At 73.0% G+C, this 112,637-nt stretch carries 114 protein-coding genes (2 of these 114 only partly in view); 48 read left to right on the plus strand and 66 right to left on the minus strand.

All coding sequences use genetic code 11. From position 1 onward, the window contains the following. Both CRP30_RS14425 and CRP30_RS14430 read right to left on the minus strand, forming a co-directional pair. On the minus strand, positions 1-1,212 hold the 5' portion of the coding sequence (locus CRP30_RS14425; protein ID WP_097184625.1) for an acetyl-CoA C-acetyltransferase. 9 nt of this gene lie to the left of the window's left edge; the window shows 1,212 of its 1,221 coding nt (coding positions 1-1,212); it begins with the start codon at positions 1,210-1,212; the stop codon falls past the left edge of the window. Between the two features lie 97 nt (positions 1,213-1,309). Continuing rightward, complete coding sequence (locus CRP30_RS14430; RefSeq protein WP_097184626.1) at positions 1,310-2,332, minus strand: SGNH/GDSL hydrolase family protein; 1,023 nt, start codon at positions 2,330-2,332, stop codon at positions 1,310-1,312. Positions 2,333-2,399: 67 nt separating this feature from the next. Between CRP30_RS14430 and CRP30_RS14435 the strand changes: the two genes are divergently transcribed. Beyond that, on the plus strand, positions 2,400-3,761 hold the full coding sequence (locus tag CRP30_RS14435; protein WP_200814756.1) for a DUF2252 domain-containing protein: 1,362 nt from the start codon (positions 2,400-2,402) through the stop codon (positions 3,759-3,761). Here the strand turns inward: CRP30_RS14435 and CRP30_RS14440 are convergent. From CRP30_RS14440 to CRP30_RS14450, 3 genes are all read right to left on the minus strand, one after another. Then, a complete protein-coding gene (locus CRP30_RS14440; RefSeq protein ID WP_097184627.1) occupies positions 3,730-4,209 on the minus strand; it encodes a GNAT family N-acetyltransferase in 480 nt (159 codons plus the stop codon). The genes CRP30_RS14435 and CRP30_RS14440 overlap by 32 nt on opposite strands. Positions 4,210-4,289: 80 nt before the next feature. Then, complete coding sequence (locus CRP30_RS14445; RefSeq protein ID WP_097184628.1) at positions 4,290-6,275, minus strand: VWA domain-containing protein; 1,986 nt, start codon at positions 6,273-6,275, stop codon at positions 4,290-4,292. A 1-nt stretch (position 6,276) separates the two neighbouring features. Further along, entirely contained in the window at positions 6,277-7,782 is a 1,506-nt protein-coding gene (locus CRP30_RS14450) for a sigma 54-interacting transcriptional regulator (RefSeq protein ID WP_235003412.1), read from the minus strand. A gap of 154 nt (positions 7,783-7,936) precedes the next feature. Between CRP30_RS14450 and ilvA the strand changes: the two genes are divergently transcribed. From ilvA to CRP30_RS14470, 4 genes are all read left to right on the plus strand, one after another. Continuing rightward, positions 7,937-9,175 (plus strand): threonine ammonia-lyase, encoded by a 1,239-nt coding sequence (gene ilvA / locus CRP30_RS14455; RefSeq protein WP_235003413.1) that lies wholly within the window; start codon positions 7,937-7,939, stop codon positions 9,173-9,175. A 133-nt stretch (positions 9,176-9,308) separates the two neighbouring features. Continuing rightward, positions 9,309-10,322, plus strand: coding sequence for an ATP-binding cassette domain-containing protein (locus CRP30_RS14460; RefSeq protein WP_097184996.1), 1,014 nt, complete (start codon positions 9,309-9,311; stop codon positions 10,320-10,322). Next, complete coding sequence (locus tag CRP30_RS14465; protein WP_200814757.1) at positions 10,319-11,125, plus strand: ABC transporter permease; 807 nt, start codon at positions 10,319-10,321, stop codon at positions 11,123-11,125. The genes CRP30_RS14460 and CRP30_RS14465 overlap by 4 nt, the downstream gene beginning before the upstream one ends. 85 nt (positions 11,126-11,210) lie before the next feature. Next, the gene (locus CRP30_RS14470; protein ID WP_097184630.1) at positions 11,211-13,274 is read left to right on the plus strand and encodes a M3 family metallopeptidase; all 2,064 of its coding nucleotides are present in this window, start codon (positions 11,211-11,213) and stop codon (positions 13,272-13,274) included. A 28-nt stretch (positions 13,275-13,302) separates the two neighbouring features. On the opposite strand, the gene CRP30_RS14475 is transcribed toward CRP30_RS14470, so the two are convergent. Further along, a complete protein-coding gene (locus CRP30_RS14475) occupies positions 13,303-13,626 on the minus strand; it encodes an RNHCP domain-containing protein (RefSeq protein ID WP_235003414.1) in 324 nt (107 codons plus the stop codon). 8 nt (positions 13,627-13,634) lie between these two features. Further along, positions 13,635-14,138, minus strand: a complete 504-nt coding sequence (gene greA, locus CRP30_RS14480; protein ID WP_097184632.1) for a transcription elongation factor GreA — start codon at positions 14,136-14,138, stop codon at positions 13,635-13,637. Positions 14,139-14,389: 251 nt separating this feature from the next. Here greA and mca point away from each other — a divergent pair, with 251 nt between their 5' ends. Then, on the plus strand, positions 14,390-15,277 hold the full coding sequence (mca, locus tag CRP30_RS14485) for a mycothiol conjugate amidase Mca (protein ID WP_097184633.1): 888 nt from the start codon (positions 14,390-14,392) through the stop codon (positions 15,275-15,277). After that, entirely contained in the window at positions 15,274-15,585 is a 312-nt protein-coding gene (locus CRP30_RS14490; RefSeq protein WP_097184634.1) for a hypothetical protein, read from the plus strand. Before mca ends, CRP30_RS14490 begins: the two co-directional genes overlap by 4 nt. Before the next feature lie 51 nt (positions 15,586-15,636). Here the strand turns inward: CRP30_RS14490 and CRP30_RS14495 are convergent, their stop codons facing one another. Further along, on the minus strand, positions 15,637-16,197 hold the full coding sequence (locus tag CRP30_RS14495; protein WP_097184635.1) for an AMIN-like domain-containing (lipo)protein: 561 nt from the start codon (positions 16,195-16,197) through the stop codon (positions 15,637-15,639). A gap of 260 nt (positions 16,198-16,457) precedes the next feature. Between CRP30_RS14495 and CRP30_RS14500 the strand changes: the two genes are divergently transcribed. From CRP30_RS14500 to CRP30_RS14515, 4 genes are all read left to right on the plus strand, one after another. Continuing rightward, positions 16,458-16,985 carry a phosphate-starvation-inducible PsiE family protein gene (locus CRP30_RS14500; protein WP_097184998.1) on the plus strand — a complete coding sequence of 176 codons (528 nt, stop codon included), beginning with the start codon at positions 16,458-16,460 and terminating at the stop codon, positions 16,983-16,985. A gap of 98 nt (positions 16,986-17,083) precedes the next feature. Beyond that, complete coding sequence (abmR, locus tag CRP30_RS14505) at positions 17,084-17,683, plus strand: ATP-binding transcription factor AbmR (RefSeq protein ID WP_097184636.1); 600 nt, start codon at positions 17,084-17,086, stop codon at positions 17,681-17,683. A gap of 20 nt (positions 17,684-17,703) precedes the next feature. Then, on the plus strand, positions 17,704-18,366 hold the full coding sequence (locus tag CRP30_RS14510; RefSeq protein ID WP_200814758.1) for a maleylpyruvate isomerase N-terminal domain-containing protein: 663 nt from the start codon (positions 17,704-17,706) through the stop codon (positions 18,364-18,366). Between the two features lie 30 nt (positions 18,367-18,396). Further along, positions 18,397-19,647, plus strand: coding sequence for a geranylgeranyl reductase family protein (locus tag CRP30_RS14515; RefSeq protein WP_097184637.1), 1,251 nt, complete (start codon positions 18,397-18,399; stop codon positions 19,645-19,647). 196 nt (positions 19,648-19,843) lie between these two features. Here the strand turns inward: CRP30_RS14515 and trhA are convergent, their stop codons facing one another. Further along, positions 19,844-20,656, minus strand: coding sequence for a PAQR family membrane homeostasis protein TrhA (gene trhA, locus CRP30_RS14520; protein WP_097184638.1), 813 nt, complete (start codon positions 20,654-20,656; stop codon positions 19,844-19,846). Between the two features lie 136 nt (positions 20,657-20,792). On the opposite strand from trhA, the gene CRP30_RS14525 reads away from it, so the two are divergent. The 7 genes from CRP30_RS14525 (at position 20,793) to phoH2 (ending at position 27,140) form a co-directional block, all read left to right on the plus strand. Beyond that, positions 20,793-21,572 carry an isoprenyl transferase gene (locus CRP30_RS14525; RefSeq protein ID WP_097184639.1) on the plus strand — a complete coding sequence of 260 codons (780 nt, stop codon included), beginning with the start codon at positions 20,793-20,795 and terminating at the stop codon, positions 21,570-21,572. A gap of 56 nt (positions 21,573-21,628) precedes the next feature. After that, complete coding sequence (locus tag CRP30_RS14530) at positions 21,629-22,846, plus strand: DUF885 domain-containing protein (RefSeq protein WP_097184640.1); 1,218 nt, start codon at positions 21,629-21,631, stop codon at positions 22,844-22,846. 4 nt (positions 22,847-22,850) lie between these two features. After that, positions 22,851-23,120 (plus strand): hypothetical protein, encoded by a 270-nt coding sequence (locus CRP30_RS14535; RefSeq protein ID WP_097184641.1) that lies wholly within the window; start codon positions 22,851-22,853, stop codon positions 23,118-23,120. Positions 23,121-23,195: 75 nt separating this feature from the next. Next, on the plus strand, positions 23,196-23,807 hold the full coding sequence (locus CRP30_RS14540; RefSeq protein WP_097184642.1) for a PadR family transcriptional regulator: 612 nt from the start codon (positions 23,196-23,198) through the stop codon (positions 23,805-23,807). Between the two features lie 32 nt (positions 23,808-23,839). Further along, on the plus strand, positions 23,840-24,823 hold the full coding sequence (locus tag CRP30_RS14545) for an ATP-binding cassette domain-containing protein (RefSeq protein ID WP_097184643.1): 984 nt from the start codon (positions 23,840-23,842) through the stop codon (positions 24,821-24,823). Beyond that, positions 24,823-25,581: an ABC transporter permease gene (locus CRP30_RS14550; RefSeq protein WP_097184644.1), complete on the plus strand. Its 759-nt coding sequence runs from the start codon at positions 24,823-24,825 to the stop codon at positions 25,579-25,581. The genes CRP30_RS14545 and CRP30_RS14550 overlap by 1 nt, the downstream gene beginning before the upstream one ends. 263 nt (positions 25,582-25,844) lie before the next feature. Then, positions 25,845-27,140, plus strand: a complete 1,296-nt coding sequence (gene phoH2 / locus CRP30_RS14555; protein WP_097184645.1) for an RNA 5'-3' helicase PhoH2 — start codon at positions 25,845-25,847, stop codon at positions 27,138-27,140. Positions 27,141-27,306: 166 nt separating this feature from the next. Here the strand turns inward: phoH2 and CRP30_RS14560 are convergent, their stop codons facing one another. The 32 genes from CRP30_RS14560 to CRP30_RS14715 form a co-directional block, all read right to left on the minus strand. Next, complete coding sequence (locus tag CRP30_RS14560) at positions 27,307-27,561, minus strand: hypothetical protein (RefSeq protein WP_097184646.1); 255 nt, start codon at positions 27,559-27,561, stop codon at positions 27,307-27,309. Then, positions 27,558-30,689, minus strand: a complete 3,132-nt coding sequence (locus CRP30_RS14565; protein WP_097184647.1) for a hypothetical protein — start codon at positions 30,687-30,689, stop codon at positions 27,558-27,560. Before CRP30_RS14565 ends, CRP30_RS14560 begins: the two co-directional genes overlap by 4 nt. After that, positions 30,670-32,706, minus strand: a complete 2,037-nt coding sequence (gene flhA, locus CRP30_RS14570; RefSeq protein ID WP_097185000.1) for a flagellar biosynthesis protein FlhA — start codon at positions 32,704-32,706, stop codon at positions 30,670-30,672. The genes CRP30_RS14565 and flhA overlap by 20 nt, the downstream gene beginning before the upstream one ends. 168 nt (positions 32,707-32,874) lie before the next feature. After that, complete coding sequence (locus tag CRP30_RS14575; protein ID WP_097184648.1) at positions 32,875-34,017, minus strand: EscU/YscU/HrcU family type III secretion system export apparatus switch protein; 1,143 nt, start codon at positions 34,015-34,017, stop codon at positions 32,875-32,877. A gap of 11 nt (positions 34,018-34,028) precedes the next feature. Further along, the gene (gene fliR, locus CRP30_RS14580) at positions 34,029-34,793 is read right to left on the minus strand and encodes a flagellar biosynthetic protein FliR (protein WP_097184649.1); all 765 of its coding nucleotides are present in this window, start codon (positions 34,791-34,793) and stop codon (positions 34,029-34,031) included. A 7-nt stretch (positions 34,794-34,800) separates the two neighbouring features. Continuing rightward, positions 34,801-35,076, minus strand: coding sequence for a flagellar biosynthesis protein FliQ (gene fliQ / locus CRP30_RS14585; protein ID WP_097184650.1), 276 nt, complete (start codon positions 35,074-35,076; stop codon positions 34,801-34,803). Beyond that, positions 35,076-35,927, minus strand: coding sequence for a flagellar type III secretion system pore protein FliP (fliP, locus tag CRP30_RS14590; RefSeq protein WP_097184651.1), 852 nt, complete (start codon positions 35,925-35,927; stop codon positions 35,076-35,078). Before fliP ends, fliQ begins: the two co-directional genes overlap by 1 nt. Beyond that, positions 35,924-36,358, minus strand: coding sequence for a FliO/MopB family protein (locus tag CRP30_RS14595; RefSeq protein WP_097184652.1), 435 nt, complete (start codon positions 36,356-36,358; stop codon positions 35,924-35,926). Before CRP30_RS14595 ends, fliP begins: the two co-directional genes overlap by 4 nt. Then, a complete protein-coding gene (fliN, locus tag CRP30_RS14600; RefSeq protein WP_097184653.1) occupies positions 36,355-37,095 on the minus strand; it encodes a flagellar motor switch protein FliN in 741 nt (246 codons plus the stop codon). The genes CRP30_RS14595 and fliN overlap by 4 nt, the downstream gene beginning before the upstream one ends. Next, complete coding sequence (locus tag CRP30_RS14605; RefSeq protein WP_235003415.1) at positions 37,092-38,135, minus strand: flagellar motor switch protein FliM; 1,044 nt, start codon at positions 38,133-38,135, stop codon at positions 37,092-37,094. Before CRP30_RS14605 ends, fliN begins: the two co-directional genes overlap by 4 nt. Before the next feature lie 172 nt (positions 38,136-38,307). Continuing rightward, positions 38,308-38,772, minus strand: coding sequence for a flagellar basal body-associated FliL family protein (locus CRP30_RS14610; RefSeq protein WP_097184655.1), 465 nt, complete (start codon positions 38,770-38,772; stop codon positions 38,308-38,310). Next, positions 38,769-39,680 (minus strand): flagellar motor protein MotB, encoded by a 912-nt coding sequence (locus CRP30_RS14615; RefSeq protein ID WP_097184656.1) that lies wholly within the window; start codon positions 39,678-39,680, stop codon positions 38,769-38,771. Before CRP30_RS14615 ends, CRP30_RS14610 begins: the two co-directional genes overlap by 4 nt. Before the next feature lie 4 nt (positions 39,681-39,684). After that, complete coding sequence (locus CRP30_RS14620; protein ID WP_097184657.1) at positions 39,685-40,455, minus strand: motility protein A; 771 nt, start codon at positions 40,453-40,455, stop codon at positions 39,685-39,687. Positions 40,456-40,457: 2 nt separating this feature from the next. Beyond that, complete coding sequence (locus CRP30_RS14625; protein ID WP_097184658.1) at positions 40,458-40,742, minus strand: flagellar FlbD family protein; 285 nt, start codon at positions 40,740-40,742, stop codon at positions 40,458-40,460. 221 nt (positions 40,743-40,963) lie between these two features. Continuing rightward, complete coding sequence (locus tag CRP30_RS14630; protein WP_097184659.1) at positions 40,964-42,205, minus strand: flagellar hook protein FlgE; 1,242 nt, start codon at positions 42,203-42,205, stop codon at positions 40,964-40,966. Positions 42,206-42,273: 68 nt separating this feature from the next. After that, positions 42,274-42,699: a flagellar hook assembly protein FlgD gene (locus CRP30_RS14635; RefSeq protein ID WP_097184660.1), complete on the minus strand. Its 426-nt coding sequence runs from the start codon at positions 42,697-42,699 to the stop codon at positions 42,274-42,276. A 17-nt stretch (positions 42,700-42,716) separates the two neighbouring features. After that, positions 42,717-44,288: a flagellar hook-length control protein FliK gene (locus tag CRP30_RS14640; protein ID WP_097184661.1), complete on the minus strand. Its 1,572-nt coding sequence runs from the start codon at positions 44,286-44,288 to the stop codon at positions 42,717-42,719. Next, positions 44,285-45,229: a transglycosylase SLT domain-containing protein gene (locus tag CRP30_RS14645; RefSeq protein ID WP_097184662.1), complete on the minus strand. Its 945-nt coding sequence runs from the start codon at positions 45,227-45,229 to the stop codon at positions 44,285-44,287. Before CRP30_RS14645 ends, CRP30_RS14640 begins: the two co-directional genes overlap by 4 nt. Beyond that, positions 45,217-45,726, minus strand: coding sequence for a flagellar FliJ family protein (locus CRP30_RS14650; protein WP_143278472.1), 510 nt, complete (start codon positions 45,724-45,726; stop codon positions 45,217-45,219). Before CRP30_RS14650 ends, CRP30_RS14645 begins: the two co-directional genes overlap by 13 nt. Positions 45,727-45,751: 25 nt before the next feature. After that, positions 45,752-47,083: a FliI/YscN family ATPase gene (locus CRP30_RS14655; protein ID WP_097184663.1), complete on the minus strand. Its 1,332-nt coding sequence runs from the start codon at positions 47,081-47,083 to the stop codon at positions 45,752-45,754. Further along, complete coding sequence (locus tag CRP30_RS14660) at positions 47,080-47,838, minus strand: FliH/SctL family protein (protein WP_097184664.1); 759 nt, start codon at positions 47,836-47,838, stop codon at positions 47,080-47,082. Before CRP30_RS14660 ends, CRP30_RS14655 begins: the two co-directional genes overlap by 4 nt. A 59-nt stretch (positions 47,839-47,897) precedes the next feature. After that, entirely contained in the window at positions 47,898-48,968 is a 1,071-nt protein-coding gene (fliG, locus tag CRP30_RS14665; RefSeq protein WP_235003416.1) for a flagellar motor switch protein FliG, read from the minus strand. Further along, on the minus strand, positions 48,965-50,557 hold the full coding sequence (gene fliF / locus CRP30_RS14670) for a flagellar basal-body MS-ring/collar protein FliF (protein ID WP_097184665.1): 1,593 nt from the start codon (positions 50,555-50,557) through the stop codon (positions 48,965-48,967). The genes fliG and fliF overlap by 4 nt, the downstream gene beginning before the upstream one ends. After that, a complete protein-coding gene (gene fliE / locus CRP30_RS14675; protein WP_097184666.1) occupies positions 50,557-50,865 on the minus strand; it encodes a flagellar hook-basal body complex protein FliE in 309 nt (102 codons plus the stop codon). The genes fliF and fliE overlap by 1 nt, the downstream gene beginning before the upstream one ends. 2 nt (positions 50,866-50,867) lie before the next feature. Further along, positions 50,868-51,272, minus strand: a complete 405-nt coding sequence (flgC, locus tag CRP30_RS14680; protein ID WP_097184667.1) for a flagellar basal body rod protein FlgC — start codon at positions 51,270-51,272, stop codon at positions 50,868-50,870. Position 51,273: 1 nt separating this feature from the next. Then, positions 51,274-51,621 carry a flagellar basal body rod protein FlgB gene (flgB, locus tag CRP30_RS14685; protein WP_097185002.1) on the minus strand — a complete coding sequence of 116 codons (348 nt, stop codon included), beginning with the start codon at positions 51,619-51,621 and terminating at the stop codon, positions 51,274-51,276. Positions 51,622-51,980: 359 nt separating this feature from the next. Beyond that, the gene (locus CRP30_RS14690; RefSeq protein WP_097184668.1) at positions 51,981-53,072 is read right to left on the minus strand and encodes a glycosyltransferase family protein; all 1,092 of its coding nucleotides are present in this window, start codon (positions 53,070-53,072) and stop codon (positions 51,981-51,983) included. A gap of 140 nt (positions 53,073-53,212) precedes the next feature. Continuing rightward, positions 53,213-53,653, minus strand: a complete 441-nt coding sequence (locus CRP30_RS14695) for a hypothetical protein (protein ID WP_235003417.1) — start codon at positions 53,651-53,653, stop codon at positions 53,213-53,215. Next, positions 53,650-54,036 carry a flagellar export chaperone FliS gene (fliS, locus tag CRP30_RS14700; protein ID WP_097184670.1) on the minus strand — a complete coding sequence of 129 codons (387 nt, stop codon included), beginning with the start codon at positions 54,034-54,036 and terminating at the stop codon, positions 53,650-53,652. The genes CRP30_RS14695 and fliS overlap by 4 nt, the downstream gene beginning before the upstream one ends. A gap of 46 nt (positions 54,037-54,082) precedes the next feature. Continuing rightward, a complete protein-coding gene (gene fliD / locus CRP30_RS14705) occupies positions 54,083-55,429 on the minus strand; it encodes a flagellar filament capping protein FliD (RefSeq protein WP_097184671.1) in 1,347 nt (448 codons plus the stop codon). A 127-nt stretch (positions 55,430-55,556) separates the two neighbouring features. Further along, complete coding sequence (locus tag CRP30_RS14710) at positions 55,557-56,390, minus strand: flagellin N-terminal helical domain-containing protein (RefSeq protein ID WP_097184672.1); 834 nt, start codon at positions 56,388-56,390, stop codon at positions 55,557-55,559. Between the two features lie 128 nt (positions 56,391-56,518). Further along, positions 56,519-57,478 carry a sigma-70 family RNA polymerase sigma factor gene (locus tag CRP30_RS14715; RefSeq protein WP_097184673.1) on the minus strand — a complete coding sequence of 320 codons (960 nt, stop codon included), beginning with the start codon at positions 57,476-57,478 and terminating at the stop codon, positions 56,519-56,521. A 188-nt stretch (positions 57,479-57,666) separates the two neighbouring features. On the opposite strand from CRP30_RS14715, the gene CRP30_RS14720 reads away from it, so the two are divergent. The 7 genes from CRP30_RS14720 (at position 57,667) to CRP30_RS14750 (ending at position 63,233) form a co-directional block, all read left to right on the plus strand. Beyond that, positions 57,667-58,152, plus strand: coding sequence for a flagellar protein FlgN (locus CRP30_RS14720; RefSeq protein WP_097184674.1), 486 nt, complete (start codon positions 57,667-57,669; stop codon positions 58,150-58,152). Between the two features lies 1 nt (position 58,153). After that, positions 58,154-59,566, plus strand: a complete 1,413-nt coding sequence (gene flgK, locus CRP30_RS14725) for a flagellar hook-associated protein FlgK (protein WP_097184675.1) — start codon at positions 58,154-58,156, stop codon at positions 59,564-59,566. 5 nt (positions 59,567-59,571) lie between these two features. Further along, a complete protein-coding gene (gene flgL / locus CRP30_RS14730; protein WP_097184676.1) occupies positions 59,572-60,465 on the plus strand; it encodes a flagellar hook-associated protein FlgL in 894 nt (297 codons plus the stop codon). Positions 60,466-60,511: 46 nt separating this feature from the next. After that, positions 60,512-60,991: a flagellar assembly protein FliW gene (fliW, locus tag CRP30_RS14735; RefSeq protein ID WP_235003418.1), complete on the plus strand. Its 480-nt coding sequence runs from the start codon at positions 60,512-60,514 to the stop codon at positions 60,989-60,991. A gap of 92 nt (positions 60,992-61,083) precedes the next feature. After that, complete coding sequence (gene csrA, locus CRP30_RS23450) at positions 61,084-61,359, plus strand: carbon storage regulator CsrA (RefSeq protein ID WP_097184677.1); 276 nt, start codon at positions 61,084-61,086, stop codon at positions 61,357-61,359. Positions 61,360-61,560: 201 nt separating this feature from the next. Further along, positions 61,561-62,037, plus strand: coding sequence for a hypothetical protein (locus CRP30_RS14745; protein WP_097184678.1), 477 nt, complete (start codon positions 61,561-61,563; stop codon positions 62,035-62,037). 65 nt (positions 62,038-62,102) lie between these two features. Then, positions 62,103-63,233, plus strand: coding sequence for a sigma-70 family RNA polymerase sigma factor (locus CRP30_RS14750; RefSeq protein ID WP_097184679.1), 1,131 nt, complete (start codon positions 62,103-62,105; stop codon positions 63,231-63,233). 23 nt (positions 63,234-63,256) lie between these two features. Here the strand turns inward: CRP30_RS14750 and CRP30_RS14755 are convergent, their stop codons facing one another. Next, positions 63,257-64,120: an endonuclease domain-containing protein gene (locus CRP30_RS14755; protein ID WP_097184680.1), complete on the minus strand. Its 864-nt coding sequence runs from the start codon at positions 64,118-64,120 to the stop codon at positions 63,257-63,259. Positions 64,121-64,199: 79 nt separating this feature from the next. Next, positions 64,200-65,504, minus strand: coding sequence for a YncE family protein (locus tag CRP30_RS14760; protein ID WP_097184681.1), 1,305 nt, complete (start codon positions 65,502-65,504; stop codon positions 64,200-64,202). Positions 65,505-65,716: 212 nt separating this feature from the next. Between CRP30_RS14760 and CRP30_RS14765 the strand changes: the two genes are divergently transcribed. Then, positions 65,717-66,064: a hypothetical protein gene (locus CRP30_RS14765; protein ID WP_097184682.1), complete on the plus strand. Its 348-nt coding sequence runs from the start codon at positions 65,717-65,719 to the stop codon at positions 66,062-66,064. Next, on the plus strand, positions 66,061-66,822 hold the full coding sequence (locus CRP30_RS14770; RefSeq protein WP_097184683.1) for a hypothetical protein: 762 nt from the start codon (positions 66,061-66,063) through the stop codon (positions 66,820-66,822). The genes CRP30_RS14765 and CRP30_RS14770 overlap by 4 nt, the downstream gene beginning before the upstream one ends. 75 nt (positions 66,823-66,897) lie before the next feature. On the opposite strand, the gene CRP30_RS14775 is transcribed toward CRP30_RS14770, so the two are convergent. From CRP30_RS14775 to CRP30_RS14790, 4 genes are all read right to left on the minus strand, one after another. Next, positions 66,898-68,883 (minus strand): NlpC/P60 family protein, encoded by a 1,986-nt coding sequence (locus tag CRP30_RS14775; RefSeq protein ID WP_235003419.1) that lies wholly within the window; start codon positions 68,881-68,883, stop codon positions 66,898-66,900. 185 nt (positions 68,884-69,068) lie between these two features. After that, complete coding sequence (locus CRP30_RS14780) at positions 69,069-69,260, minus strand: hypothetical protein (RefSeq protein WP_097184684.1); 192 nt, start codon at positions 69,258-69,260, stop codon at positions 69,069-69,071. A 138-nt stretch (positions 69,261-69,398) separates the two neighbouring features. Next, positions 69,399-70,688 (minus strand): citrate synthase, encoded by a 1,290-nt coding sequence (locus tag CRP30_RS14785; protein WP_097184685.1) that lies wholly within the window; start codon positions 70,686-70,688, stop codon positions 69,399-69,401. 118 nt (positions 70,689-70,806) lie between these two features. Next, positions 70,807-74,988 carry an FkbM family methyltransferase gene (locus tag CRP30_RS14790; RefSeq protein WP_097184686.1) on the minus strand — a complete coding sequence of 1,394 codons (4,182 nt, stop codon included), beginning with the start codon at positions 74,986-74,988 and terminating at the stop codon, positions 70,807-70,809. A 191-nt stretch (positions 74,989-75,179) separates the two neighbouring features. Here CRP30_RS14790 and CRP30_RS14795 point away from each other — a divergent pair, with 191 nt between their 5' ends. Then, positions 75,180-75,824: a PglD-related sugar-binding protein gene (locus tag CRP30_RS14795; RefSeq protein ID WP_159961741.1), complete on the plus strand. Its 645-nt coding sequence runs from the start codon at positions 75,180-75,182 to the stop codon at positions 75,822-75,824. A 44-nt stretch (positions 75,825-75,868) separates the two neighbouring features. On the opposite strand, the gene CRP30_RS14800 is transcribed toward CRP30_RS14795, so the two are convergent. Next, on the minus strand, positions 75,869-77,152 hold the full coding sequence (locus CRP30_RS14800; RefSeq protein WP_097184688.1) for a DegT/DnrJ/EryC1/StrS family aminotransferase: 1,284 nt from the start codon (positions 77,150-77,152) through the stop codon (positions 75,869-75,871). Between the two features lie 307 nt (positions 77,153-77,459). Next, complete coding sequence (locus CRP30_RS14805; protein WP_097184689.1) at positions 77,460-78,866, minus strand: class II fumarate hydratase; 1,407 nt, start codon at positions 78,864-78,866, stop codon at positions 77,460-77,462. Positions 78,867-79,072: 206 nt separating this feature from the next. On the opposite strand from CRP30_RS14805, the gene CRP30_RS22790 reads away from it, so the two are divergent. Beyond that, positions 79,073-79,975 (plus strand): hypothetical protein, encoded by a 903-nt coding sequence (locus CRP30_RS22790; RefSeq protein WP_200814760.1) that lies wholly within the window; start codon positions 79,073-79,075, stop codon positions 79,973-79,975. Positions 79,976-80,083: 108 nt separating this feature from the next. Next, the gene (locus CRP30_RS14815) at positions 80,084-80,767 is read left to right on the plus strand and encodes a DUF1707 SHOCT-like domain-containing protein (protein ID WP_097184690.1); all 684 of its coding nucleotides are present in this window, start codon (positions 80,084-80,086) and stop codon (positions 80,765-80,767) included. 15 nt (positions 80,768-80,782) lie between these two features. Here the strand turns inward: CRP30_RS14815 and glpX are convergent, their stop codons facing one another. Further along, a complete protein-coding gene (gene glpX / locus CRP30_RS14820) occupies positions 80,783-81,826 on the minus strand; it encodes a class II fructose-bisphosphatase (protein WP_200814761.1) in 1,044 nt (347 codons plus the stop codon). Between the two features lie 77 nt (positions 81,827-81,903). On the opposite strand from glpX, the gene CRP30_RS14825 reads away from it, so the two are divergent. Then, a complete protein-coding gene (locus CRP30_RS14825) occupies positions 81,904-82,518 on the plus strand; it encodes a DUF4245 domain-containing protein (protein WP_097184691.1) in 615 nt (204 codons plus the stop codon). Positions 82,519-82,782: 264 nt separating this feature from the next. Further along, complete coding sequence (locus CRP30_RS14830; protein ID WP_097184692.1) at positions 82,783-82,986, plus strand: hypothetical protein; 204 nt, start codon at positions 82,783-82,785, stop codon at positions 82,984-82,986. 18 nt (positions 82,987-83,004) lie between these two features. Here CRP30_RS14830 and CRP30_RS14835 read toward each other — a convergent pair whose 3' ends face one another. From CRP30_RS14835 to CRP30_RS14845, 3 genes are all read right to left on the minus strand, one after another. Continuing rightward, positions 83,005-83,220 carry an exodeoxyribonuclease VII small subunit gene (locus CRP30_RS14835; protein ID WP_097184693.1) on the minus strand — a complete coding sequence of 72 codons (216 nt, stop codon included), beginning with the start codon at positions 83,218-83,220 and terminating at the stop codon, positions 83,005-83,007. Next, on the minus strand, positions 83,217-84,464 hold the full coding sequence (xseA, locus tag CRP30_RS14840; protein ID WP_097184694.1) for an exodeoxyribonuclease VII large subunit: 1,248 nt from the start codon (positions 84,462-84,464) through the stop codon (positions 83,217-83,219). Before xseA ends, CRP30_RS14835 begins: the two co-directional genes overlap by 4 nt. Before the next feature lie 79 nt (positions 84,465-84,543). Continuing rightward, on the minus strand, positions 84,544-85,887 hold the full coding sequence (locus CRP30_RS14845; RefSeq protein ID WP_097184695.1) for a hypothetical protein: 1,344 nt from the start codon (positions 85,885-85,887) through the stop codon (positions 84,544-84,546). A 129-nt stretch (positions 85,888-86,016) separates the two neighbouring features. Between CRP30_RS14845 and CRP30_RS14850 the strand changes: the two genes are divergently transcribed. Next, positions 86,017-87,003, plus strand: coding sequence for a 4-hydroxy-3-methylbut-2-enyl diphosphate reductase (locus CRP30_RS14850; protein WP_097184696.1), 987 nt, complete (start codon positions 86,017-86,019; stop codon positions 87,001-87,003). A gap of 6 nt (positions 87,004-87,009) precedes the next feature. Here the strand turns inward: CRP30_RS14850 and CRP30_RS14855 are convergent, their stop codons facing one another. The 4 genes from CRP30_RS14855 to CRP30_RS14870 all read right to left on the minus strand — a co-directional run bounded on the left by CRP30_RS14855 (position 87,010) and on the right by CRP30_RS14870 (position 91,071). Further along, positions 87,010-88,101: a DNA recombination protein RmuC gene (locus CRP30_RS14855; protein WP_235003420.1), complete on the minus strand. Its 1,092-nt coding sequence runs from the start codon at positions 88,099-88,101 to the stop codon at positions 87,010-87,012. Positions 88,102-88,161: 60 nt separating this feature from the next. Further along, a complete protein-coding gene (locus tag CRP30_RS14860) occupies positions 88,162-88,695 on the minus strand; it encodes a methylated-DNA--[protein]-cysteine S-methyltransferase (RefSeq protein ID WP_097184697.1) in 534 nt (177 codons plus the stop codon). Then, positions 88,695-90,206 carry a DNA-3-methyladenine glycosylase 2 family protein gene (locus CRP30_RS14865; RefSeq protein WP_235003421.1) on the minus strand — a complete coding sequence of 504 codons (1,512 nt, stop codon included), beginning with the start codon at positions 90,204-90,206 and terminating at the stop codon, positions 88,695-88,697. The genes CRP30_RS14860 and CRP30_RS14865 overlap by 1 nt, the downstream gene beginning before the upstream one ends. 91 nt (positions 90,207-90,297) lie before the next feature. Continuing rightward, positions 90,298-91,071, minus strand: coding sequence for a TetR/AcrR family transcriptional regulator (locus CRP30_RS14870; protein WP_097184699.1), 774 nt, complete (start codon positions 91,069-91,071; stop codon positions 90,298-90,300). Between the two features lie 101 nt (positions 91,072-91,172). Here CRP30_RS14870 and CRP30_RS14875 point away from each other — a divergent pair, with 101 nt between their 5' ends. The 9 genes from CRP30_RS14875 (at position 91,173) to CRP30_RS14915 (ending at position 100,837) form a co-directional block, all read left to right on the plus strand. Next, a complete protein-coding gene (locus CRP30_RS14875; RefSeq protein ID WP_097184700.1) occupies positions 91,173-92,138 on the plus strand; it encodes an ABC transporter ATP-binding protein in 966 nt (321 codons plus the stop codon). Then, on the plus strand, positions 92,135-92,962 hold the full coding sequence (locus CRP30_RS14880; protein ID WP_097184701.1) for an ABC transporter permease: 828 nt from the start codon (positions 92,135-92,137) through the stop codon (positions 92,960-92,962). Before CRP30_RS14875 ends, CRP30_RS14880 begins: the two co-directional genes overlap by 4 nt. Before the next feature lie 83 nt (positions 92,963-93,045). After that, a complete protein-coding gene (locus tag CRP30_RS14885; RefSeq protein ID WP_097185006.1) occupies positions 93,046-95,325 on the plus strand; it encodes an ATP-binding cassette domain-containing protein in 2,280 nt (759 codons plus the stop codon). A gap of 28 nt (positions 95,326-95,353) precedes the next feature. Then, a complete protein-coding gene (locus CRP30_RS14890; protein WP_097184702.1) occupies positions 95,354-95,767 on the plus strand; it encodes an MmcQ/YjbR family DNA-binding protein in 414 nt (137 codons plus the stop codon). 101 nt (positions 95,768-95,868) lie between these two features. Beyond that, complete coding sequence (locus CRP30_RS14895) at positions 95,869-96,795, plus strand: ABC transporter ATP-binding protein (protein ID WP_097184703.1); 927 nt, start codon at positions 95,869-95,871, stop codon at positions 96,793-96,795. Next, a complete protein-coding gene (locus CRP30_RS14900; RefSeq protein ID WP_097184704.1) occupies positions 96,792-97,625 on the plus strand; it encodes an ABC transporter permease in 834 nt (277 codons plus the stop codon). Before CRP30_RS14895 ends, CRP30_RS14900 begins: the two co-directional genes overlap by 4 nt. Continuing rightward, complete coding sequence (locus CRP30_RS14905; protein ID WP_235003423.1) at positions 97,622-98,881, plus strand: sensor histidine kinase; 1,260 nt, start codon at positions 97,622-97,624, stop codon at positions 98,879-98,881. The genes CRP30_RS14900 and CRP30_RS14905 overlap by 4 nt, the downstream gene beginning before the upstream one ends. Next, complete coding sequence (locus CRP30_RS14910; RefSeq protein ID WP_097184706.1) at positions 98,878-99,516, plus strand: response regulator; 639 nt, start codon at positions 98,878-98,880, stop codon at positions 99,514-99,516. The genes CRP30_RS14905 and CRP30_RS14910 overlap by 4 nt, the downstream gene beginning before the upstream one ends. A gap of 112 nt (positions 99,517-99,628) precedes the next feature. Next, complete coding sequence (locus CRP30_RS14915; RefSeq protein ID WP_097184707.1) at positions 99,629-100,837, plus strand: HNH endonuclease signature motif containing protein; 1,209 nt, start codon at positions 99,629-99,631, stop codon at positions 100,835-100,837. 16 nt (positions 100,838-100,853) lie between these two features. Here the strand turns inward: CRP30_RS14915 and CRP30_RS14920 are convergent, their stop codons facing one another. After that, positions 100,854-101,810 carry an ArsR/SmtB family transcription factor gene (locus tag CRP30_RS14920; RefSeq protein ID WP_097184708.1) on the minus strand — a complete coding sequence of 319 codons (957 nt, stop codon included), beginning with the start codon at positions 101,808-101,810 and terminating at the stop codon, positions 100,854-100,856. Between the two features lie 57 nt (positions 101,811-101,867). On the opposite strand from CRP30_RS14920, the gene CRP30_RS14925 reads away from it, so the two are divergent. Next, positions 101,868-103,067 carry an MFS transporter gene (locus CRP30_RS14925; RefSeq protein ID WP_097184709.1) on the plus strand — a complete coding sequence of 400 codons (1,200 nt, stop codon included), beginning with the start codon at positions 101,868-101,870 and terminating at the stop codon, positions 103,065-103,067. On the opposite strand, the gene CRP30_RS14930 is transcribed toward CRP30_RS14925, so the two are convergent. Then, entirely contained in the window at positions 103,039-103,419 is a 381-nt protein-coding gene (locus CRP30_RS14930) for a hypothetical protein (RefSeq protein ID WP_097184710.1), read from the minus strand. The genes CRP30_RS14925 and CRP30_RS14930 overlap by 29 nt on opposite strands. 120 nt (positions 103,420-103,539) lie before the next feature. Between CRP30_RS14930 and ychF the strand changes: the two genes are divergently transcribed. Further along, on the plus strand, positions 103,540-104,613 hold the full coding sequence (ychF, locus tag CRP30_RS14935; protein WP_097185007.1) for a redox-regulated ATPase YchF: 1,074 nt from the start codon (positions 103,540-103,542) through the stop codon (positions 104,611-104,613). 16 nt (positions 104,614-104,629) lie between these two features. Here ychF and CRP30_RS14940 read toward each other — a convergent pair whose 3' ends face one another. From CRP30_RS14940 to CRP30_RS14965, 6 genes are all read right to left on the minus strand, one after another. After that, a complete protein-coding gene (locus tag CRP30_RS14940; protein ID WP_097184711.1) occupies positions 104,630-105,814 on the minus strand; it encodes an NAD(P)/FAD-dependent oxidoreductase in 1,185 nt (394 codons plus the stop codon). A 154-nt stretch (positions 105,815-105,968) separates the two neighbouring features. After that, positions 105,969-106,469, minus strand: a complete 501-nt coding sequence (locus tag CRP30_RS14945; protein ID WP_097184712.1) for a hypothetical protein — start codon at positions 106,467-106,469, stop codon at positions 105,969-105,971. A 116-nt stretch (positions 106,470-106,585) separates the two neighbouring features. Beyond that, entirely contained in the window at positions 106,586-107,455 is an 870-nt protein-coding gene (locus CRP30_RS14950) for an RNA polymerase sigma-70 factor (RefSeq protein ID WP_097184713.1), read from the minus strand. Beyond that, positions 107,452-108,045, minus strand: coding sequence for a carboxymuconolactone decarboxylase family protein (locus CRP30_RS14955; RefSeq protein WP_097184714.1), 594 nt, complete (start codon positions 108,043-108,045; stop codon positions 107,452-107,454). The genes CRP30_RS14950 and CRP30_RS14955 overlap by 4 nt, the downstream gene beginning before the upstream one ends. Before the next feature lie 68 nt (positions 108,046-108,113). Continuing rightward, on the minus strand, positions 108,114-108,752 hold the full coding sequence (locus CRP30_RS22300) for a PilZ domain-containing protein (RefSeq protein ID WP_143278474.1): 639 nt from the start codon (positions 108,750-108,752) through the stop codon (positions 108,114-108,116). Positions 108,753-108,934: 182 nt separating this feature from the next. Continuing rightward, the gene (locus tag CRP30_RS14965) at positions 108,935-110,398 is read right to left on the minus strand and encodes a protein adenylyltransferase SelO (RefSeq protein ID WP_097184716.1); all 1,464 of its coding nucleotides are present in this window, start codon (positions 110,396-110,398) and stop codon (positions 108,935-108,937) included. A 152-nt stretch (positions 110,399-110,550) separates the two neighbouring features. On the opposite strand from CRP30_RS14965, the gene CRP30_RS14970 reads away from it, so the two are divergent. Further along, the gene (locus tag CRP30_RS14970; protein ID WP_097185008.1) at positions 110,551-110,892 is read left to right on the plus strand and encodes a PspC domain-containing protein; all 342 of its coding nucleotides are present in this window, start codon (positions 110,551-110,553) and stop codon (positions 110,890-110,892) included. A gap of 21 nt (positions 110,893-110,913) precedes the next feature. Here CRP30_RS14970 and CRP30_RS14975 read toward each other — a convergent pair whose 3' ends face one another. Continuing rightward, the gene (locus CRP30_RS14975) at positions 110,914-111,132 is read right to left on the minus strand and encodes a hypothetical protein (RefSeq protein WP_097184717.1); all 219 of its coding nucleotides are present in this window, start codon (positions 111,130-111,132) and stop codon (positions 110,914-110,916) included. A gap of 86 nt (positions 111,133-111,218) precedes the next feature. Here CRP30_RS14975 and CRP30_RS14980 point away from each other — a divergent pair, with 86 nt between their 5' ends. From CRP30_RS14980 to CRP30_RS14990, 3 genes are all read left to right on the plus strand, one after another. Further along, positions 111,219-111,845 (plus strand): maleylpyruvate isomerase family mycothiol-dependent enzyme, encoded by a 627-nt coding sequence (locus CRP30_RS14980; RefSeq protein ID WP_097184718.1) that lies wholly within the window; start codon positions 111,219-111,221, stop codon positions 111,843-111,845. A gap of 125 nt (positions 111,846-111,970) precedes the next feature. Then, positions 111,971-112,555 carry a gamma carbonic anhydrase family protein gene (locus CRP30_RS14985; protein ID WP_097185009.1) on the plus strand — a complete coding sequence of 195 codons (585 nt, stop codon included), beginning with the start codon at positions 111,971-111,973 and terminating at the stop codon, positions 112,553-112,555. Further along, positions 112,552-112,637, plus strand: partial view of a hypothetical protein gene (locus CRP30_RS14990; RefSeq protein WP_097184719.1) — the start only. 133 nt of this gene lie beyond the right edge of the window; the window shows 86 of its 219 coding nt (coding positions 1-86); its start codon is at positions 112,552-112,554; its stop codon lies off the right edge, out of view. Before CRP30_RS14985 ends, CRP30_RS14990 begins: the two co-directional genes overlap by 4 nt.

Consider the following 112,637-nt stretch of genomic DNA (forward strand, 5'->3'; position numbering starts at 1 on the left):
GCGCTCGAGCACCATCGCCATGCCCATGCCGCCGCCCACGCACATGGTCTCCAGGCCGAAGGTCTTGTCCCGGGTCTGCAGGCCGTTGATCAGCGTCCCGGTGATGCGCGCGCCGGTCATGCCGAAGGGGTGGCCCACGGCGATGGCGCCGCCGTGCACGTTGAGCTTGTCGATGTCGATGTCCAGGTCGCGGTAGCTGGGGATCACCTGCGCGGCGAAGGCCTCGTTGATCTCCACGAGGTCGATGTCGTCGATGGTCATGCCGGCCCGCTGCAGCGCGAGCCTGGAGGCGTCGACCGGGCCGTAGCCCATGATCTCCGGCGAGAGGCCGGTGACCGCGGTGGAGACGATGCGGGCCAGCGGGGTCAGGCCCAGCTCGGCGGCCTTGGTGTCGCTCATGACGACCACCGCGGCGGCGCCGTCGTTGAGGGGACAGGCGTTGCCCGCGGTCGCGCGGCCGTCGGGTCGGAAGACCGGCTTGAGCTGGGAGAGGGCCTCGACGGTCGTGCCGGCGCGAGGGCCGTCGTCCTTGCTGACGACGGTGCCGTCCGGGGTGGTGACCGGGGTGATCTCCCGCTCCCAGAAGCCGTTGTTGATCGCTTCCTCGGCCAGGTTCTGGCTGCGGGCGGCGAACTCGTCCATCTCCTGGCGCGAGACGTCCTTGATCAGCGCCAGGTTCTCCGCCGTCTGGCCCATGGCGATGTAGATGTCCGGGACGTCGCCGTTCTCGCGCGGGTCGGTCCACGAGTCGGCCCCGCTCTCGGCGACCTTCGCCCCGCGGGTCTCGGCGTCGGCGAACACAGGGTTCTTGGTGTCCGGGAGGCCGTCGCTGTTGCCCTTCACGAAGCGGGACACCATCTCCACGCCCGCGGAGATGAACACGTCGCCCTCGCCGGCCTTGATGGCGTGCAGCGCCATGCGGGTGGTCTGCAGCGATGAGGAGCAGTAGCGGGTGATCGTCGTGCCGGGCAGGTGGTCCATGCCGAGCAGCACGCTGACGACGCGGCCCATGTTGTAGCCCTGCTCGCCGCCGGGGAGGCCGCAGCCCAGCATCAGGTCGTCGATGTCGCGCGGGTCGAGCGCGGGCACCTTGTCCAGCGCCGCGCGGACGATGGTCGCGGTCAGGTCGTCGGGGCGCAGGTCCTTGAGGGACCCCTTGAACGCGCGACCGATGGGGGAGCGGGCGGTGGCGACGATGACGGCTTCGGGCATGGGTCCTCCACGATGAGGTGTGCGCCGGGCGGGGGTTCCCGGCGACGGGTCGACCTCGAAACTACTCCGCGGTAACGGACCCGGCGGCGTCCCCTGGTCACGCGGTGACCGAGGCCTCCGCCGACTCCTGCGCCTGCTCCGGGGTCGGGATCTCCGGGGGACGCCGACGCCTCAGCAGCGCCCATGCGCCCCACGGGCCGGTGTCGGACCCGCTCACCTCGGCCGGCTGGACCTCGGTCCCCGTCCGGCTCGCGGCCCGCGCCGCGGCCTTCTCGATCGGCCGCACGGTGCCCCGCCGGATGGGACGCACGCCGCGGTCGGCGGAGGCGGGCCAGACACCGACGGCGTCGGCCACCGACGGCAGCAGCACCGAGGCGGCCTGTGCGTAGCCGTGCGCGCTCGGGTGGAACTCGTCGACGCTGAACATGTCGTGGTCGGAGGCGAAGGCCGGTCCGAGGACCGAGCCCAGCGAGACGGTGCGCCCGCCGGCCTCGACCACGGCGACGGTCTGCGCGGCGGCCATCTGCCGGCTCCAGCGCCGGGCGAGGGTGCGCAGCGGCTGGGCGATCGGCCGGATCGTCCCCAGGTCGGGGCAGGTCCCCACGACGACCTCGCACCCGGCGGCGGTGAGGCGCCGCACGGCGTCCGCGAGGTGCCGGACGGACACCGCCGGGCGGGTGCGGCTGGTGACGTCGTTGGCGCCGATCATGATCAGCGCGACGTCGGGCTGCTCGACCAGCGCCTTGTCCACCTGTGCGTCCAGGTCGGGCGAGCGTGCACCGGAGACCGCGAGGCGGACCAGCCGGACCGGACGCTCGGCCAGCTCGGTGAGCGCGGCGGCGATCAGGACGCCCGGCGTCTGGGAGGAGCGCTCGACGCCGAGGCCGACGGCGCTGGAGTCGCCCAGGACCGTGAACACGAGGGGCTTGCCCCGCCCGCGGCCGTAGATGCCGTCGCCCGACGGCGGCCCCGCCTTGTCGGTGCGGGACTCGATGTTCCGGCGGGCGGCGCGGGCCTCCTCGCGGAGCAGGGCGACGAGCGCCGCGCCGCCGAGGGCGACGCTGCCGCTGCCGTAGGCAGTGGCGGCGGCCAACCGTCGTGCCGTCGCTGTGCGCGTCACTGGTCCTCCGCTCCGATGCCCGGTCCGTTCCCGGTAGGCAGGTTATCGGCCCCTTACGGTTGCTCCTGTGGCCCAATCACTCGCAGGTGTGACCCATTCCACAGAACTGAGCGAACGGGGGCAGCTCATCGTCGACGTCCTGGTCGAGGCGTTCGCCGATCTGATGGCAGCCGACGCGGACGCCTTCCGGACGAAGTTCCGCAAGATGGCCGCCGATCCGTTCGCCTTCTACCGGGGCAGTGCCTGTCTGTTCTACGCCGACATGGCGACGACCGAGGACCGCTGGAGCGACGAGCGGACGTCGCGCGTGTGGATCCAGGGTGACCTGCACGCGGAGAACTTCGGCACCTACATGGACGGCGCCGGACGGATCGTGTTCGACGTCAACGACTTCGACGAGGCGTACCTGGGCCACCTCAGCTGGGACATCCGCCGGTTCGCCGCGAGCTTCGCCCTGCTGGCCTGGCGCAAGGCGCTCGGGGACGACGTCATCGCGTCGCTGCTGCGGACCTTCCTGACCGCCTACCTGGACCAGGCGGAGGCGTTCAACCGGTCCGACGAGGACCGCTCCTTCGCCCTGCTGCGGGAGAACACCGAGGGTGCGGTGCACGACGCGGTGCTCGAGACGACCGCGCGCACCCGGCTGGGCCTGCTGGACCGGCTCACCGTGGTGGAGCACTACGAGCGCCGGTTCGCCGACAGCCCCCGCAACCGGCGCCTGGACGACGAGGAGCGGGCCGAGGTGATGGCGGCTCTCGACCGCTACCGGCAGACGGTGAACCCACCTCGGCGGCGCCGCGACGTGGCCTACGACGTGAAGGACGTCGTCGGCACCGGCGGCTTCGGCATCGGCAGCGCCGGGCTGCCGGCCTACAACGTGCTCCTCGAGGGATACGACCAGGCCCTGGAGAACGATGTCGTCCTGTCGCTGAAGCAGGGCAACGTGCCGGCGCCCAGCCGCATCGTGACCGACCCGGAGATCCGCCGGTACTTCGAGAACGAGGGACACCGGACGGCCCTGAGCCAGCGGGCGCTGCAGGCCAACGCCTCCCAGTTCCTCGGCTGGACGGAGATCGGCGGCCGGGGGTTCCTGGTGGCCGAGCTGTCCCCGTACGAGGTGGACCTCGACTGGGAGGACCTCACCGAGCCCGAGGAGATCGCGCCGGTGATGGCGCAGCTGGGCCGCGCGACGGCGAAGCTGCACTGCGTGGGCGACGCCGACAGCGACCACACGCTCGTCCCGTTCCAGACCGAAGAGGCCCTCATCGCGATGATCGGCGACCGGCGGGAGGACTTCGTGGCCGACATGGTCGAGTTCGCCCACGGCTACGCCCGGCAGGCGCAGGAGGACCACCGGCTCTTCGTCGACGCGTTCCGTGCCGGTGCGATCCCGGGGATCAGCTCGAGCGGTTCGCACCCGCTCCACTGAGCTCGATCAGCATGCCGACGTGCGGTCCGATGCCCGGCTTGTCGTACGGCTCGGGGGTCACCACGGTGAACCCCGTCCGTACGTAGAAGCCGGCGGCGGACAGCCGGGCGTCGCACCACACCAGGTCACCGCCCCGGGCCGACACGGCGGCCAGGCCCGCGGCGAGCACCGCCCGTCCGGACCCGCCGCCGCGCAGAGCGGGGTCGGTGGCCATCCCGCGCAGCTGCCACGGGTGCGCCGCCGCCCGCCACGGGCACGGGGCAGGGGAGAACCGGACCACGCCCACCACGTGACCGTCGGGTGTGCGGGCGGCGAGGTGGAACGTGGCCGGGTCCTCGTCGCCGGCCCAGACGACGTCGCCGCCGTCCGGCCGCAGGACGGCGCGACGCAGCGCGTACGTCTCCTCGGCCGGGACCTCGTCGACGGTCCCGGAGAACGGCGTGGTCATGCGGCCAGTCTCCCGGGCGGTCCTGGCCCCGCTGCGGGGTCCCGCCGCGAGCGTGCGAGTTGGTGGGGGGCCGGGGGTCCTCACCGCGCCCGTCGGCCGCGGCGGACACGGAGGTAGTCGGCCACCACGTACTCGCCGAGCCGGTCGGCGTCCGGCTCGAACACCCGCCCACCTGCCCGCTGCGTGAGGTCGTGGACGAAGTGGATGAGACCCGGATCGGGATCGAGGGCGAACACGTTGACCGTGGCTCCGGTACGGGCGACGCGCTCGAGCTCGGCGACGGTCCGGGCGATGGTCTCGGGCATCGGCGGCCAGCAGAAGAACGGCGTCCCGTCGTCCTCCAGGTGGGCCGTGGGCTCGCCGTCGGTGACGACCAGGACGACCGGCTCGGCGTCCCGGTGGTGGGCGAGGAAGCGCCGCGCCAGCATCAGCCCGTGCTGCAGGTTGGTGCCCTGCAGCGTGTCGACGGACAGCTCGGCGAGGGTCTCCGGCCGCAGCACCTGGGCGGTGGAGGAGAAGCCGATGATCTGGATGGCGTCCTGCGGGAAGCGGGTGGTGACCAGCGAGTGCAGCGCCATCGCCGTCGACTTCGCCGCCCCCCAGGTGCCGCGCAGCGCCATCGAGTAGGAGAGGTCGACCAGCAGGGCGACCGCCGCGCCGGTGCGGCGCTCGGTCTCCACGACCTCGAAGTCCTCGACGCCGATGCGGACCCGTCGCTGTCCCTCCACCCGGGGCTCGCCGGCCGTCCGCAGGACGGCGTTCTTGACCGTCCGGACGACGTCGAGCGGCTGCTCGTCGCCGAACCGCCACTCCCGCGAGCCGCCGGTGAGCTCCCCGGCGGCGCCGGCGTCGGCGACGTCGTGCTCCCCGCGCCCGGTGGCGTCCAGCGTGGCGAACACCCGGCGCAGGGCGGTGGCGCCGAGCCGGCGCACCGCCTTGGGCGAGAGCTCCAGCTTCCCGTCCGTCCGGTTGAGGAAGCCCTGCCGCTCGAGCTCGCGCTCCAGCTGCCGCAGCGCCGCGAGGTCGTCGACGGCCGGTCGGCCGAGGGCCCGTTCGAGGAGCTCCTCGTCGATGTCGGCCAGGGATGCGCCGGCGTATCCCTGCGAGAGCTGGCTGGACAGCGCCTCGAGGTCGGCCAGCTCGGCGACGGCGCTGGTGGCGTCGCCCATCCCGAGCGACTGCTCGCCGTCGGGCACCTGCCCGCGCTGGCCCCACGGCAGGTCCGGCCGGGCCTGCCGGAGCGCGTCCTGCAGGTGCGACATCTCGCTGGCCAGCCCCATGTCGGACATGGTCTGGGCCATCAGGTCCGACAGCTCGGCCCGCTGCTCGGGTGAGAGGCCGGCCATCATCCGCTCCTGGGCGGCGGCGCGGCGGGCGAGGGAGTCGATCAGCTCCTCGATCGACTGCGGGTCGTCCGGGAAGAACTGGCCGTGCTCGTCCATGAACTCGTGGAAGCGCTCGTCGGTGTCCTCGCCGCGGTTGTGCGCGTCGATGAGCTGGGACAGGTCGGCGACCATGTCCTTGACCGCCTGGATGTCCTGCTCACCGGCGTTCTCCAGCGCCTGCTTCATCGAGGCGAACGAGCTGTCCAGCACCTCGCGGCGGAGCAGGTCCTGGATCTGCTCGTAGGCCTGCCGCGCCTCGGGTGAGCGCCACGGGTACTCCTTGAGCGCCCGTACGGCCCCCGCCGTGTCCTCGGGGATCGCCTCCAGTTCCGCCTCGGCCAACCGCGCCGCGTCGTCCGGGTCGGGGAACAGCTCCCGCTTCTCGGCGTCCAGCGCGCGGTCGAGCAGCTCGCGGACCTCCTCGAGCGTGCCGTCCATCCGCCCGGCCGTCCGGGCGTTGCGCAGCCGCTCGCGCACCGAGCGGCGGAGCTCGTCGAGGCCGCGCCGCCCCTCCGTCCCCCGCCGGAGGAGCTCGCGCAGGGCCTCGCGCACACCGCTGCCGCCCAGGACCGAGTCGCCGATCTCGTCGACGGCGTTGCCCAGGTCGTAGGGCGGCGCCAGCGGGTCAGGGCCACCGTGCCACTGGCCGTACCGGTAGCCGCGAGGGCGTCTCCCGGTCATCTCAGGCCCCGTAGACCGTGCGGGTGCCGTCGGTGTCCTTGGCCAGCCGGCGGGTGAGATAGAGCCCCTCGAGGGCGAACTCCACCGCGGCCGCGGCCTGCTCCGCGGACTGCTCGCCCTCCGGCACGCCGAGCCGGCCCAGCAGCTCGGCCAGCTTCGGGATCGTCCCGAGCTGGCCCAGCAGGGCCGGGGCGGGCACCAGCTCGCCCGACTCGACGGTCTCGCCGCCGGTGAAGTGCTCCTGCAGGCCGGTCAGGTCCAGGCCCGCGCACCGGGCGCGGAAGGTCTGCGCGGTCGCCTGCCGCAGCAGGTGCTCGAGCACCTCCAGCTCCCGCTCGTCGTCCGGGTCGGAGCCGGCGTCGGCGAACTCGACCTTGCCGCGGCTCGCCGGGACGACGCTGGGCAGGTCGACCACCCGCGCCACCGGCCGGGTTTCGCCGGCGATGGCGGCCCGCCGGACGGCGGACGCGGTGATCGTCTCCAGACCGGCGATGGCGAACCGGGCGCTGACGCCGGACCGCTGGTCGACGTGGCTGGACTCGCGGACCAGCCGGGTGAAGCGGGCGACGATCTCGACCAGGTGCTCGGGCACGATCGGCAGGTCGAAGCCGGAGCCGGCCGAAGTGTCTCCTCCACCCGCCCGCCCGGTGTCTCCTCCACCTTCCCGCCCGGTCCAGCTGGTCTGCGCCTCCTGGTGCAGCAGGCGGATCTCGTCGTCGAGCTCGATCGGGTAGTGGGTGCGGACCTCGGCGCCGAAGCGGTCCTTCAGCGGGGTGATGATCCGGCCGCGGTTGGTGTAGTCCTCGGGGTTGGCGCTGGCCACCAGGAGCAGGTCGAGGGGCAGCCGGACCCGGTAGCCGCGGATCTGGATGTCGCGCTCCTCGAGCACGTTGAGCAGGGCGACCTGGATCCGCTCGGCGAGGTCCGGCAGCTCGTTGACGCTGAAGATGCCGCGATTGGTGCGCGGGACCAGCCCGTAGTGGACGGTCTCCGGGTCGCCCAGGGTGCGACCTTCGGCGACCTTGATCGGGTCGACGTCGCCGATGAGGTCCCCGACGCTGGTGTCGGGGGTGGCGAGCTTCTCCCCGAAGCGCTCGCTGCGGTGCAGCCAGCCGACGGGGGTGGCGTCGCCGTGCTCGGCGATCTGCCGGTGCGCCCACACCGAGATCGGGTGCAGCGGGTGCTCGTTGAGCTCGCTGCCGACCAGGACCGGGGTCCACTCGTCGAGCAGCCCGACGAGGGTCCGGATGAGCCGCGTCTTGCCTTGACCGCGCTCGCCGAGCAGGACGAGGTCGTGGCCGGCGATGAGGGCGCGCTCCACCTCGGGGAGCACGGTGTCCTCGAACCCGACCATGCCGGGCAGGCTCGGCTGTCCGGCGCCCAGGCGGGCGAGGAGGTTGCTGCGGAGCTCGGCCTTCACGGGGCGGTAGGAGGCTCCGCCGGCGCGCAGGTCGCCGAGCGTCGTGGGGGAGGGGGAAGGGGTGGCTGGGGTGGCCGGTTCCGTCACCTCGACCACGGTACGACGATCACGCGCGTTCGTGGACCCGTCGCGGGCCCGGAGGGTCCCGACGGGAGCACGATCAGCGGTTCCTCGTACTGGGGACGGCACGTGGCCGCGGTGTCGTCCGGGAGGACGACGTCGTCTTTGCGATGATCACGGCGTGTCCGGTCCCGAGGTGTCCACCGCTCAGCCGCCACTGGTCAGCGGCGCCGAGGTCGAGGCCGCGGCGGGTCTGCTCGTCGACGTCGTCCGGCACACGCCGCTGTGGCACTCCCGCGGCCTGGCCGACCGGGTGGGCGGTCCGGTGTGGCTCAAGTGCGAGAACCTGCAGCGCACCGGGTCGTTCAAGATCCGCGGTGCCTACACGCGCATCGCGCGACTGACCGACGCCGAGCGTGCCCGCGGCGTGGTCGCCGCGAGCGCGGGCAATCACGCGCAGGGGGTCGCCCTGGCCGCCCGGCTGCTGGGCTGCTCGGCGACCGTCTTCATGCCGGAGTCGGCGCCGTTGCCGAAGGTCGAGGCCACCCGCTCCTACGGGGCGGAGGTCCGGCTGGGCGGCCCGACGCTGACCGAGGCGCTGGTCGCCGCCGCAGAGCACGCGGAGCGGACCGGCTCGGTGTTCATCCACCCCTTCGAGCACGCCGACGTCATCGCCGGGCAGGGCACGGTCGGCCTCGAGGTGCTCGACCAGTGCCCCGACGTCGCAACCGTGGTCGTCTGCGCGGGAGGTGGGGGGCTGGTCTCGGGCGTGGCCGCGGCGGTGAAGGCCCGACGTCCCGACGTCCGGGTCGTGGCGGTGCAGGCCGAGATGGCGGCGGCGCTGCCGGGGTCGCTCGCGGAGGGGCGTCCGGTGGCGCTGCCGGCGATGGCGACCATGGCCGACGGGATCGCGGTCGCGGCGCCCGGTGACCTGACCCTCGCCCACGTACGGGGACTGGTCGACGAGGTGCGGACGGTCAGCGAGGAGGACCTCTCCCGCGCGCTGCTCTTCTGCCTGGAGCGCGCCAAGCTGGTCGTCGAACCCGCCGGGGTGGCGGCGGTGGCCGCCGTGCTGGCCGACCCGGAGGCGTTCGCGCCGCCCGTGGTGGCCGTCGTGTCCGGCGGCAACATCGACCCCGTCCTCCTGCTCAAGGTCGTCCAGCACGGCATGGCGGCGGCGGGGCGGTACCTGTCGCTGCGTCTGCAGGTCCCCGACCGTCCGGGGTCGCTCGCCGGCGTGCTGGCCGAGCTCGCGGCGGTCGGGGCCAACGTGCTCGAGGTGGAGCACGAGCGCACCGGCTCCGGGCTGCACGTCGGCGAGGTGGAGATCTTCGTCGTCCTGGAGACCCGCGGCCCGGACCACGCAGCTGAGGTGGTGGCGGCCCTGACGCGGGCCGGGTACTCCGTCACCCCGGAGTGACGGCCACCGGGAACCGATGAGTTCCCGGTGTCGTCGCCGTCCTCCCTGCCGTGCCCCCGAACCGGCAGATCCCTGTCCGTCGACCGCGAGAAGCGGTCAAGAACTGTCACCGTCCGTCCCTAGCGTGGCCCTCATGACCGACGCGATCGTGGTCGAGGGGCTGGTGAAGCGGTACGCCGCCACCACCGCGCTCGACGGAGTGGACCTGACCGTTGCCGAGGGCTCGGTGCTCGGGCTCCTCGGCCCGAACGGCGCGGGGAAGACGACGGTGGTGCGGATCCTCACCACGTTGCTCCTCGCCGACGCGGGACGGGCGGAGGTGATGGGCCTGGACGTGGTGCGCGACGCGGACGCCGTGCGCGCGTCCATCGGGCTCACCGGCCAGTACGCCGCCGTCGACGAGTACCTGACCGGCTTCGAGAACCTCGAGATGGTGGGCCGGCTCTACCACCTGCCCAGGGCCGAGGCCCGGCAGCGGGCGGGTGAGCTGCTGGAGCGGTTCGACCTCGTGGACGCGGCCGGCCGGCCGGCCAAGACCTACTCGGGTGGCATGCGACGGCGGCTCGACATCGCCGCCTCGCTGATCAACCGCCCCCGGGTGCTGTTCCTCGACGAGCCGACCACGGGCCTGGACCCGCGCAGCCGGCTGGCCATGTGGGAATTCATCGCCGAGCTGTCCGACGGCGGGACGACCATCCTGCTCACCACGCAGTACCTGGAGGAGGCCGACCGGCTGGCCGACCGCATGGTCGTGATCGACCGCGGCACGGTGATCGCCCGTGGGACGGGCGACGACCTGAAGGCGCAGGTCGGTGGTCAGCGGCTGGAGTTCACGCTCGCCAGGGCGGTGGATCTCGCCGAGGCCACCCGGCGACTGCGTCCGCTGGCTGTCGACGAGCCCCGGTCGGACGAGCAGAGCCGGCGGCTCAGCCTGCCGGTGCGGGGCGGGACCGAGGTGCTCGCCGAAGCGCTGCGGCTGCTGGAGGGCAGCGGGGTGGAGATCCTCGACGTCGGCCTGCGCCGTCCCGATCTCGACGACGTGTTCCTCACCCTCACCGGTCACGCGACCGAGGACGCGGCGGCCGCCGATGCAGACACGACGACGACCGGTCGCGAGCCGGCACCCACCGCAGGGAGCGCCCGATGACCAGCCTGGCCATGTCCGTCTCGGACAGTCTGACGATCACCCGGCGCAACCTGATCAAGGTCAAGCGGGTGCCCGACCTGATCGTCTTCGCGACCCTGTCGCCGATCATGTTCGTGCTGCTGTTCCGCTACGTCTTCGGCAGCGCGATCCCCGTGCCCGGCGGGCTGAGCTACGCCGAGTTCCTGCTGCCGGGCATCTTCGCCCAGACGGTGATCTTCGGGAGCACGATCACCGGCGCCAGCCTGGCGGAGGACCTGCAGAAGGGCCTCATCGACCGCTTCCGGTCGCTGCCCATGGCGCGGTCGGCGGTGCTGGTCGGGCGGACGCTCGCCGACACCTTGATGAACGTCCTGACGATCGCCGTCATGATGATCACCGGGTTCGTCGTCGGGTGGCGGATCCACACCTCGATCGGCGAGGCGGTCCTCGGGGTGCTGCTGCTCCTGACGTTCGCCTACGCGATGTCCTGGGTGATGGCGTTCGTCGGACTGCTCGTCCGCACCCCGGAGGTCGTCAACAACGCGAGCTTCATCGTGATCTTCCCGATCACCTTCATCGCGAACACGTTCGTGCCCATCGACGGCTTCCCGTCCGTGCTCAAGACGTTCGCGGAGTGGAACCCGGTGTCCGCGGTGGTCCAGGGCGCCCGGGAGCTGTTCGGCAACGTCGTGCCCGGCGCGCCGGAGCCGGACGGCTGGGCGCTGCAGAACCCGGTGCTCTACGTGTTCATCTGGGTGGCCGTGTTCCTGGCCGTCTTCGTGCCGCTGTCGGTGCGCACCTACCGCCGCACCGCCGGCCGCTGACGAAGGACCCCGCTGCCCCCACGCCTCGCTCGCTCGGCGCGGGCCCCTGCAGCGGGGCCGGGCGGGGGGCGCAGGATGGTCGACGATGACTGCTCCCGTGCCCCTCGCCGTGTCCGCTGACAACCCGCTGCTCGACGTCTCCGAGCTGCCGTTCCGGCTGCCGCCGTTCGGCGACATCTCCGCCGAGCACTGCCGGGAGGCGCTGCTGGCGGGCATGGCCGAGCAGCGGGCCGAGGTCGCGGCTGTCGTCGGCTCGGCCGAGCCGCCCACCTTCGAGAACACGGTCGTCGCCATGGAGCGGTCGGGGGCGCTGCTGGTCCGCGCCTGGAGCGTCTTCGGCAACCTGACGTCGTCGGTGTCGACGCCCCGCCTGCGCGAGATCGAGCGGGAGATCGCCCCGCTGGAGGCGGCGCACGACGACGCGATCCGGCTGGACCCGGCCCTGTTCGCCCGCATCGACGCCGTGCACGCCGCCCGCCACGACAGCGGGCTCGACGACGAGAGCGTCCGCCTCGTCGAGCGCTACCACCTCGACTTCGTGCTGGCCGGTGCCCAGCTCGACGGAACCGGCCGGGCCCGCCTGACCGAGCTCAACCAGGAGCTGTCGACGCTCGCGACGACGTTCGGCCAGAACCTCCAGCTGGCCACCGAGGCGGCCGCCGTCCGGGTGACCGACCGGGCCGAGCTGGACGGCCTGTCCGACGCCGAGATCGCCGGGGCGGAGACCGCTGCCGGCGACCGCGGCGTCGACGGCTATCTCCTGGCGCTGCTGCTGCCGACCGGTCAGCCGTTGCTCGCCAAGCTGCGGAACCGGGAGCTGCGGCGGCGGGTCTTCGAGGCGTCGCTGGGCCGCGCGTCGGCGGGGGAGCACGACAACCGGCCGGTGGCCGCCCGGATCGCGACCCTGCGCGCGGAGCGGGCCCGGCTGCTGGGGTTCGACACCCACGCCGACCTCGTGCTGGCCGACTCCACCGCGCGCACCACCGCGGCCGTCGACGCGATGCTCGCCTCGATGGTGCCGGCGTCCGTGGCCAACGCGGAGGCGGAGGCGGCGGTGCTGCGCGAGGCGGCCGGACGGGACGGTGTCGAGCTGGCGGCCTGGGACTGGGCGTTCTACAGCGAGCAGGTCCGGGCCGAGCGCTACGCCGTCGACACCGCCGCGCTGCGCCCCTACTTCGAGCTGGACCGCGTCCTGGTCGACGGGGTGTTCCACGCGGCGGAGCTGCTCTACGGGTACCGGTTCACGGCCCGCCCCGACCTGGCCGGCTACCACCCCGACGTCCGCGTGTGGGAGGTCGGCGACGCGTCCGGCGGGTCCGTCGGTCTGTACCTCGGCGACTTCTTCGCCCGCGAGGGCAAGCGCGGTGGCGCCTGGATGAGTTCCTTCGTCCGTCAGTCCCGCCTGCTCGGGACCGCGCCGGTCGTCGTCAACAACCTCAACGTGTCCCGCGCCCCGGACGGCCAGCCGACGCTGCTGACCCTCGACGAGGTCAACACCCTCTTCCACGAGTTCGGGCACGCGCTGCACGGGCTGAGCTCGGCGGTCACCTACCCGCGGTTCTCCGGCACCGCCGTGCCCCGGGACTTCGTCGAGTTCCCCAGCCAGGTGAACGAGATGTGGGCGCTGTGGCCGGAGATCCTCGGCAACTACGCCCGGCACGTCGAGACCGGGGAGTCCCTCCCGCGGTCGGCGGTCGAGGCGATCGACGCCGCCCAGCTGTGGGGGGAGGGCTTCGCGACGCTGGAGTACCTGGCCGCCACGCTGCTCGACCAGGCCTGGCACCGCGTCACGCCGGAGACCGAGATCGGCGACCCGGTCGCCTTCGAGCAGCAGGCGCTGGCCGCTGCCGGGGTCGCGTCCGCGCTCGTCCCGCCGCGGTACCGGACGACGTACTTCCAGCACGTCTTCGCCGGCGGTTACGCGGCCGGCTACTACTCCTACATCTGGTCGGAGGTCCTCGACGCCGACACCGTGGAGTGGTTCAAGGAGAACGGTGGCCTGCGCCGGGAGAACGGCGAGGCCTTCCGTTCGAAGCTGCTCGCGGTGGGTGGCTCGGTCGACCCGCTCGCCGCCTTCCGCGCCGTCCGCGGCCGCGACGCCGACCCGCGGCCACTGCTCAGGCGCCGGGGGCTCGCGCCGGCGTCGTGACGAGCGGCGGCCCGGGGGATCGCCGGTGTCACAGCCAGGGGAGGGACAGCACCAGGTCGAGGTCGTCGGGGCTCTCGCCGTCGCGGACCAGCCGGTTGGGCTGGCGGTGGCCGCACGCCGTGCAGCGGTGCACCACCTGCCAGCCCTTGCCCGACTTCTCCACCAGCCCGATCGGCTCCATCGGCTGCCGGCACTCGCTGGCGCGGTCGCCGGGCAGGTCGTCGACGTGCAGCGACCACAGGCAGTACGGGCAGTGGTTGCGGTAGTGCCCGTCGGTGTTGGCCGGTACGGGTGCCGTGCAGTGGACGCAGGCGAAGCCGGTGTTCTCCGCCTGCCGGGAGCGCGCGCCCACCGGTCCGGTCAGGGGACGAAGGGCTCGACGGCCACGACCTCGACGGTGATGTCGCGGCCGTTCGGCGCCTTGTACGTCACCGAGGCGCCGGGAGCGGCACCCATGATCGCCGAGCCGAGGGCGGACTCCGGCGAGTAGACCGCGAGGTCCGTCGTCCCGGCGATCTCGCGCGAGCCGAGCAGGAACTTCTCGGTGTCGTCGTCGCCGGCGAACTTGATGGTGATGACGGTGCCCAGCGCGGCGTTGGTCGCCGTCGTGGGCGCGGCACCGACCCGCGCCTTGCGCAGCAGGTCGGTCAGCTGGCGGATGCGGGCCTCCTGCTTGCCCTGCTCGTCCTTCGCCGCGTGGTAGCCGCCGTTCTCCTTGAGGTCGCCCTCCTCGCGGCGGGCGTTGATCTCCGCAGACATCGCCGGCCGCCCGGCCACCAGCCTGTCGAGCTCGGCCTTGAGCCGGTCGTGGGCCTCCTGCGTCAGCCAGACGCCCTGGTCCTGCTCGTCAGTGGGGGTGGACACGTAGGGGCACTCCTGGCACTCGGGGATGGCCGCCCCAGGACGGTGCGGCCGCTGCGTCGATCCTCCAAGCTAACACCGGCCCGGAGGCCGGAGGCCAGGCTGCGCAGGCCGCCCGGGATGCGGAACGGTATCGGACCGCTCGGTGAGCTGCGCCACATCCCTCCCCCGACCGGGTGCACGAGCAGGCACTTCCCCGGCCGCACGGCACGGGCGCCCACCGCTCGCGTGCCCTCGCGGGTGACAATGGGCGGGTGACCTCCCCCGACCAGTTGCGCCTGCTCGCCGTGCACGCACATCCGGACGACGAGTCGAGCAAGGGCGCAGCCACCATGGCGAAGTACGTCGCCGAGGGTGCCCGCGTCCTCGTCGCGACCTGCACCGGCGGCGAACGGGGCTCCGTCCTCAACCCGGCCATGGACCGCCCGGAGGTCTGGGAGCGACTGCCCCAGATCCGGGTCGAGGAGATGGCCCGCGCTCGCGAGATCCTCGGCGTCGAGCAGGAGTTCCTGGGCTTCGTCGACTCCGGCCTGCCCGAGGGCGACCCCCTGCCCCCGCTGCCGGACGGCTGCTTCGCGCTCGTCCCCATCGAGGAGGCGGCCGCGCCGCTGGTGGCGCTGATCCGCCGGTTCCGGCCGCAGGTGATCACGACCTACGACGAGCGTGGCGGATACCCGCACCCCGACCACATCAAGACCCACGAGATCTCGGTGCACGCCTTCGAGGCCGCCGGCGACCCGGACCGCTATCCGGAGCTGGGCGAGCCCTGGCAGCCGAGCAAGCTCTACTACCACATGAGCTTCACGCTGCCCCGCACGAAGGCGCTCCATGAGGCCATCCTCGCCACCGGCGCGGAGTCGCCCTACGCGGAGTGGCTGGCGAACTGGGACCCGGCGCACGACATCTCCCACCGGGTGACCACGCGGGTGCCCTGTGCGGAGTACTTCCCGGTGCGCGACGCCGCGCTGATCGCGCACGCCACGCAGATCGATCCCGAGGGCCGCTGGTTCGCCTGCCCGATCGACACGCAGCAGCAGATCTGGCCGACCGAGGACTACGAGCTGGCCCGCACCCTGGTCGACGTCCCGGTTCCGGAGGACGATCTGTTCTCCGGGATCCGCAGTGAGGTGGGTGTGCGATGACCGACCTGGCCGGTCTGCTGGCCCAGCAGGCCCCCGAGGACGTCGGCAAGTCCGGTCCGCTCGGCCTGCTGCTCACCGTCGTCCTGCTCATCGCCGTGGCGTTCCTCGTCCGATCGATGACCACGCACCTCAAGCGCATCCCGCCGACCTTCGACCCGCCCGAGCCCGGCGCGGATGTCCCGGACACCCCCGCGGAGCTCTTCGAGCCGCAGCCGGGCCAGCAGGTGCTCGACGAGCTCCGCCGGGCACCGCTGGCCATCGAGCCGCCGCGACGGGACGACCGACCCCAGGACCCGTCGGCCGGCTGATCGGCGGGGCCGCCGTCCCCGTGCACCACGGGGACGGCGGCCCGTGCGCGCCTACCAGGCGTGCGCCACGTCGATCACGAGCCGGGGGCCGGTGGACGCCGTCCCGGCGAGCGAGAACACCCGGAACGGCAGCCGGGCCCGGACGCCGAGGGCCAGCGTGGTCCGACCCTCGTAGGTGTTGGCCCAGGCCACCTGCCGGAACGTCGAGTAGCCGGAGACGTCGACGACCTCCTGGCGGTCCACGGGCTCGAAGGTCGGGGTCCCGTCCCGGTAGGCGGGAGCCTTCACGACCACCTGCAGGTCGGCCGCTCCGCGCACCGGGACGTCCGCACCTGAACCGTCCTGCCGGACGAGCGGCACGTACTCGACCGCGTAGGAGCCGAAGGTCGCGTCGTGGCCGCCGAGGTCGATGACCAGGCGGTCGAAGCAGGCGTGCCGCCCCGCCCGGACCCTCGTCACCACCTCGGCGTCCGAGTCGTCGGCGGCTTTCGCGAGCGACCCCCAGGTGATGCCGCAATAGGGCTCCGCGGCCTGCGCCGGTACGGCGCCCACGACGGCGGCCGTCACGGTCGTGACGGCGAGAGCGAGGAGACGGGCTGGCTTTCGTGTCATGGCGGATGCCTCCTGACGGGGAATGCGCCGGGCTGGGCGCTGAGGCCAAGAGTCCGCCGACACGCCGGAGGGCACCAGGGGCAGCTCATGTCCATCATCGCTGAACAGCGGCCTTTTGCGCGTCGGGTTATGCCCAGCAACACGGCTCGTGGAGCCGGGTCAGCTTGTCAGGAGTGCACAAGCGCAAGAGGCCGCCACGGAGGGTGAGAACGGGTCGCTCCCGGGCGCCGCCGCCGCGTGGATCGGACATGATCACGCGCATGGCCACCAAGCAGCGGAGCGACGACCCCGAGGACGACGTCCGTCCGCCCGGTTTCAGCCGGGTCGGCACACGCGTCCTCGAAGTGGCCGAGAACCTCATCTACGGCGGGATCGCGGTCTTCCTGGTCGGTTCGGCGTTCGTCCTGCTCGCGGTCGCCGCCAAGACCTCGTGGGGCCTGGTCTCGGACTTCTCCCAGAAGCCGCTGCTCGAGGTGCTCGACATCCTGCTGCTGGTCTTCATCGTCGTCGAGCTGCTCTTCGCCGTCCGCACGACCGTGGAGAAGCGCGAACTGGTCGCCGAGCCGTTCCTCCTCGTCGGGATCATCGCGTCGATCAAGGAGATCGTCGTGCTGTCGGTCGAGGCGGCCAGCGCGCTGGGCAAGGGCGCGGAGTTCGACGACCGGATCGTGGAGATCGGGCTGCTCGGCGTCCTCGTCGTCCTCCTGGGCGTCACGTCCTTCCTGCTGCGGCGCAAGGAGCGCGAGCCCGACGAGGGCGACGCCACTCCGCACCGCGCGGACCGCTGACCCCCTGTCCGCTCTCGGCGCAGCGGAGTCCCTTTCCGTCGAGTGATGATTCTTCTACCGTGTAAGCGTGTAATCAACGCAGACCACGGGAGGTCGCCATGCACGCCCACCGATTCGCCGATGCCCCGTTCGGGCCCGGGTTCCGCCGCGGTCGCGGGAGAGGGCCCGGTGGCCGCGCCGCCGACGCCCCTCCGCCGGTGGAGAGGGCGGAGGTCGCCGGCTGGTTCGCCGGTCGGCTGCCGGACAGCTGGTTCACCGGCCCGGTCGAGCTGACCATCGACCGCGACGAGATCACCGTCGTCGGCACGCTCCCCGAGCCGGACGCGGGAGAGGGCGACCCGGCTGCCGCACGGTCGGGGCGGATCGCCCGCTTCCGCGAGGAGACCCGCGAGCAGCGCATGGCGATCGCCGACGCCGCCCAGGAGCGGTACGGCCGCTCGGTGGCCTGGGGAGCTGCCTGCGGCGACGAGCGCGAGGTGTTCACCAACCTCTCGATGCCGGTCATGACCAGGTTGCGGCAGCGCGAGCGGCTGGTCCTGGACACGCTGGTCGACGCGGGCGTGGCCCGGTCGCGGTCGGAGGCGCTGGTCTGGGCGGTCCGGCTGGTCGGCCGGCACACCGAGGACTGGCTGACCCAGCTCCGGGAGGCCATGGCGTCGGTGGAGGAGGTCCGCGGCCGGGGACCCGACGTCGGCTGACCTCTGGCAGGCTCCGGCGCGTGCCCGGGCCCCTGGACCTCCTGCGGATCGCCTACGGCGACCTCTCCGAGGCGCTGTCCGCGCTCTCCGAGGAGGAGCAGTGGGCGCCGACCGGATGCCGCGGCTGGACGCCGGTCGACCTGGGCCACCACCTGCTCGGGGACGCCCGTCGGGCGCTCGTCGCGCTGTCCAGCCCGGCGCCTGGGCCGGCCGACACGGACCGGGTCACGTACTGGCGCGGCTGGCGCCCGCCGGCGGCCGGTGACGACGAGGACCTGCGGCGCACCCGGGCGGCAGCCAGCACCGGGCTCCCGTACGCGGACCTGGTTCGGGCGTACAGCGACACGACCGACGCGGTCCTCGTCTCCGCGGGGCGGGTGCGGCCGGACGAGCCGGTGCGGACCCAGGGGCACGTACTGGCGGTGGACGACCTGCTGTCGACGCTCGTCGTGGAGGCCGCGGTCCACCACCTGGACCTCGTCGCCCACCTGGGGCGGCCGGGTCCGGGGGAGCAGCCCCTCGGCGAGGTCCGGCGGGTGCTCGAGGGCCTGCTGGGCCGTCCGTTGCCGACCGGCTGGGACGACGTCACCGCAGCTCGGCGCGGCACCGGCCGGGAGCCGCTCACCGACGCCGACCGGACCGAGCTGGGCGACGACGCGGAGGCGTTCCCGCTGTTCGGCTGAGCGCCTCCGCCCACCTGGGACACTGGGCACGTGCCCGTCGATGCCGTCCCTGTAGCCACCGACGTCCTGGTGGTGGGCGCCGGCCCGGCCGGCTCCGCGGCCGCGGCCTGGGCGGCCCGGTCGGGTCGGGACGTCGTCCTGGCGGATGCGGCCGTGTTCCCCCGCGACAAGACCTGTGGCGACGGCCTCACACCCCGCGCGATCGCCGAGCTGGACCGCCTGGGCCTGGGCGACTGGGTGCGCGGGCACGCCCGGAACCGTGGGCTGCGTGCCGCTGGGTTCGGGCAGGAGTGGGAGCTGCCCTGGCCGGGCGGGGAGTTTCCGGACCACGGCAGCGCGGTGCCGCGCACCGAGCTGGACGCCCGGATCCGTGAGGTGGCCCTCGACTCGGGGGCCGTGGCTCTCGACGGGGCGCGCGCGGTGGACGTCGAGCGCGACGGCGACCGGGTGTCCGGCGTGGTCTTCGAGCTGGCCGACGACACCCGGGCGACCGTCGGCTGCCGTCACCTCGTCGTGGCCGACGGAGTGCGGTCCCCCCTGGGCCGGGTGCTGGGCCGTGAGTGGCACCGGGACACCGCCTACGGCGTCGCGGCCCGGAGCTACATCCGTTCGGGCCGCAGCGACGACGAGTGGATCTCCTCCCACCTCGAGCTGCGCGGGACCGAGGGGGAGCTGCTCTCGGGATACGGCTGGGTCTTCCCGCTCGGGCGCGCGGCGGGCGAGGTCAACCTGGGCGTCGGCACGCTGGCGACGTCCCGTCGGCCGGCCGGGGTGCAGCTGAAGTCGCTGCTGGAGTTCTACGCGGAGACGCGACGCGAGGAGTGGGAGCTGGACGGCCCGGTCCGGGACGTCGCCTCGGCGCTGCTGCCGATGGGCGGCGCGGTCTCCGGCGTGGCCGGCCGCAACTGGGCCCTCATCGGGGACGCTGCCGGCTGCGTGAACCCGCTCAACGGCGAGGGCATCGACTACGGGCTGGAGACCGGGCGCTCGATCGTCGAGCTGCTCGGTGAGGACGACTGGACGACCGCCTGGCCCGCCGTCCTGCGCCGGCACTATGGCGAGGCGTTCTCCATCGCGCGGCGGCTGGCGGGTCTGTTGACGGTCCCGCGCTTCCTGCCGGCGGCGGGTCCGGTCGGCATGCGGTCCCGCTCGCTCATGACCGTGGCGCTGCGGGTGATGGGCAACCTGGTGGACGAGTCCGACCGCGACGTCGTCGCCCGGGCCTGGCGCCTGGCGGGAAAGGGCTCACTGAAGTTGGACGGCCGCCCCCCGTTCAGCTGAGCGGTTCGCGTGAGCGGGGCCCGGAGGGTCCCCGAACGCGGACCGGACGTCGTGTCGTCGGGAGCGGGGGGCCGGAGGCTCCTCCGAGTGACGACGGGAAGGGCTCAGCGCGTCAGGGGCACGGCTCCTGGCCGCGGTGCGGTCCGGAGGACCGCAGTGTCATGGAACGGCTCCTGGCCGCGGTCGTCTGACGGAGTCAGACGAAAGGGCTGTTGTACATCGCGAAGTAGACGGCGATGTAGTGGCAGATCGCGGCCACGATGGTCATGGCGTGGAAGACCTCGTGGTAGCCGAAGGTGCCCGGCCAGGGGTTGGGCTTCTTGATCCCGTAGGCCACGCCGCCGACCGTGTAGAACAGGCCGCCGACGGCCAGCAGCACCATCGAGGCGACGCCGGCGAAGTGCAGGATGTCGGTGAGGACGAAGACCGCGACCCAGCCCAGGCCGATGTAGAGCGGGACGCCCACCCAGCGGGGCGCCGTCGGCCAGCTGAGCTTGAGGGTGACGCCGGCCAGCGCGCCTGCCCAGACCCCGACGAGGACCCAGAACCCGGTGACCTCGTCCATCGCCATCAGCGCGAAGGGCGTGTAGGTGCCGGCGATGAACAGGAAGATCATCGAGTGGTCGAGCCGCTTCATGATCTTCCAGCCGCGCGGTGACCAGCGGCGGCGGTGGTAGAGCGCGCTGACGCCGAACAGCCCGAGGATGGTCACGCAGTAGATCGCCACCGAGAAGCCGGCCCGCGCGCCCTGCACCGAGGCCAGCGGCACCAGCACGGCTCCGGCGACGATCGACCCGAAGAAGGCGAAGAGGTGCAGCCAGCCCCGCATGCGCGGCCGGGTGTCGGGGTGCTCCCAGTCGCCGTCGGCGAAGTCGGTGGCGGTCCAGGTCCGCTCGACCTGCTCGCCCTCCTCGCGGACGGTGGCCACGGCCTCGCCGAGCGGGGCATCGATCTCGGCGCTGTCGGCCTGCACCCGGACCTGCGCGCGTTCGTCGGGAGCAAGGCTCATGCACCGAGGTTACGGACCCGTAGGTAGCGCCGTCATCTCGAAGCGGCTGTGACTTCGCTGGAGGCGGTGGCCGGGGCGGGGGAGGGCTCGGCGCGGGTATCCGGCCGCTCCCTCCGGAGGGGCCTAGGGTGGCCGCGTGGGGGCCCGCTCAGCGATCCGAGACGCGATCGTGCAGGTCTACGAGCGGCGGCTGGCCCGTGCGCTGGTGGGGGCGGACATCCCGCGCCACGTGGGCGTGATCATGGACGGCAACCGCCGCTGGGCCCGCGCCATCGGCCTCGAGGACGTCGCCCACGGTCACCGCCGCGGCGCGGACAAGATCGTCGACCTGCTCGGCTGGTGCGACGACGCCGGCGTCTCCGTCGTCACGCTGTTCATGCTCTCCACCGACAACCTCAGCCGGCCTCAGCCGGAGTTGCACGCGCTGATGCAGATCATCGAGGACGTCGCCGTCGACCTGTCCCGGCCGGGGCGCCGCTGGCAGGTGCGGGCGATGGGCGCGCCGGAGGTGCTCCCGCCCGAGACCGTCGCCGTCCTCAAGCAGGCCGAGGAGGACACCCGCGACCGCCCGGGCGCGACGGTCAACCTGGCCGTCGGCTACGGCGGGCGCCAGGAGATCGCCGACGCCGTCCGGTCGCTGCTGGCCGAGCACGCCGAGCGCGGCACCTCCCTCGAGGACCTGGTCCAGGCGCTGGAGGTCGAGCACATCGCCGAGCACCTGTACACCCGCGGCCAGCCGGACCCGGACCTGGTGATCCGCACCAGCGGCGAGCAGCGGCTGTCGGGCTTCCTGCTCTGGCAGACGGCGAACACCGAGTTCCACTTCACCGACGTCTACTGGCCCGACTTCCGGCGGGTGGACTTCCTGCGGGCCCTGCGCGACTACTCGGCGCGGCACCGGCGCTTCGGCAGCTGACACCGGGCGGCACCCGGCTCCCGCGACTGCCAGGAGAGGCTGCGAAACTGCGGGTCATGTCGGCACTCCCTCTCGATCTCCCCCTCGAGTACGTGCGGCTGGGACTGCGGTTCGACCGGCTGGAGCCGGGCTTCGTCGACGCCTTCACCGGTGACCCCCGGTTGCGCGCCCAGGTGGAGGACGAGCCGGCGCCGACGCCGTCCGGGCTGCGCGACCAGGCCCGGGTCCTGCTGGCGGAGCTCGACGGCGCCGGGCTCGCGGCGGACCGCACCGACTACCTCCGGGGGCAACTCACCGGTCTGGAGTGCACCGCCCGCAAGATGAGCGGCGAACCGGTCGGCTTCGTCGACGAGGTGGCCGCCTACTTCCAGGTGGACGTGGTCCTCGGGGATCCGGCCGAGTACGCCGCCGCGCACGCCGAGCTGGGAGCGCTGCTGCCCGGCAGCGGGACGCTCGCGGAGCGGTACGCCGCGCACCGCCGTCGGGAGGAGTGCCCGCCGGCCCGGCTGGAGACCGCGGTGCACGCCCTGTCCAGCGCTCTGCGAGACCGGGTCCGGGGTCGGTACGGGCTTCCGGACGTGGAGACGGTCCGGTACGAGGTGGTCACCGACAAGCCCTGGTCGGGCTTCAACTACTACGAGGGCGACTACCGGTCCCGCGTCGCGATCAACGCCGACCTGCCGCACCGGCTGTCCCAGCTCCCGCACCTGGTCGCCCACGAGTCCTACCCCGGGCACCACACCGAGCACTGCCGCAAGGAGAGCGGCCTGGTGGGGCGCGCCGCCCGCTCCGAGCACACCGTCTTCCTCGTCAACACCCCCGAGTGCCTCATGGCCGAGGGACTGGCCGACCTCGGCGTGCAGGCCTCCGTCGGAGCCGGCTGGGGGCCGTGGGCGGCGGAGATCCTGGGCGACCTGGGGCTGCGGTTCGACGGGCACCTGGCCGAGCGCATCGCCGCCGCGGCCGCCCCGCTCAACCGCGTGCGGCAGGACGCCGCGGTCCTGCTGCACGACCGCGGTGCGGACGCCGACGAGGTGAGCGCCTACCTGCAGCGCTGGTCGCTGGTGAGCGCCGAGCGGGCCGCCCAGCAGATCCGGTTCCTGACCGACCCGCTGTGGCGCGCCTACATCTCCACCTACGTGGAGGGCTACGACCTGCTCTCCCGCTGGCTGGACGCCCGGCCCGCGGAGCAGTCGGTCGCCGACCGCTTCGTCCGCCTGCTCGACGAGCCGCTGACGCCGCGCGCCGTGACCGGCGAGCTCGCGGGCGCCTGAGGCCATGAGCCGGCACGACGCGCGGGAGGCCCGGATGCTGGGCCTCTGGACGGCGGCGTGGCTGTTCGCCCTCCTGCTGGGCGGGCTGCTGTGGCTCGGCGACCTCTCGCTGCAGTGGCCGGTGCTGCTGGTCCCGGTGCTCTGGGCGCTGGTCGCGATCCGCCCGCGCCGCTCGTCGCGGCCGCCGGACTCCTGGGACCCGATCCCGCCACCGATGCGGACGGACACGGTCGAGCGGCCCGCCCTGCGGCGGCGACAGGACGGCTGGGACTGACCGGACGCCGCCCGCGGGGGTGACGCGGGCGACGCGTGCTGGTCGTGGCGACGGCGGCCGAGGCACAGTGTGCGCATGTCGACCACCAGGCTGCTGCTGCTCGGGGCGGTCCGGATCTTCCAGCCGGTGCACGGCTACCTGCTGCGCCGGGAGCTGCTGAGCTGGCAGGTCGAGGACTGGGCGCACGTGAAGCCCGGGTCCATCTACTCCGGGCTCCGGACACTGACCGCGCACGGCCTGATCGAGGAGGTCGCCGGGGAACCGGTCGCCTACCGGCTCACGCCTGACGGGGAGGTCGAGTTCCGCCGGCTCCTGGTCGCAGCGCTCCGGGAGCCCGACGCGGGAGACGCCACCCGGCTGCTCGGTGGCCTGTGCTTCATGACGGCCCTGCCCCGGGCCGAGGTGCGGGAGGCGCTCGGTGCCCGCGTGCTCGTCCTGGAGGCCATGACGTCCAACGCCGAGGCGACGGTGCGCTCGATCGAGCAGACCCGGCTGGCTCCGGCACCGGCCGCCGAGCTCTCCCGGCTGATCGGGCACTGGCTGGCCGGTGAGCACAGCTGGGTGCGAGAGCTCTGCGATCGGCTCGACGCCGGCCACTACCGGTTCGCGGGCGACCCCGGGGCGCCCGACCAGCCGGTCGAGGGGATCTGGCCACCCGCCGTCCTCGACTTCGGGGAATCAGCTTGACGACGTCGTAGTCAAACTTGAACACTGGTCGCGTGATCCACGCCCGCGGGCTCGCCCGCACCTTCCGGAAGAAGAAGCAGGAGGTCCACGCCGTCGTCGGCGTCGACCTCGACGTCGAGGCCGGCGAGATCGTCGGCTTCCTCGGTCCCAACGGCGCCGGCAAGACGACGACGCTGCGCATGCTGACCACGCTGCTCGAGCCCACCGCAGGCACCGCGACGGTGGCCGGCTGTGATCTGATCACCGACCCGGTCGGTGTCCGCCGTCGCATCGGCTACGTCTCCCAGAGCGGCTCGACCGCGCCCGAGGCGCGCGCCGGCGAGGAGGTGGTCGACCACGCCCGGCTCTACGGCATGAGCACCGCCGAGGCCACCGAGCGCGGGAAGCAGCTGTTCCGCGAGCTGGACCTCGACGGCCTGTGGGAGCGTCAGCCCAAGACCATGTCGGGTGGTCAGCGGCGGCGTCTCGACATCGCGGTGGGCCTCATCCACATCCCCGAGCTGGTGTTCCTCGACGAGCCCACGACGGGCCTGGACCCGCAGGCGCGGGCCAACCTGTGGCAGCACATCAGCAGCCTGCGGGAGCAGCGGGGGACGACGGTCTTCCTCACCACGCACTACCTCGACGAGGCCGACGCGCTCTGCGACCGGATCCTCGTCATCGACCACGGGGCGATCGTCGCCGAGGGGACGCCGGACCAGTTGAAGTCGCAGGTGGGCGGCGACGTGCTCACGGTGACGGCCGCCGACTCCGCCCAGATGGCCGGGATCGCCCGCCTGATGGGCATGCTGCCGGGCGCGGAGGCGCCGCAGCTGGTGGAGGACCGGGTGATCGGGCGGGTGCCGCACGGCGGCGCGGCGCTGGTGGAGCTCGTCCGCGGGCTCGACCGCGAGGGCCTCGCCGTCAGCGGCATCGAGAGCCGGCGGCCCAGCCTCGACGACGTCTTCCTCGGCCTGACCGGTCGCTCGCTGCGGGACGCCGGTGCTGCGGAGCCGGCCGCGGAGGTGGCGGTCTGATGCACACGCTGCTGCGCGACACCTGGACCGTCTTCGCGCGCGCCATGCGGATGTCGCTGCGCAACCCTGCCTGGCTGGTGATCAGCCTGATGCAGCCCATCCTGTACATCGTCCTGTTCGGCCCGCTGCTCGAGCCGCTGTCCGGCCAGCTGGGGCCGGGCAACGCCTACCAGATCTTCGTGCCGGGGATCCTCGTGCAGCTGGGCATCTTCGGCGCGCTGTTCGTCGGGTTCGGGCTCATCGCCGAGTACCGGGCCGGCGTCATCGAGAGTCAGCGGGTCACCCCCGCCAGCCGCACGGCCCTGCTGCTCGGGCGCGTGCTCCGCGACGTCGTCGTCCTGCTGGTGCAGGGCACCCTGCTGGTGCTGGTCTCCATCCCGCTGGGTCTGCGGGCGCCGTTCCTCGGCGTGGTCCTCACGCTGATCGTCATCGCCCTGCTCGGCGCGGCGTTCGCGTCGGTCTCCTACGCGCTGGCCCTGACGCTCAAGAGCGAGGACGCGTTCGCGCCGCTGCTCAACGCCTTCGTGCTGCCGGTCCTGCTGCTCTCGGGGATCCTGCTGCCGATGACGCTCGCCCCGGGGTGGCTGCAGACCGTCAGCGACGTCAACCCGCTCAAGCACGTCGTGGAGGGCACCCGCGAGTTCTTCGTCGGGGGTTACGACACGTCGACGGCGTGGTGGGGCGCTGCGCTCACCGTCGTCCTGGCGGTGCTGGGCTGGGCGTTCGGCGTCCGGCGGTTCCGCCGCGAGTCCAGCTGATGAGGCGGCTGCCACGGCTGGTGCGGCTGTGGCTCCCGGTACCCCGTCGGGTGAACTTCGGGTTGCACGGCGTGGTGTAACGGCGCCTTTGTCGGTGGTCGGGCCTAGCGTCCGCAGTGGACGACGAGCTGTTCTCGCCGTCCACGGGAGGCCCGGTTGGTGCTGACGAGTTCGTCGACCAGGGGGGCCGGCACCCGGCCTCTGCGCCGGGGCCCGGCCACCTTCGAGCGGGGGCGTGCCGTGCGCCCCACGGGAGTCGAACCGTGACCACTCGCCGTACCTACGTCCTCGACACGTCCGTCCTCCTCTCCGACCCGGGCGCGCTGATGCGCTTCGGCGCCTCCGACGTGGTGCTCCCGCTCGTCGTCATCGGGGAGCTGGAGGACAAGCGCAACCACCCGGAACTGGGCTGGTTCGCCCGTCAGGCACTGCGCATGCTCGACGACCTGCGGGTCCAGCACGGCCGGCTCGACGCGCCCGTCCCCATCGGCGACGACGAGGGCACGCTGCACGTCGAGCTGAACCACAGCGACCCGTCAGCGCTGCCGGCCGGGTTCCGCAACGACAGCAACGACAGCCGGATCATGGTCGTCGCGCTGAACCTGCGGTCGGAGGGCCGCGACGTCTGCCTGATCACCAAGGACGTGCCGCTGCGGGTGAAGGCGGCCGCCGTGGGCCTGGACACCGACGAGTACCGGGTCATGGACGCCGTCGACGCCGGGTGGACGGGCATGGCGGAGGTCTCGCTCGAGGACTCCGAGCTCGACGAGCTCTACGACGTCGGCGAGACGTTCGTCCCCGCGGCGGCGGAGATGCCCCCGCACACCGGCCTCGTGCTGCTGTCCTCCCGCGGGTCGGCGCTGGGCCGGGTCATGCCCGACAAGCAGGTGCGGCTGGTGCGCGGCGACCGCGAGGCCTTCGGGCTGCACGGCCGGTCCGCGGAGCAGCGGGTCGCGCTCGACCTGCTCCTCGACCCGGACATCGGCATCGTCTCCCTCGGCGGCCGCGCGGGCACCGGCAAGTCGGCGCTGGCCCTGTGCGCCGGCCTGGAGTCGGTCATGGAGCGGCGGGCGCACAAGAAGGTCGTCATCTTCCGGCCGCTCTACGCCGTCGGCGGCCAGGAGCTGGGCTACCTGCCCGGTGGCGAGAACGAGAAGATGTCGCCCTGGGCCCAGGCCGTGTACGACACCCTGGGCGCGCTCGTCTCCCCGGCGGTCATCGACGAGATCGACTCCCGCGGGCTGATCGAGGTCCTGCCGCTCACGCACATCCGCGGTCGGTCGCTGCACGACTCCTTCGTCATCGTCGACGAGGCTCAGTCGCTGGAGCGCGGTGTGCTGCTGACCGTGCTGTCCCGCCTGGGGGCCGGGTCGCGGGTGGTGCTCACCCACGACGTCGCCCAGCGGGACAACCTGCGCGTCGGCCGGCACGACGGCATCACCGCCGTCATCGAGGCGCTCAAGGGCCACCCGCTCTTCGCGCACGTGACGCTCACCCGCTCCGAGCGCTCGCCGATCGCCGCGCTGGTCACCGAGATGCTGGAGGACCTCCCCTTCTGACGCCGCAGCCGGCCGGGGCGGCTCGTGCGGTGATGCACCGTGCGAGCCGCCCGGCCGTTGGGCTCGAAGGCGCGGGGCCGGCATCCCGCTGCGACGCCGCCGGCGGACAGGTCGGCCCACGTCCAGCGCACGACCGGCCACCGCGGAGACGACCGTGGAAGGGCGGTCAGACGGCGGGGGAGGCTTCCCCGGACTCCGCGTGCTCCGGCGCCGCGACCCGCTCGGCCTTCGGCTTCCGGGCGGGCGCAGGCGGGGTGGTGGCGAGCCGGAAGACGGCCACCACTGCCCAGCCGGCGCCCAGGCACCAGAGGACGCGGTTCATCATGTCCTCCGTCGAGAGGTCCCCTCGCAGCCCGAGCGCCAGGACGGGCACGGCCAGCACGAACCCGACGAGGAGGACGTCCCAGCGCAGCGGGTTCATGTCGTCGTGCTCTCCAGTCGCTCGCAGAGCAGGGATGCCCAGCGGTGCGGCGTGGCGCGCACGCCGTCGAGGAGGGCCACGGGCGTGTGGACCCGGCGGAGGACCGCCGCGGGGTCGGCACTGAGGTCGGTGTCCTGGACGACGAGGGCGTCGACCCGGGGCAGGCCGTCGAGCCACGGCTCGAGGTCCTCGGGCTTGCGGGTCGCCTCGACGACGGCCCAGACCGCCCCCGGCGCCCAGACGCTCATCATCTGCGCCATCCAGTAGGTGTCGGTCCGCAGCGGGGCGTCGACGGCGACGATGGTCACCGTGCCGGCGGCCGCGCACTCCTGACGACGGTCGATGGCGGTGTCGACGGAGGTCACCCGGCTGCTGCGGGGCGCCAGACCGGCGAGGTCACCGCGCGTCGCCCACTGCACGCAGTCGGGGTCCAGGTGCAGCGCCGCGGCCAGGGACCGCGCGGCACGCAGCGCGTCGACGCCGGGGCCGACCACGAAGACCGCCTCGCCCGAGCCACTGGGCAGCTCGGGCGCCTTGGGCAGCTGGAGGGCGAGGCTGCGCGTGAGGGCGGCGTAGGTGCCGCGCTCGGCGACGTCCTCGGCGAAGGTGCTGCCGAGGAGCTCCGCGGGCAGGCCGAGCTGCTCGAGCCGGCCCGCCACGTCGCCGCTACCGACCGGCGGAGCGACCTCCGGTGCCTCGGGCGTGGTGGCCGTGATCGGGGCGAAGAGCAGCTCCTCGGCGTCGACCTCGTCGACGTCCTCGAGCAGTTCGGGCATGTCCGGGCCGGCCATGAGCGGTGCCACGGGAAGGCGGGTCACCGTCGCGAGCGCGCGGGTGGACGAACCGAAGATCCGGGGCGTCTCGAGGGCCGGGGTGGCGTCCGCGGTCCACGAGGCGATCTGCGTTGGGACCTCGGCCGGGACCTCGGCCGGGACCTCGGCCGGGACCTCGGTCGGGACCGGCGACGCAGCAGCGTCGGGTTCCGCGGCGGGTGCCGGGACCGGCGCGGACGCGCTCGGGCGACGCGCCGCCGGCGGCACCGGCGGCCGCCCACGACCCCGGGACGAGGGCAGCGGGGGCAGCAGGGACAGCGGCGGCATGACCGTGGTCGCGTCCAGCGACATCATCGGTGCCGGGTCGCTGGCGGTGCGGGCGAGGACCGGCGCCACCTCGGCCACCTCGACCTCGTCGGCCTCGTCCGATTCCTCGGCCACCTCGGCCTCCTCGGCCTCCTGGTGCGACTCCGCGCCGACCGACGTCTCGACGACGGGCTCCTGTGCAACCGCTTCGTCCGCGGCAGCCGTGTCCTCGACCGGCGCCTCGGCGACGGGGCTCTCGACCACGGGCGCGTCCAGGGGCGCCTCAGGCGCCGGCTCGGCGCAGGACACGTCAGCGACGGCGGCGGCGGGCGTGGAGAACAGGGCCGTGGATTCCTGCTGGGCGACACGGGCCCAGATCGGGGCGTCGACCTCGACGGCGGGGGCGCTCGGTGCCGGCTCACCCCAGAGCGTCGATGCGGTCGGCGTGCCCCACATCGAGTGGGAGGAGGGCGCCAGGACGACCGGGGTGGGGGAGGGGCCGACGACCGGCTGGGCCGGGTGACCCGCGACCGGGACCGTCGGGACCGCTGCGGCGAACGCATCGACGGCCTGCGTCCCCTGCTCCGGGAGATCGGCCTCGACGGCGGGCACCTCCACGATGGGCGCCTCGACGACGGGCACCTGCGCGATGGGCGCCTCGATGACCGGCGACTCCACGACGCGGGCCTCCACCACCGGCGTCTCGACGACGGGCGCATCCATGACGGGCTGCTGGATGACGGGCTGCTGGATGACGGGCTGCTGGATGACGGGCACGGCCACGACCGGCACCTCGGCCACCGGCACGGGGCGCTCCGGCAGCTCGAAGGTCGCCGGCGGGACCGGGGGGGTCTCGAGGGGCGGTACGGGAAGGGTGGGCACGGCGAACACCGGCCCGGCGGGGGCGGCCGGCTCCGGCTCGCTCAGCGCCGTCTGCGGGGAGGCCCCGGCGAGGACCTTGCGCAGGATGCCGGCGAGGGCCTCGTCCGAGTGCCCCTGGGCCAGGGCCCCGCGGAGCAGGTCGGCGATCGCCTCCTCGCGGGAGGAGACGGATGCGGGGGCGACCTCGGGCTCTGCGGCCCAGATCGGCATCTCGTGCTCGCCATCGATCGTGGAGGGCGGCGCGATGACCTGAATTCCCACCGGTTCCTCCTCCTGGCGCGTCTGGGGCGACGGCACCGCTGCTTCTGCTGTTCGGACCTGCTCGGAGCGCGCCGGCCAGGGCTCGGCATCGTCGCGCGCACGCTTCTCCGCCGCTGGGGCGAGCGCTTCCTGGACCGCCTGCCGCACGTCCTGGTCACCGGCGACCATGCGGGCGAGCGCGGCGGTGAAGGGCGAGGGTGCCGCCGCGGTGGCCGGCAGGACGCGCTGGCCGCCGCCGCGCACCGGCGCGACGACCACCTCGTCGTCGGGGTCGGCCAGGCCCGCGGGGGCATCACGGTCAGCGTGGCCGTCGCCGGGCTGCGCCACGGAGCCCGTGCGCGGGAAAGAGGCGCGCGGGTAGGTGGGACGCGAGGGCGTCGGGGGGACGGGCTCGGACCGCTGGGCGGTCAGCAGCCCGACCAGCTCGCTGACCCGGTCGTCGTCGGGCGCGTGGGCCGCGCGAGCGACCGCCGGCCGGGACGGGCGGACCGGGGTGGGGGCCGGCGCGTCGGCACGCGCCGCGCGCGCGGCGGCGGCCGCCAGTCGGGCCGCCTCGGGGATGTCGTCGGTGGACCGGGCGGCTGCCTCCGCCGCCCACGCTGCCGCGCCGTTCCGGGCAGGAGCGACCGCACGGGCTCGGGCAGGGGACGCCGAGGCCAGCGGCGAGGAGAAGTCGGCAGGCAGCTGGTCGTCGTCCCGGTCGCGCGAGGGGACGGCGGGCCGGACGGCTGTCTCCGGAGCCAGCTCGGCCACCTCGGCGACGTACCGCTCGGTCGCGAAGAACCCGAGCACGCCGCCGGAGCGGACGCGACGTACCCCGACGATGCGGGCCTGCGGGCCGAACTGCTCGCGGGCGGCGGCGATCGCGTCGTCGCGCGAGGCGGCCTCAACGGATCGCAACGGCACCGCTCACAACTCCCAGCGATTCGATCTGCGCTGTCCGGGAGACCTCGGCGTAGGAGATCACCGGTAGGCGGGGGAGGACCTGGCGCATCAGGCGCGCCAGTGCGGCGCGGACCTGGGGCGAGCACACGAGGACGGGGGACAGGCCGGCGCGCTCGGCGTCCTCGAGCAGCCCGCTGCAGCCGTGCACCAGGGCGTCGATGCCGGCGGCGTCGAGGGCCAGGACCAGCCCGCCGTCGCTCTGCCGGACCGACTCGAGCAGCCGCTGCTCGAAGCCGGGGTCGAGGGTGAGGACGTGGAGGCGCTCGTCGGGCGTCACGTACGGGTGGCTGATCGCCGAGCCCAGTGCCGTCCGGGCCGCCTCGACGAGGGCGTCGAGATCGGTGGACGACTTTGCACGTACAGAGAGTGCCTCGAAGATGCGGACCAGGTCGCGGATCGACACACCCTCTTCGAGCAACGCGTGCAACACGCGTTGCACCTCTCCCAGGGTGAGCAGAGAAGGGGTCAGTTCCTCCACGACGACGGGGTGCGTCCGGCGGACCATCTCCACCAGGAGTCGGACGTCCTCGCGGCCGAGGAGGTCCGCGGCGTTCTGGCGCACCACCTCGGCGAGGTGGGTGGTGATGACCGAGGAGCGGTCGACGACGGTCGCGCCGGCCATCTCCGCCTGGCGCTGCAGCTCCACGGGCACCCACTTCGCGGCGAGGCCGAACACCGGCTCGCGCGTGGCCTTGCCCGGGATGCCGTCGAGGTTGTCGCCGATCGCCAGGATGGTGCCGGCGGGCGAGATGCCCTTGGCCGCGGGCACGCCGTTGAGCCAGATGACGTACTGCGAGCCGGGCAGGTCGAGGTTGTCGCGGGTGCGCACCAGCGGGATGACCAGCCCGGTGTCCATGGCCACCTTCCGGCGCAGCGCCTTGACCCGGTCCAGCAGGTCGCCACCGCGCGCGGGGTCGACCAGTTCGACCAGGTCGAAGGCCACCTCGAGCTCGAGCGGGTCGACCCGCATCCGCTCGGCGATCGCCTCCGGGGAGTCCGGCTGCGGCTCGTCGTCGGCGGCGGCCGCGGCGGCGTCGAGGTCCTCGTCGTCGTCCGGGGTCTCCGTCATGCGGGAGGCCGCGATGAGGAAGCCCGCACCGACGAGGAGGAACGGCAGCTTGGGCAGTCCGGGGATCAGGCAGAGGGCGAGGGCGGCCCCGCCGGCGATGCGGACGGGCTGCTTGAACCGGCCGAGCTGGGCGATGAGATCGGTGCCCATGTCGCCCTCGGTCGCCGACCGGGTGACGATGATGCCGGTCGCGGTGGACATCAGCAGGGCGGGGATCATCGAGACGAGGCCGTCGCCGACTGTCAGCAGGGAGTAGGTGGAGCCGGCCTCGGCGGGGTCCATCCCCTTCTGCATCACGCCGATGGCGAAGCCACCGATGAGGTTGACCAGCGTCACGATGATGCCGGCGATCGCGTCGCCCTTGACGAACTTCGACGCACCGTCCATCGAGCCGTAGAAGTCGGCCTCGGCGGTGACCTCGTGGCGCCGCTTGCGGGCCTGCGCCTCGTTGATCAGCCCGGCGTTGAGGTCGGCGTCGATGGCCATCTGCTTGCCGGGCATCGCGTCGAGAGTGAAGCGCGCACCGACCTCGGCCACGCGACCGGCGCCGTTCGTGATGACCACGAACTGCACGACCGTGAGGATCACGAAGATCACCAGACCGACGACCAGCGAGCCGCCGATGACGATGTGGCCGAACGCCTCGATCACCTTGCCGGCGTAGCCGTCGGTGAGCACCAGCCGGGTCGAGGAGACGTTGAGGGCGAGCCGGAACAGCGTCGCGATGAGCAGCAGCGAGGGGAAGACCGCGAAGTCCAGCGGCTTCCTGATCTGCATGGCGACGAGCAGGATGAGCAGCGAGATCGCGAGGTTCAGGCTGATCAGCATGTCCATCATGGCGGCCGGCAGCGGCACGACCAGCATGAGGACGATCGCCACGACGCCCACGGGGACGGCGGCCTTGCCCATGCCCTTCACGCGCCCGCTCGCGGGGTGATGGACGGACTCAGGCTCACGTCCTTCTCATCGGCAGCCGCCCGGTCGACCGGTACGCACCGACGAGATCTGCCCCGGCGGCCCCTCTGCAGGGGCCCGCCGCGAGCGTGCGAGCGGTGGGGGAGGAGAGGGGTCCTTCGACTACGCGGCGATGCGGCGGCGGCCGGCCTTGGGCAGGCCCTCGGTCACCGGGGCCTCGAAGCCCGGCCGGTGCATTCCGCCCTTCACGCCCCGGGCGCCCAGGTGCATGACGAAGGCCAGCACCCGCGCGACGGCGGTGAACAGCTGCGCCGGCACCTCCTGGCCCAGCTCGCACGAGGAGTGCAGGGCCCGGGCCAGCGGGATGTCCTGCACCATCGGCACCCGCGCCTCCTCGGCGAGGGCACGCAGCTTGGCGGCGACCTCGCCCGCGCCCTTCGCCACCACGCGCGGGGCTCCCTTGGCCGGGTCGTACTTCAGGGCGACGGCGACGTGCGTCGGGTTCACCAGGAGCACGTCGGCGTCGGCGACCTCGCTCATCATCCGGTTGCGGGACATCGACATCTGCACGCCGCGGCGGTGCGCCTTCATGTGCGGGTCACCCTCGGCCTGCTTGTGCTCCTGGGTGATCTCGTACTTGCTCATCCTGAGCTGCTTCATCATCTTCTTCCGCACGACGACGTAGTCGGCGACCGCGATGACCAGGCCGGTGACGGCGACGACGCGGAACATCAGGATGGCCGAGTCGGTGAACGTGGCGACCACGGCGGAGAGCGGCAGCGCGCCGGCGGCGGACACCAGCGCCTGCGCGCGGTCGCTGGTGACGATCACGACCGTGGCGAGGGCCGCGGTCTTGATGATGGCCTTGGTCGACTCCCACAGGCCCTGGGTGCCGAACATCTTCTTGATGCCGGGGAAGGGGTTGAGCTTCTTCAGCGTCGGCTTCATCGACTTGGTCGCGAAGGTGACGCCGCCCTGGGCCGCCGAGGCCACGGTGCCGACGACCATCATGCCGAGGGCCATCGGCATCATCGTCGTCAGGAACACGCTCAGCGCCTCGCCCAGCAGGATCGAGATCTTCTCGGGCTGGGGGTCGTTGGCGACCGAGCTGATCTGCACGAACAGCTGCTGGACCGCCTCGAACCCGTTGCTCACCACGATCGGCAGCAGGACGCTGGCGGCCGCGATGCCCAGCCACGTGCCCAGCTCCTGGGTGCGGGGGATCTGCCCTTCCTTGCGCGCCTTCTTCAGGCGCTGCGGAGTGGGCTGCTCGGTCTTCTCCCCGCCGGGACCGTCCTTAGCCACGAGTCACCCCCTCATCCGCTCCGCAGGGAGACCATGGCGCGCGTCGCGTGCTCCAGCAGGGCGTCCAGGGCAGGCGGCAGCAGGGGGAAGGTGAGGCCGAGCATCGTGAGGGTCAGCAGGATCTTGACCGGGAAGCCGAAGGAGAAGATGTTCAGCGCGGGCGCGGCGCGGCTGAGCAGGGCCAGGGCGACGTCGGCCAGCAGCAGCACCGCCACCATCGGTCCGGCGATCTGCAGCGCGGCCAGGAACATCATGGTGAGCGCGGTCAGCAGCACCGCGGCGAGCTGATCCGTGGGCACGTCCCCGCCCACGGGCAGCCCGACGTAGGACGTCGCGAACCCCTTGACGATCAGCAGGTGACCGCCGCTGGTGAACAGCAGGGTGATGGCCAGCAGGTAGTGCAGCCGGCCGATCGACGAGTTCTGGGTCATCGAGAGCGGGTCGTAGGCCGGCTGCAGCGAGAAACCGCCGGCGAGGTCGAGCAGGTCGCCCGCCATCTGCACGGCCTGGAAGAGCACCTGGACGACGAAGCCCAGGGCCGCCCCGATGATCACCTCGGTGACGGCGGCGACCACCAGGAACCCGGCGGTCGGCTCCGGCAGGGTGGGCGCGATCTGGGTCGAGAGCAGCAGCGACAGCGCGAGGGCGAACGCGGCCTTGACCGGTCCGGGGATGGTGCGGGAGTTGAAGGGCGGCGCCATCAGCACGAAGCCGGTAGCCCGTGCGGTCCCCAGGAGGAGTGCCGCCAGCGTGACTGCCGGGACCGAGAGGTCCATCGCGGCCTCAGGTCCGGTCGAGCAGCGCCGGGAGCTGGTCGAACAGGCTGTGGGTGAAGCTGACCAGCTCGGCCAGCACCCAGTTGCCGGTGACCAGCAGCGCGATGGCGACGGCGACGATCTTCGGGACGAACGAGAGGGTCTGCTCCTGGATCTGGGTCGCCGCCTGGAACAGCGAGATCAGGAAACCGACCAGCAGCGCGGTGATGAGGACCGGGGCAGCGACCTTGGCCGCCACCATCATGGTCTGCGCGGCGATCTGGGTGACGTCGGCGTCGCTCATCAACCACCACCCCCGTAGGAACCGACCAGCGCGGTGGTGATGAGGGCCCAGCCGTCGACGACGACGAAGAGCAGGAGCTTGAAGGGCAGCGACACGATGGTCGGCGGCACCATCATCATGCCCATCGCCATCAGCGAGGCGCTGACCAGCATGTCCAGCACCAGGAACGGGATGAAGACGACGAGCCCGATGATGAAGGCGCTCTTGAGCTCGGACAGCACGAACGCCGGGATGAGGGTGGTCATGCTGACCTCCTGCGGCGTCGCCGGGGCCTCCTCGCCGGAGAGCCCGATCATCAGCTGCAGCTCGTCGTCCCGGGTGTTGCCCAGCAGGAAGTCGCGCAGCGGGACGACGCCGGAGTCGTAGGCCTGGGCCACCGTCATCGTCCCGTTCATGTACGGCTGGAGGGCGACCTCGTTGATGTCGGAGAAGACCGGCCCCATCACGAACAGGGTCAGGAACAGCGCGATGCCGGTGAGCACCTGGTTCGGCGGCGAGGACGGGAGGCCGAGGGCGTTCCGCGTCAGCCCGAGCACCACGATGATCTTGGTGAACGAGGTGGCGAGCAGGAGGACGGACGGCGCCACCGACAGCACCGTGATCGCGAGGATCAGCGTGATGGAGCTGCTGGGCGACCCGTCGCCGATGGAGATGTCGACGTTGCCGTCACCAGGAACGACCGGCGCGGTCGGCGCCGTCGGCTCGGTGGGCGCCGTCGGTGCCGCCGAGGCGGGCCCGGCGAGCAGGAACGCCGCCACGGTGCACAGCAGCGCGAGGAGCAGCACCAGGGCGGCCCGCTGACGCGTCGCGGTGGCCCCGGACGCCCGGAGCGGGCGCACGGACGACGTCATGACTTGCGGACCGTGCGCTCGCGCAGCTGGTTGACGAAGACGCCCCAGCCGTTGCGGTCGAAGACCGAGCCGGCCAGCGCGGGGCTGGCGGAGCGGGCCGCGAGGGCGTGGGTCTCCTCGCCGGCCCCCTCGGCGGTCGCGGCGGCGACGTGCACGGGGGCCCGCCGCTCGCGCAGGGCGGCGTCGACGGCGTCGGCGTCCACCTCGGCCAGCAGGGTGATCTGCTCCTCGGTCGCTCCCACGACGAGGACGACGTCGGCGATCCGGACGACGTTGACGGTGCTGGTGCGGCCCATCCGCTGGCGGGCCACGACCTCGATCAGGCCGTTGCCCTGCCCGAGGCCGCGCTTCTTGGCGACGCGGGCGGCGAAGAGGAGGACGACGGCGATGAAGGCCAGCGAGAGGACGAGGCGGATGATCATCCAGGTCATGCGCTCTGCCCCAGCTCGGCGGCGGCCGCGTCGTTGACGATCTCGCTGATGCGCAGGCCGAAGTCCTCGTCGACGACCACGACCTCGCCGCGGGCGATCAGGGTGCCGTTGACCAGCAGGTCGGCGGGCGCGCTGGCGGCGCGGTCGAGCTCGACCACCTCGCCGGGGTGCAGCGAGAGCAGCTCCTGCACGGTCATGCGGGTGCGGCCGATCTCGACGGTCACCTCCATCGCCACGTGCCGGAGGAGGTCGAGGCTGCCCCGCCTGGCCTGGTTCGTCGTCGGCAGGGTCACCTGCAGCGCGAACGTCGCCTGGTGCTCGGTGCCGGCCATGAGGGGGACCGCCACGAACATGCCCTTGTCGCGCATGCCGTCCAGTGCGGCCACCGGCTCCTCGATGCGCTCCGAGGCGACGCGGACGCGGCCGAGGGTCGCCGCGGCGGCCTCGAGCGCCGGCCGCAGCGCGGCGGCGACGTCCATCCGGCCGACGGGCGAGTTGTTGAGGGCCTCGACCACCTCGGCGGAGATCACCAGGACGATGTCGCCGCTGACCTCGCCGGACAGGCCGGCCGACACCGCCTGCGTGGCCCCGGGGGGCAGCGCGACGCCGTCCGGGTCGCTGACGGGGGCGCCGGGGACGAGCTCCACCGTGGCCGGGACCAGGGCGGCGGCGGCGCGGGCGGCAGCCGTGACCACCGCGGAGACGGTCTGGGAGTCCTGGGACGTGTCGGTGCTCATGCGGAGTCCTTCGCGGCGGCGTACGGGGTCGGGACGATGGCGGCGGCCAGTCGGCGCCGGTGGTTGCTGGCGATCGCGTACGCGAAGGTCACGTCGTTGGTCGTGACCTCGAGTGGCGCGTCCGGCGGGTGCCGCAGGAGCAGCACGTCGCCGACGGCGAGGGAGAGCAGGTCGGCCGAGGAGACGGTCAGCGGCGCGAACCGCACGCTGACGTCCACGGGCACGAGGTTGAGCCGGGCGCTGAGCGCCTCGGCAGCGCGCTTGCGCTTGGCCAGGGCCGTCTCCGACAGCTGCGGGGAGGCGGCGTTGTTCAGGGCCTGGGCGAAGGAGGAGAAGGGCAGGACGAGCGTGGCCTCGCCCTCGCGGCTGCCCACCGCCATCGTGAACGTGGCCACCATGACCGTGTCCGATCCCGCGGCCGCCTGGGCCAGCTGCGGGTTGTACTCGTGACCCAGCAGGGCCGGCTGCAGCTCGGTGATGGGGCCGAACGAGGTGGCGAACTCGTCGAGCAGCCGGTTCAGGAGGTGGTTGGTGATGGTGGTCTCCATCGCCGTCATCGGCCGGTTGGGCTGGCCGGCGCTGCCGGATCCGCCGAGCATGTGGTCGACGACCGCCATGGCGATGTCGAGCGGGTAGGCCAGCAGGCCCTTCCCGGCCAGCGGCTCCAGGCTGAACGTGGAGATGAACACCGGGTCGGGCAGCGTCACGATGTAGTCGTCGTAGGAGAACTGCTCGATCGAGACGAGCTCGAGGCGGGCCCCCGCCCGGAGGAACGTGGTGAGGATCGTCGTCGCCTGGCGGGCGAAGGACTCCTGCGCGATCTGCATGACCCGGACGTGCTCGCGGGAGAGCTTCGTCGGGCGGCGGAAGTCGTAGGTGCGGGGTTCCCCGCGCCGGTTGCGGGCGCTGGTCCCGGCGCCGGGGGAGGGCGGTCCCGCGGGGGCCGGCGGCTGGGCCGCGGCGGTCGGGGACTCCGGTGTCTCCTCCGGGGACTGGGGACCCGCCTCGCCGGCGTCCGGTCCTGTCGCTGGCTGAGTCACATTCCACCTCATCGGCGGACCCGGGGGCGACCCTGACCGGCGGTGACCGGACCCTCACCGGTGCGGGAGGGGTGTGACGGGTGGTGCGGGCCGTGCTCGACGCGTGACGTCCTCCGGCCGTCCGATGGACGGCCGGAGGACGGCAGGAGACGGCCGACGGCCGGCGCCCGGACTACTGGGTGACGTACTCCGTGTAGTAGATCCCCATCACCATCGGGACGTCGTGCTCGGTGTAGGCCGCGATGATCTTCTCCTCCAGCGCCGCCTTGAGCGCGTCCCGGGCGCCGGTGACGTCGGCCGGAGCCGCCTGGGAGAACGTGGAGATGATCTGGTCGTAGGCCTTCGCGCCGTCCACGGATGCGCCGCCGTGACCGCCGCCGGCCGCGTCGACGGTGATCTCCAGCGTGATGCCGACCTTCAGGTAGCCGCCGCCGGCCAGGTTGACCGCGATGGGCTCCAGGGCGACGTACCCACCGTGCTCCGGCTCCGCCGCCTCCGCCTCACCGGACCCGGCGAAGAGGAAGAAGTACGCGGCACCGGCCGCGGCGACGAGGAGGACGGCGAGGATGAGGACGAGCTTCTTCTTGCCGCCCTTGGCCTCGACCTCGTCGGTCTCGGCGCTCTTGTCCTTGCTCATGGTGTTGCCTCCTGGGTGGCCTGCTGAGTGGCATCGATGCCCGGCAGGAGCGCGTTGGCCTCTGCCGATGCGGTGGACAGGACGACGATGTCGACGCGCCGGTTGACGGAGATCGCGTTCGGGTCGGTCACCGGGACGAGTGGCCGCGTCGAGCTGTGCGCGTCGGCCGACATCCGGTCCTGGGGGACGCCCGCACCGGCCAGGTAGCGCACGACGGTCGTGGCGCGGTAGGCCGACAGCTCCCAGTTCGACGGCCACGCGCCGCCGGGGGAGACCGGCAGGTGGTTGGCGTGCCCCTCGATGGTGAGCTGGTTCGGCAGGTCGGTGAGCGTGGGTGCGACGGCGGTGAGGATCGCCGCGCCGCCGGAGCGCAGCACCGCCTCCTCGGCGTCGAAGAGCACCTGGTCGGCGACGATGTGCACCACGAGACCGCGCTCGTCGATCTCGAACTGCGCGGCGCCGGGGTAGCCGGCCGCGGCCAGGGCGGCCTCCAGCCGCTCCCGCGCTGCGGCGAGCTCGTCGTAGGCGGCGGCCGCTTCCGCGGCGACGTTCTTGGCGCGCTCGGCGGCCGCGGCAGCAGCGGCGGCGTCGACCTCGGCCTTCTCGACCGTGGGATCCGGCGGGATGGCGGAGGCGATGTCGATGGCGCCGTTCAGCCCGTCGAGCACCGAGCCCTCCGGGGTGGGACCCGGCTGGACGGTGATCGGCCCGCCGAAGGCCGTGGCCATGCCCTTGGACAGGGCGGCGAACTTCTGCTCGTCGACCTTGCTCATGGCGAAGAGCACGACGAACAGCACGAACAGCAGCGTCATCATGTCGAAGGCGGACACCAGCCACCGTTCGTGGTTCTCGTGCTCCTCGTGCTCCTCGTGCTTCTTGCCGCGGCGGCGGCCGTGACCGGTGCTCACGACGTCATGCCGCTTCCTTGGCCAGCGAGCCAGGCGGCACGAGCGAGGTCAGCTTGAGCCGCACGGCGCGCGGGCTGGTGCCCGCCTGGATCTCGGTGATCCCCTCGACGAGCAGTTCCATCTGCGCGGCCTGCAGCTCGCTGACCCGCAGGATCTTGGCGCCCATCGGCAGGAACCAGAAGTTGGCCGCCATGACGCCCCAGAGCGTGGCGATGAAGGCCGCGGAGACCATCGGACCGAGCGTCTCGGGGTTGTTCAGGTTCCCCATGACGTTCATCAGGCCGACGATGCAGCCCAGGATGCCGATGGTCGGCGCGTAGCCGCCCATGGCGTTCATGAACTTGGCCGCGACCTTGTCCTCCGCCTTCTTGGCCGCGATCTCGCTCTCCAGGACGGTGCGCAGCTCTTCGGGGTCGGTGCCGTCGATCCCCATCTGCAGCCCACGCTTGAGGAAGGGGTCCTCGATCGCCTTGACCTGGGCCTCGAGCGCGAGCAGGCCCTCCTTACGGGCCTTCTCCGCGAGGGTGACCAGCGTCTGGATCTGGTCGTTCGGCGGCGGCACCTTCGCCGGCAGCACGGCCATCTTGAACCAGCTGCCGACCTTCTTGAGGTCGTCCATCGTCTGGCTGGCCGCCGCCGCACCGAAGGTCGCGATGACGACCAGGACGATCGCCGGCAGGAAGATCAGCGCCGTCGGGGAGACGCCCTCGAGGGTCATGAAGACGAACAGGGCGATGATGGAGACGGCGAACCCGATCAGGGTGGCGGGATCCACGGTCAGCGCTCCTCGCGGGAGGGGAACGGCACGACCGACGAGACGCCGGTGGCGTCCGCGGCGGGGGCCTGCGGCCGGTACTCGCCCCGGTCCATCTCGTAGGAGGTCGCGAGGATGCCGGCGCGGTACTCGCGGATCTCCGTGAGCACCTCGTCCACGGTCTCCTTCACCACGTACTTGGTGCCGTCGACGAGGAAGGCCACCGTGTCGGGGTGCGCCTCGACCCGCTCGATCAGGTCGGCGTTCAGCGCGAAGTGCTCACCGTTCAGGCGCGTCACACGGATCACGGTTAGGTCCTCTTGCTCGTTGGGGCCGATTCCGGGGGGAACGGCACTCTTCTCTTCGGCTGACCAGCGCACTTCCTTGAGCCGAACGGCTGGGAAGGCACCCGTGGGAACCCCGGGATACCGGGGAAATGGAGCGGCCCGGCCACCCTCGGGAGGAGTGACCGGGCCGCCGCCGTGACGTGCTGGGACGGCCTCTCCGCGGCGGGCGGAGAGGTCCTTCATCAGCGCTTGAGGTTGACCAGGTCCTGCAGGATCTCGTCGGAGCTCGTGATCACGCGGCTGTTGGCCTGGAACCCGCGCTGGGCGACGATCAGCCCGGTGAACTCCTCGGCCAGGTCGACGTTCGACATCTCGAGGGCGCCGGACACCAGGAGGCCGCGGCCACCGACGCCGGCAAGGCCCACGGCCGCTGCGCCGGAGTTGTCACCCACCCGGAACGTGGAGCTGCCGGCCTTCTCCAGGCCACCGGGGTTGTTGAACGAGGCGAGCGCCAGCTGGCCCAGCGGCTGGCGCAGACCGTTGGAGTAGACGCCCATGATCGTGCCGTCGTTGCTCAGCCCGAACGACTGCAGGGTGCCCAGGGCGAAGCCGTCCTGGCCCCCCTCCTTGACGTTGCTCTTGCCGCCGAGCTGCGTCACGGTCTCCAGGTCGAGGGTGATGTTCCCGGTCCAGCTGGGGTTCGCGAGCGCGGCCAGCGGCACGGTCACCGTCGGTGCGGAGGACAGCGTGCCGTCGGCGCCGAAGGTGACGGTCTCGGTGCTGAGCGGGGTGATGACCGGAGGCTCGGCGTTGCTGGCGTGCGCGACGGCGAGGCTCCAGGTGTTCACCGCCGGCGCGGCGGACTTCGTGAACGTGTAGGAGATGTTCTGCGCGACGCCCAGCGAGTCGTACATGGTGACCGAGGTCTGCACCGGGTCGCCACCCTCCGCGGACAGGTTGCCGAGGACGCTGCCCGCCGTGGTCGCCACCGGGTTCACGACCTGGCCGTAGGGGACCGAGAGGTCGCCGATCGGGCCGTTGGGGTTGATGTTCCCGTCCGCGTCGGCCATCCACCCGCGCAGGATCGCGCCGTCGGGGGTCACCAGCTTGCCGCTGGCGTCGAAGTCGAAGGAGCCGGCCCGGGTGAACAGCTGCTCGCCGCCGGCGCCGCGCGTGACGAAGAAGCCGTCGCCCTCGATCATGAAGTCGGTGGAGCGGCCGGTGGACTGCGTCGCGCCCTGGGTCCAGTTGGTGGTGATCGCCGCGACCTTCGCGCCGAGCCCGACCTGCGCCGGGTTTGTGCCACCACGGTCCGCCGCGGGGGCGCCACCCGCCCGGATCACCTGGGACAGCGTGTCCTGGAAGACCGTCTGGCTGCTCTTGAAGCCGACGGTGTTGACGTTGGCGATGTTGTTGCCGGTGACGTCCATCTTCGTCTGGTGGGCCTTGAGCCCGGAGATGGCCGAGAACATGGAACGAAGCACGGGGAGGTTCTCCTCAGGTGTGGGGGCGCCGGGGCGGCGGGAGAGCGGGGAACGGGGAAGTCAGGCGGTCACTTGGTGACGGCGATCTCGGTCAGCCGGCCGACCGGCACGGACACACCGCCGATGACGGCGACGGCTTCGCTGTCCTTGCTCGCGAGGCGCACCGACGTGACGAGCCCCGTCTTGGCCTCGCCGTTCGTGTCGGTGTAGGTGGCGGTCCGCCCGACCAGCGCGCCGGCGGTCGCGGACTCCTGGAGCACGAGCATGGAGGCGTTCTGGTTGACCAGCTGCTCCAGCTTCTCGACCTGGCTGAAGGTGGCGGTCTGCGACATCATCTGGCTGCTGTCGACCGGGTTGCCCGGATCCTGGTAGCGCATCTGCGCGACCAGGAGCTTCATGAAGACGTCCTTGCCCATCTGGTCAGGACGGTCGATGGTGGAGGAGGCCTTGGGTGTGTAGGCCGTCCCCCCGGTTCCGGTCACTGCGTCCGGCATCGGTTCGTTCCTCCCTCTCAGGCGAGCATGTCCACGCCGGACGACGTGGATCGGTTGCGGGCCGGGGTCGAGCCCCTCCCTGCGGTATCGGCAGGGGCGCCCCAGGGTCGTGACCTGTCGTCGTCGCCGTCCTGGTGGCCGTGCCGCTGGCCGGACGCCTGCTGGTCGGCCTGCTGCTGCGCCGCATGGCGTCCCAGCCACGAGCCGCCGGTCTCCCGGTCGACCTCCAGCCGCGCGGGGTTCAGACCCGCCGCCTCGAGGTCCCGCCGCAGGTCGCCCATGCCGTCGAGGAGCGCGGCCCGGCCGAGTTCGTGGGCACCGCGCAGGGTGAGGTCGATGGCGCCCTTGCTGAGCGTCACCGACACCTCGACGGGGCCGAGGTTCTCGGGGTTGAGCACGAGGGTCATGGTCTGGCTGCCCTCCGGTCCCCGGCCCAGCAGGACGACCTGGCGGGCCACCTGGGAGCCGACGGGCTGGGCCGCAGCGGCACCGGTCGCCGCGGGTGCTGCGGTGGAGGTCACCGGGGCGGGCGCGGGAGCCGCGCCGGCGGTCACCGGGATCGCGTCGGCGGCCCCGTCGCCGGAGGAGGGGGACCCCGCGTTCCCGGAGGCGGTGCCGGAGTTCCCCGATCCGGACGACGCGGCGCCGCCGGAACCCGCAGGTGCGATCGCGGCCACCGGAGCGCCGGGAACGGATCCGGCCGTCGCCGGGTCACCGGCCCCGGTCGGCGAGGGGTTCGCGGGGGGTGCGGGGGCGGACAGGACGACGGCCGGCACCGGTGACGTGCCGGGCGCCGCCACGGCGGGCGGCGCGGCCGCGAGGACGACCGGGGCAGTCGAGGGGGTCGAGGGAGTCGTGGCCGGCGGAGTCGCGGCTGCCGGTGCCGCGGACGCGGCGCCGGGCGGGACCGCCGGTGCACCAGGGGGCGTCGCCGCCGTCCCGCCAGGGACCCCGGAGGGACCGCCCGGCGCCGTGGGTGCGGTCGGAGCGGAGGAGGGGAGCGCCGCCGCGACCGCGGACGCCACGGGGACGGTGCCGTCGGCCGCCGCTGTGATCGGCGGGGCTGTCGTGGGCACGGCCGGGGCGGTCGCCGTGGGAACCGCGACCTCGGCCACGGCCCCGCCGGCCGCCGCATCGGTCGGGACGGCCGCGGGGATCGGGGCCCCGAGGGCCATGGCCCAGAGGGCGGGGATGCCCGGCGGAGCCGGCTCGGGTGCGGAGGTGCTTTCGGCACCGGCGCCCGGGGCAGCGCCGTCCGAGGCCGCCGGGGGGAGCGGGTCGGCAGCGGGCTCGTCGGGCCCCGTCGTCGGCTCCGCGGCTCCGGCCGTGGTGGTCGTGGTGCGCTGCGGATCCCGCTGCGCGGGGCGGTGGGCGCGGTCGAGCGGCCGGTCCGACCGGTCGTCGGCCCCGCTGCCTCGCTCCGGAGGGGTGTCCCGGCGGACCGGGGACCGGTCGGCGGCCAGGGCGTCGTCGAGCGCGGAGGCGAACGGCGCCGCGCCGGACGAGCCGCGAGCGTCGGCCGGGGCGGTCGACCGGGCCCGGGCCGCGCTCGCGGCCGGGTGGACGGGCAGAAGCCCGGGGGATGTCATCGGTAGGCCTCCGCCTTGGTCATCACGGCGCGGACGTAGTTCTGGGTCTCGGGGTAGGGCGGGATGCCGCCGTACTTGGACACCGTTCCCGGGCCGGCGTTGTACGCGGCCAGGGCCAGCTCGGTCGAGCCGAACTGCTGCGACAGGCTGCTCAGGTACCGCGCGGCTCCGTCGATCGCCGAGTTCGGGTCGAGCGGGTTCACGCCGAGGCCCTTGGCGGTCGCGGGCATGAACTGCATGAGGCCCTGGGCCCCGGCAGGGGAGACCGCCGAGGCGTTGAAGCTCGATTCCTTCGCGGCCACGGCGGCGAGCAGCGAGGGGTCCACGCCGTGCCGGGCGCCGGCGCGGGTGAACAGGTCGGCGTAGGGGACCCCGGCGAGCGCAGCTCCGGCGGACGCGGTCGTCGGCGCCGACGGCTGGGCCGGGAGCACGCGCCGGATCACCGCCGGGCTGCCGACGTCCTGCACCTTGACGACCTCGCCGGCCTGGGGTGCGGCGATCATCTTCCCGTTGCCGATGTAGACGCCGACGTGGTCGATGCCCGCCCGGCCCGACGAGTGGTCGAAGAACACGAGGTCGCCGGGGCGCGCGTCGGCCAGGGAGGCGACGGGCCGGCCGCTCGTCGCCTGCTGCGAGGACGTGCGGGGCAGGTCGACGCCGAGGTTCTTGTAGATCAGCTGCGTGAACCCGGAGCAGTCCAGACCCTTGGCGGGGTCGGTCCCGCCCCAGAGGTAGGGGACGCCCAGGTACTTCTCGGCCTCGGCGACGACGGCGCCCTCGCCGGCGGTCCCGCTCGTGCCGGCGACGGGGGTGTCGCTCGTCCCGCTCAGCCCGGCGGCCGCGGCGGCGCTCGCCCAGTTGCCCGACGGCGAGGGTGTGCGGTGGACGAACCGGCTCTGGATGTCGACGATGCGAGCCTGGATCTGGGTCACTGCGTCCATGACACCTCCCTGCTCCCGTCTCCCTGTGACCCGTCGTCGACGGGATCTCCGCCCCTGTCATCGGCAGGCCGGGAGGCGGACCGGCCCGCGCGGCCGGTGACGAGGTCGTCGACGGCGCGTTCCTCGGCGGCGTCCTCCGCGTGCTGGAGGGCGGCCAGGTGCCGTTCGCGGAGCCGTTCCAGGCCCTTGGTGCGCTGCGCTGCCGCCGTCCAGCGGGCGCGGACGAGTTCGGACTGCTCCGCGGTCGCGGTGGCGAAGGCGCGGGCGTCGGAGGCGTCGGTGGCCGCGGTGCGCAGCAGCGTCATGGTGGCCAGGAACTGGCCGGCGGGGAGCGAGCGGGGCAGGACGGACGCGGCGAGCGTCGTCTCGTACTCGGTGGCCCGTCGGTCGGCGTCCGCCGCCGCCTGGGCCGCCTCCGCGGCGGCCATGGCGGCGGTCCGCTCCTCGGTGCGGCGCAGCTCCAGGACCGGCTGCAGCCGGAACGTCGCGCGCTTCACGTGGCGGCGTCGCGCGAGGGCGCCGTCACGCCGACCTCACGATCCGCTGCAGCCAGTTCCAGGACTCCTCGGCCGAGGTCGACTCGCCCATGGGCTGCTGCAGGAACGCCTCGATCGTGGGTGCGAGCGCGCGGGCCCGGTCGACGAGGGGATCGCTGCCGGACTGGTACGCGCCGATCTCGATGAGCTCCCGGACGTCGCGAAGCGCACCCATCAGGCGGCGGATCTCCCGCGCGTCGGCCATCTGCTGGGGTGGGACGACGGCGGTGGCCACCCGGGAGATGGACTCCAGCACGTCGATGGCGGGGAAGTGGCCGGTCGTCGCCAGCTTCCGGGTCAGCACGATGTGCCCGTCGAGGATGGAGCGGGCTGTGTCGGCGATCGGCTCGTTGTGGTCGTCGCCCTCCACCAGGACGGTGTAGAGGCCGGTGATCGACCCGGTGACGCCCGTCCCGGCCTTCTCCAGCAGCTGGGGCATCATCGCGAACACGCTCGGGGGGTAGCCGCGGGTGGCGGGCGGCTCGCCCGCCGACAGCCCGACCTCGCGCTGGGCCATCGCCGTCCGGGTGATCGAGTCCATGAGCAGCAGCACGTCGCGGCCCTCGTCGCGGAACGCCTCGGCGATGCGGGTGGCCACGAACGCGGCCTTGAGGCGGACCAGCGGTGGCTCGTCGGAGGTGGCGACGACGACGACCGTCCGGGCCATGCCCTCCTCGCCGAGGTTCTCCTCGAGGAACTCCCGGACCTCGCGGCCACGCTCGCCGATGAGTCCGATGACGCGGACGTCGGCGTCGGTGCCCCGGGTGATCTGGGCCAGCAGGCTGGACTTGCCGACACCGGAGCCGGCGAAGATGCCCAGGCGCTGCCCCTTGCCGCAGGGGACCAGGGTGTCGAGCGCCCGGACGCCGAAGGTCAGCGGCTCCTCGACGCGGGTCCGGCTGAGCGCGTGCGGCGTCTCGCTGGCGAGGTCGACGAAGGAGACGCGGGAGCCCAGGGGCGGGCCGCCGTCCACCGGGCGGCCGAGGCCGTCGAGCACCCGGCCCAGCAGCGCCTCGCCGACGGGCACCTGCAACGGCATGCCGGTGGCGCGCACGGGCGCGCCGGCATGGACCCCGGAGAGATTGCCCAGCGGCATGCAGGTGAGCCGGTCCCGGCCGACGGCGACGACCTCGGCCAGCAGCGGCCGCTCGCCGGGGTTGACCTCCACGAGGTCCCCGACGGCGGCACGGATGCCGTCGACGCTCAGGGTGAGGCCCATGGCGCCGGTGACCGATCCGGTCACCTGCGGTCGCGCCGCTGCCCGGGCCCGGGCGAGCACGGTGGTGGGGAAGGTCGACGTCGTGGCGGGTCGGGTCATGCGCTCAGGACCGCCTGCACGCGCTCCAGGGCCGCCCCGAGCTGGGCGTCGATGCGCCGCGGGCCGGTGTCGACGACCGCTCCGGCCCGCTCGATGGTCGCGTCGGGAACGACCCGCACCGAGGCGGGGAGTTCGGTGAGCGCCTCGGCCGGGATCTCGGCGAGGTCGTCGGGGTGCACCCGCACCACGGCCGGGACGTCGGCCGGACAGAGCGCGAGCGCGCGCCGGACGGCGTCCAGCACCGGGGAGTCGGCGAGAGCCAGTTCCCGGCCCAGCAGGTCCTCGACCAGGGTCAGCACGGTGCCGATCACCGTCTCGCGGATGTCGTCGGCGGCAGGAACGGACGCCTCGTCGAAGCGCGTCGCGGCCGCGGCCAGCGCGGCGGTCGCCGACGCCAGCCGGCGCTCCCACCGCGCCTGGACGTCGGCCAGTCGCTCGGCCGCGGCGCGCTCGGTCTCGGCGACCACGCCGGCCGCGGCGGCCATGCCCTCGGCGTGCCCGGCCGTGAAGCCCTCCGCGTGCGCGAACTCGCGCAGCCGTGCGAGCTCCTCGGCGTAGACGTCGCCGAGGCGGAAGGACGAGCCGGCGCCGGTGACCACGGGCAGGTCGGCGGCCCGGCGGATGCTGGAGCGTCGCTCGACGGTCTGCTGCGGGCGCTGGAGCGGGCTCTCCTCGCGTGGACCGGGCACGACGTCGCGGTACGGGGTGGCCCGCTGCGCGCTGGTGCCGCGCAGCAGGACGCCCTCACGCGTCATCGGTCGGCCCCGTCCAGGGGCCCGCCCCGAGCCTGCGGGGGGTGGGGAGGACGGGGTCCTTAGGCAACGAACTCATCGTCCTGTCCACGGGTCAGCGTCAGGACGCCCTGCTCCTCGAGCGTGCGGATGACGCCGACGACCTTGGCCTGGGCTTCCTCGACCGTGCGGGTGCGCACCGGCCCGAGCAGCTCGATCTCCTCGGAGAGGTTCTCGGCGGCGCGCTCGGACAGGTTCCGGACCACCTTGTCGCGGACGTCGGGCCGCACGCCCTTGAGCGCGGTGGCCAGGTCGTTGGCCTCGACCTCGCGCAGCACCTGCTGCAGGGAGCGGTCGTCGATGGTGACGATGTCCTCGAAGACGAACATCTGGGAGCGGACCTGCTCGGCGAGCTCGGGGTCGGTGTTGTCCAGCCACTCGAGGATGGAGCGCTCGGTGGGCCGCGGCGAGCGGTTGATGATCTCGACCAGGGTCTCGACGCCACCGACGGTGGTCATGTCCTGGTGCGCCAGCAGCGAGCCCATCCGGCGGCCGAGCTCCTCCTCGACGAGGCGGACCATCTCCGGCGACGTGCGGTCCATCGTGGCGATCCGGTGCGCCACCTCGGCCTGCTGCTCCGGCGCGAAGCCGGAGAGCACCTCGGCCGACTGCGCGGCGGTGAGGTGGGCGAGGACCAGCGCGATGATCTGCGCGTGCTCGTCCTTGAGGAACGTGACGAGCTGCCGGACGTCGGCGTTGCGCAGGGAGGCGAACGGGACCTCGGTGTAGACGACGTTCAGCCGGGACAGGATGTCGCCGGCCTTGTCCTCCCCGAGCCCCGCGGCGAGGATCTCGCGGGCGAAGTCGACGCCGCCGCGGCCGATGAAGTGCTGCGCCGTCATCAGGCTGTGGAACTCGGTCATCACCTCGTCGACGTCGTCGAGCTCGACCGAGCCCAGGCGCATGAGCTCGCGGGTGATCGACTCGACCTCGCGCGGGCGCAGCTGGGTGAGGATCGCGCCGGCCTCCTCCTTGCTCATCTGGGCGAGGAAGACCGCGGCCTTGCGCAGACCCGGGAGTTCGGGCCGCGGGGCGGACGGGATCGCGGGGAGGTTGCCCCCGCCGAGCAGCTGGTCCATGCCGGCGAGAGTCACGACTTGCTCTCCGTCAGCCAGCCGCGCAGCATCGCCGCGACCTCGTCGGGACGCTCGCTCACCATCGCGGAGATCTCCCCTCGCACCTTCTGCCGTTCAGCGGCTTCGAGCTCCAACTGGTGGTTGTCGACCTGCGGCTCCTCGCGGCTGCTGGAGACGCGCAGCCGGTCGAGCTCGGCGAGCATGTCGTCGGTCAGCTCGAGGGGCTCGTAGTCCTCCTCGACGTCCTGCTGCCGGCGCGAGCGCAACCAGACGATGAGGACGACGAGCGCGATACCGGCGGCGATCCCACCGGTGCGGATCATCGACCACATCTGCTCGCTGGCCTCGGCCTCGCGAGCCGCCTCCATCGCCTCCGCGGCGGCGTCTGCCGCCGCGTTGTCGAAGGGCATCGCGGCGACGGCGATCTGGTCGCCACGGGCTTCGTCCAGGCCTACGGCGTTGCCGATGAGATTGCGGATCTGCTGCTGGTTGAGGTTGCCGGCGACGGCATCGTCCATCACGACGGAGACGGTCAGCCGGTTCAGCGCGCCGGGGGTGCCCTCGACGACCTCGGTGACCTTTCCGACGGAGTTGTTCGCCGTCGTCGACTCCTTGTTGTACTGCGACTCGCCGCCACCGGCGTTCTCCGCGGCGTCGGGCATGTTCTCCGGGCCCAGCACTCCTCCGACAGGCGCGCCACCGCCGACGTACTCCTCGACGGTCGTCGTCTCCGACAGCGGCGGGGTGTCCTCGTCGTAGACGTAGGTCTCCGACGTGGTGGCCCGCTGGTCGAGGTCGACGTCCGCCCGGACCGACACCACGGCCCGGCCGGGGCCGAGCACCCGGTCGAGGATCTGCTGGGCGTTGGCCGCGAGCCGGGACTGGTATTCCGCCTCGACCTGGGAACGGGCGTCGCCGGCGCCGGCGGTGATCCCGGTGCCGGGTGCGGCGAGCACCTGCCCTGCGGCGTCGGTCACCGTGACCTGGCCGGGCTCCATGCCCTGGATGCTGGAGGAGACCAGGTTGGTGACGGCCTGGATCTGCTCTCCCGAGAGGGCGGTACCGGCCGCCAGGTCCAGCAGCACCGACGCCGTGGGCTTGGCCTCGTCGGTCACGAAGACCTCGTCCTCCGGCAGCGCCACGTGGACGACCGCGGAGTTGACGCCGTCCAGGGCCTCCAGCGTCTTGGAGAGCTCGCCCTCGAGCGCCCGCTGGTAGGTGACCTGCTGCTGGAACTCGCTGGTGGTGATGCCCTGCTCGTCCAGGAGGGCGTACCCGGTGTCCTGACCGGCGGGCAGGCCCTGGCCGCTCATGGTGAGGCGCAGGTCGTAGACCCGGTCCTTGGCGACGAGGATCGTGCCGCCGCCGTCGGTGAGCTCGTAGGCCTCGCCGGCCGCGTTCAGCTCCTCCACGATCGCCGAGGCGTCCGTCGAGGCCAGGTTGGAGAACAGCGGGGCCTGCGTGGGGGCGGTGATCCAGCGGAAGAAGAAGAACCCGCCGAGAAGCAGCCCGACGAGCAACAGGCCGATGACGACCTTCTGCCCCAGGCCGATCGAGGAGAACGTGGAGCGGGCGCGCTCCATCGTCCCGGCGAGTGCCGCATTCATCAGACCGGCATCCTCATGATCTCGTTGAAGGCCTCAACGGCCTTGTTCTTGAAGGCGACGACCATCTCCGTGGCCAGGGACGCCTCGGTCCTGGCGATGATGTAGTCGTGCACGTCCTTCAGGTCGCCGGTGGCGGCCTGGGCGCCGAGGGAGTCGGCAGCGTTCTGCGTGCCCTGCAGCTTGTCGAACGTCGAGGCGAGGACCGAGGCGAAGCCGTCGGCCCCGGCGGCGGCCTGGGGGCCGGCCTCGGTGACACCGCCGACCGCGCCGATGCCGACGGGGAGGATCCCGCCGATGGGGCTCGTCATGGTCAGCCCTTCCCGAGCTGCAGCGCAGCCTGGTACATGTTCGTGGCCCGCTCGACGACGGCGAGGTTGGCCTGGTAGCCGCGCTGCGCGATCATCATCTGGGTCATCTGGTCACCGAGGTCGATGTCGGGGTACCGGACGTACCCCTCGGCGTCGGCGAGGGGATGCTCGGGCTCGTACACCATGCGGCCCTCAGGGTCACCGAACTCGGCCCGCGCGACGCGGACGCCGCCTCCGCCGGAGCCGTAGTCCACGGCCTGCGCGACGACGAAGCGCTCCTGGAAGGCGTCCTGGCCGGCCGGGTTGACCGTGTTGATGTTCGCGATGTTGTCCGAGACGGCGTCGAGCCACTTGCGGTGGGTCATGAGCCCGGACCCGGAGATCCCGAGCGTGTCGAAGATGGCCATCTCACTGCGTCCTGAGGGCGGTGCGGAGGCTGTTGTACTTGCCGTCCAGCGCGTTCAGCGCCAGCTGGTAGCGCAGGCCGGTCTCGGTGGCGATGAGGGTCTCCGCATCCAGGTTGACGTTGTTGCCGTTGGTGTTGGTCGGCTCCAGCGAGCGGGCGACCGTGCCACCGTTGATCTGCGGCGTCTCGCCGTTGCGCAGGGCGCCGCGGAGCGAGCCCTCGAAGTCGACCCGACCGGCGAGGAAGCCAGGCGTGTTGATGTTCGCGATGTTGTCGGCGGTGACGCGCTGGCGCTGGGCCAGCCCGGAGAGGCTGGCGTGCAGCGCGGCTGGGGTGATCTCGCCGATCATCGGGCGGGTCGCCGACGGGTGCAGCAGGACACGTTCGACCTCCGGGGTAGGCGGAAGGGCACTCGCGAGCGAGTGCGGGGTCCGCCGATCCGTGGCGAGGTGGTGCTCTCCGTGCACTTCCCTCATCGGCGTCCGGCCGTCGCGGCCTGACCTCGGGAGCGCTACGCGCGGGGTTCGCGTGTCCGGCGGGGGCGCCGTGGCGGGTGTGACCTGAGGTGATCTGGCCGTGTCCCGCGCCGACTGGGGCGGGGGAGTTGTCACCATTCGTGCACGAGGCGGTCCCCCGGGCCGGGGCGACCCCAGACATGGACAACGCCCCGCCGCCGGAGGCCGGCGACGGGGCGTGGGGGTGCGATCGATCAGGAACGCGCGGTGACGAGCCGATCGCCGCCGAGGGCGCGCGTGCGGTTGTCACGGGCGAGGCGCCATGCCGCGGCCCACCGCTCGGCGGTGTGCTCGGTGAGGTGATGGGCCAGGACCTTCTCCCGGGCCGCGGCCGCGACCTCGCGCCGCCGGTCGCCGTCCTGCACACCGGCGCTGAGCCACTTCGCCCAGTCCTTCGGGGCGCGGGCCGGCATCCCCAGACCCAGGCGCTCGTACTCCTCGGTCCGCGCCCGGACGCAGTAGACGCCCCGCGCCGAGTACTCCAGGGGCTTGAGCCAGCTCTTCGACGTGTTGAACCGGTCCACCCGCAGGGGGGCGATGCCGATGTCGAAGAGTTCGCCCAGGCGCGCCATGTAGGAGTCGACGTCCATCACCCAGGGCACCTCCTCGGGATCCTCCGACAGGTGCAGTCGCTGCTGGACGTCCCACTTCTGCCCGAAGATGATCAGCCGGCTCCGACCGCGCGTGCGGTCCAGCGCCTGCTGGAGGCCCGAGCCCATCTCCTGCAGGTCGTACGGATGGCTCGGCACGCTGCCCGCCCAGCCGATGGTCACGGTGTCCGGAGTGCGCTCGTAGGCCGGCGGCAGCTCGGCGTTGCGTCGCGGGATCGCGTTCTCGATGACGACGCCGCGGCCGTGCCTGGCGTACTCCTGGAGCAGCGCCGGCGTCGACGTCGTCACCAGGTCGGCCTCGCGGGCCGCCTGGGCGGCGAGGTCGCCGGCACCGCCGCGCACCAGGGCGCCGTGGCCCATGTGCCCGAACGGGACGCCGGAGAGGAGGTCGTCCATCTCGACGACGACGGCCACCCCCCGGGCCTGGAGGAGCCGCTGGATCTGCAGCATCTCGGCGGTCTTCGGCAGCTGGAGGACGACGACGTCGGCACCCTGGGCGTCGACGTCGGTCACCTCCATCGGGCTTCCCTCGGTCACCTGGCGCATGGTGGTGGCGATCCCGCGGGACACCGCGACCTCGATGCCGAGGTCCGCGGCCTGGACCGCGCGGGCGGGCTCCTCGATGCGGTAGTACGTCGAACCCTGGGCGATCGCGTGCGTGAGCAGGACGCGCATGGAGGAACCCTTCTGAGATGGCGGCAGCCGCGGTGGCGCGGGAGCGTCGGCGGGTGGAGCCGGCGCCGGCCTCTCTGTCATCGGCAGTGCTGCTACCGGACGGGTTCCGTCGGCGACGGTTTCTCCCGGAGAGGGGTCGGTCAGAGCCCGCGGTCGATGAACGAGGCCACGGGTCGGGAGTCGCCGTAGGACATGCGGGCGGCGACGTCGCGCTGCTTCTGCGACTGGGTGATCCGCTCGACCAGCTCCTCGGCGACGGCGAGCTGGTGCTGGAGCAGACGGGCGGCGCGCTGGCGCAGGTCGGCCGGGATGGGGCCGAGGCCGGTCGGGGGGATCCAGTCGGAGCTGCGCCGTCCCCACGCGGCGATCTCCTCCGCCCGGCCGCGGGCGAGGCTCTCCTGCGCCTCGAGGACGTCGCCCTCGAGTGCGGACAGCGCCTCGTGCCAGTCGGCGGGGGCACGCCGGTCGCCGCGGTCACCGCTCGCCGCGCCGCCGGAGCCCTGGGGCTGGGGCTGGGCGGGGGTGTACGGGCTGAAGCCGGAGCCCGCCGCGGCGGAGCCGCGCACCGGGCCGATGGTCATGAGGGGACGCCGGCCAAGGACGCGGCGGCCTGCCGCCATGCGTCACGCAGCGGCTCGACGACCTGCCGGCAGGACCGGATGCGGTTGGCGTCGGACTTCATGTTCGCCTGGACCAGCTCGGACAGCAGCCAGTTGTACAGCGCGGCCAGCCGGGGGCCGCCCTCCCACATGTCGACCTGCAGGCTGGACAGCAGCTCCAGCACGATCGCCTGGGCGTGCTGGAGTTCCTGGTTCAGGCGGGACCGGTCACCTTCCTCGACAGCAAGCTGGGCCCGCTCGAGGTCGAGGGTCAGCCGGTCGTAGAGCATGACCAGGACCTGCTGTGGCGAGGCCGTGGCGACGGCGTCGCCGAGGTAGCGGGCGCGGAGCGAAGCAGCACTCATCGGAAAGAGCTCCTGAAGCGAGGTGTCGAGCGGGTGGGGCGGACGGTCAGGCGAGCGAGCCGAGCTGGCCGGCCAGCCAGTTCGACTGGTTGTTGAGGGAGCTCAGTGCCGTCTCCATCGCGGTGAACTGGCGGGTGAGGGTCTCCTTGCGCTTCGCCAGCCGGAGGTCCCAGGCGGCGATGCGGTCCTTGAAGTCGCGGGCCAGGGAGTCCTGCCCCTTGGCCAGCGAGGTCAGGCTCCCGGTGGTGGCGTCGGACGCGGACTTGGAGACCTCGCTGATCCGCGCGGCGATACCGGTGACGGCGCCCGGCTCACCCTCGACCCCTGTACCGGCCACGAGGCGCTGGGCCAGATCGGGGGTGGCCTTCATGGCCGCCGCGAACTTTTCCTTGTCGAAGGTGATCAGGCCGTCCCGGGTGGACTGGATGCCGATCTGCGCCGCGGAACCCTCGTCGCCGACGGCGCCGATGACCGCGTCCAGCAGCTGACCGCCGATCGAGGTGACCGAGTACTCCCCACGCAGCGCGGCGGTGCTGCCCTGGGTGTTGTTCGTGTAGGTCTTGATGGTGTTCAGCGCGTTGTTGACCGAGTCCACCAGGCTGGACACCTTGGCGGCGACGGCGTCGGGGTCCGTGGCGACGGAGATGGTGACCGGGGAGGTCTCCTCCTTCGTCACCGTGAACGTCGCGCCGGGCAGGACGCCCTCGAACGTGTTGCTGGCCGAGCGGATCGTGTAGGACGAGGTCGTCGCGGTGTCCGCGCCGACCTTCAGCTCGGCGTCCTGACCGACGGCGGTGGCGGTGAAGGCCGCGCCGGTGACGGAGAAGCCGGCCGCTGCGCCCGAGTTCTTGGCGCTGATCTGCAGGGCGTACTGCCCCGGCGCGATCTGCACGGTGGAGGCGATCACGCCCAGGTCGGCGGTGGCGTTGATCCTGGTGGCCACCTGCGCGAGCGACTCGGTGCCGTCGAGGGCGACCGTGCCCTTGCTGGTGGTGCCGTCGGCACTGCGGATGTCGAGGGTGCCGAGCCCCGCCGCTTCGGTCGTCGTCGCCCAGCGGCCGGTGCTCACGCTGGAGGCGGTGGTCGCGACCTTGGCGACCGTGAAGGTGAGGGAGCCCGGGGTCGCCGACGCGGTGGTCGCGACGGTCACGCTGGCGGCGGAGCTGCTGCCCTTCGCGCTGGCCCACGTCTCGGCCTTGCCGAGCGACTCGGCGGCGGTCGTGAGGGCGGCGAGGGCGGAGTTCACCGTGCGGTAGGCCGACGCGGTGACCTGGGTGGTCGACAGGCGGGCCTTGAGCGCGTTCTGCGACGCCGCCTCGAGCTGGATGAGCTGGCTGACCATGGTCCCGGTGTCGATGCCGGACACCAGACCGGTGTTGATGCTCATCGTCATGCCGCGGGCTCCTGAGGTCGAGGGGGCGGGGTGGTCCGGATGCGAGCGAGGGGGGAGGCACGAGGGCCTCCCCCCTCACCCGGGGTGGTGCTGAGGGTCTGCTCCTCAGCTACTCAGCTGATCGGGATCAGCGGAGCAGCGACAGGACGCCCTGCGAGGCCTGGTTGGCCTGCGCGAGCATCGCGGTACCGGCCTGGCTCAGGATCTGGGCGCGGGTGAACCCGACCATCTCCTGTGCCATGTCGGCATCGCGGACCCGGCTCTCGGACGCGCTCAGGTTCTCGATCGAGACGTTGAGCGAGTTGATGGTGCTCTCGAAGCGGTTCTGCGAGGCACCGAGGGTGGCCCGCGACTCCGACACCGTCTTGATCTGGGTGTCGAGCGTCGCCAGGTCGGCCGAGGCGCTGTAGGTGCCCGAGGCCGCCATGTTCGTGGCCACGCCGGTGACCGCGGTGGCGACCGAGGTCACGTTGCTCAGGTTGACGGTGACCGTCTCCCCGCCGTTGGCACCGGTCTGGAACGACAGGCTGGATGCGCTGCCGTTCAGGAGCTTGGTGCCGTTGAAGTCCGTGCGGCTGGCGATGTCGGTCAGCGCGCCGGCGAGCTCGGTGACCTCCTTGGCGATGTAGCCGCGAGCCTTGGAGTCCACGACGCCGGAGTTACCGGCCTGGACGGTCAGGTCACGGACACGCTGCAGGATCGAGTGCACCTCGGTGAGGGCACCTTCCGCCGTCTGCACGACGGAGACCCCGTCCTGCGCGTTGCGGACGGCGACCTTGAGGCCACCGACCTGCGAGCGCAGGCCCTCGGAGATCGCCAGACCGGCCGCGTCGTCGGCGGCACGGTTGATCCGGAAGCCGGAGGACAGCTTCTCGAGCGACTTGTTCATCTGGTTGTCCGTGATGGACAGGTTGCGGTGAGCGTTGAGCGCCGCGATGTTCTGGTTGATGCGCAGACCCATGATGTTCCTCCTTGGATGGGGTCGTACTCGGTCTCCCGCTGCATCCGTGCTGCGGGCCGTACATGGAAAGTCATCGGCGGCGCACCGGGGGTGCTTGAGCCGAGCGGACGATTTCTTTCCGAAGGGAGTCAGGCGGTCCGGGCGGCGCTCTCGCGGCCGGTGGGCCAGGAGCTGCGCTGGCGGGGGAGCGGTGCCCCGTTGCGGCCGGCCACCCGGTCGACGTAGGCGAGCTGCTGATTGCGCGCCCGCACCCCACCGTCCGGCTGCACGGCGCGGCCCTCCCACACCTCGCTCATCGCGGCGTGCAGCAGGGTCAGGGCGCGAGCGCGCATCTGCGAGACGCGCGACAGGGTGACGCCGAGGTCCTCCGCGATGTCCGTGAGCGATTCGTCACCGAAGAAATTGCGCTCGACGACCTCGTCCAGCCGGTCGGGGAGGGCGCGGATCGCCTCGTGCAGGTAGCGGGCCCGCTCTCCCCGCAACAGCGCCCGTTCGGGCGACTCCCCGGTGTCGGGCAGGTCCAGCGAGGAGCCGTCGGCGCCGGTCTCGGCATCGATGCTGACCATGACGGCCCGGTGCACATCGACCTGCAGGCTCTCCAGCTCGCTGCGGGGCACCCCCAGCGAGGCGGCCAGTTCCTCGCGCGTGGGGGGCCGGCCGAGGGAGATGGTGAGGGCGTCTGCGGCGGCGTCGGTCCGCCGGGCCGCGGCACGCACCGACCGGCTGGCCCAGTCGCCGGACCGCAGCTCGTCGAGGACCGCGCCCTGCAGGCGGGCCAGGGCGTAGGTGGCGAAGGAGGCCCCCGCCGCCGGGTCGAACCGCTTGGCCACCTCCACCAGCGCGACGTGCGCACAGGAGAGCAGGTCGTCGCGGCTGACGTGCGCCGGCAGCGAGATCCGCGCGGCGACGGCGTTCACGGCGAACGACGCCAGCGGCAGGTGCGCCGTGACCAACGCGTCGACGTCCGCCGGCGAGCGCGTCGGGGTGGATCCGCGGGACGGATTCGGAATGCGTCCGGAGGCGGTCCGTTCGCGGGGGATCCGCTCGCGGAAGGGGCGCTCGGTCGCGACGGCACGGGCTGGGCTCACGCCCTTCTTCTCGGCTGGGCCGGGCGGTGGTGGCACCACCCATCGGCAACTTTCCGTCCCGGCTTGAGCACCCAGTTGCCTGCTTCGGCTTGAGGGTGTCCCGGCGGGTGCCGATGCCAGCTGCGACGAGGGAGCGCCGGGCGGTTCGTCCGCCGGGGCGCCGGAGACGACGGAGAGGCGGTGGGCACGTGGACTACCAGCACCTGTCGACGATGCTGTGGCGGGAGCAGGAGCTCCTGGATCTCCTGCTGTTCAAGGCCGAGGAGAAGCAGTACCTGATCCTCACCGGCAAGACCCGGTGGCTGGCGCGCATCGCGCACGAGATCGAGGTCATCCTCGACCAGCTCCGGACGCTCGAGGTGGAACGGTCGGCGGCGACCGAGGCCATCGCGGTCCGGCTGGGCCTGCAGAGCAATCCCTCCCTGCGGCAGGTGGCCGACGCGGCGCCGGCCCCCTGGAACGACCTGCTCTCCAAGCACCACGAGGCGCTGCTCGTCCTCATCACCGACCTGCGCAGCCTGTCCGACGCCAACCGGGAGCTCATCGAGGGCGGCCTGGCCGCCATCGGCGATGCGCTGACGCAGACGCGGGCCACCTCGGCCGGCACCTACGGCGCATCCGGTCGGCACTCCGACGGGACGCACCGCGCGGTCACCCTGGACGGAGCACTCTGACGTGAGCACCTTCAGCGGCCTCAACCGCGCCACCACGTCCCTCTGGGCCCAGCGGCGGGCGCTCGACGTGACCGGCCAGAACATCTCGAACGTCAACACCGACGGGTACTCCAGGCAGCGGGTCGACCTGCAGTCCATCGGCGGCAGCGTGGTGCCGGCGTTCTACTCCACGAGCTCGGGGATCGGCGCCGGCGTCAACGCCGACAACGTCATCCGCATCAGGGACGCGTTCCTCGAGGGGCGCGGCCACACCGAGCACGCCAACAGCGCGCGGCTCACCGCGGAGACCGACGCCTACGAGCTGGTCGAGCAGGCGTTCCGCGAGCCGGGGACCACGGGCGTGCAGAACCTGATGGCGGACATGTGGCGCGGTTGGCAGGACGTCGCCAACAGGCCGGAGGACGTCGCCGCCCGCGGACAGGTGCTCAAGCGCCTGGAGACGCTGGTCGGCGGTCTGCACTTCAGCAGCTCGCAGCTGGACGGGCAGTGGCAGCAGAGCCGCGAGAACCTCGACGTCCTCGTCGACGACGTCAACGCCGCGGCCGACACCATCGCGCAGCTCAACACGGCCATCCTGCGCGCCAACCAGAGCGGGCTGCCCGCCAACGACCTGTCCGACCAGCGCGACGTGCTCATCATGAAGCTCGCCGACCAGGTGGGGGCGTCGGTGCGGCCCCGCGAGGGCGGTGTCCTGGACGTCACCGTCGGCAGCATCACCCTCGTCTCCGGCGGAACGGCATCGAAGCTGGTCGTCGAGGGGACCACCGACCCGGCCGACGCCACGGACGACCCACCCCGGATCGTGACCGCCGCCGGCTCGCTCAACGTCACCGTCGGGGGCACCGGCGGCGGACAGCTGCACGCCCTGGTCTCGGTCCTCCCCACCTACCGGGCCCAGCTCGACGGCATCGCCGTGAAGCTGGCCACCGCGCTCAACGACGCGCACGGCAACGGCTTCGATCTCGACGGAGACCGCGGCGAGGACCTGATCGGCTCGACGAGCGGGCCGGTGACGGCATCCTCCATCACCGTCGTGATCACCGACCCGCGCAAGATCGCGGCATCGGCGATCGGTGCCGACGACGGCTCCGTCCCCGCGAACCTCGACCGCGGCAACGCCGACGCACTCGCCCAGCTGGGCAACGGCCCCGACTCGGTGGACTCCGCCTACCGCAAGATGATCGTCGAGCTCGGCGTCCAGTCGGCGGTCTCCCAGCGCAACCTCGGCATCCAGTCGGTGATCTCGGCGCAGGTCGATGCGTCCCGGGAGTCCGTCGCCGGGGTCAACCTCGACGAGGAGATGACCAACATGCTGTCCTTCCAGCACGCGTACTCGGCCGCCAGCCGGCTGGTCTCGACCATCGACGAGATGCTCGACGTCCTGATCAACCGCACCGGCCGCGTGGGGCTGTGATCTGAATGCGCATCACGCAGAAGGCCGTCACCCTCACCAGCCTGCAGGGGCTCAACCGCAACCTCGACCAGTTCGGCAAGCTGCAGGAGCAGCTCACCTCCGGTCGCCTCATCAACGCACCGTCGGACTCGCCGACCGGCACCAACAAGGCGATGCAGACGCGGTCGGAGCAGGCCGCCGTCGAGCAGTACGCCCGGAACATCTCCGACGCCGACAGCTGGCTGTCGATCACCGACTCCACGCTGCAGAACATGCTCGGCGTCGTCCGGCGCGTGCGTGACCTGACCGTGCAGGGGGCCAGCACCGGCACCTCGTCGGAGGCCAGCCGTCGGGCGCTGGCGACGGAGGTCGAGTCGCTGCGGGAGAGCCTGCTCGGCATGGCGAACACCAACATCCAGGGTCGCCCGATCTTCGGCGGGATCACCACGGGCACGAAGGCCTACGACGGCGTCACCGGCGCGTACCTGGGCATGACCGCGCCCGGGGGCGACGTCCTGCGGCGGGTGTCGGCCACCGAGGAGGTGCGCGTCGACATGACCGGTCCCGAGGTGTTCGGGCCGGCCGGTGGGGACGACCTGTTCGCCGTGGTCGCGCGCATCGCCGATGACCTGGTCAACGACCCCGAGGCGCTCGGACAGGGGCTCGACGACCTGGACGTGGCGATGAAGCGGATGCTCGGCGGCGTCGCCGACGTCGGCGCCCGGTCGGCCCGCGTCGACCGGGAGATGCAGATCAACAGCGACCTCGCGCTGATGCTGGAGACGCAGCTCGGCGAGGTGGAGGCGGTGGACCTGCCCGGCACGCTCATGCGGCTGAAGATGCAGGAGGTCGGCTACCAGGCGGCCCTGCAGGCGACGGCGAAGGCCATCTCCCCGACGCTGATGGACTACCTGCGGTGATGTCCGGCCGTGCAGCACCGGCCGGACGTCCGGGCGGGTGCTCACCGTGACGCCGGCAGCCGCCGTCCTGGCCGAACGCGCGCACGCCCCCGCGCCCGCAGCGGCCCCGACGGCCGTCGTCGTTCCTGCCCCGGCGGTGCAGGTGCTCACGCTCGTGGACCCGCTCCCCGGGTTCCCGGACCACCGGGACTACGTCCTCGTCCCCGCCGAGGAGAGCGGCCGGTTGTCCTGGCTGCAGGCGGTGGCGCCGGACGGGCCCCGGTTCCTCGCCGTCGCGGCGGGGGTCTTCTTCCCGGACTACGCCCCGAGCGTGCCCGGCGCCGTCGCCCTGTCGCTCGGCCTGGACGGCCTGGACGACATCGCCACGGTGCAGCTCTACTGCGTGGTGTCGGTCCCGGACGGCGACGTGTCGGCCGCGACCGCCAACCTCCGTGCCCCCGTGGTGGTGAACCCGGCCACCCACCGGGCCTGCCAGGTGGTCCTGACCGGTTCCGACCATCCCATCAGGCGGCCACTCCGCCGATAACTGCTGACAGCGGCTGTGCGATGGTGCAGCCGCGCCGCCCGCCTGCCGGGCATCGCCAAGGACGGCTCACACACACCCATGGAGGGGTACTCGTGCTCACACTCACCCGCAGCGTCGGCGAGACGATCCGGATCGGCGACGACATCGAGGTCCATGTCGTCGAGGTCCGCGGTGGCACCGTCCGCCTCGGCTTCAAGGCCCCCCGCGAGGTCACGATCCACCGCGAGGAGGTCTACCGGCAGATCGCCGAGGCCAACCTCCTCGCGGCGCAGGTGACGGCCGACAGCCTCGGTGCACTCGCCGCGTTCGCGCCGTCCTCCGCTGCCACCGAGGTCGCCGGGGACCACTCCGAGGATGCGCCCGCCTGACACATCTGCACGGGCGGAACCCCTGCCTTGTTGGCACTCGCTGCCGATGTGTCGCGGCGGCGCGGTCCCGACTCCACGACACGGGCAAGTTCTGCCGAACTACCCGGCGATAACTGCGTATGACACGGCGAGTGTTGTGCCCCTGGTTGCCGAACACATAGGGCAGATTTCTCCCCAAGCAAGTGACAGGGGGCGATCAGCATGGAACACAGTGCAATCAACGCACAGTCCGAGCAGGGCGAGCCGGAGTCGGTGGTCGTCCACGTGCAGCTGCGGCCGCGCCGGGGGGCTACCCGCCGGTGCCTGGCCGCGCTCGCCGCGCTCGCGGCCGAGCACGAAGAGGTCTCCTTCGCCGTCACCGGCCTGAGCAAGGACGACCGCGTGGTCCGCGTGACCGTGGGTGTCGACCTCGGCCCCCGCACGGCCGTGGCGAAGTTCTCGCCGCAGGCCCAGGCCGCGTACGCCTTCGTCAGCGCCATCTTCGCGTCGCTGTACGACCACATGCCGGTCTACACGGCCGAGCCCAGCGGTGCCGAGCGCGCCGCCGCGGCGACCCTGCTCGAGACGGCGGGCGCCGGCGCCTCTGCGGCCGACGTCCTCGAGGTGCTGCCGGCGACGTCGGCATCCCTCGTCCCCTCGCCCCGCGTGGCGGGTCCCGGGGAACGCATCCCGGCCTGACGGCCGCTCCTCGCTTCCGGGCCCCTTCCCCGGGTCCGTCCTTCCCCGTAGTGCCAGGAGTTCCGGTGTCCCACAACGCTTCTCTTCCGTCTGCTTCTGCTTCCTTCGCCACCGCCACGACCGCGACCGACAGCCGCGCCCGTGCCCGCCAGCCGCTCGTCTTCGGCGGCATCCCCGAGGCCGAGGGCTGGGCCTTGGCACCCATCGCGCCCCGCGACCGCGTGCACTTCCGCGTGGACCACGAACTGCCGCTCGCGGAGTTCCGCGCCGATCTGCCCGACGGCGTCACCGCCACCTACGACCAGGGGGACGGCCTCTACCGGGTCGACGGCGCCTGCGGCTCCGCCGCGATGCTGGCCGACTGGATCCGCGCCTGGGCCGCCCGGCACGGCTCGTCGACGATCGGCCTGCGGGCCGAGACCGACGTGCGCCGCCGCGCGCCGCGCGACCTGCCCGCCGACTTCCTGGCCGACCTGTGCCGGCACTACGGGCCGGTGAGCCTCAAGCGCCTGCAGCGGAACATGAGCACCATCCGGCTGCACCTGCCCGACCCGGACGACCTCGGCCAGCAGGTGTTCGAGTGGGTGCTCAAGGCGGTCGCGCAGTACGACGAGACCAAGGGCGTCCCGTTCGGCGCGTTCCTCGCCACCCAGCTGTCGAAGTGGGTGCACGACCTGGGCCGCAACGCCCACGGGCGCACCGCCGCCGACACCGAGCACAAGCAGCAGAAGGCGATCGCCGCCTTCATCGCCGAGCACCAGCGGCGTCCCAGCGAGAAGGAGCTCGCGGCCTACATGGGCCAGAGCGTGGCCACGCTGCGCCGGAACTCCCAGACCGTGGCGACGCTCAATGGCCTGCGCAACCTGCAGTCCCTCGACGGCGGCCCCGACGCGACCGAGATCCTGCTGCCGGACTCCTCCGAGGCGCCCGACGAGATCATGGGGGAGGCGGAGCAGACGCTGCTCTCGCACGCCCTCACCGCCGCGTGCGCCCCCGACCCGGACGCGCGCCGCGACCAGCGCGCCGGTCAGCCCAACGTGCTCGGCTGGGCGACCTGGTACCTGACGACGTGGGGCGGGCAGACCAAGACCCAGCTGTCGCAGGACCTCAACACGTCGGTGCGGAACATGAACGTGTACGCCGACCGCGTGGAGCAGGCCCTCAAGTCCCGCCTCGCCGAACTCGCCGACCAGTAGGGGCCGAAATGGCCACTTTGGCCCTACTGGGGCCGCGCGAGTTCGGCGCGGATCCGCTGGACCACGCCGACCAGGTCACGTAGGTCTGCTGCACTGAGCCGGATGACTCGCCACCCGGCTGCGATCAGCCGTGCGATGCGCTCGTCGTCGCGGACGATCTGGGTGCCCTCGAAGTGGTAGGCACCCTCGTACTCGATGGCCAGGCGCGCCTCCGGGAAGGCGAGGTCGACCCGTCCCAGCAGGACGCCGTCGACCCGCACCTCGTACTGGGGCACCGGAGACAGTCCGGCCAGTACGCATGCAACTCGCACGCGCGACTCGGGCGCCGACTCGGCCCGTGGGTCTACGAGCGGGATGGCTCGCCTGACCTTGGCGACTCCCCACCGCCCCGCGCCGTCGCACACCATGGCCTGGAGCAGAGGCAGTCGGACGCTGCCGGCGCGCACCATCGCGTCCAACGCCGCGACGGCGGTGCCGACGGGTTCCAGAGCGGCCACGTCCCACGCCGTCCGCAGGGCCGACGTGACCGGGACGGCGTCCCGCTCCTCAACCTCGGCCGCGTCGAGCAGCGTTCTGTGGACCATCGTTCCCCGAGGGCCTCTCCACTCGACGTCCGCCGGTCGCAGGACGGTGACCGGGTCGTGCGGTGCGGCGAACGGGGCTCCGTGCCACGCTGCCGCGGAGTGGCCTCCGATCGCCGTGCCCCCCGGAAGGAGCAGTGCGACGCCCCGACAGCGCAGCCGGTGGTCGAACGACAGACCCGGGTCGGCGTACACACCCTGGACGAGGCGTCGGAAGCCGCGCTCGCGCAGCTGCTTTCGCGTGATCACTCCCTCGGCTATCGCGTGGCTGCCGATGAAGACCCCGGTCAGGTGGCGGATGGACACCCGGGCAGGGTGCCGCGTGCCGGCCCGCTCCCGCTGTCGTCGTCCACAGGGGCACAAGTGGCCACTTTGGCCCTTCGGGTCAGCGCCAGGCGCGGAGGACGTCGCGGGCGACGACGCCCTCCCGCACGCGCTGGGGGTGGTCACCCACGTCGATCGTGGTGATCGTCTCCGCCGTGTCGTAGTCGATGACGACGACCTGGTCGGTCCCGCTCACCGACACCCAGCACTCGTCGCCGTAGACCCCGTTGGTCGACCAGTAGGGCTTCTCGCCGACCTCGACCAGCCGGTGCTCCTCGGTCTCGCGGTCGATGATGGCCGCGTAGCCGTCCATGGTCCCGGCGGCGCACAGCGTCGTCCCCGCGGGGTTCATGGCCATGCCGTGGTGCGCGGAGTCGAGCACGTACCGCTCGCGCGGCTCCGTCGTCCGCCTGGGCAGGTCGACCACCCGCGTCACCGCGCCGACGGACGGCTCGCCGTCGTAGCCGGTGGCGCCGTCGAGATCGGCGGCCTGGGTGTCGAACTCGATCCAGCCGTGGAAGAACGACACCTGCAGGTACACGAACCGCTCGTCTGGGGCCAGCGCCATCGGGCGGACCGCCGAGGCCATGCCGGGGTAGCCCGCCTCGGCCAGTTCCTGGCCCATGTCCCAGCGCGACTCCACGGTGAGGCCGTCGGTGCGCACGATCTGGAAGTACCGCTCGCCCTTCAGGGTGTCGTAGGCCTGGCGGAGGACCGGCCGGTCGGTCGGCGTGTAGACGCGGCCGATGCTGGCGTGGAACACCCGCTCGCCGTCCCGGGTGTAGTTGTTCTCGTGCGGGCTGTCGCCGCTCGGGAACTCGCCGGTCTTGGCGCCGGTGCGGATGTCGAGCTCGTGCACCTTGTTGGCGGTCGAGTCGCTCACCAGCAGCCGCTCGCCGTCGGGGGACACCCCCATGTGGTCGGAGCGGTAGCCCTCCATCGCGAAGCGCCAGACGATCCGGCCGCTGGCGAGGTCGATCCCCACGACGTCGGCGAAGCTGGGGCGGCTCACCGCGAGCAGCCGGCCGTCGTGGGTGGTGAACATGTCGTCGGTGTACTGCGCGTGGCCCTCGCCGATCGCGACCTGGATGGCGAGGTAGAACGCCAGCTTGTCGGGCCGGCTCAGTATCTCCGCCATCCGCTGGCGCCGGTCGGGGATGGTGTCGATGGTGCGGATCGGCGCGTGCGTCCGGGCGTCGACGACGGTCGCCGTCCCGTCCCAGTTGTTGCCGACGAACATGACCGCCCGCGAGGAGCCGCCTCCTCCGCCGCCACCTCCCTGGGCCGCTGCCTGCGTGGTGAGGGCCCCGGTGGTGAGGGCGGCGGCCAGAGCGATGGCGGGGGCGAGGACGGCGATGCGGCGCATGGAGGGTCTCCCGGCTCGGTCGGCTTCGGGATGGGAACGCGCGAGCGACGCCACGGTTACGCAGCCGTGTCATCGACCGGGCGCGGAAATGCTGCTCGGAAGGGTCCATCCCGGTCCGGCGCTGCCGATATCCACCACGTGACCGCCCGCACCGACCTCCGCCGCGGCACGGTGCGCTGTGCTGCCGGAGTCCGCGGCCGGACGGTCGCTGCGTGAGCGTGCTCCCCGCCGGTGGACCCGGCCCCGAGGTGCTCGTCCCGCACTGGCTCGCGGCCGGGCAGCGCACCCAGCTCGCCACCGCCGTGCGCCAGGCGCTGACCGGCCGACTGGTGCACCCGGTCGCGGTCATCCACCTCGAGGACGTGCTCACCGAGCTGCACGTCGCTGCCGCACGGGACGCGGTGTGGCCCGCCTCGGCCGCCCGTGTGCGGCTGGCCACCGGCTGGGACGAGGACGTCCTGCCGGTGCGGCTCAGCGCGGCGGAGCTGGCCAGCGTGCTGGCGCTGCCCGAGCTGCCGGACGGCGTCCGTGCCCTGCTCGTCGGGAACGCGAGCGCATGACCGATCCCCGCTTCGGCGGCTCGGCCGGTCTGCTCCAGCGGCTGCGTCCGGTCCGGATCGACGTGGCCGACCTCCTGGAGGTCGCCCACGCCGTGCTGCCCGGCCTGGCCACCCCAGGGCTCCGGCTCGATCTCGTCCAGCGTTCCGGCGCGGGCTCGCTGGTCGTGCTGGAGGAGGACGAGCGCCGGGTGCGCATCCACCTGGGCGAGCTCGCCGACGACATGGCACGTGCCGGAGTCCCCCCGACCCAGGAGGCGATGGGCGCCGCCCTGGTCTCCTGGGTGGCCCACCGTCCGGTGACCGACGCCGCGGCGGCCACGGCGGGCGTCGCCGTCCTCGACTGGTCCGACCGCAGCGAGACGGCGATCGGCTGGCGGGTCGTCGTGCGCCGGGGCGACCTCGCCCTGCCGTGGACGCCGTCGGTTCCGGTCGATGGCGTCGCCCTGCTCCGCACCCGGTCCCGCGCGTCCGGCCGGGCGCACGACGTGCGGCTCGACCTCCGGGTCGAGGGGCCGGTCGCGTTGTGGTCGCACCCGGTGGTCCCGGTGCTCTCCAGCGCCGCCCTGGTCGCGCCGGAGCGGATGCTCCAGCGGATCGCCGACGCAGGCCTGGCGATGCCCGACATGCACGTCGTCGTCACGCCGCGGCGGCCCGTGGCATGCGCCGGACCGTCCATCGCGGCACGGCTGGCGGGCGAGACGACCGAGGCCAGCGTCACGCTGCCGTGGCGGCGCCTGGCCGATCTGCCCTGGATCTGACGAAGGACCAGCGTTCCCCCGCGCCTCGCACGCTCGGCGCGGGCTCCTGAACGCCGGCCGTCCCAGCGCGTCCCGTCAAGAGATGTAGCCGTACTCCCAGTGCCACGGCTCGGGCTTCTCGCCACCGGGTGCGGCCCAGTCGGGCTGGACGAACCCGAAGCGGGCGGCGTTGGCGGTCATCCAGGTGAACTGCGGCGAACCCTCGACGTTGATGCCACCGCACAGGTCGACCGCGAGCGCCCAGCCGTGGTTGGAGGTGCCGGGCACCGCCGCGAGCTTGGGCTTGCGGGCGAACGCCGAGACCTGAGACGCCAGCGAGCGGTAGGAGTCGGTGATGCACAGCCGGGTGCCGAACGCCGCGGTGAAGGCCGCGTCGAGCTGGCCGTAGGACGCCGCGGCGTCGCAGCGCAGGGCGTGCCGGTGGACGCCCAGCTGGCACAGGGCCTCGCCCGGGATCTGCCCGTTGCTCCACCCGCCCCAGGAAGCCGTCCGCTCGCCGGCCGGCGGCAGGGGAGCGCCACAGGCACCGGCCTCCGCCACGGGCAGGGGCGGGTTGGGCTGCGCCGGCGCAGGCAGCGTCACGCGGGTGGCGGTCGAACCGGAGGTCAGGGATCGGACGGAGACCTGGAAGGTCGTCGCGGAGGCGCCGACGACCTCGCCGTCGCCGAGGTAGATGGCGACGTCCTGCCCGCCGGGGGCGTACACGAGGTCACCGATCTGCAGGTTGTCCAGCGGCACGGGCGCGCCGGTGGCCCACTGGTCCTGAGGGGTCGCCGGGACGGCGTGACCGGCCCGCAGCCAGGACGCCGCCGTGAAGCCACCGCAGTCGTAGCTGTCCGGCCCGGTGGTGCCGGGGACGAACGGCTTGCCGAGCTGGGAGAGCGCCGTGCTGACGGCGGCCGCGGTCTCCGCGGACACGACGGTGACCGGACTGCTGCCGATGACGGCCCACACCACACCGGGGATCGGCTGCCCCGCGGCGTCGAGCGCGGGCGTGAAGCCGGCCGGCAGGTCGGCGGGGTCGGCGATGTCGGCCGCCGGCGGCGGCGCGATGCCGGCCGCGGCCAGCTGACCGAGGTACTGCTGCCAGCGGGCCGTGGCCTGCTGGTTGCGCTCCTGCTGGGGGCCGGTGACGGGGACGGCGCCGAGGCCGGCCAGCACCGAGGTGATCTCGGGGGTCAAGTCGTCGACCGTGGACCGCACCGCGGCCAGGACGGCGTCGGCGCGGTCGTCGGCCTCCCGGACCGCGGACTCCGCCAGGGCCACGCGGTCGCCCGCGACGGCCAGCGCGACGCTGCTGCGCTGGGCGCGGACGATCTCGGCGGTCAGCTCCCGGTCGGCGCGCTCGGCCAGCGACTGACCGTAGAGCGCCCCGGAGGTCATGGCAGCGTCGCGCACGGAGAGCGAGAGCAGCGGGTAGCGCTCGTGGGGGGTGGCCCGGTACAGCTTGGCCGCGGTGACGCCCACGGTCGCCTGCCGCGCCTCGACGTCGGCACGGGCGGCACGCTCGGCGTCCTGCGCCTGCCGCAGCTCCGTGCGGCGCTGGGCCACCTCCTGCTCCAGCAGCCGGTACCGACCGGCGTCCTCGAGCATGGAGCTCTGGGCCGCGAGAGCGAGGGACGTGTCGTCGAGCGACCCGTTCCGCCGGCCGTCGCCGGCGCCGGGGAGGACCAGCGCGGCGACCGCGGGCAGGAGCAGGGTGCTGAGGGCGACCACGCGCAGCCGGGTCGGCCAGGCGGAGCCGGTGCGGGTCGCAGGGCGCTGGGCGGCGCGACGGCGGGGCTTGGTGGGGCGCCGGGTGAGGCCAGGGGTGGCCGTCCGGCCCTTCGCGGCGGGACGACGGGCCGGGGGACGGGGAGCGGTGCGCGAGGCGCCGGGAGTCGTGCGCTGGGCGGTTGCGGTGCGCAGCGCGGCGGCCTGGACCGGCGTGAGCGGCTGACCGGCGGCGAGTGCCCGGAGGGCCATCGCCTCGCGGAGCGCCTGCGCCTCGCGGGCGCTGAGGACCGGGCGGGCGGACGGGCGGGCGGACGGGCGGGCGGTGGACGTGCGCGGTGCAGGCACTGCAGCGTCCCCCGGTGGTCTCGTCGTGTCGTGGCCGGCCCCGGCTGCGGGTGCAGCTGGGGCGTTCTGACCACGTATCGACGTGCCGGGGGGAGTCGCTGAACGGGGGGTGAGGCCTTCTCACCCCTCCGGGTGAGGGTGAACCTTCGGGTAGCTGGGGGGAGGTGACCCGTGCGGGGGAGGGGTCAGGGGGCCCACCAGGCGCCGTGCCGGTGGACCAGTGGGATGCGCAGCTCGCCGCCGTCCTCGGTGGAGACCACGACCTCGACCTTGGTGATGCGGACCGGTGGCCCGTCGTGCTCGGGCTCGAGCAGGCTGCCGCTGGCGAGGGGGATCGGAGGTACGACGAGGACGTCGTCGCCGGGCGGGTCGGCCATGGGCGGTCCTCCTGGTGTGCGGCTCCTCCGCGGGTGCGGGCGCCGGGTGCGGCGCACTCACCGTAGGGGGGACACGGCTCGGGCCGGGCAGCACCTCCGTGGGGAGGGCTGCCCGGCCCGTGGGACGTCGTCGGTGGATCAGCGCTGTTCGACGGGCACGAAGCTCCGCTCGGTCTCCCCGACGTACAGCTGGCGGGGCCGGCCGATCTTGGTGGACGGGTCGGCGATCATCTCCCGCCACTGCGCGATCCAGCCGGGCAGCCGGCCGATCGCGAAGAGCACCGTGAACATCCGGGTCGGGAAGCCCATCGCCCGGTAGATCAGGCCCGTGTAGAAGTCGACGTTCGGGTAGAGCTTGCGCTGGATGAAGTAGTCGTCCTTGAGCGCGATCTCCTCGAGCTGCCGGGCGAGGTCCAGCAGCTCGTTGTTGCCGCCGAGCTTGTCCAGCACGGTGTCCGCGGTCGACTTCACGATGGCCGCGCGCGGGTCGTAGTTCTTGTAGACCCGGTGGCCGAAGCCCATCAGCTTGACGCCCGGCTCCTTGTTCTTGACCCGCTCCACGAAGCGAGGGATGTCGCCGCCGTCGCGCTGGATCGCCTCGAGCATCTCCAGCACCGACTGGTTCGCGCCGCCGTGCAGCGGACCGAACAGCGCGTTGATGCCGGCCGACACGGACGCGAAGAGGTTGGCGTGCGACGACCCCACCAGCCGCACCGTGGAGGTCGAGCAGTTCTGCTCGTGGTCGGCGTGCAGGACGAAGAGCTGGTCCAGCGCGCTGACCAGGTCGGGGTCCATGTCGTACGGCTCGGCCGGGAAGCCGAAGGTCATGCGGAGGAAGTTCTCCACCAGGCCACAGGAGTTGTCGGGGTAGAGGAAGGGCTGGCCGACGGACTTCTTGTACGCGTAGGCGGCGATCGTCGGCACCTTCGCCAGCAGGCGCAGCGTCGAGATCTCGACCTGCTCCTCGTCGAAGGGGTCGAGCGAGTCCTGGTAGAAGGTCGACAGCGCGCTGACGGCCGAGGACAGCACGGGCATCGGGTGCGCGTCGCGCGGGAAGCCGTTGAAGAACATCTTCAGGTCCTCGTGCAGCAGCGTGTGCCGCCGGATCCGCTGGTCGAACGCCCCCAGCTGGTCGGCCGTGGGCAGCTCGCCGTAGATCAGCAGGTAGGTGACCTCGAGGAAGCTGGCCTTGCCCGCGAGCTGGTCGATCGGATAGCCGCGGTAGCGCAGGATCCCGGCGTCACCGTCGATGTAGGTGATCGCCGAGGCGCAGGAGGCCGTGTTCACGAAGCCGATGTCGAGGGCGACCTTGCCGGTCGTCGACAGGAGCTTGCTCGTGTCGTAGCCGTCGGATCCCTCGGCCGCCTTCACGACGGGCAGGGGCAGTTCTCCACCGGGGTAGCGCAGGGCTACATCTGATTCGGTCACGGTCTCGGACGCTACTGGGCCGCCGCCCGGGACGCCCGGCGACGTCCCCCGTGCGCGGATCAGCCGACGACCGGCTCCGGCTCGCGCCCGGGTGCCAGTCACCGCCGCAGGGACGGGGTCAGGAGTGCGGGACGGGGCGCGCGAACACGTTGACCTGGCCGAGGTACCCGGGCGGCAGCGGGAAGGGCAACACCTGGCCGTCGCTCTCGGCGAGCGCGGTGAACTCGAACTCGCCGGCACGGCTGAGGAGCGCGATCGAGTCCTCCTGCGTCCAGCCGTGGTCGGCGGCGGCGACAGGGGTGTACTCGTAGACGACTGTGGGCCGGACAGCGGCGATGAACTCCAGGGCGCCACGGAGCACGCTGGGTTCATGGCCCTCGACATCGACCTTCAGCAGGGTGACGCCGTCGAGTTCGCCGGCCGCGTACAGAGTGTCCAACCGGACCGCCGGGACGGTGACCTGCTCCCACTCATTGAGCAGGCCGAACGCGTGCCGTCGTGCGGACGCGATGGCGCTGTTGCCCGGTGTCGCGTTGAACACAAGTGAACCGTCGGTGTCGCTCACCGCGGCATTGAAGAGCGTCACGTTCTCCGCGTCGTTGAGCGCGATGGTCGACGCGGCCAATCGCAGCGTCTCAGGAGACGGTTCGAAGGCGAAGACCTGGCCGCCCGGCGCGAGGTGCGCAGCCACGCTCGCCGCGACCACGCCGATGTTGGTTCCCACGTCGATGTAGTTGCCCGGTCGCCGTGAGAGCTCCCCCTCGAGCGCGTCGATGAGGGTGCTGTTGCACCCCGGATCGATGGCGTGCAGAGCTGACGGCCAGTCCCGGGCGTCACCCATGTACTGGAGGCCCCCGGCAACGGTACCGGTGAAGTACGGCCGGTCCGGCGGGACGTCGGCCCGTCGCCGTTCGAAGTCCTGGACGAACTGCGCGCCTACCAGGGACAGGAGGTCGGTGCGACGACCCGACCGTCCGAACTCCGCCGCCGTCAGCGCCTCCCACATCGCGCTGAAGTCCCCGACGTGGACCTGCAGGTCGGCGAGGATCTCCTGGCAGTCAGGGAGTCGGAAACGGGTCACCCCCGGCTGTTCCGTGCCCGCACCGTCCGGGAGATCGAACGTCCACGTCGCGAAGGCACGCCCGTGGTGCCACCGGCGGTCGCGAGGGACCACTGCGAGCCAGGGATGGGGCAGGAGCACCGCGGGGTCCTCGGTCGGTACGAGTTCCAGGTCGATGTCGGGCCCCGCGCTCAGGGCGTCCTCGAGCATGGGGACGGCCCGGTCGAGGTCCGCCGGGTGTACCGCCACCATGGCCTGCCGGGACACGCCGGCGGCCAGCAGCTCGCGGAGGGCCTGCACCGTGGCGTTGACCTCGGCCGGCACGAGGGCGGGGGCAGCTAGCGCCGTGGGATACTCGCGGGTCCAGACGTCCAGTTCCTGGACGAGCCGGTCGCGGACAACGGGGCCGTGGGCCCGCTCGGGCAGCCCGGTGGTACGGGTGGCCGGCGTGGGGCGGGTGAGCTCCACGAGGGCGGCCGTGGACAGGAAGGCTGCTTCGAGCGCAGCTCCGTGGTCGGGGGTGTCGATGAGCTGGTGGAGGCGATTGGCGGCCTCCACCAGAGCCCGGGCCTGGGCTCGTCGTTCCTGGCCGTCGCCCGCGAGGAACCCGTGGCGTGCGCCCCAGTCGACCAGTCGGGACCAGTCGCGCTCGCCGCGGCCGAGGTAGCGGGGGTTGTGGGTGTTCTGCCCGCTGTGGAAGCGGAATCGGCTCAGGCTGCGGGGGGTGTAGTAGGCCGGTCCCTTCGCGAGCAGGTGCAGCCAGAGCTGTACGTCGTTGAGCACGTCGATGGTCCGGCCGTCGATGGTCCAGAGCTCGTCGGGGGAGACGTCATCGCGGCGGAACAGCACCGTGGTCGGCTCGCCGATCACGTTCGTGCAGTTGAGCAGCACGGCGTTGCCCAGCTCGCGGCCATCGAGCAGCCGGGATCGGTCTGCCAGCTTGGGGAACTCGTGCTGCGGGATCGCCCTGCCCTGCTCGTCGATGCGCACGCGGTGGGAGAAGGCCATCGTCGCCTCCGGGTGCTGCTGCATGCCGCGCACCAGCTCCCGCACGCAATCGGTCCCGAGGACGTCGTCGTGCATGAGGTACTTCACGTACTCGCCGCGCGCCTCGGCCAGCAGCCGACGCGGGTTCTCGAGCGGGCCGATGTTGGGGTCGAACCGGAGCACGCGGACGCGGGAGTCCTCCGCTGCCACAGCGGCGAGGATGTCTGGGGTGCGGTCGGTCGAGCCGTCGTCGCCGACGATCACCTCGATGTTGCGGTGGCTCTGCCCGAGCGCGGATCTCAGCGCCGCCTTGAGGAACCGCTCACCGTTGTAGGTCGGGACGAGGATGCTGACGAGGGGATCGGCCACGGGCGTGCTCTCCTGATGGTCGTGTGCGGCGGCCCGGGTGGCCTCCAAGACGCGGCGTCGGCTCCACAGCTGGGCGTCCACCCCGTACGCCTGTCGCGTCGTCCGCAGGCCGGCCTGGGCGACACGGCGCACGCCGTCGGGGTCCGCCACCAAGTCGAGGATCCGCGCTACGACCTCGACGACGTCCGCACGCGGCATGTGGATGTCGCGGCCGTCCGTGTAGAGGCGGTTCTGGTTCAGCGGGTCGGTCGCGACCAGGGCGACCCCGCACAAGGCCGCCTCGACGCAGGCCCCCGTCGGGAAGCCATCGAATGCGCCGGGGGCGAGACGACCCGAGGCCGTCGGGGAGACGATGACGTCCATCCCCGAGTAGAACTGCCGCAACTCGGGCGTGCTGAGCACCCCCGAGAAGCTCAAGTCCAGATTCGCGTGCTCGCCGGCCAGGTCCGAGGGTCCGAAACCACCGACGACGTGGCCGCGGACGGGCAGACCTGCGTCCCTGAGCAGGCGCAGGGACTCCAGGAAGACGGGGAACCCCTTGTCCGAGCCATCGGCGGTGTAGCGGTGGGCCACGAAGCAGACGTCGAGGGTCGGCTTGCCGCTGCCGAAGTAGTTCGTCCGCAGGCCCGGGCCCGACCGCAGGTAGCCAGGGTCGACCACGACCCCGAGCACCTCGGTGACCGGGACCGATCCACCGGTGATGGTCTGCACGAGGTCGGTCACCAACGGCTGGGTGGTGATCACGTGCCGGAGCTGCGGGGAGCGCAGAACCCGCCGCAGCTTGCGCTCCGCGGCGGCCTCGCCGAGATGCAAGCCGCCCCCGGGGTAGAGGGTCAGCACGAACGGCAGCGGGGTCCGCTCCAGGTCATCCAGGAATTGTGCGGCGTTGTTCAGGAACATGATGGAGGCGCACCCATAGTCCGCGAGCCGGCGGGGGTCGTACGGCGATACCTGGGTGGCCGTCCGCGGGTGGAGGTCTGCGTACTCCGTGATCAGCGGCTCCAGCGGCTCGATCGTCGTCATGACCTCGCTGACGACGCCGTGGCGCAACATCCAGTCGAACTCCGCGATGCGGAAGCCCGTGCCCTTCGTCGGGAAGTAGTCGTCCAGCACCACGATCGCGCGAGCACCGTCCGGTTCGGCGACGGCCACTCCGGGCGCGGCCGGGGCGTCATCGGGACGCGTGACCGCTGCACCGGTGCCCGCAATCAACTCCCGGGCGACGTGCGGCGGCAGTAGGTGCAGGTGGCTGGGCACCAGCTCGTGCACATCTGCCTGGTGCGCCCGGTGCCCCGGAGCGGCGTCCGGGTGCAGTCCGACCGGGCCGTACCCGGTCATCGCCAGCGCGATCAGCCAGTCGTGGGCTGCCGTCTCGAAGATCTCCGGGTGGAGCCGTTCCACCGCCTCGGCCCGGTACGTGGCGCGGCTCCACGTCACGGCAACGTCACCCTGCGCGAGCTGCCGAGCGGTCACCTCGACGTGGGCGGAGGGGCCGCTGTCGTGGACGGAGCCGCCCGTGGCGGCCATGGACAAGTGAGGTTGCGTGTCCAGCAGCTGGACCTGCCGTCGCAGCTCCTCGGGCGAGGCCCACTCGTCGTCATCGGCGAGCGCAGCGACGTAGCGGCCTCGGCATGCCGCGAACCCGCGATGGAGGCCGAGCGCGGCGCCGGGTCGGTTCTCGCCGGCGAGGACACGCACCTCGACGGTCGCCCGCTCCGACCACGCCGTGATCACTGGCAGCGCTCGGTCGCCGGAGGACTCGTCGGCGACGACCACCTCGACGGCCTCGTCGAGTCGCTGTATCCGGATCGATTCCAGCGCGCGCTCGAGGAGCGTCCCGCCATCCCGGATGACCAGGAGGACGCTGACTCGGGGTGCTGTCATGCGCGGCGATCGCCTTTCGAGGAACAGGGTCGGAGGAGCGCGTCGTGGATCCGGTCGACGCGGTCGGCGCCCGGGACGCGGGCCGAGCGCGGGGGACGTCCAGGGTGCGCGGGTCGGGGGCGGGACCGTGGCGATCGGTCAAGATGTGTCTGAACCCGCCCGAGAGGAGGGTGACGTCGGACAAGCCTGGGGTGGCAGTGATACGACTGGTCGTGATGGGCGCGGGCGGGCACGCGCGAGAGGTCCTCGACGTTCTGGAGTCCCTCCCCGAGGGCCCGGCGCGGGAGCGGACGAAGGTTTTCGCCGAGCCGGGGTCGACCGCCGAGGCGGCCGCGGCGCTCGTCCGGGAACGGGGGTACGGACTGGTCGACGCACTTCCGGAGGACGCCAGCCACTACCTTCCGGCGGTCGGGGACCCGGCGCTGCGACGAAGGTTCGTGACGCTCGCGGAAGGTCGCGGCCTGGAGCCGGTGCAGGCGGTGAGCCCGCTGAGCACCGTTCCCGAGGCCGTGCGGGAGGTCCCCGGCCTGGTGGTCCTCCCGCGTAGCCACATCAGCACGGCCGTCGCGCTCGGCCGTCACTGTCACCTCAACACGGGCTGCTCGCTGAGCCACGACGGCCGGCTGGGCGACCGGGTGACGTTGGGCCCGGGCGTGCTGCTGGCGGGTGGGGTCGTGGTCGAGGATGACGCCGTCCTCGGAGTCGGTGCCATCGTGCTGCCCGGACGCCGGATCGGTCGCGGTGCCGTGGTGGGCGGGGGCGCGGTCGTCGTCCACGACGTCGCCCCGGGGACGACGGTGGCCGGCAACCCCGCCCGTCCGCTCGGCCCGGGCTGAGCACCTCCTCCCGGCACGCCCGTCTACGACCAGCGGCGCGGGGGTCACGGCACCGGTCGGGAGGCGGCGACCGGGGCGACTCCGGGGCCCTCCGCTGCGCTCCCGGCAATCACTTTGAGGGGGTGGGGGACGATGCGGGGTGCGCGGGAGGAGGGCGCCGGCGAGGCCATGAACCGCGGACGGCGTGGCGTCGTCGTGACGACGCGGAGCACCAGGTCCCGGATCCGCTCCAGGGACCCTGCGCTGAGGTCGTTGGCCATCGGCAGGGCGACGATGCGCTGGGACAGCGATTCGGTGACGCGAAGTTCACCGGCGCGCTGGACGGACGCGAACACCGGCAGCTGATGCATCGGCGGGTCGAAGTACGCGCGGACCTCGATCCGGGCGTCGTGTGCCTTCTGCAGCAGCAGGTCGCGGGAGGCGCCGCTGGGCAGAGCCACTGGAACGAACTGGAACGTGGAGCCGGCGGAGCCGCCCTGGAACGCGAGGCCAGCGGGCTCGAGCTCGCTGCGGAGCCATTCGGCAGCGGCGCGGCGGTGCGCCAGCACGTGGTCGAACCGGTCGAGCACGGCGAGGCCGACGGCCGCCGTCAGCTCGGGCATCTTCCCGTTGATGCCCAGGTGCCCGGTCACCGAACGGGTGTTGTCGAACCCGAAGTTGACGAGCTCGGTCAGCGAGTCGAGGACCGCGGCGGAGCGGGAGGTGACTAGCCCTCCCTCTCCGACCGCGAAGGGCTTGGTGGCGTGGAAGCTGAAGATCTCCGCCTCACCCTGGTCGCCCAGGGTGCAGCCGTCCTCGTCGACGGCTCCGAACCCCGCCGCGGAGTCGACGATGACGGGCACGCCGAGGTCGAGCGCGGCCGCGGCGAGCGAGGTCCGGCGCACCCGGCTGGGGGCGGTGCCGAAAGTGGAGCACTGCAGCACCCCGGCCAGGGAGCTGCGCAAACCCCGCAGCTGGGCGAGCGACGCCTCGGACGGCTGCCAGTCGTAGGGATCTACGTCGATGAACACCGGCTCGAACCCCGCCCACCTCACCGCATTGATGCTGGCGATGAAGGTGAACGACGGCACCGCAACCAGGCGACGCTGGCCCTGCGGGGTGCCGAGGACGGCGCGCAGCGCCACCATCAGACCGGACGTCGCGTTGTTCACTGCTACGCCAGGGTGCTCGAGGCCCAGGCGGTCGGCACAGGCACGTTCCAGCCGGGCGACGCACGGGCCACCGTTGGAGAACCAGCGCAACCGCTCGGCCTCGGCGAACCAGGGCTCGACCTCGCGCAGGCTGGGCAGCGTCGGCGCCTGGAAGCGGATCAGCTCGTGTGCAACCACCGGGTGCGCTCCTCACGTGACGGGGTCCGCCGGAAGGACGCCCGAGGCGTCTCATCGAGGGCCCCGACGGCGATCCGGCTCGGGTGCTGGATGGCGCGGACCGACCACACCGGGGCCGTTCGGGGGAGGGCAGGCAGGTCCCGCCCGACTCCGGACAGAGGGCATGTTCACCCGCCCGGCGCGACCTGGCTCTTGCGACTCGCCGTTGCCACGCGGCTGCGCCGAGTTTCCGGAACCAGAGCCGCCCATCGACCCCAGACGCCCCAGCTGTCCCGAACCGTGGTTTCGACAGCCCGGGATGTTGCGGTCAGGGGTGGGTCATCGAGAGGACGTCGAGGGCGGCGTCCAGCTGCTCCTCGGTGAGCTTTCCCTGCTCGACGTAGCCGCGCTCGACCACGACCTGCCGGATCGTCTTCTGCTCCTTGAGCGACTGCTTGGCCACGATCGCCGCCTCCTCGTAGCCGATGTACTTGTTCAGCGGCGTGACGATCGAGGGGGAGGACTCGGCCAGCTCGCGGCAGCGGTCGACGTTGGCGGTGATGCCGTCGACGGTGCGGTCGGCCAGGATCCGGCTGACGTTGGCCAGCAGCCGGATGGACTCCAGGACGTTGCGCGCCATCAGCGGCAGGGTGACGTTCAGCTCGAAGTTGCCCGTCGTCCCGGCGAAGGTGACGGCGGCGTCGTTGCCGATGACCTGGGCGGCCACCTGGATGGTCGCCTCGGGGATGACCGGGTTCACCTTGCCGGGCATGATCGAGCTGCCCGGCTGCAGGTCGGGCAGGAAGATCTCGCCGAGGCCGGTGCGCGGGCCCGAGCCCATCCAGCGGAGGTCGTTGGCGATCTTCACCAGGCCGACGGCGATCGTCTTGAGCTGGCCGGAGGCCTCCACCAGGGCGTCACGCGAGCTCTGGGCCTCGAAGTGGTTGCGGGCCTCCGACAGCGGGAGCTCCATGTCGGCGGCGAGCCGCTCGATGATCGCGGCGGCGAACCCGGGCGGGGTGTTGATCCCGGTGCCCACCGCCGTGCCGCCGAGCGGCAGCTCGCCGACGCGGGGGAGCGACGCCTGCAGCCGCTCGACGCCGTAGCGGATCGCCGCGGCGTAGCCGCCGAACTCCTGGCCGAGGGTGACCGGCGTGGCGTCCATCAGGTGGGTGCGGCCGCTCTTCACGACCTCGGCGAACTCCTCGGCCTTGCGCTCCAGCGAGGCTTCGAGGTGCTGCAGGGCGGGGATGAGCGTCACGACGATGGCGCGCGTGGCGGCGATGTGGATCGCCGACGGAAAGACGTCGTTGGACGACTGCGAGGCGTTGACGTGGTCGTTCGGGTGCACGGGTGCGCCCAGCGACTCGGTGGCGAGGGTGGCGATGACCTCGTTGGTGTTCATGTTGCTCGACGTCCCCGAGCCGGTCTGGAAGACGTCGATCGGGAAGTGCTCGTCCCACTCGCCCCGGGCGACGCTCGCGGCGGCCTCGGTGATCGCGCCGGCGATCGTCGTGTCGAGCACGCCCAGCTCGGCGTTCACCGCCGCGGCGGCGCCCTTGATGGCGGCCAGGGCGCCGATCAGCTCCCGCTCGATCGGCGTGCCCGAGATCGGGAAGTTCTCGACGGCGCGCTGCGTCTGCGCCCGCCACTTGGCCCACCCGGGTACGCGGACCTCTCCCATGGAGTCGTGCTCGATGCGGTAGTCCTGCTCGGCGCCGTCGTGCTGGGCCACGGTGTGCTCCCGGGTGGTGTGGATGAGAACTGTGCTCCGGGAGGGACCCTAGACACCCCGGGCGGAGTCCACGGTCCCGGTCCGGGGGTTCCGGCGCCGATGAGCGGCGCGCGGAGGAGCGGCCGGGGCGGATGCGGTGGAGATCGGGGCCTCCGGCCCCCTAGCATCCGGTGCGCCGACCCCGTCCCCGCTGCGAGGAGATCCCCGTGTCCCAGCCCCCGTACCCGCCACAGGGTGGCAACGAGTCCGGGGGCGACCAGTCCGGGCAGCCGGGGTGGAACCCGCCGGAGGGGTCCGACGAGCCCACCCGGCAGATCGGCAAGCCCCCGGGCACCGAGGGGCAGCGCGACCAGACCCAGCAGTTCGGCCAGCCGGGCTACGGCCAGCAGGGCCAACCGCCCTACGGCCCGCCGGGCCAGCCGCCCTACGGCCAGCAGCCCCCCTACGGCCAGCCGGGTCAGCCGGGTCAGCCGGGTCAGCCGAACTATGGGCAGCAGCCCTACGGCCAGCAGCCCTACGGCCAGCCGCCGTACGGCCAGCCCGGTCAGCCCGGTCAACCGCCGTACGGCCAGCCCGGTCAGCAGCCCTACGGCCAGTACGGCCAGCCGGGGCAGCAGTGGGCCCCGCCCGGAGGCCCGGGCGGGCAGCCGAAGTCCAACCGGAGCACGGTGATCGCCGTCGCGATCGCCGGGGTCGTGCTGCTGGTGGGCGCCGGCATCGCGCTGTGGCTGCTGCTCGGTGGCGACGACGGCGACGCCACCGCGAGCACGAGCACCAGCGCCAGCACGAGCAGCGAAGCGGCCACGTCGAGCTCCGAGCGGAGCACCTCGTCGAGCTCCCGCTCGTCCTCGTCCTCCTCCTCGAGCGAGCCCAGCCCGGGTGGCGACATCCCGCCGGCCACGGTCCCGCCGGAGGGCCTGGGTGACGACCCGGTCCTGGATGCGCTGGCGCAGGACTGCTTCGCCGGCACCATGGAGTCCTGCGACGAGCTGTACCGGACCTCGGAGCGCGATTCGCTGTACGAGGTCTACGGCGGCACCTGTGCCGGACGTCAGCCGATCTCCGACGCCGACTCGGTGTTCTGCACGGTCGCTTTCCCGTCGGACTGACGGCCCGCGACACGCACGTACCGACGGCCCGGCCCTCCCCAGGGGCCGGGCCGTCGCGCGTCCACGGAGCGGGCGCGTCGGGCGTCGGGTCCGCTAGCGTCGGCTCCCGTGACCGATGACGACTCCGTGGCCGGCGTCCCGGCCGTCCGGGCCTCCGACGTCGACCGTGAGGCGGTCGTGGTCCGCCTGCAGACGGCGGTCGGTGAGGGTCGTCTGGACCTCGACGAGTTCGGGCAGCGGGCCGAGGCCGCCTACGCGGCGGTGACCAAGGCCGAGCTGGAGCGGCTGGTGGCCGATCTGCCCGCGAACGCGCCCCCGCCGGTGCAGATCGTGGGGCAGCGGTCGCCCGAGGAGATCTCGAGCGTCTTCGGCGACGTCTCCCTCACCGTCGCGTCGGACCCGCCGCGGCGGGTCGGGACCGTGTTCGGCGACATCCGGCTCGACCTGCGCACCCTGCGCACCGGGGCCGAGCGCATCGACCTGTACCTCAGCACCGTGTTCGGCGACATCGACGTCATCATCGCCGAGGGCGTGGACGCCGAGCTGCACGGCCGCACGATCTTCGGCAACCGCAAGGTGCAGCTCGCCCCCGTGCAGCGCCTGACGGGAACCCCGCTGGTCGTCGTCCACGCGAGGGCGACCTTCGGCGACCTGAAGCTGCGCAGCCTCGCCCCGGGTGACTCGCCCACCCGCTGGGGCCAGCTGATGGAGCGGCTGGCCCAGCGCAGGCAGCTCCCGCCCTCGCCGCCGATGACGGGAGCACCGCCGCCGTTCCCCCCGCCGCCCTCCTGAGGGGCGGTCCTGCTCCTAGTCCCGGTCGAAGGGGACGGCGGAGTAGGCGCGCAGCTTCTCCAGCGAGTGCAGGCTGTCGATCGAGCGGATCGTGCCCGACCTCGATCGCATGACCAGCGACTGGGTGGTGCAGCCGCCGGCGCTGTAGCGGACGCCGCGGAGCAGCTCGCCGTCGGTGATGCCGGTGGCGACGAAGAACACGTCGCCGCGCACCAGGTCGTCGATGTGCAGGACGCGGTCGAGGTCGTGCCCGGCGTCCAGCGCCTTCTGCCGCTCGTCGTCGTCCTTGGGCCACAGCTTGCCCTGCAGGGAGCCGCCCATGCACTTGAGCGCGCAGGCGGCGATGATCCCCTCGGGCGTCCCCCCGATGCCGAGCAGCAGGTCGACGCCGGTGCCCTCGCGGGCGGCGGCGATGGCGCCGGCGACGTCGCCGTCGGTGATGAACTTGATGCGTGCGCCGGCCTCGCGGACCTCGTGCACCAGCTGGTCGTGCCGCGGTCGGTCGAGGATGCAGACGGTGACGTCGCCGACCGAGCTCTTCTTCGCCTTCGCGATGCGCCGGATGTTCTCGGCGACCGGGTCGGTGATGTCGACGACGTCGGCCGCAGCCGGCCCGGTGGCCAGCTTCTCCATGTAGAAGACGGCGGACGGGTCGTACATGGCGCCGCGCTCGGCGACCGCCATGACGGCGATCGCGTTGGGCATGCCCTTGGCCATGAGGGTCGTGCCGTCGACCGGGTCGACCGCGACGTCGCACTCCGGCCCCTGGCCGTCGCCCACCTGCTCGCCGTTGTAGAGCATGGGCGCCTCGTCCTTCTCGCCCTCGCCGATGACGACGACGCCCTTCATGCTCACCGTGCCGATGAGTGCGCGCATCGCGTCGACGGCGGCGCCGTCGCCGCCGTTCTTGTCGCCGCGGCCCACCCAGCGCCCCGCGGCCATGGCACCGGCCTCGGTGACCCGCACCAGCTCGAGGGCGAGGTTGCGGTCGGGAGCGGGCCGGTCGGTGCCGAACCCGGAACTCGCCGGGACGGGGCCTTCGGGAAGGGGCAGCGACACGGGACCTCCTGGAGAAGCTCCCCGGGGCGTGGCCATGGGCGGCGAGGCGGGGTGAGCGTTGCTGCGATCCTAGGTGCATGACCGGAGTCGGCCCGTCGAGCGAGCACGCACCCACCCCCGCCGAGCAGACCCCTGCGGTGTCGCCGGCGATCGAGCGGGCCAACCGGATGAGCGCGGCGAACATGCTCCGGTCGCTGCTGCCCCTGGTCGTGATCTGCCTGCTCATCGTGGGCTGGCAGGCGTTCCGCTCCAGCGGCGACGTCGGGGTGCGGACGGTCGACCCGTCGTCGTCCGTGCAACTGGCCGCCGCCCGGGCGGACTACCCGCTCCTGGTGCCGACCGGCCTCGACGACGAGGAGTACCGCCCGACGAGTGCCCGCACCGATGCGGGAGCCGCCGGTGAGGGCGATCCCGTGACGCTGGAGATCGGGTACCTGACGCCGTCGGAGGAGTTCGCCGGGTTCGTCGTCAGCGACGACCGGGGCGCCGACCCGGTGACGGCGGTGCTCGGGGGCGCGACGGAGCAGGGGACTGTCGAGATCGGCGGGGAGCGGTGGACCCGGTCGACGACGGCGGACGACGAGACGGCGCTCTCTCTCGAGGCCGACGGCGTCACGGTGCTGGTGACCGGTTCCGCGCCCGACGAGGAGCTGGAGGCCGTCGCCGCGGCGGTGGAGCCCTACGCGCCCTGAGCCGCGCCAGTGTGACGATCCTGTGTCGAACATCACGACCTGGTATCTGCCGGGTGCGTCGCGTGCCGACCCGCGGTGGCTTTCGGGACGCTACCGCCCCACCAGTCCCGCGAGACCCTCGCGCATCTCCCAGGAGCCCGTATGTCCCCTCGTGCCTTCTGCCCCGGCGGCGACCACCGGCCCCCCGCCACCGGCGGTTCGTGTGCTTGCGGGATGGTGACCCGGGTGCCGTCGCCGAAAGCTCCGGCGCGTCCCGGTCCGCTCGTGCGGCCCGAGGTGCGCGACGCGCTGGCGCGCTGCCTCTACGACGGTCCGGGTGACCCGCTGGCCCCGGACCTCGCCGACCACCGTCCCGACGAGCTGCGGATGGCGGGCATCCTGCGCCGGCGTGCCGACCGGATGATCGCGGCGCTCGCGGCGGCCGGCCTGGTGGTCACCGACGACGGGCTGCTCCGCCAGGCCGCCTGACCTCGGGGACGGCGCCGATCAGGAACGGTCGGCGTCGTCCGCCGGGGCAGCCGCGGCCAGGCGCTCGCGGGCGCGGTCCAGCCAGTGCTGGCAGAGCTTCGCCAGCTCCTCGCCGCGCTCCCAGAGGGCCAGCGACTCCTCCAGCGTCAGGCCGCCGGCCTCGAGCCGCCGGACGACGTCGGCGAGCTCCTCCCGGGCCTGCTCGTAGGTGGTCGTCGGCTCGGTGTCGCTCATGACTGCTTCTCTTCCTGATCGGCGCTGGGGTCGGCTTCGCGGTCGACGCGCACGGTGAGCCGGCCGCCGGACACCCGGATGCGCAGTCGTTCGTCGTCGGTCACGTCCGCGGGATCGCGGACCAGGGACCCGTCGGCCCTCTGCACGACGGCGTAGCCGCGCTCGAGGGTGGCAGCGGGGGAGAGGGCGGCGACGCGTGCGCGGGCGTGCTCGAGGTCGCGCTCGGCCCCCTCCACGCGGTGCACGAGGGTTCGGCGGGCGCGCGTCCGCAGCCCGTCGACGTCCTCCTCGCGACCGTGCAGCAAGCGGTCGGGCGAGGCCAGCACCGGGCGGGTGCGCACGGATTCCAGCCATCGGACCTGCTGGTCCAGGCGCCCGGTGACGACGGAGCGGGCGCGGCTCCGCAGCCCCTCCACGAGCCGCCGCTGCTCGCCGATCTCGGGTACCACGCGGTGTGCGGCGTCGGTCGGGGTGGCCGCGCGGACATCGGCCACGTGGTCGACCAGCGTGGTGTCCGTCTCGTGGCCGACGGCGGTGACGACCGGGGTGCGGGTCGCCGCGATCGCCCGCACCAGGCCCTCGTCGGAGAAGGGCAGCAGGTCCTCGACCGAGCCGCCGCCCCGGGCGATCACGATCACCTCGACGGTCGGGTCGGCGTCCAGCCGGCGCAGCCCGTCGATCACGTTCTGCGCGGCCTGCGGCCCCTGGACGGCGCAGTTGACCATCTCGAAGCGGATGGCGGGCCACCGCCGGCGGGCGGTCACCAGGACGTCGCGCTCGGCGGCGCTGTCCCGTCCGGTGATGACGCCGACGACGCCCGGCGCGAAGGGCAGCGGGCGCTTGCGGGCGGCGTCGAACAGGCCCTCGGCGGCGAGCAGGCGGCGGATGCGCTCGATGCGGGCGAGCAGCTCGCCGAGGCCGACCGCGCGGATCTCGGTGGCGCGGAGGGAGAACGACCCGCGGGCGACGTAGTAGTCGGGCCGGGCGCGGACGATGACGCGCGAGCCCTCGGTGAGCTCGAGTCCGGGGCGTTCGGCGACGTCACGGTGGCAGGTGACGGGCACCGACAGGTCGGCGGCCGGATCCCGGAGGGTGAGGAAGACCGTCGCCGCGCCGCCGCGGCGGGACAACTGGGCGACCTGCCCCTCGACCCAGACCTCGCCGAGGCGGCCGATCCAGTCGGCGATCTTGCGGGCGACGGTGCGGACCGGCCACGGTGCCTCGGGGGAGGACGGCGCGGTCATGGCTCCAGCTTGCCGGACGGCCCGGACATGCCGACGGCCCCCTCGATGGTGCGAGGGGGCCGTCGGGCAACGGTGCCGGCTATGCGCCGCGCGGGGCCAGCGGGCTGGACTCGACCGCCTGCCGCTCCAGCTTCTCCAGCCGGTTGCGCAGCAACCGGAGGTAGGGCTCGCGGGACCGGGTCGACTCCTCGTAGGACACCAGGTCCTGGACGGTGCTCAGCGCGTAGCCGCGGAGGCGGCCGCGCAACTGGGCGATGGAGAAGCCCTCGTAGCCCTCGATCGGTGCGCTGCCGACCGTGGGGGAACCGGCGGCCTCGCCGGCGCCCGGGGCCTCGTCCGTCGCGGTGCTCGCGTCGCCGTCCGTGTCCGCGCCGGTGGTGGCGGCGGCGACGGGGGAGCCGCTCTCGTCGGTGACGGTCGCCGTGCCGGTCTCCGTGTCGCCGGCGGCGGGAGCGTCGGTCGTGTCCGTGGCCCCGGTCCCGGGGGCGGGAGCGTCGTCGTCAGCAGCACCGCCCTTGCTCTTGGCGGCCTTGCGCGGCTTGGTCGCCTTGGCGGGCCTCTTGGACTTGCCGCCGGCGGCGGGCACCTCCGGCGTCTCGGCAGCGGCGTCCGTCGTGGCGACGGTGTCGTCGTCGGCGGCCGGCACGTCGGCCTCGGGCGCCTCCGGGGCGGCGACGCCCTCGTCGGTGACCGTGGCCTCGACGGTGGCGATCTCGCCCTCGGGGGTCAGCACGTCCACGGTGGTCGCGACGTCCGCGGTCTCCGCGGCGTCGACGGCAGTGGCGTCGACGGCGGCCGGGACGTCGTCGGACTCCAGCAGAGCGCTCTCCAGCGCGTCGGCGTCCTCCGTCGCGGGCGCGTCCTCGACGAGGGAGAGGGCAGGCGTGGCGGGTGCCGTCTCCTCGAGGGTGGGCGCCTGGTCCACCAGCTCGTCGATGGCGATCTCGTCGAGGATCTCCTCGATCTCCGGCGCCTCCTCGACCAGCTCCTCGATCGGCTGCTGCCCGGTCTCCACCTGCTCGGCCAGCTCGTCGACGACGGCCGTGATGGTGTCCGCGGGCGGGTCTGCCGGGAGGCCCTCGACCTCGGCGTCGGTCAGGGTCTCGTCGAGGGCGCCGACGTCGTCACCGGCGCGGTCGAAGGCCGACTCGCGGTAGCCGTTCGACGGTGCCGGGGTCTCGTCCTCGTCGTCGAACGTGGCCAGCCCGGGCTCGTTCTCCCCACGGATCCCGGTCAGCAGCTCATCGCCGCGGGCCACCAGACCGGCGTACTGCTGCTGGACCTTCATCGCCTGCTGCATGGCGATGCCGATGACGCGCACCGGGAGACCCGGCAGGGTCTCCGGCAGCTTGCGTGCTTCGTCCAGGACGGTGGCGGCCAGACCGGCGGCAGCGCGGACAACCTCAGGGATCTCTCTAGCCATGGGCACAGCGTGCCCCACAACCTCCTGCGTGACACCCGGTGTGTCCAGATCCACCCGGGCAGGTGGCCGTGTCCGGTCCCACCCCGCAGAACGGGGGATTCCACGCGCGGACGCACCTACAGTGGAGGCATGGCTGATCAGCGCGGACGTGTCCTGCTGGCCGATCCCCGGGGCTACTGCGCCGGCGTCGACCGTGCGGTCGTGGCCGTCGAGCGCGCGCTGGAGATCCACGGCGCTCCGGTCTACGTGCGCAAGCAGATCGTCCACAACAAGCACGTGGTGGCAACGCTCGAGCGGCGCGGCGCGATCTTCGTGGAGGAGACCGAGGAGGTCCCGGAGGGCTCGGTCGTCGTCTTCAGCGCCCACGGCGTCTCCCCGGCGGTGCACGAGGAGGCGGCGAACCGGCAGCTGCGCACGATCGACGCCACCTGCCCGCTGGTGACCAAGGTGCACCAGGAGGCCAAGCGGTTCGCCCGCGACGACTTCGACATCCTGCTGATCGGCCACCGCGGTCACGAGGAGGTGGAGGGCACCGCCGGTGAGGCGCCGGCCCACATCCAGCTCGTCGACGGCGCCGCCGACGTCGCCAACGTCCAGGTGCGCGACCCGGAGAAGGTCGTCTGGCTGTCGCAGACCACGCTCTCGGTCGACGAGACGCTGGCGACGGTGGATCAGCTGAAGAACCGCTTCCCCGGGCTGCAGTCCCCGCCCAGCGACGACATCTGCTACGCCACCCAGAACCGCCAGCAGGCCGTCAAGCAGATGGCCGGCGAGTGCGACCTGGTGCTGGTCGTGGGCTCCACGAACTCGTCCAACTCCGTGCGTCTGGTGGAGGTCGCCCTCGAGGCCGGCGCCCGCGACTCGCACCTGGTCGACTTCGCGTCCGAGATCGACCCCGCCTGGCTCGAGGGCGTGGGCACGGTCGGCGTCACCAGCGGTGCCTCGGTGCCGGAGATCCTCGTCAGCGAGGTGCTGGACTTCCTGGCCGAGCGCGGGTACCCGGACGTCGAGACGGTGAAGGCCGCCGAGGAGCGCCTCGTCTTCGCACTCCCGCACGAGCTGCGCCGCGCCGAGAAGGCCAACGCGCAGCAGGCCGCGCAGAACACCGGCGACTGAGCCGGGTCAGCCGCTCGTCCCGTCCCGGTCCGCTTCCTCCAGCGGGCCGAAGGGCTCGTCGAAGCCGGCCGGCTCGCTCGGCCGCAGGGCGCGGACGGTCGCCTGCACCGGGGCCGGTTCCGGCACCGCGGTCCCGGCGATGCCGAGGTCGTCGAAGCGGCGGGCCGCCGTCAGCACCGACCGCTCGTAGGAGCCGACCGTCTCGTTGAACCGGGTCATGGTCGTGCCGAGAGCGGAACCCAGCCGGGTCAGGTGACCGGAGAGGGTGGTCAGCCGGGCGTGCAGGAGACGGCCGACCTCGAGCACCTGGTCGGCGTCGCGGGCCAGCCGCTCCTGCCGCCACGAGTAGGCGACCGTGCGCAGGAGGGCGAGCAGGGTGCTCGGCGTGGCGAGGACGACGTCACGGGAGAAGCCGTACTCCAGCAGACCGGGTTCGGCCTCCAGCGCCGTGATGAGGAACCCGTCGGAGGGCACGAACAGCACCGTGAACGGTGCCGCCGGCCGGAAGGCGGTCGGGTAGCGCCGGGCCGCGAGGGCGTCGATGTGCGCGCGCAGCTGTCGGGCGTGCACGGTCACCCGCTGGACGCGGACCGACTCCTCGGTGGCCTGCACCGCCTCGATGTAGCCGGTGAACGGCACCTTGGCGTCGACGATGACCTGCCGCCCGTCGGACAGCGTGACCACCAGGTCGGGGCGGACGCCGGCGCCCTGGTCGTTCGTGCCGCCGGGCTGCTCCACGAAGTCGCAGTGCTCGACCAGGCCGGCGACCTCGACCACCCGGCGCAGCTGCACCTCGCCCCAGCGCCCACGGACGTGCGGCGTGCGCAACGCCGTCACCAGCGCCGCCGTCTCGTGCTTGAGCTGCGCGGAGGTCTGGCCGACCGTGCCCATCTGCTCGCGCAGCTCGCCGTGCGCCGTGGCGCGGGCGCGCTCCATGCCGGCCAGCAGCCGGTGCAGGTGGTCGAGGGATTCGTGCACCGGTTCCAGGCCGGCGTCCTCGGGGCGCCGACGGGACAGCAGCGTGACGACTCCGAGGGTGACGGCGGTGGCCAGCAGGGCGCCCAGGAGGAGACCGGTGAGCAGGGAAGCGGCATCCATGTCCCGGAGGCTGCCGGACGGGACCGACAGTTCCGTGGAGGTCGGCGGTGCGTGGCGTCGTCACGCCCCGGGCGAGTGGGCCGCCTCGTGGTCGAGCAGCCACCGCTTGACCGGGGTGCCCCAACGGAATCCGCCGAGCCCGCCGTCGGAACCGAGCACCCGGTGGCAGGGGACGAACAGTGCGGCGGCGTTGCGGGCGCACGCGTTGGCCGCGGCACGGACGGCGGCGGGCCGGCCGCAGCGGGTGGCGAAGCCGGCGTAGGTGTCCGGGCGCCCGGCCGGCACCGTGCGCAGCACCTCCCACGCCTCGGTCAGGAACGGGCCCGACCGCTGCCGGACGACCACGTCGTCGATGGCCGTCAGGTCGCCGGCGAAGAACTTCTCCACCTCGTCGAGGACCGGCAACCGGTCGACGGGCTCGCTGCCGGCGGGGCGCAGCGACGCGTGGACGACCGGCAGCAGGTCGGCGATGTCGGCGGTCCAGCCGCTGGCGATCACCACGTCCTGCCCGTCGGCATCGGTGTCCACGATGACGGTGAAAGGGCCGGGCGGGGTGCTGACGGTGGCGTGGCGGGCGATCGTCGGGACGGTCATCAGGCGCTCCTCGGGAGGGAGAGGTCAGGTACCGGTCGGGTGAGGGGTGTGGCCGGGCGGGTGAAGAGAGAGGGCACGGCGAGCGCCCACAGGTGCATCACGGCGTAGGACCGCCACGGCCGCCAGCGGGTGGCGGCGTCGGCGTCGGAGCTGCCGAGCGCGGTGAGGGACCTCCGCAGCGCCAGGTCGCCGGGGAGCCAGACGTCGGGGTCGGCCAGACCGCGCATGCCCACCAGGGCCGCCGTCCACGGGCCGATGCCGGGGACGGCGAGCAGCGCGCGGCCGGCCTCCTCGCGGTCCGTGCCCGGGTCGAGGGCGATGTCGCCGGACCCGAGGGCCGACGCGAGCGCCGTGACGGTGCGGCGGCGGGCGCCGGTGAGCCCCACGGCGCTGAGGTCGGCGTCGGCGAGGGCAGCCGCCCGGGGGAAGGCGTGGGTGAGCGTGCCGACCGGTTCGGCCAGCGGGATCCCCGCCGGGAGCAGGCGCGCGGTCAGGGTGCGCGCACCGGCCACCGACACCTGCTGCCCCAGGACCGCGCGGATCGCGAGCTCGTCGGCGTCCGGGGCGGCCGCGACCCGCCGTCCTGGTGCGGCGGCGACGAGCGGGGCCAGCGCGGGGTCGCCTCCCAGCAGGTCGTCGACCGCGGCCGGATCGGCGTCCAGGTCCAGCATCCGGCGGCAGCGGGACACCGCGGCGCCGAGGTCGCGCAGCTCGGCCAGCCGCAGCCGGGCGATCACGGCCGCCCCGCCGTCGGGTGCGGGGGAGAGCTGCACGACGGCCGGCCCGGAGGGCAGGTCGAGCACGCGGGAGAACGTCGTCCCGTCCCACTCCTCGAGGCCCGGCACGGCGTGCGCACCGAGGAAGAGGAGGACCTCCGCCGCCTCGTACGGAGCGCGGGCGGCCAGCCGCAGGGTGAGCCAGCCGGGCGCCCCGCTGGTCGTGCCGGGACTCTTCCGCCGCAGGTCGGTGGGGGTGGCGGCGAAGACCTCGCGGACGGTGTCGTTGAACTGCCGGATGCTGGCGAACCCGGCCGCGAAGGCGACGTCGGCCATGGGCAGCGTGGTGGTCTCGATCAGGATGCGCGCGGTCTGCGCCCGCTGCGCCCGGGCCAGTGCCAACGGGCCCACGCCGAGCTCGGCGACGAGCAGCCGGTGCAGCTGGCGTTCGGAGTAGCCGAGCCGGGCGGCGAGCCCAGGCACGCCCGAGCGCTCCACCGCGCCGTCGGCGATCAGCCGCATCGCGCGGGCGACGACGTCGGCACGGACGTCCCACTCCGGTGATCCGGGGACGGCGTCCGGCCGGCAGCGGCGGCAGGCGCGGAAGCCGGCGCCCTGCGCGGCGGCCGCCGTGCTGAAGAAGCTGACGTTGCGCGCGAGCGGGGTGCGGGCCGGGCACGAGGGGCGGCAGTAGATGCCGGTCGTGTGGACCGCCGTGAAGAACCAGCCGTCGAACCGGGCGTCGCGTCCGGCCACGGCGCGGTAGCAGCGCTCGGCGTCCAGGGGCGGGGTCACGACGTCGAGCATGCCAGCGGGGGACGACGTGCACTGGCGGTTTTCGGACGTCGCCGTGCGACTGGAGACGGGGCCGTGGAGCGCCCGGAAGTCAGCGGGAGGCGTCCAGGATGAGGACGCCGATGCCGTCGAGCAGCCGCTCCAGGCCGAACTCGAACGAGCGGTGCGGGTCGCCGGCGCCGAGCTCCTCCCCGGCGACCGGTCCGACCCGGGCGGCGGTCGGGAACCGCTCCGGATCGAAGACCTGGGCGACGTACGGCTCGGTCGCCGCCCACCACTGGTCCTCGCTGATGCCGGTCACCCGCTCGGCGTCGGCCTTCTCCTGCACCCCGCTGACCGTGCCGCGGACGAAGCCGGTGACGAGCGTGACGAGCAGGTCCATCTGCACCTCGGAGAGCCCGAACCCGTCGACGGCGCGCAGCTCCAGCTCGTACTTGCGCATCAGGGACGGGCCCAGCGGCGGCCGGCCGGTGGCGAGGTGTGCCGCCCACGGATGGGCGAGGTAGAAGTCCCAGTTGGCCTGGGCCACGGTCTTCAACCGGGTCCGCCAACCACCGGAGGCGAGCACGTCCTCGTCGGGGTAGAGCTCGCCCAGGACGGAGTCGAGCATCAGGTCGACGAGCTCGCCCTTGCCGGGGACGTGGCTGTAGAGGGTCATGGCACCCACCCCCAGGTCACCGGCCACCCGGCGCATCGAGACCGCGGCCAGGCCCTCCGCGTCGGCCATGCGGACGGCCGCCGCCACGATCCGGTCGACGTCCAGCGCCGACCTGGGACCGGGGCGGGAGCCGTCGCTGCTCGGGGTGCGCCAGAGCAGGGCCATGCTGCGGGCGGGGTCGCCGGTGCCCGTGAACTCGGTGGCCATGTCCTCACTCTCCCGCATCCCCGGAATGCCGCTGGCGGAATATCTCCGTACGGCGTACGTTGTCGCTCGGCCTAACCACGTACAGCGTACGGAGGTAGCTCGTGGCACGTGCGATCGAGGTAGCGGGACTCACCAAGAGGTATGGGGAGAAGGTGGTGCTGGACGGCGTCGATCTGGACGTCGGGAGCGGGACGGTCTGCGCCCTGCTGGGGCCGAACGGCGCGGGCAAGACGACCGCGGTGCGGATCCTGACGACGCTGGTGCGGCCGGACGCCGGCCGGGTGCAGGTGGCCGGCATCGACGTCGTCCGGCACCCGCGCGCCGTGCGCCGACGGATCGGCCTCATCGGTCAGCAGCCCGCCGTGGACGACGTCCTCGCGGCGCGGCAGAACCTCGTGCTGTTCGCCCGCCTCCACCACCTCGGCCGGCGGGACGCCGGGGTGCGCGCCGACGAGCTGCTCGAGCAGGTCGGGCTGGCCGACGTCGGGGACAAGCCGGTGCGCGAGTTCTCCGGGGGGATGCGCCGGCGGCTGGACATCGCCGCCGGGCTGGTGCTGGCGCCGGAGGTGCTGTTCCTCGACGAGCCGACGACCGGGCTCGACCCGGCGGGACGGCGCGACGTCTGGGAGGCGGTCAGGGCGCTCGTGGCCGGCGGCACCTCGGTGCTGCTGACCACGCAGTACTTGGAGGAGGCCGAGCAACTGGCCGACGACGTGTGCGTCCTGGACGGGGGGCGGGTCGTCGCCCGCGGGACGCCGGGCGAGCTGACCGCCGCGATCGGTGGGGACCGGCTGGAGCTGGTGGTGTCCGACCCAGGACGCGCGGAGGAGGCGGCCCGGCTCGCCGAACGGGCGGCAGCGTCGGCGCGGGTGGCCACGGCGACCGGTCCGGGGGAGCGGGTGGTCGTGCCCGTCACCCGGCGGCACGGCGTCGTGGGGACCGTCGTCCGGGCGCTGGACGAGGCCGGGATCGCCGTCGACGACGTCGTCCTGCGGCCGACCACGTTGGACGAGGCGTACCTGCGGATCACCGGTCGGGACGACGAGCGCACGGAGGTGCCGGCATGACCGCGCTGCACGCGACCCCGGCGGAACCGGGGACCGTCGGACGGTTCCGCTGGGCCGTGGCCGACGCCCTGGCCGTGGCCGGACGGGACGTCGCCCACTGGCGACGCCGGCCGGCCGCCGTCCTCGTGGGAGCGCTGTTCCCGGTGCTCCTGCTGCTGATGTTCACCTACCTGCTGGGCGGCGGCATGGTCGTGCCGGGTGGCGGCGACTACCGCGACTTCCTGGTGCCCGGGATGCTGGCGCTCGCCATGGTCTTCGGCGTCGAGGCGACCATGACCGCCGTCGTCACCGACACCGCGCGCGGCATCACCGACCGGTTCCGCTCGCTGCCGATGGCACCCTCGGCGGTGGTCGCCGGGCGGTGCCTGGCCGACATGGCGTCCTCCGTCGTCGGCCTGGTCGTGCTGGTCGTCGCCGCGCTCGCCCTCGGCTGGCGCCCCGACGGCCTCGTCCCCGCGCTGGCCGCCGTCGGGCTGCTGCTCCTGCTGCGGCTGGCCTTCCTCTGGATGGGGATCTACCTCGGGTTGCTCGCCCGGGACCCGAGCGCGGTGATGGCGGTGCAGATCCTGGTGTGGCCGTTCGCCTTTCTGTCCAACGCGTTCGTGGCGGCGTCGTCCATGCCGGGCTGGCTGGCGACCGTCGCGGAGTGGAACCCGGTCGCCGGCACGGTGACGGCCGTCCGCGAGCTGTTCGGGGCGCCGGTGGACAGCGGCGGCGGCTGGGCGACCGACCACGCGCTGCTGCTGGCGGTGGCCTGGCCGGTGCTGCTCACCGCCGTCTTCGCCGTGCTCAGCGTGCGGCGGTTCCAGGGTCTCTCCCGGTGAACCGCTCAGTCGGAGATGTCAGAGGAGTCGTCCACCATGACGGCCAGTCGTCAGAGGGTCGGGCGCGAGAGGAAGAGGTGGACGTGACCGGCTACGAGACCGGCTATGGCGCGATCGAGGTGCGGGGCGCGCGGGAGAACAACCTGCGCGACGTGTCGCTGGACATCCCCAAGCGGCAGCTCACGGTGGTCACCGGGGTGTCGGGATCGGGCAAGTCCTCGCTGGTGTTCGACACCGTGGCGGCGGAGTCGCAGCGGCTGATCAACGAGACGTACTCGGCCTTCGTCCAGTCGTTCCTGCCGCACTACGGGCGGCCCGACGTCGACTCCGTCGACAACCTGTCGGCGGCCATCGTGGTCGACCAGGCCCGCATGGGCAGCAACGCCCGCTCGACGGTCGGGACGGCGACCGACGCGTCGTCGTTGCTGCGGATCCTCTTCTCCCGCCTCGGACAGCCGCCGGTGCACCCGGCGTCCGCGCTCGGCTTCAACGACCCGGCCGGCATGTGCCCCGAGTGCGAGGGCCTCGGCCGCGCCAGCAGCATCGACGTCGACGAGCTGCTCGACCGCGACCGGAGCCTGGACGAGGACCCGATCCGCTTCCCGGGCCACGCCGTCGACTCCTGGCCGTGGACGATCTACGCCCACTCCGGCTTCTTCGACACGACCAAGAAGCTGCGCGACTACACCGACGAGGAGTGGCAGCGCCTGCTGTACGGCGAGGAGGTCAAGCTCAAGTACGGGAAGATGAACCTCACCTACCGGGGCATCATCACCAGCTTCCAGCGGTCCTACCTGACCAAGGAGCTGGCCGACCTCCAGCCGCACATCCGCACGGCGATCGAGCGCATCACGACCTCGGGGCCGTGCCCGGCCTGCGGCGGCACCCGGCTGAGCGAGCCGGCCCGCAACTGCCGCATCGACGGCGTCTCCATCGCCGACTGCGCGGCCATGCAGGTCGACGAGCTGCTCGCGTTCGTCCGCCGGACCGAGGCGCCGCCGCTCCAGCGGCTGCTCGACGGTCTGGCGGCGCTGCTCGGCGACCTGGTGCACATCGGGCTGGGGTACCTCTCCCTGGACCGGTCCACCTCGACGCTGTCGGGCGGGGAGTCGCAGCGGGTGCGCATGGTGCGGCACCTCGGCTCGGCATTGACCGACATCACCTACGTGTTCGACGAGCCCACGGTGGGGCTGCACGCCCACGACGTGCAGCGGCTCAACGAGCTGCTGCTGCGGCTGCGCGACAAGGGCAACACGGTGCTCGTCGTGGAGCACGAGCCCGAGGTGGTCGCGGTCGCCGACCACGTCATCGACATGGGCCCGGGCGCCGGCACGCACGGTGGGCACGTGGTCTACGAGGGCCCGGTCGAGGGGCTGCGTCGCTCCGGCACGCTCACCGGCCGGCACCTTGACCGGGTGCACGAGGCCAACCCGGCACCGCGACCCGCGACGGGTGCCCTGCGGATCGAGCACGCGACCCTGCACAACCTGGCCGAAGTGAGCGTCGACGTCCCCACCGGGGTGCTGACGGTGGTCACCGGGGTGGCCGGATCGGGGAAGTCCTCGCTGGTGCTCGGCGTCCTGCCCAAGCAGCACCGGGACGTCGTCGTCGTCGACCAGAAGCTGACCCGCGGCTCGACCCGTTCGAACACCGCGACGTGGACCGGGATGCTCGACACCATCCGCAAGTCGTTCGCGAAGGCCAACGGCGTCAAGCCGGCACTGTTCAGCGCCAACTCCGAGGGCGCCTGCCCGCAGTGCAAGGGGCTCGGCCTGATCTACACCGATCTCGCCTACCTCGACACCGCGGTCAGCGTCTGCGAGGCGTGCGAGGGGCGCCGGTTCACCGAGGAGGTGCTCACCTACCGGCTGCGCGGCAAGAACATCAGCGAGGTGCTGGAGCTGACCGTCGACGAGGCCCGGGAGTTCCTCACCGAGAAGCCGCTGCAGCCGGTGCTCGCCGCGCTGGCCGACGTCGGGCTGCCCTACATCACCCTCGGCCAGCCGCTCTCCACGCTGTCCGGTGGGGAGCGCCAGCGGCTGAAGCTGGCCGTGGAGATGACCGGGGACAGCTCGGTCTACGTCCTCGACGAGCCCACGACGGGGCTGCACATGGACGACGTCGACCGGCTGGTGGGACTGCTGCACAGGCTGGTCGACGGCGGCCGGACGGTGGTCGTGGTCGAGCACGACCTCGACGTCATCGCGCGCGCCGACTGGGTGATCGACCTGGGACCGGGCGCCGGGCACGACGGCGGCCGGATCGTGTTCCAGGGGACGCCCGGCGACCTGCTGGCGGCGGACACGCTGACCGCGGAGCACCTCCGGGCCCACGTGCGGACGCCGGAGGCCGCGGCGGTCTGACCGCTTCGCGGGATCGGGAGGGAGGAGCGTGCACGACGGACTCGTCGCCGGCGTGCGGGCGGTCGCGCTCGCCCTGCCGGACGCCTACGAGGAAGCCGCCTGGGTCGGCACCCGGTGGCGCATCCGCGGCCGGACCTTCGCGCACCTCCTGACGATCGAGCAGGGGCGGCCGCAGTCCCACGCCCGCGCCGCAGGGACGGCGGGTCCGTGCACCATCCTCACCTTCCGGTCGTCGGGCCTGGAGCTGGAGACGCTGCGCCGGACGGGTCCGCCGTTCTTCGCCGCACCCTGGCGCGGGGACGAGGTCGGCAGGCTCATGGACGGCGACGTCGACTGGGCCGAGATAAGGGAGCTGCTGACCGACAGCTACTGCCTCCTGGCGCCCCAGCGCCTCGCCGCCTCGGTCATCCGGCCGCCGGGCGACGAGGCGCCCGTCGGCTGAACCGGACCGTCCGGTGGAGGTCCGCCGTCCACCGGCCGGTGGACGGCGGACCAGCGGTTCGACGGTTCCGGGTGCAGGGTCCGCGGCGACACGCTTCCTGCATGACGACGACACAGGCTGCGCCCCGCTCCGACGGTGCGGCGACGCGGACGGAACCGGCCGTGCAACTGCGCGGACTGGTCAAGCGGTACGGGGATCGGGCCGTCGTCGACGGCCTCGACCTCGAGGTGGCCCGGGGCGAGGTCTTCGCCCTCCTCGGCCCCAACGGCGCCGGGAAGACGACGACGATCGAGATCCTCGAGGGGGTGCGGAAGCGGGACGGCGGGGACGTGCGCGTCCTCGGCGTCGACCCCGCGTCCGCCGGACGCGACTGGCGGGCCCGCGTCGGCGTCGTCAGCCAGGGCTCGGGCGCCGCGCAGGAGCTCAGCGTGCGCGAGATCCTCGACCACTTCTCCGGCTACCACGCGACACCGAGGCCGACGGCGGAGCTGATCGCCGCCGTGGGGCTCGAGGAGAAGGCCGGCACGCGGGTCGGCCGGCTGTCCGGCGGGCAGCGGCGCCGCCTGGAGGTCGCGCTCGGCGTGCAGGGCCGGCCGGAACTCGTCTTCCTCGACGAGCCGACGACCGGGATGGACCCCGTCGCGCGACGGCAGTTCTGGGAGCTGATCCGCGGCCTGCGCGCGGAGGGAGCCACCGTGCTGCTCACCACCCACTACCTCGACGAGGCCGCCGAGCTGTCCGACCGGGTGGGCGTCATCGCCGATGGCCGGCTGGTCGAGGTGGCTCCGCCCGACGAGCTCGGTGCCGAGCTGCGCCGGCTGGCCACGGTGCGCTGGTCGGAGGACGGCGCGGTGCGGGAGGTGCGCACCGCGACGCCGGGAGTCGTGCTGCGGGACCTGCTCGCGACCAGCGTCACCGGTGACCTGCCCGGCCTCACCGTCACCCGGCCGAGCCTCGAGGACGTCTACCTCTCGTTGGTCGGCGCCCCGTCCACCGTTTGCACCGACTCCGAGGGAGACCCCCGATGACCACCGTCCTCCCCGCGCCTGCTCCTCGCACCGCGCCGCCGTCCGCAGCGCGGATCGCCGTCCGCAGAGTGGGCCTGGAGCTGAAGCTGTTCTTCCGGGAGCGCCAGCAGGTGGTGTTCTCCTTCGCCTACCCGGTGATCATGCTGGTGATCTTCGCGGCCGTGCTCGGGGGCGACGAGCGGCCCGGCGACGTCCCGTTCACCCAGTACTTCCTGGCCGGGATCGCTGCGACCGGCATCATGCTGACCAGCTTCCAGGCGCTCGGGACGGCGATCGCGACCGAGCGGGAGAACGGTCAGCTGGAGCGGCTGCAGGTCCTGGGCACACCGCCGGTCGCGTACTTCGCGGGCAAGGCGGGGCAGGTGCTGGTCACCACGGCGGCGCAGCTGGCGCTGCTCCTGCCGCTGGCCCGCTACGGGTACGACGTCCCGATGCCGGCCGACCTGGATCACTGGCTGACCTTCGCGTGGGTGGCCGTCCTCGGTGCGCTGGCCGGCACGGTGCTGGGCGTCGCGGTCTCGGCCCTCCCCGGCAGCGCGGCGTCGGTCACGACCGGTATCTCCGCCTTCGCGATCGTGCTGCAGTTCTTCTCCGGGGTCTTCTTCGGGTTCACGGAGCTGCCGAGCTGGATGCAGCAGGCGGCGGCCATCTTCCCCCTGAAGTGGCTGACACAGGGCATGCGGTCGGCGTTCCTGCCCGAGGAGGCGGCCGCGTTCGAGGTCGCCGGTGGGTGGGAGCACGGCAGGACGGCCCTGGTGCTTGCCGCATGGGTGATCATCGGTGCCGTGGTGTGCGTGCGGACCTTCCGGTGGCGCCGGAGCGAGGGGTGACAGCTCTCCGCCGGTGGTCGGCCGCCTTCCTCCCCCCGTCCGGGGACGAGGAGGCGGCCGCGCCGCTGTCCGAACGCGGCTGGCGGACGACGGTCACCGGGTTGCACGTCATCTCGGCGATGGTGTGGGGTCTCGCCGTCGTCGCGGCGCTGCTCGGACAGAACGGCGTCGAGGGAACCGACCGGAGCGTCGCCCTTCTCGTGCTGGGCGTGCTGGCCGTGGCGTACGTACTGGCCGGGGCCCCGGCCTTCCGGGACGGCCGGGCGGTGCTCGGCGTGACCTACCTCGTCACCCTCGTCGCGGCCTTCGGCGTCCTCGGCTGGGTCGCGCCGTCGCTGTTCTTCCTGCTGTTCCTCGCCTATCCGCACGTCTGGTTCGTCGTGCAGGGCCGGCCCGCGGGCGCCTTCTGGACGGTGCTGCTGGCGGCCGCGACCACCGTCGGGCCACTGTTCCGCCCCGACTCGGGTGACAACGCCCGAGAGGTGCTGCTGGAGACGGCGATCAGCCTGGTGTTCAGCCTGGCGCTGGGCCTGTGGATCAGCCGCGTGCTGGCGCAGAGCGAGCAGCGCGCCGAGCTCATCGAGCAGCTGGAGAGCACCCGGGCCGAGCTCGCGGCCGCCCACCACGACCGGGGCGTGCTGGCCGAGCGGGAGCGGCTGGCCCGCGAGGTGCACGACACCCTGGCGCAGGGCTACACCAGCATCGTCGTGCTGGCGCAGACCGTCGCGGCGGGGTTGCCGCCCGGGGCCGAGGACGTCGCGGAGCGCGTGGCGCTGATCGAGGAGGTCGCGCGGGAGAACCTCGCCGAGGCGCGCGCCATGGTGGCGGCCTTCGCGCCGGTGGCGCTCGACTCGGCGACGCTGGTCGAGGCGCTCGAGCGGCTGGTGGAGCGGTTCGGTCGCGAGACGGGGCTGGCCACCCGGCTGGACACGGCGGCCCTGGGAGACGGCGGTACCGAGCTGAGCCGGAGCGAGGAGGTCGTGCTGCTGCGCGGGGCACAGGAGGCGCTGGCCAACGTGCGCCGGCACGCGGCGGCGACGGCGGTGGTGCTGCGCGTCAGCCGGGTGGGGACCGGGAAGGCGGGGCAGGTGTCGGTGCACGTGGAGGACGACGGGGTCGGCTTCGACCCGGCGTCGGCGCCCGGTGTCGGGCTGGCCGGGCTGCGCGACCGGGCCGAGCAGGTCGGCGGCGCGGTCGACGTCGTCTCTTCGCCGGGGGAGGGAACGCGCGTGACCGTGCGCGTGCCCGTCCGATGACGACCGTCCGGGTGCTGGTGGTCGACGACCACCCGGTGGTGCGCGGCGGAGTGGTCGGATGGCTCGCCGCGCAGCCCGACATCGAGGTCGTCGGCGAGGCCGGCGACGGGCTGGAGGCACTGGCCGCGGTGGCCGAGCACGCGCCGGACGTCGTGCTGATGGACCTGCGGATGCCGCGCATGGACGGCGCGACGGCGACCGAGCGTCTCGCGGCTGCGCACCCGGGGGTCCGGGTCCTGGTGCTGACCACCTACGACACCGATGCCGACATCGTGCGGGCGGTGGAGGCCGGCGCGACCGGCTACCTGCTCAAGGACACCCCGCTGTCCCAGCTGGCCGACGCGGTGCGCGCGGCCGCGCGTGGCGAGACGGTGCTGGCACCGCCGGTGGCGGCCCGGCTGGTGTCCCGGATGCGGGCGCCCGCGGTGGAGGCGCCGACGGCGCGCGAGCTGGAGGTGCTCGCGGGTGTGGCCCGCGGACTGACGAATGCCGACATCGGCCGCGAGCTGTTCATCGGCGAGGCGACGGTGAAGACGCACCTGCTGCGGGTGTTCGCCAAGCTCGGGGTGGACGACCGGACACGTGCGGTGATGCTGGCCGTCGAACGTGGGCTGCTACCCCGTCCCGGAGGCTGATGCCAGCAGCCTTGCCGATCTGTGGATATGGCGCTGACCTGCGGGTTCATGCTGTCCGGGCCGTTCGATCGCGGTAAACTCCGAACACCTGATCGAACGGGTGGGAGGTGCCGTGGACGAGCTGGAGACCACGCTCGCTGCGCTCGCCGCCTACGATCTCGACGACCTGGTGGCGCCGCAGCTGCTGGACCGGACCGCGCGGTTGGTGCGGGCGCGTAACCGGCTGGACGCCCTCCTGACCGGCACCGTGCGGCGGGCCGAGTCGGTGCAGGCCTCCGAGCACGACGGCCTGAAGTCGATGAAGCAGTGGCTGCGCACCCACGCCCGGTCGTCGGCCGGGGAGATCAGCCGGTTGATCGGCAACGGCCGGGCACTGGACCAGCTGCCCGCGCTGCGAGAGGCGTTCGCCGTCGGTGCGGTGACCGCCGAGCAGGTCGCGGTCATCTCGCCCGTGGCCAGCAACCGCGTGCAGGCCGAAGCGGTCGGGCAGGGCATCGACCTCGCCGAGCTGGACACCCTCCTCGCCGGAGTCGCCGCCACCCGGCCGCACACCGACCTGCGGCAGGCCGTCGCCCACTTCCTCACCCGCCTGGACCCCGACGGCCCCGAGCCCGACCCGGTCGAGGGCCGGTCGGTGACGATCGCCAAGCTGCTGGACGGCCGCCGGGTGATCCGCGGCGAGCTGGACGCGGTCGGCGGGGAGAAGCTCGAGGCCGCACTGGAATCGATCGTGCAGGCTTGCCGCCCGAAGGGTGATCTGCGCACCCGCACCCAGCAGCTGGGCGACGCCCTGGTGCAGCTGGCCGACAACGCCCTCGCCGCCGGGAACCTGCCGTTCCTGCGGACGATGAAGCCGCACGTCGTCGTCACCATCCCGCTCGCCGACCTCGTCGACCCGACCACCGGCTCTGGAACCGGTGCTACCGGTTTCGGGGCGACCATCTCCGCCGCCCGGGCCCGCTGGCTGGCCTGCGACAGTGTCGTCACCCGGGTCGTCATGAGCCCCGACGGTGTCCCCCTCGACCACGGCCGCACCAAGCGGGTCGTCCCACAGCCGCTGCGACGGGCCGTCGAGCTCCGCGACCATCACTGCGTCTTCGCCGGATGCGACGCCCCCAGCCACTGGTGCGACGTCCACCATGTCGAGGAATGGGTCCTCGACCAGGGCGAGACCAACCTCGAGAACTCAGCGCTCCTGTGCGAACGCCACCACACCAAGGTCCACCACGGGTTCCGCGTCCAACGAGAACCCGACGGGCGATGGCGCACCTTCCGGCCCGACGACACCGAGATCTTGATCGGCACACCACTGCTCGTCTGAGGCTGGATCGCGTCCCTCAGTCCGCGGACGCCTGCACCAGCGACTCCCCGGCAGAGCTGCGCCAGTAGAGGACCTCGCGCCCGGAGCGGCGCCGCTCGAGCAGTCCCGCGTCCAGCAGCACCCGCAGGTGCCCGCCCACGCTGCCGATCGGCAGGCCGGTACCGGCGGCGAGGGCGCTGGTGCTCGACGGCGTCCCGAGCCGGGCGAGCAGTCGCGCCCGGTTGCGGCCCAGTAGCCGGACCAGGGGCTCGGGCAGCGGGAGCGGGGCAGCGGCGAACATCCCGGTGACCGGGTAGACGACGGCGAAGGTGTCCGGCAGCCGCCAGCTCACCCAGCTGCCGCGGCTGTGCGCGGCGATGAGCAGCAGGTCGCGGCCCCGGATGTCCCGCGGCGGGTACGGGTGCGCGTTGACCTGGAGCCGGCCGTTGGACAGCCACCGCACGCCGGGCGCGATGCCGTCGAGAGCGCCGGACCACCCCTCGCTGCTGAGCCGGGCGGTCCGGGAGACGACGTCAGCACGCAGGACCCTCGACCGACGGTCCCAGTCGTCGCTGAGCGTGTGCTGCCAGACCCACCGCAGCAGCTCGGCGGCGGTGCTCGCCAGGCCGGTCGCAGTGAGCACAGGTGGGAGCGCTCCGGCAACGAACTCGAGGTCGGCGCGGATGCGGTCGTCGTCCAGCGACTCGAGGTACGCCAGCTCCTCCTCCAGCGCCTGGTCCGGCGCCGTGGGCGGCACGGTGAGGAAGTCGGCCGTCCAGCTGGCACCGAATGCGTGAGCCACCAGCGCCTCGGCGACCGGGTCGGCAGCGACCCGTGCGCGGAACGCGTCGACGTGCGCGTCGCGCCAGTCGCGGTGCCACGGCCGGACGTCGGGCGACCGGAGGATCACCAGTCCGGCCAGGGACTCCGTCAGCTGCGAGATGCCGAACCGGGTGCGCGCCATCACGTCGGCGTCGACGATGAACTCGCCCACGTTTCGACCCTAGACGAAACTCTGGGACCTCGGGCCGACGCAGACGAACCTGCTCGGGTGCTGACCTACCGGGCGCTCTTCGCCCAGCCGGAGTTCCGGGCGCTGTGGACCAGCACCGCCCTCTCGACGGTGGCCGCGACGATGTCGAGCCTCGCCCTGGCCACCGTCGTCCACCGGGAGACCGGGTCCGCCCTGCTCACCGCGGTCGCGATGTTCGGTCCGTCGATAGCGCAGGTGCTGGGCGCCACGACGCTGATGTCGGCGGCCGATGCCAGCCCGCCGCGGCGGAGCCTCTCGATCGTCGGTGCGCTCACCGCCGCCGCCCTCGGGCTGCAGACGGTCCCCGGCCTGGACACGACGACGCGCCTGCTCCTCGTCCTGAGCGCGGCCTACGTCCTCTCGGTCGGCTCGGGTGTGCGGTGGGGACTGCTCAGCGAGATCGTGCCGACGGAGAGCTTTCCGCTGGCCCGGTCGACGATGAACGTCGCCGTCGGCGCCTTCCAGATCGTCGGCTTCGCCACGAGCGGGGTGCTCCTGAGCACCCTCGATGCGCCGCAGGTCTTCCTGCTCGCCACGCTGGCCGCCGTCGTGGCGGTGCCGGTCCTGCGTTTCGGCATCGCCGAGCGGCCGCCTCGGCGCACCGCGCGCGCCGGGCTCCGCGAGACCTGGCGAGGCAACCGGGACCTGCTCGCGCACCGCCACACCCGCACGCTGGTCCTCGCCCTGTGCCTGCCGAACGGCCTCGTCGTCGGTTGCGAGGCGCTGTTCGTCCCCTACGCGGCGGAGCAGGCCGGCTGGCTGCTGGCCGCCGGCGCGGTCGGCATGATGACCGGCGACCTCGTCGTGGGCCGCTTCCTCAGCCCTGCAGCGCGACGCCGCACCAGCACGGCACTGCGTCTCCTGCTGGCCGCCCCGTTCCTCGCCTTCGCCCTCGACCCGGGGCTTCCGCTCGCCGTCCTCCTCGTCGGGATCGCCACAGTCGGATACGCCGCCTCGCTCACGCAGCAGGAGTGGCTGGTCGCGCTCACGGCACCGGCGCTCCGCGGGCAGGTGCTGGGTGTCGAGTCGTCGGTGCGCATGACGCTGCAGGGGGTGTGTGCGGTGCTGGCCGGCGGTCTCGCCGACATCATCCCGGTGGGGGTGGCCATGTCGGCGCTCGCTGCGACGTCGCTCGTGGTGTCGCTGGCGCTGACGCCCGCGCTGCGGCGGGCAGCCGACACGGTGGAACTCAGGCGGTCCCGTCGTCCGACGCCTTGAACGTGAACCGGCGCGGTGCGCCGTGCACCGGGAAGGCGCGTTCGACGAGGGCCTGCTTCTCCAGCTCGAGGGCCATGCCGGACGGCACCGTCGGGGGACCGCCGGCCGGGGACGGCCCGGTCGGCGGCACGGGAACCGGCGGCCCGGCCACCGGCCCCTGCGCCATGTCTCCGGACGGCGCAGGGGTTGGCGGGGCAGCGGCGACCACCGCCATCGCCGCGGCGAGCGCCTGGTCGGCACGGTCGAGGGTCGACTCGACGTGGGTCAGCAAGAACTGCACCCGGGCGGTGAGCCAGTACAGCCAACCCGCGAGGACGAGAGCGCCGAGGATGCCGACGAGGCGGGCGATCATGCGCTGACCTTGGCGTATGCCGCCGGTGGCGACAACAGCGGGGTCCCGACGGCCGCATGGGCAGCCGCCGTCGTCCGCCTCGGCGGTCGCCGGTCCCCGGCACCCGTACGCTGGTTCCCCGTGAGTCTCACCATCGGGATCGTCGGCCTGCCCAACGTCGGCAAGTCGACCCTCTTCAACGCCCTGACGAAGAACGACGTCCTCGCGGCGAACTACCCCTTCGCCACCATCGAGCCCAACGTCGGCGTGGTGGGCGTGCCCGACCCGCGGCTGGAGAAGCTGTCGGACATCTTCGGGTCGCAGAAGATCATCCCGGCGACGGTGTCGTTCGTGGACATCGCCGGCATCGTCCGCGGTGCATCGGAGGGCGCGGGGCTCGGCAACAAGTTCCTGGCCAACATCCGCGAGAGCGACGCCATCTGCCAGGTGATCCGCGTCTTCACCGACCCCGACGTCGTCCACGTCGACGGCAAGGTGAGCCCGGCGGACGACATCGAGACGATCAACACCGAGCTCCTCCTGGCCGACCTGCAGACGCTCGAGAAGGCGATCCCGCGGCTGGAGAAGGAGATGCGCAAGGACAAGGAGCGGGCCGCGCTGCACGCTGCCGCCGTCGACGCGCAGAAGGTCCTCGACGAGGGGAAGACCCTCTTCTCCGCCGGCATCGACCCCGCGCCGCTGCGCGAGCTCGGGCTGATGACCACCAAGCCGTTCCTCTACGTGTTCAACGTGGACGAGGAGGAGCTCGGCAACGAGCAGCTGATCGCCGAGCTGCGGGCGATGGTCGCCCCGGCCGAGGCGATCCTCATGGACGCGAAGATCGAGTCCGAGCTCGCCGAGCTGCCGGCCGAGGAGGCCGCGGAGCTGCTCGCCGGCATCGGTCAGGACGAGCCCGGCCTCGACCAGCTGGCCCGGGTCGGCTTCGCCACCCTCGGTCTGCAGACCTATCTGACCGCGGGCCCCAAGGAGGCGCGCGCCTGGACCATCCCGGTCGGCGCCACCGCCCCGCAGGCCGCGGGCGTCATCCACACCGACTTCCAGCGCGGCTTCATCAAGGCCGAGATCGTGTCCTACGACCAGCTGGTCGAGGCGGGCTCCATGGCCGAGGCCAAGTCCAAGGGCTGGGTCCGCATGGAGGGCAAGGAGTACGTCATGCAGGACGGCGACGTCGTGGAGTTCCGCTTCAACGTCTGACCCGGGGCTCCGCGGGTCACACCTTGCCGCGGAGGATGCGGCGGAAGTAGACCTGCGGCAGCACGTAGCGGTCGAACAGCCACGCCCAGCGGCGTGGCGTGAAGGGGTCCACGAAGGGCACGGACGGGCTCGCCCGCCCGTCGCGGTCGACCTCGTTGAGCATGAGCTTCCGTCGGCTGACGGTGATGGGCATGACCGTGTAGCCGTCGTACCTCGTCAGCTCTCTCCCGCTCCGGACGGCCGCCAGGTTACGGGACAGGACGTCGACCTGCTTCCGCAGTGCGCCGCCCGACGGGCGGGTGGCGAGGTCGGCCGCGTCGCCGATCGCCCAGATCGAGTCGTGCCGCCGAGCACGCAGCGTCTCCGGGTCGACGTCGACCAGGCCGGGAGCAGGCCGGGAGGCGAGCCCGGCATCCGCGATCCAGCCCGGTGCCCGGTAGTGCGGCACGGCGTGGGCGAAGGCGACGTCGTGGAGCACCCGGCGGCCGGTCGGCGTCGCCACCGTCAGCGCGTGCACGTCCCAGTCCACGCTCTCGATGCGGGCATCCCGCAGCACCTCGACGCCGTAGTCCGCGAGGGCGGCCTCCAGCACCCGGTCTGCCTCCCGGACGCCCGTCCCGGTCGCTGCCGGCAGGACGAGCGTGACGTGCAGATCGGCGAGCACCCCCGTCCGCTGCCAGTGGTCGCACGCCATGAGCAGCGGCTTGAGCGCTGTCGGGCTGCAGGACGCCGGCTCCGGCGGCACGGTGAAGACGACCGAGCCCTGGCGCAGGGACGACAGCCTCGGCCACACCTGCGGCGCGCTGCCCGGCACGTAGGTGGATGCGGCCCACCCGTCGGCGTACGCCTGCTGCAGCCCCGGCGTGGCGTCCCAGTCCTCCACGAGGCCCGGGCAGAGCACGAGGGTCGAGCAGGAGAGCGTCCGCCCGCCGCGCGTGCGCACGGTCAGGGCGGCCGGGTCGACCGCCTCGACGGCGTCGCGGACCCAGGTGCACCCGTCGGGGACGACGTCGGCCATCGGGCGTTCCAGATCGGCCATCGTCGCCTCCCCGGCGCCGACGTAGTTGAGCAGCGGCTTGTACCGGTGGACCGGCTGGGGTGCCGCGAGGGTGACGTCCCGGGCGCCGTCGCGGATCAGCCGCGCGGCCAGGGAGATGCCGGCGTTGCCGCCGCCGATGATGAGGATCCCGCCGCGTTCCACGTCGCTCCCGACTGACGGCCGCGGACATCGGTCGCCGCCGCGGCTCGGCCACCGGGCTCCAGCCTGCAGAGCGCGGCCCGGCCGCGCACGGCGAGGGGCCGGGTGGTCGCCGGGAGCGTGACCTGGCGACCACCCGGCCGGCGAGCGCGCCGGGTCAGGTCGTGACGAGGCCGCGCACGTTCTCGGTGACCACGAGGGCCAGGCGGCGGGCCACGCGCAGACCCTGGTCGGCCAGCGCGAAGGTCGTCTCGATGAGCTCCTCCGGACGGACCAGCGCCGCCGGCACCAGGCTGCGGACGATCGTCGTCACGCCCTGGACGACGCCCGCGACGGCGTCCTCGCTGCTGTCGGCGGCGGCCGCCAGCCGACGGCGGGCCTGCGCCTGCTCCTGCTCGCGCAACTCCACGAGCAGGTCGCGGCGAACGGCGAGGACGAGCTGCCGGGCCCGCTCGTCGTGCGACCCGTTGCGGGCCGACTGCAGGACCTCGGCGGCCAGCAGCTCCCGGGCCCGGTCCTCGGCGTCGTCGCGGGTACGGCTGAGCTCCTCGAGCTCAGCGCCGGCCCCCTTCTGCTGGATGTCGGTGCGAGGCGTGTCGTCCTCGGTGCGCGCGGCGTCGGTGGGGATGGTCGGTGACTTCGGCTTCGGCGTGGTCATGGCTTCCTCCAGGGTCGGTTCCGTCCGGGCACGCCGAGCCTCCGGGCGGCAGGTGACTCCCGGGAGAGCTGGAAGCGCACGGCAGAGGAGCGAGCCACCAACAACAGGCGGACGCGTCACCGCCGCAGCTCCGCCACCTCGTCCAGCCGCTGGAGCTTGTGCGGGTTCCGCATCGCGTACATGCGGGTGATCCGGCCGTCCTCCACGACGAAGGTGATCGCCGTGTCGAACTCGCCGCCCGCGTCGATCCGCGCGGCCACGGTGCCGTTGACCAGCGGCGTGGTGATCTCCACCCGCGGTGCGAACTGGGCGAACCGCGAGAGCGCGTTCGCCACCCGCTCGCTGCCGGTGATCGGCCGACGCGCGGCCGGTGCGAGCCCTCCGCTGTCGGCGACCACGACGACGTCCGGCGCGAGCACGTCCATGAGCCCCTGGATGTCGCCGGCGGTGACCGCGGCGAGGAAGCGGTCCACGACCTGCTGCTGCTCGGCGCGGCTCACCGCCATCCGGGGGCGGCGCGCAGCGACGTGCCCGCGTGCCCGGTGGGCGATCTGGCGGACCGCCGCGGGTGACTTGTCCACCGCCTCCGCGATCTCCTCGTACGGGACGTCGAAGACCTCGCGGAGCACGAGCACCGCGCGCTCCACCGGCGCGAGCGTCTCCAGCACGGTCAGCATCGCGATCGACACGCTCTCGGCGAGCTCGACGTCGTCGGCGACGTCCGGGCTGGTGAGCAGCGGCTCCGGCAGCCACTCCCCGACGTAGTCCTCGCGGCGCCGGGACATCGTGCGCAGCCGGTTGAGCGCCTGGCGGGTGACCATCCGGACCAGGTACGCCCGCGCGTCGCGGATCTCCGACCGGTCCACCTCCGCCCACCGCAGCCACGTCTCCTGCACGACGTCGTCGGCGTCGGCGGCCGATCCGAGCATCTCGTAGGCGACGGTGAAGAGCAGGCTGCGGTGGGCGGTGAAGGGGTCTCCGGTCATGCCCGGGCGACGCCGTCCGTCGAGGCGGTCGCCAGCGGCGGCAGGCCGCAGGCATCCGAGAACTCCGCCGAGTGGATCCCGAGGGCGACGTTGCCGCGCGCGGTCATGTTCATCATGCCGATCCTGGCGGTCAGCTCCACCAGCGCGGGAGCGCCCAGCGCCGCGAGCAGGGCCGCCGTCATCTCGTCGGTCACCGCCGGCGGGGTCTGGCTCATCGCCTCGGCGTACTCCATGACCCGCCGCTCCAGCGGGGTGAACGCGGTGGACTCCCGCCACCGCGGCACCTCCCGCGCCTTGGCCTCGTCGAGCCCGCGGTTGTGGGCCATGAAGTAGTGGAGGTCCAGGCAGAAGCTGCACCCGACCACGCCCGCTGCGGTCATGGCGGCGAACGACGCCAGGTTGGGGTCCAGCCGGTTCCACGAGTCGACCTTGCGGCCGAAGCCCATCGAGTCCTTGAAGACGGCCGGGTAGTGCCACATGACGCCGGCTGCTTCCGGCACCTGGCCGAACATCTTGCGCATCACGATCTTGAGCAGGCCCCCGTAGACGCCGGTGATCTCGGCGGCGGGGACCCGGGTGCTGCTCGTCATGTCTCCTCCTGGGTGCGGTGGTGTCGACATGAAGACACCGGCCGGAACCCGGGTGTGACACCCGCAGCTCAGTCGGAGGCGGCGGCCCGTTCGTCCCGGAGGGCCTGGAACACCCGGCGCCGCAGCGCGTCACCGACGTGCTCGGGGACGTTCATGAACTTCATGGCCATGAGCCACCGGGGCCCACGGGCAGCGGTCCACACGATCTCGCCGTGCAGCTCCACGGTCAGGTCGTCCAGGGTGAGCGTGGCCGTCGCGGCGGTCGACGGCTCGGGGGGCACGCCCCAGCCGTCCATCAGCGCACGCATGCCGCCCTCGCTGAGGTCGACCGTCGTGCCCGTCATCAGCGCACCGGCCCACGGGATCAGGACCGGGAGCTGCACGCGACCCCGCACCGCCTTGCGCCGCTGGCTGCGCTCGGCGGGGCCGCTGACGGCGATGTGCCAGCGCGGCGTCTCGCCGTCCTCGACCTCGAGGACGGTGCCCGCGAGGGTCCACTCCTCCGTGCCGCCGATCCAGTAGAGCTCGGCGGGGTCGTTCGCCGTCACAGCGCCGGCCAGCCATTCCAGCCCGCCCGCGCTGGGGCCGACGACGACGACCTCCGCGGTCGCGAGCACCACGCTCGCGGTCACGGTGACCCCGCGGGAGACGAGCGTGACGTCGGCGGAGGTGCTGGTCCTCGGCCGATCCAGGTCCAGGTCGATCACGTGGGCGTCTCCTCGCGGCGGTAGAGCAGTGCGGCGGCACCCCTGCCGTCCCGCGGAAAGTAGCCGGACGACCGGCGGATCGGCTGCAGAACAGCGGCGTGTCGGAAGCACATGTGCCCCCGTCGGCGAAAAAGATGGTTGGAGCGCCGTCCCCGGGGTATCGCTGATCGGTTTCTGCGGGGTCAGGTCCCGCAGAAGGTCCGGTAGGCGCCGAAGTCCTGCGGGGCCGGGGCGGCGTAGCGCTCGAGGCCGGGACGCTCGTCGTAGGGAGCTGTCACGGCCGCGACCAACCGCTCGAGCGGAGCGACGTCGCCCTCGGTGGCCGCGTCCAGAGCCTCCTCGACGAGGTGGTTCCGCGGGATGTAGACCGGGTTCACCCGGTCCATGGCCGCGGCATCCGGAGCGAGGGCCAGCCAGCGCGCGGTCCACGCGTCGATCGCCGCGAGGTCGAGGAAGAGCAGGCGCGCGGGCTCCGCGTCGCCTCGTGCCGCCGAGCCCAGCGCGCGGAAGAACGACGTCAGGTCGACGTGGTCCCGGGCCAGCAGCCGCAGCAGGTCCTCGACCAGCGCCGAGACGTCCGCGTCCGCGACCGTGCTCGGCAGACCCAGCTTGGCGCGCATGCCGGCCGCCCAGGCGGCGTCGTACCGCGGCCGGAAGCCACGCAGCGCCTCGACGGCGACAGGGATGGCCTGCTCCTCGTCGTCGTGCAGCAGGGGGAGGAGCGCCTCGGCCAGCCGCGCGAGGTTCCACTCCGCGGCCAGGGGCTGGTTGCTGTAGCGGTACCGCCCGCCGGAGTCGATCGAGCTGTACACGGTCGCCGGGTCGTAGGCGTCCAGGAAGGCGCACGGCCCGTAGTCGATCGTCTCGCCGGAGATCGTCATGTTGTCGGTGTTCATGACGCCGTGCACGAAGCCCACCAGCATCCACTGCGCCACCAGCGACGCCTGCGCCGCCAGCACCCCCTCGAAGAGGGCGAGGTAGGGGCGCTCCGCCTGCGCCGCGGCCGGGTGGTGGCGGCTGATGGCGTGGTCGGCGAGCCGGCGCAGCAGGTCGACGTCGCCGGTCGCCCGGGCGTACTGGAAGCTGCCCACGCGCAGATGACTGCTCGCCACGCGGGCGAGGACGGCGCCCGGCAGCACCGTCTCGCGGCGCACCTGGCGGCCGGTCGCCACCACGGCCAGCGAGCGGGTCGTCGGGATGCCGAGCGCGTGCATCGCCTCGCTGACGACGTACTCCCGCAGCATCGGGCCGACCGCAGCGAGCCCGTCGCCACCCCGGGCGAAGGGCGTCCGGCCCGAGCCCTTGAGGTGCAGATCCAGGAGCCGGCCGTCGTCGCCGGTCAGCTCCCCGAGCAGGAGGGCCCGTCCGTCGCCGAGCCGGGGGGAGTAGCCGCCGAACTGGTGCCCGGCGTAGCCCTGGGCCACCGGGGTGGCGCCGTCCGGGACGGCGGTCCCGGTGAGCAGACCCAGGCCGGCCGGTCCGCGCAGCCAGTCGGTGTCCAGGCCGAGCTCCGTGGCCAGCGGCTCGTTCAGCACGAGCAGTCGGGGGTCGGGGGCGTCCTCGGCCTGCCACGGCACGGCCAGCTCAGCGAGCTCGCGCGCGAAGCGGTTCCCGAGGTGGACGGTCGGTGCGGGGGCGACGCTCACCTTCCCGAATGTACGTGCGAACGCCTGCTCCGGCCGGGGGAGCGGTCGGTGCCCGACGGCGGCACCGTGCGGGGCACCCTGACCGCGGAACCAGGGATCGGTCCGGGGGTTACCGGATGTTCCTGCGGTTCGTCGCTCGGCAGGCTCGTGGCATGACCAACGCAGTCCCGACCACCCCGTCCGAATCCCCGTCCGCCGAGCAGCTCCCGCCGCCGGCCCGGCCCCAGCTCCGCCGCAGCGGCACCGACCGCATGATCGGTGGCGTCAGCGGTGGGCTGGCCGAGTACAGCGGCATCGATCCCGTCCTCTGGCGGGTCGGTTTCGTCGGCCTCACCCTCGCCGGCGGTGCCGGTGTCGCGATCTACCTGCTCCTGTGGGTCCTCATGCCGTCGGGACCGCTGCGTCCCGGTGACGAGCCCAGCCCGCTGGAACAGCTGATCGGGCGCATCCACGCCCGACTGTCCGGCGCCCGGGCGACCGGCCCGCAGGCCTGACCGGCGTCGGCGTCGCGACCGTCAGCCGGCGATCCGCGAGCACTCCGCACACCGCGGGGCATCGCGGTCGTCGCTCCAGTCGGCCCCGGCCGCCGCCGTGACCAGGACACCGCAGACGGACGCGTCCAGGCCGTCGACCACCGGCCTGGCCACCGCATGGGCCATCCCCGGGAACACGACGTGGTGGCCCGCCCCGGAGCGGGGGGCGTCCGTGCCGATCACGAAGAGGCTGGCGGTCATGGCACGAGAGTGCGCACCCGAGGTGTCGGCAGGGTGACGGCCCACCGAACATTCGGCGCAACGGCTCCCCGCGGAAGGAGCACCCGATGTCCGAGCAGGAGATCCGGGCGGCGATCGTCGCCGAGCGACGGGCTCAGCTGGAGCTCTACGCGTCGCTGTCGGAGGAGCAGTGGGACGTGTCCAGCCTCTGCTCCGGCTGGCGGGTGCGGGAGGTCCTGGCCCACACCACCATGCCCTTCCGGTACTCCGCACCCAGGGTCGCCTGGGAGATGGTGAAGGCTCGGGGGAGCGCGGAGCGGATGGCCGACCGCCGTGCCCGCATCGACGCCGGGCAGCTCTCCGCCGGGCAGCTGTGGGAGTCCCTGCGGGACGACGTCGAGCACCCCTGGGTGCCGCCCGGCGGGGGACTGCTCGGCGCGCTGTCGCACGACGTCATCCACGGGCTCGACGTAGCAGTACCCCTGGGACTGGACCACCTCGTCGCTCCGGAGAGGGTGGCGATGGTGCTCGGGGGCCTGGAGGGAGAGCAGCGCGCCCTCGGTGTGGACCTCGACGGCGTGCGGCTGCAGGCGGACGACGTCGACTGGACCTGGGGGACCGGCGAGCCGGTCCGTGGTCGGGCACAGGACCTCCTCCTGCTGGTGTGCGCCCGGAGGGTCCCGGGCGGACGGCTGCACGGGCCGGCTCCTGCACGCCTCTCGCCGGCCGTCTGACAGCAGGCCCGGCGGTGGGCGCGGCCTCCGGACCCGTCTGCCGTCGTCCGACGATCCCGCGGCGGAACATCTCCTCCGATCCACGCTCGTCCGCCAGACTCGACGGGGACGACCGGGAGGTGCGGATGGCGGGCAACAGCAACTACGTCGCGGAGCTGCAGTTCGGCGGCCCCAGGATCGACGATGACGCCTTCGTGGCGCCGACGGCGGTCGTCGTGGGCGCCGTGGCGCTCGGCTCGCGGGCGAGCATCTGGTACGGCGCCGTGGCCCGCGCCGACGAGGAGGTCATCGCCATCGGGCCCGACTCCAACATCCAGGACGGCTGCACGCTGCACTCCGACCCGGGCTTCCCGCTGCTCGTCGGCCGAGGGGTCACCGTCGGGCACCGGGTGGTCCTGCACGGGGCGCGGGTCGACGACGACGTGCTGGTCGGCATGGGCAGCGTCGTGATGAACGGAGCGCACATCGGCGCGGGTTCGATCGTCGCGGCGGGAGCTGTGGTCACCCCGAAGACGACGGTGCCGCCGGGGTCCGTGGTGGCCGGGATCCCGGCGAAGGTGGTCCGCCGGACGACGGACGACGACCTCGCGCACATCCGCGCCCATGCCCGGAGCTACACCGAGCGCCTGCCCGCCGCGCGCAAGGTCCGCCCCGTCATCCGCCGTCCCCTTCCGCCTGCGGGGCCCTTCTTCGACGACGGCATGCCGTGACCGACCCGCGGCCGTCCGAGGAGGACGTCGAGCCCGACGACGCCCAGGCACTGTCCCGCGCCACCGGCGGCGGCGGGACCGA

Origin of the sequence: Blastococcus haudaquaticus (assembly GCF_900230285.1) — a bacterium.
Classification (GTDB): domain Bacteria; phylum Actinomycetota; class Actinomycetes; order Mycobacteriales; family Geodermatophilaceae; genus Blastococcus_B; species Blastococcus_B haudaquaticus.

Coding starts and splice junctions, on each gene's coding strand:
- CRP30_RS14440 (WP_097184627.1), bottom strand. CDS start 4,209: ATGACCACGCCGTTCTCCGGGACCGTCGACGAGGTCCCGGCCGAGGAG.
- CRP30_RS14445 (WP_097184628.1), bottom strand. CDS start 6,275: ATGACCGGGAGACGCCCTCGCGGCTACCGGTACGGCCAGTGGCACGGT.
- CRP30_RS14460 (WP_097184996.1), top strand. CDS start 9,309: ATGACCGACGCGATCGTGGTCGAGGGGCTGGTGAAGCGGTACGCCGCC.
- CRP30_RS14465 (WP_200814757.1), top strand. CDS start 10,319: ATGACCAGCCTGGCCATGTCCGTCTCGGACAGTCTGACGATCACCCGG.
- CRP30_RS14470 (WP_097184630.1), top strand. CDS start 11,211: ATGACTGCTCCCGTGCCCCTCGCCGTGTCCGCTGACAACCCGCTGCTC.
- CRP30_RS14490 (WP_097184634.1), top strand. CDS start 15,274: ATGACCGACCTGGCCGGTCTGCTGGCCCAGCAGGCCCCCGAGGACGTC.
- CRP30_RS14495 (WP_097184635.1), bottom strand. CDS start 16,197: ATGACACGAAAGCCAGCCCGTCTCCTCGCTCTCGCCGTCACGACCGTG.
- CRP30_RS14500 (WP_097184998.1), top strand. CDS start 16,458: ATGGCCACCAAGCAGCGGAGCGACGACCCCGAGGACGACGTCCGTCCG.
- abmR (WP_097184636.1), top strand. CDS start 17,084: ATGCACGCCCACCGATTCGCCGATGCCCCGTTCGGGCCCGGGTTCCGC.
- trhA (WP_097184638.1), bottom strand. CDS start 20,656: ATGAGCCTTGCTCCCGACGAACGCGCGCAGGTCCGGGTGCAGGCCGAC.
- CRP30_RS14530 (WP_097184640.1), top strand. CDS start 21,629: ATGTCGGCACTCCCTCTCGATCTCCCCCTCGAGTACGTGCGGCTGGGA.
- CRP30_RS14535 (WP_097184641.1), top strand. CDS start 22,851: ATGAGCCGGCACGACGCGCGGGAGGCCCGGATGCTGGGCCTCTGGACG.
- CRP30_RS14540 (WP_097184642.1), top strand. CDS start 23,196: ATGTCGACCACCAGGCTGCTGCTGCTCGGGGCGGTCCGGATCTTCCAG.
- CRP30_RS14550 (WP_097184644.1), top strand. CDS start 24,823: ATGCACACGCTGCTGCGCGACACCTGGACCGTCTTCGCGCGCGCCATG.
- CRP30_RS14560 (WP_097184646.1), bottom strand. CDS start 27,561: ATGAACCCGCTGCGCTGGGACGTCCTCCTCGTCGGGTTCGTGCTGGCC.
- flhA (WP_097185000.1), bottom strand. CDS start 32,706: ATGGGCAAGGCCGCCGTCCCCGTGGGCGTCGTGGCGATCGTCCTCATG.
- fliR (WP_097184649.1), bottom strand. CDS start 34,793: ATGGACCTCTCGGTCCCGGCAGTCACGCTGGCGGCACTCCTCCTGGGG.
- fliQ (WP_097184650.1), bottom strand. CDS start 35,076: ATGAGCGACGCCGACGTCACCCAGATCGCCGCGCAGACCATGATGGTG.
- fliP (WP_097184651.1), bottom strand. CDS start 35,927: ATGACGTCGTCCGTGCGCCCGCTCCGGGCGTCCGGGGCCACCGCGACG.
- CRP30_RS14595 (WP_097184652.1), bottom strand. CDS start 36,358: ATGACCTGGATGATCATCCGCCTCGTCCTCTCGCTGGCCTTCATCGCC.
- fliN (WP_097184653.1), bottom strand. CDS start 37,095: ATGAGCACCGACACGTCCCAGGACTCCCAGACCGTCTCCGCGGTGGTC.
- CRP30_RS14610 (WP_097184655.1), bottom strand. CDS start 38,772: ATGAGCAAGGACAAGAGCGCCGAGACCGACGAGGTCGAGGCCAAGGGC.
- CRP30_RS14635 (WP_097184660.1), bottom strand. CDS start 42,699: ATGCCGGACGCAGTGACCGGAACCGGGGGGACGGCCTACACACCCAAG.
- CRP30_RS14640 (WP_097184661.1), bottom strand. CDS start 44,288: ATGACATCCCCCGGGCTTCTGCCCGTCCACCCGGCCGCGAGCGCGGCC.
- CRP30_RS14645 (WP_097184662.1), bottom strand. CDS start 45,229: ATGGACGCAGTGACCCAGATCCAGGCTCGCATCGTCGACATCCAGAGC.
- CRP30_RS14655 (WP_097184663.1), bottom strand. CDS start 47,083: ATGACCCGACCCGCCACGACGTCGACCTTCCCCACCACCGTGCTCGCC.
- CRP30_RS14660 (WP_097184664.1), bottom strand. CDS start 47,838: ATGACGCGTGAGGGCGTCCTGCTGCGCGGCACCAGCGCGCAGCGGGCC.
- fliF (WP_097184665.1), bottom strand. CDS start 50,557: ATGAATGCGGCACTCGCCGGGACGATGGAGCGCGCCCGCTCCACGTTC.
- fliE (WP_097184666.1), bottom strand. CDS start 50,865: ATGACGAGCCCCATCGGCGGGATCCTCCCCGTCGGCATCGGCGCGGTC.
- flgC (WP_097184667.1), bottom strand. CDS start 51,272: ATGGCCATCTTCGACACGCTCGGGATCTCCGGGTCCGGGCTCATGACC.
- flgB (WP_097185002.1), bottom strand. CDS start 51,621: ATGATCGGCGAGATCACCCCAGCCGCGCTGCACGCCAGCCTCTCCGGG.
- CRP30_RS14690 (WP_097184668.1), bottom strand. CDS start 53,072: ATGCGCGTCCTGCTCACGCACGCGATCGCCCAGGGTTCGACGTACTAC.
- CRP30_RS14695 (WP_235003417.1), bottom strand. CDS start 53,653: ATGACCATCGGCCCGGTGCGCGGCTCCGCCGCGGCGGGCTCCGGCTTC.
- fliS (WP_097184670.1), bottom strand. CDS start 54,036: ATGAGTGCTGCTTCGCTCCGCGCCCGCTACCTCGGCGACGCCGTCGCC.
- fliD (WP_097184671.1), bottom strand. CDS start 55,429: ATGACGATGAGCATCAACACCGGTCTGGTGTCCGGCATCGACACCGGG.
- CRP30_RS14710 (WP_097184672.1), bottom strand. CDS start 56,390: ATGGGTCTGCGCATCAACCAGAACATCGCGGCGCTCAACGCTCACCGC.
- flgL (WP_097184676.1), top strand. CDS start 59,572: ATGCGCATCACGCAGAAGGCCGTCACCCTCACCAGCCTGCAGGGGCTC.
- CRP30_RS14745 (WP_097184678.1), top strand. CDS start 61,561: ATGGAACACAGTGCAATCAACGCACAGTCCGAGCAGGGCGAGCCGGAG.
- CRP30_RS14760 (WP_097184681.1), bottom strand. CDS start 65,504: ATGCGCCGCATCGCCGTCCTCGCCCCCGCCATCGCTCTGGCCGCCGCC.
- CRP30_RS14770 (WP_097184683.1), top strand. CDS start 66,061: ATGACCGATCCCCGCTTCGGCGGCTCGGCCGGTCTGCTCCAGCGGCTG.
- CRP30_RS14780 (WP_097184684.1), bottom strand. CDS start 69,260: ATGGCCGACCCGCCCGGCGACGACGTCCTCGTCGTACCTCCGATCCCC.
- CRP30_RS14790 (WP_097184686.1), bottom strand. CDS start 74,988: ATGACAGCACCCCGAGTCAGCGTCCTCCTGGTCATCCGGGATGGCGGG.
- CRP30_RS14825 (WP_097184691.1), top strand. CDS start 81,904: ATGACCGGAGTCGGCCCGTCGAGCGAGCACGCACCCACCCCCGCCGAG.
- CRP30_RS14835 (WP_097184693.1), bottom strand. CDS start 83,220: ATGAGCGACACCGAGCCGACGACCACCTACGAGCAGGCCCGGGAGGAG.
- xseA (WP_097184694.1), bottom strand. CDS start 84,464: ATGACCGCGCCGTCCTCCCCCGAGGCACCGTGGCCGGTCCGCACCGTC.
- CRP30_RS14845 (WP_097184695.1), bottom strand. CDS start 85,887: ATGGCTAGAGAGATCCCTGAGGTTGTCCGCGCTGCCGCCGGTCTGGCC.
- CRP30_RS14850 (WP_097184696.1), top strand. CDS start 86,017: ATGGCTGATCAGCGCGGACGTGTCCTGCTGGCCGATCCCCGGGGCTAC.
- CRP30_RS14855 (WP_235003420.1), bottom strand. CDS start 88,101: ATGGATGCCGCTTCCCTGCTCACCGGTCTCCTCCTGGGCGCCCTGCTG.
- CRP30_RS14860 (WP_097184697.1), bottom strand. CDS start 88,695: ATGACCGTCCCGACGATCGCCCGCCACGCCACCGTCAGCACCCCGCCC.
- CRP30_RS14870 (WP_097184699.1), bottom strand. CDS start 91,071: ATGGCCACCGAGTTCACGGGCACCGGCGACCCCGCCCGCAGCATGGCC.
- CRP30_RS14880 (WP_097184701.1), top strand. CDS start 92,135: ATGACCGCGCTGCACGCGACCCCGGCGGAACCGGGGACCGTCGGACGG.
- CRP30_RS14895 (WP_097184703.1), top strand. CDS start 95,869: ATGACGACGACACAGGCTGCGCCCCGCTCCGACGGTGCGGCGACGCGG.
- CRP30_RS14900 (WP_097184704.1), top strand. CDS start 96,792: ATGACCACCGTCCTCCCCGCGCCTGCTCCTCGCACCGCGCCGCCGTCC.
- CRP30_RS14910 (WP_097184706.1), top strand. CDS start 98,878: ATGACGACCGTCCGGGTGCTGGTGGTCGACGACCACCCGGTGGTGCGC.
- CRP30_RS14930 (WP_097184710.1), bottom strand. CDS start 103,419: ATGATCGCCCGCCTCGTCGGCATCCTCGGCGCTCTCGTCCTCGCGGGT.
- CRP30_RS14945 (WP_097184712.1), bottom strand. CDS start 106,469: ATGACCACGCCGAAGCCGAAGTCACCGACCATCCCCACCGACGCCGCG.
- CRP30_RS14950 (WP_097184713.1), bottom strand. CDS start 107,455: ATGACCGGAGACCCCTTCACCGCCCACCGCAGCCTGCTCTTCACCGTC.
- CRP30_RS14955 (WP_097184714.1), bottom strand. CDS start 108,045: ATGACGAGCAGCACCCGGGTCCCCGCCGCCGAGATCACCGGCGTCTAC.
- CRP30_RS14970 (WP_097185008.1), top strand. CDS start 110,551: ATGACCAACGCAGTCCCGACCACCCCGTCCGAATCCCCGTCCGCCGAG.
- CRP30_RS14975 (WP_097184717.1), bottom strand. CDS start 111,132: ATGACCGCCAGCCTCTTCGTGATCGGCACGGACGCCCCCCGCTCCGGG.
- CRP30_RS14980 (WP_097184718.1), top strand. CDS start 111,219: ATGTCCGAGCAGGAGATCCGGGCGGCGATCGTCGCCGAGCGACGGGCT.
- CRP30_RS14985 (WP_097185009.1), top strand. CDS start 111,971: ATGGCGGGCAACAGCAACTACGTCGCGGAGCTGCAGTTCGGCGGCCCC.